Genomic DNA, 115343 nt, shown 5'->3' on the forward strand with positions numbered 1-115343 from the left:
AAGGCATGACAGAATCGGTTGGTACTTATCCCGTCATGTTCCCTCAGTAATGACATTTTGAAGCCTTCTACCCAGTTAGGGCTTTGAAACCTTCTTGGAGAAAATCTCGGTTATGTGGGCCATTTATTAGACTCAAATTTTGGCGCATCTCCAATTTGAGTCTAATATTGATAATGGTATGAATGTGTTGGTGTCACTTACTGAAAAATCAAGCCTCATGCCCTAGTGTTTCGACCTGAGCCTTCTTTGCTAAAAATTCTGGTACTTTAGCTATACCTTTGTTCCAGTGCCGCTGAGAAGCATTGATTTTGTCCATTAGCTCATCGTGTAACCTATTAAAGTCGTTTATCAGCTTCTCACTACCTAGGGGATTCGCCCTCTCAACGTTATGAAGTTTTCCGTACTCATTGATATGCTGACGCATATCAAATCGTGCAGTGGTCTGCTGTGCATCTTTTTCAGCACAATAGTCTAGGAAGTCAGATAATTGAGTCCCTGCTTGATTACAGACGTCAAGCATACTTTCGAAGGACGTTATGCAGCAGAAGTGTGAGTGTTCGATTAAAACCTGGTCATTTAAAGCTTCATGTACCCTGTTTTCAAACTCATTTCCCAAATACTTTACTAACTTCATGGCGCTACCCATATAAAAATCTTGGTGCGTGATTATTAGAGAGTATCTTTTTTTCTTATCTGGTAGGGTGTCATATCCGTTTTCTTCAAGTATTTCCGAGCACTTCCCAGTTTGGTTCATAGCATGAATAATCGTTCCTTTAAGCCTATCTTTCACCATTCTTGGGTTATCAGTAACTAATATACGTTCATTCGGCTCAATCGCTTTTGCATCAACAAGGATGCACCTGTCTCCTTCCCGTATTAAAAAATCAGCCACTTTGGCGTTATTGTTGACACCTTTCAATCGGTAAAACTCTTTTAACATGTTTTCACGTACGACATCTTTGCCGTACGAGGTAAGAAGATTTGCAATGTAGTCCTCAAAAGCAGAACCGAATTTTTTCTTGAACCCTTGAGCGTCAGCTCTCTTGAGTGTTCGAAGAACAAACTCACTGATACCTATAGTTGCTATGTATGAGTGGACAGCAGAGACTCCATTGGGAAGTAATAGTAGTGGTCGAGAGATCATCATTGGCTCAGAAAAGTATTCTACTGCGCGAAGTTTGCCTCTTTTCGTGCGTTGTTCTTGAGCTATCTTCCTCATGCCTAGCGGATTAGCCCCCAGTATTTTTAGCATCTTGCGTATTGAGTTGATATCAAACGCAGGATTAAACCTACAAACAAGATCGGAATATGAAATGAAGCTAGAAGGTTTGTCCAAAAACATGGCAGCGAAGTGCAGTGAGAACACTAAGAAGTCTTGTAACTCGACCCCGACTTCTTGTTTAAAGTTATTTTTGAATGACGTGCTTGCTCCTTCAGAGCACATAATTGTGTAAAGGCGTGTGAAGAAGTAAAGGTGTAGACGTTGGTCTTGCTGGAAGAGCAACTGAGGCAGTAAGAATGCCCTCAGTGAAAGCCAAATATTTTCTGCCTCACCTATGTTAGAGGCAACAGACTGCAACGACCATAGTTTATCGAGAATCTTGCCAACGTCTTCCTTTGACGCTTTCGATGCATACCTTTCTGGCTCTAATTCTAGAGTCCAGTCTAGAGCTAGACATGTAATCCAAGGAGCGGACCGGGACCGATCTACCCCCTTGCCGAAATCGGTATGAAGGCGGGATAAAAGGTGCTGAACTACAGACTCGGTTGTGTACCGTTTAATCGAGCGGCGTATTCGATATGCTTCTTGCTCAAATGACATGATTACTAACTCTCTCCGTAGTGTTTTGGCATAGTGGTTTTCCTATCTGTGAATAGTCACTAAATCAGTAGACACAGAGTAATCTAACAAATGCTCAACTAAGCACATATTGATTCATTACCAAGACTGGGGCAAGTAAGGAGTTAAACAGGTGTGATACAAAGTGACTCTAAATCACTTTGGGGCACTTTCTAGTTAGAAAATGCCACGGGTAAAAATTCAACCTGAGAGGTTTTTGGACAAAAATGAGCTACACGATTTACAAATTAGTTAGTTATGGATTAGATAAAGTATTACGATCATTCTTGCGTAAACACCAAAAACACAGGAACTGATCTACGTCACGGCTTTTTTAGGTGAGAAGCATAAGAATGCAACTGATTGCAACTGATTGCAACTGATTGCAACTATGCGTTAAATTATAAAAGAGCTAAAAAATGATTAACACCATAACATTAAAAGGTGTAGCTAGTTACTCACCAACTTCGCCAGTGGTTATTCAAACTGACAGCAAGAAGATAAACCTGCTCTATGGCTTAAATGGTTCAGGTAAGTCTACAATAGGTAAATTTTTACATTCTCCTGAACTACCTGAATACCGAAACTGTTCCATTCAGCCCAGTGAGTTGGATGAAGATATCTTGGTTTACAATCAAGACTTTATACGTAGCAACTTCTATGAAATTCCCGACTTTCAGGGTGTTTTCACTCTGAGCGAAGAAAACAAAGAAGCCGAACAAGCAATTGAAGAAGCAACAGAGAATACAGCTCACCTAAGTCAAAACATCGAGGTTTCCGAAACAAAGAAAAGTCACAAAAAAAATGACATAGAGAATGAAGAGACCTCACTAAAGGAATCTGTCTGGAAAGCAAAAACCACATATGAAAATAGTGCACTAGATTTTTGCTTAGATGGCTTACGAAGAAACAAAGTTGGCTTTCTGAACAAGGTCAGATCAAGTAGTGGAAGTGTCACATCTACAATTGAATCATTGCAAAAAGAGGCTAGTGAGTTATCTGGACAAGACGGTAGTCTACTTCCAAGCGTACCCAAGATTAACCTTGATGTCAGTAGCTTTGAAAATGATCCGATTTTGACTCAAGTTATCGTGGGATCTACGGACTCATATCTATCCGACTTAGTCGAACAACTGGGCAATTCTGACTGGGTAAAATCAGGTCTAGAATACATGAAGCCCGATAATCCGTGTCCTTTCTGCCAGCAAGAGTTAAGCTCATCGATTACCGAAGCGATCAATCAACTGTTTGATGAGACATACTCCAAAAAAGTCAGCCAGATAGAAGGGTTATCTAACAGATACAGAGCTTTAGTTGAGGATATTGAGAGCAAATTATCGGCTCCAGTATACACTTTTGAAGACGATGTAATTACATATGGCTTCGTAGATAAGCGAAAGCTACTACTTGAAAAGTTATCAGCCAACTTGTCTCAAATTGACCTTAAAATCAGAAACCCGAGTACGGTAGTTTCGCTTACCGATACGAGTGATCTAGTGGCAGATGTTAATACTGCGATAGCCGAAATACAGAGAGACATAGATCTAATCAACGATAAGATTACAAACAAGAAAAGCCATTTGGATCGAATAGCTTCGGAGTTTTGGATGATCCTGAATGGGCAGTTTAGTGCGCTTATTGCAGCTTCAGATCAAAAGGTTAACGACCTTCAAGGTGAAGTAAAACAAATATCCGATGAACTCAAGCTGTTTCATAGCCAAAAGATTACTCAAAGAAATATCATCACTGAAAATCAGAAAAAAATAACAAACATTGATTCATCGATAAACAATATCAATCAACAACTTGCTGAGCTAGGTATACACAGTTTTAAAATTGTTAAAGCAGCAGACGATCAGCAACGTTACAAAATTGCCCGTCCTACAGGTAAAAGTGTTGACGTATATAACACTCTTAGTGAAGGAGAAAAAACACTCATTAGCTTTCTTTACTTCTTAGAGTGTGCTTCAGGTTCAACAAATGAATCCTCTCCTGTTTTGCTGAACAACCGAATCGTTGTAATTGATGATCCTATTTCAAGCTTGTCACACAACTACGTCTATGACATTGCAGCCCTGATACATCACAAAGTCTTTAGCGAAGACTTTAAACAAGTTTTCCTATTGACACATAACCTATTCTTTTTCCACGAATTACTGATGCTCAAGAACGCATCTAACAAATGTCCTGCTGGATATAAACTGTTTAGAGTTGCCAAATCTAAGTTTAGCCTCGTACATGATTTAAAGAGGGATGAACTTCAAAATGATTACCAGATGTATTGGCAAGTCGTCAAAGACAGCACTTCTAATCCAAGCTACGCACACATGCTGCCCAACGCGATGAGAAATATACTGGAGCACTACTTCAATTTTGTTCATAAGAAAGAATCGCTAAAGCAAACCTTAGAGCAATTAGGGCAAACGGAGTCAGATTTTAAGCCTCTATTTAGGTACATAAATAGGGAGTCCCATTCTGATTCGATTAACCTAGTTGATTTCGAAAGGATCAATGCAGAAAAATACATTGAGAAATTCAAACAGATATTTGTAGAAACTGGTTTCGAAGAACACTACAACAGCATGATGGGGATTGAAAGCACGGCTGAGGTTGTCGCAGAAGCAGAACCTGCTTAATTGAAGTCGGATGGGGCTACCGATGACACTTATCGTCTAGGGAGTGAGCGAAGATGTTGACAAACATCTTCCCATTTTCCTAGGCGATAGCGTTGATATTTTCTAACGTTAACCACTTTAGATTTCATGTTAGCCACCTCGCATATCTGCGACAGTGATAGTCACTGACAACTCTTGCAAACCATTTACAAGCTGTAACTGTTGCATTTGTTGTTGGTAGTAGGCGGTAGCCCCAGCACATTTATAGCAAATTCAGATATTTATATCCACATTAAAATGAATGCACGGTATAAGTTTTTTTCTGTTATGAAACCATTAATTATCGTAAGGCAAAAACGCTAAGCCGAAGGTCACACCCTTTTGCCGTAACGCGTTTTGGGGCATTTTCGAGCTAGAAAAAGCCACGAGTAAAACTTCAGGCCAATGAAGCCTCTGGACAAAACTTTGCCAGTGACCTTACTAGAATAGAATGCTGCTGCGCGGTTCACTTGGCTTTGCGAAAATCGCTACTTTATGACATTAGCTGATTAGTCATGTACAATTAATGCAACCAACAAGAGGAACATTGATATGGCCAATGTCTCAAATTCGAAGCGCCAAAAAGCTACATTTACCCCTAGCTTAAAGAACTTCAAAACCAGTTTGGGTTATGAAGGCATGACGATAAATAAGAAATCGAACGTTCAAACCATTGAAGATTTAAAACGCAAGTGTGCGAGATAAATATGGTGCTGAGTAGGACAAATACTGTTACTCAAATTCTGATGTTTTAATTAACAGATTGAATATAATTGACTCGGATGAACTTGAAAAGCCGAAGTTGAGTTTACGAGTTATAGGTACCTTTCATACAAAAATAATGTTTCTGAAATCAAGCATTTAGACTTCAATCACCTCAAATGTCTACATCACCATCTATTCCAAGATATTTTTGAATGGGCAGGTCAAGTTCGAGAAGTGGATATATCTAAAGGCTACACTCGATTCTGTAGCGTTTCTAGGATTGAAGCTGAAGCTTCAAAATTATTTGATATTATCCCTTCGTTAGATAATTTGGCTTTGCCTGATCTTATCCAAGAATTAGCCAATCTATTTTGTGAATTAAATTTGTTACATCCTTTTAGGGAAGGTAATGGCCGAACTTTACGTTTTTTCTTTGAAGAACTCGTATTTATCCTTGGCTACACCATCGAGTGGCCTAAAATTACTCAACAAGAATGGATTGATGCAAATATTGCAGGGGTATCACTCGATTTAGACCCGTTAATTACAATATTTCGTTTAGCTCTATCTAGTGAAAAACAAGACTGAATTTTTGTGCGATTGCATTAGTTTTAATCGCCTAAACTCAGCTGAGGAATGTTGAACCGCTTTTTTCTGTGAAAAATAACGGGGTGAAAGTGGTTTAACTTATCTTCGCCGTCTAACTTGATGTAGCCAAAAACAGATCAAACTAAATTGGAACTGACAAACTTTAATGTCCTCGGACAATTACAGTGGGAATAGCTGATTTATAGAAGCCGGGTATCGAAAGAAATTTCGTGTTTTTTGGCCGTTTTGATGAGTTTTGGATAACCTGGATGTTTTGTGTTGAGCACATAGTTTTGTTCGCGAGGCACAATCACCGATGGGATCGCCAGCGCCAAGCTTGAATAGGTCGATAACCATTGATCACCGATTTCGGCTGTCTGAAGCGGGGCTGGCTCTTCATTCCAGTTGTCCGGTAAGTCGTCATTTTCAAGGACCAAAGCATCGGCTTCATCCAGTTCCAACGTAAACAAGACATAATTTTCAAGTACTTTGGTATTTTTTAGATGAACCAAGATTTCTAAAATGGCAAGTGACTCTGACGCCGCAACATAAACCGCAGACCGTCCAATAGAATTCCAACGCCCTCCGTACAATCTGGAGCCTTCGCCATCGAAAGCTGACTCTTTCCACTTTTCCTTTACGATTCGGTACAAAGTGATCAAGAAAATACCCCATGCTCTAATCGTCCAATTAGGTTTAGCACACCCTCTGATTCAGCAGTTGTGGCAACCATATCGATAGGGCGGCGATTACCCAAACCAACCACAGGGGATTTGATCCATTCACACGCGGCCAAAATATCACCTTCAAACAAGTTGATGGTTTGGTTGAATATCTCAGCAAAACGGTACAAACGATCACTTTCGTCTTTGTTAAAACGTCCCGCTTTCGATCTGCGATTTAGTGTGGCTGGTGGAATTGTAACAGCGGTAGCCAACTCTTTCTTTTCCAATTTAGAGTGCTTGGCTAGTTTGTCAAAAACATCAAAATCCAGACCTTTATGAACAGACTCATAAAGGGTTACCCCTCGCGATGGAATACCTACTTGCTGCCAAAAGCTAGCTGGCTGTTTAACAGGCTTGAATGCTTGCATTTGTGACATAACAATAACTCCTTATCAGATGATAGTGTCATTATGTATCAGATGATTGCGGCAGGCAAGTTTACAAGTACATAGCTCGGAAAATTGGAGAGCGATAAGTAAGTTAGAGCCTTGTCTTCTAGCTTTTAAGTCCCTTCGCTTGTATCGACAACAACATATTGAAATTCAAGAGGCTGCTAGGATGTTGGGGAACAACAGGGGTAGCTTCAGCAAAAAATTAAACCAGAGCACAAGTAATAAACTTGGATTGGTTGAAAGCCTATAGGTATATCAGCCTATTAGGACACAGCAGAGGCCGCAGTCATCATTGCCTTGAAAAACACGGCAAGTCAGTAGCTTGGTCTAAGTTTACCCCCGTGAGATATCACGGGGGTAGTAGCGAACGACATGATAATAATGGATAACTTTTGGAGGGTAAACCAACAGCCTACAACTGCTTTTGTACAGGGCAAGGGTATTGCTCTTTGAGAGCGGCAACAAGGTAGCTTCCGATAGAGCCCGCAAGCCTATTATATTTTTTTACACGAGGATCATGCTCAATTTGGTTATTGATAAGATCCATTAACTCTTTTGTTTTCCAGTTATATAAAGTGTCGCGATTGGCTGCATCTTTCATGGGCAAGCAATAATCAATGCGCTGATCGCGAGCATCTAATCGAGTGGTATAAAAATCTACCGTATCTGCAGCAGCACGAACGGTGGCTAATAAGTATTGATACTCTTGATTATTCGGCTTTTTATAATACTCCAAGTAATACGTCATAGAGGCTGGATTGTTTTTACTGCCTGAAAGTTCATCAAAACCTTGTGCCGTAGCTCCTGAAAAAGAGCACCATGTGAATAAGCCTAATATGATCCATTTCATCATCATTATTCTCTCCATTTAATACTGTATATAATACTAGGTTGTTTTGATACCTTACTTGGGTTTCTCGATAATTAACCATTATTTATAGTTAAGGTCGGGTTTTATCCTCCTCATTCTCTGTTGGCTGCAAGTTGGAAGGTGGCTCAACACGGTTACTGGTGCCCTCAAATTGTTCACGTGTCTCCTCCACGATTTGTGAGTGGTTGTCGGGGGTGTAATAACGCTCAGTGCCGCCGCGCTGTTTATGCTGCTCAATCGCAGTTTGGCTAGTGTTGCCTAGAGCTTTACCTTTGTATTGTTCGCCCACCATCGTTTGCCACTCGGCTTGAGTCGGCTCAGGATTAAAGGTACGTTCGTGATCTTCTTGAGTGGGTACGCTGGCGAGCACAAAATCTTTAAACGTGTCGGTTGTTTTAAATGCTTCCCATTCATTTGCTCGGTCTTGGCGTGATTTATCATTACTACCGGTAAGAATCTGCTTTGCTCGTCCTTCTTCAGATTTATATTGCTCCTCCACAAAATCTTGGAATGGTATTTCCAGTTTCTCAATCAGGCTCGCCACTTGACGATGCTCTTGGCTGTTGACTTGACTGAGCGTATCGATCTCTTGTTGAGCTTGTGTCGTGGACGTTATCAAACCTTGTGTCTCACTAAAGCTTGCCGCAAAGCCAGTGGCGTAAGTGCCCATTTCCGTATTACGTTCATCGGCCGTGAGGCGGTTGCTCGCCTCAATGGTTTGGTTGGCACCAGATCGGTAGGATTCGATGGCGGCTTGCATTTGGCTTTGTTGTTCGCTGCTCATGTTGCTGAGCGTTTCGCGGTCTTCCTGGGTCCATTTTTGTCCAGTGGACGCGTTCACACTCCCATTCAACCCTACGGCGTCACCGAGTGCGCCGCTTGACAGTCCAGCGTTCACGTCATAGCCACCGTAAGCAGAGTGTAAGAAGGCATTGGCTTTCTCATGGCTCCATCCGGTTGCTGCGATGACTTGTTCTGTCGCTTGACTCACTTGCTCTAAGCCTTTTGAAGCTGCGGCAGTTGCACCGTGCCCATGAGTTAAACCGTAACCTTGGATTGACGAATAACTCTCTTTCCAATCGGCCATCAGTTGAGTGCCACTTTGTGTGCTTTGCGACAAGGCCGCTTGTTGTGTCGAGAGGTTGGATTGAGCTTTGGTGTGCAAGTCTTGCACCGCTTCACTGTATTGACTGGTTGATGCGACGTTCCATTGGAAATTCGACGCGGTAGGGCTAGTGTCATACACGGTGGTATCACCGTATTGCGTTGAAAGCATACCTTTAGTGTCTTGGGTGGTGGTACCGTGCTGTTTCAACAGGGTCGACGTATCAAACTTATTGCCATTGACGTTGTTAAACGTGTGGGTCTGCATTTGCATTTGCGTATTACCGTGGCTGATGTCACCGCTTGAGGCCGCGGCTGAAGTACGGGCATTGGTTTGGTTTATCATCCCCGCCAGTTGGTAGTTTAAACTGCTCATCATGGCCGCCGCCCCCTTGGTTAACGCCAAGGCAATCGCGGGGGTGGACATCATCAAGTAACCGGTGATGGCGGCGTAACGCGTGTTGACGTAATCAATGCCGCTCATGTTCGAGAGGGTAATGCCGCGTAACCCTTGTGTCGCGCCCTGGGTCGCCCCTTCTAAGAACCACATCATGATCGCGTTGAGGATGGTGAAGATCATTGGCCAAGTCGCCAGATAGAAAAAACTGCCCACATAGTTTTTAAGGACAGGCAGCGTCATATGTGGCAGCAAGGCAATGATGGCAATAATCGCCCCAAAGCAGACAAACAAAATCACCCCTATCGAGTGCATCATTGGAATGAACTCTTTGGCTTGCAGTCCAATGTTGGCCCACATGGTCGTCGTTTGCATTTGGTTGGCGGTGTAGGCGTAGTTGGCCGCGATACCTCGGTGCGTGTTTTCGATGTTCCAGCGCGTCATGTTGATGACCATGTTCTGTTTTAAAATATCGACCGCGCTGTTACTGACCCCAATTAAATCTAGGTGGCTATTCTCGATGGCGTTTCTTAAAAACGTTGAGTTGATATTACTTTCTCTTCCTAAAATATACGCGCCCAGTTTATTGAAGGTTCGATTGGCTTCTTGATCAAATTGTTGAGTGATTTCAGGAAACGCGTCGCGGCAGGTTCTGTATTCACCCTGATGGTTATAGAGCCCACGAATGGGGGACATCGATTTTGTGGCGAGAAAACCCAGTAAATCCGGTGCTTGCAGGATGTCTTGCATGGAGTACTTTTTGTTAATTCGAATGTCTCCGACGATGCAGTTGTGATAAAAGTCTTTCCAATAGCGTTGCAGATCAACGGTTTCGGCGTTGGCGCTACGAAGCAACGTGTATAAATTCGAACCAAACACCATGCCCGAGGAGCTGTAGCTTTCATCCTCTGTACTGCTAAAGACGATTTCAATGCCTTCGGTTAAGCCTTGCATGAACGTGGTGGCCGCCCAACCGGGTATCGCGACGATGTAAGGCACGTTATTCACGTAATAAATGCGCATGGGATCTTGTGCGTCATTGATATGGACGGTGGCTTTCATGCTGATAAGAAAAGTAGGGATAGCCAAGTAAATAAACATAAAACGCATCACATGTTTCGCGTCTCGATAGACAAAAAACAGAGTGGCACTGATGATAAAAGCCAGTTGTAAGGCGATTTCGATTAACGAGCCAAAGGTGTTGGTGGTAAAAAAAGTGGCGACAGCGTTCAAGGCTCGTTGCAATTGAGGGCCTGCGCCATAGAGATAAAAGTCTAAGGTCATGGGGGATCTCCTTTAATGGCCAAAGGTGAGGTTCGATAGGGTAGCGTCACTGGCCGATTGGCCAAGGAGCTTTCGTTTGCGTTTTAGGCGCTCAGTGAGGGCTAAGTACGCGTTCAATTTTGTTTTGTGACGGTCTCGAAGGGTTTGTAAGTAATCCCTTGCCCTGTTGATGCCTTCGAGAGTGCGATTGACATCGTTAGGGTTCACTGAAGCGAGGTTGGTCATGGATTGATTGACGATCATCAGCATGTTATTGAGATAGGCATGCAAGAGATCGGCGGCAATATTTTGAGCGTATAGATGGCTTTCTGGTTGCAGGTTGAGGTGCGCATCATCAATGAGCATCGCCAAGATAGGAATGTCACTGAGTTCAACAAAACTCTTCTCGGATTCGGTGATAGGTTGGTCAGATTGTAAGTGGGCGTAGAGCGTATCAACGGTGTGGCGAACCTTGGCGTTAAAGGCTTGGCTTTCACTTAGGTTGATGGCGCTGAGGCTCATCGAGAGGCAGGTCTCGGTGTTTTCGCATCGATACACCTCCAAATCCCCTCCGGTCAAAAGGGCGTTAATGGCAGTGTCGTTACCCACTAGCATGGCCGGAATGTAGCTTGGCGTCCCCTGCGCGTCGTAAATGACGGTACCAGTGAGGCTTAAGATAAACTCGGCGACCTCTTGGTTGTCTTGAAGGTAAGCGCTTTTCATGAGCGCATCCCACACCACATTTAGGCTCACTTTCACGGCGTGCGCGGTGGCATCGTCGGTGTTGCCAGCCAGTGTGCTCTGGTTGGTACGGATGTTGCGACATTCGTGTTGCGCTTCTAACCAATCAGCGAAAGCGTTGCTTTGCGTGCCTAGGGTCGCGCAGGCATGACGCTTGGCTTCCCCATCGGTAAAGGCCGCTAAACCAGAGACCGCCGATTGCGCTACTTGGCAAGAGTTCATCGAGGTGGTGAGGAATTGGTCAGCAATAGCCTGCAGTTTGTCCCGATTCTCTTTGATGCTCGGCGCCCAAGTTTGCAGCGCTAAATCCACCGCGAAGGGCACGGCGTTAGCAATGACGGCTTTACCAAAAGACACCAGTTGATCCGAATTAATGTGAGAAAAACCGCCCATAAAAGCATCAATGCCTCCGCATCCTGCGCTGACAGAAGGCAAGGTGATGGCGGCCAATTGAATGTTTTTGATGTTGGTGCGAGCAAACAAGCTGCCCGCATTATAGTAAGTGGCTGATTGGCCTTGATAGGCACTTGGGTTCGTGATGTTGCGGCTAAAACTGCTGTCATCCCAAAAGCTGTCCATGGCGTCGCCCAGGCCGCCCGCATGAAGTGAACCGGCAATACTCATCAAGAGAGCCAGGAGGGTAGGTCGCGTCATTGTAAACTCTCCATTATGGTGACATCGGCGCGCACGGCTTGGTAGCTCTTAAGCAGCTCAGTGTACGGAACATTACCTTCACTCAAACGCACGTACTTACCATTGCTGACGTTAATTAAGAACGTAGCGGGCGTAATGGCGTGTTTGAGATCCCCAAAAAACGCGGCGGTGATGTCAGAGGTCGTCGGGATAGGCGTGATGTAACCGGGTATGGGCTGTCCGTCAAAGGAGAAATCGTACACAGGTAATTGAGTTGTTTGCTCGAGTCGCTTCATGGTCGGGGCAAAATGGTGGCACTCAGGGCATTGACTAAAATGGAAGAAGACCAAAGCGTACTGACCTGTCATCACAGGGTGAGTTTGCGTTTGAGCGAATGAGGGTGAGGCGAGCAGCATCAGCACACCCAGCAATAACGTGCGAAGGAAAACGTTCATAGGGGGCTCCTTAATTTAAAAGTCGCTGTCTTGATAATCGGTCGCGACGTTGTGAAAGCGAGAGAGCAAGTCTTTTTGTGAAATGAAGCCGTAGGCGAGGGGCTTGAGTGCTTTGGTGTGAACATTGGCCAGCATTAAAGCCGGTGTGTAGCGCACCTGTACACGCCCTGTCTTATCAATACGGTTTTCATCAATCGCCTCAAAGGTCTGACCGTCTTTGCTGATCCCCACCAGTTCGATGTGGTACCGGTGGGCAAAGTCTTGGATGGAGGGCGCCAGAGTTTGAGATAAGGTGTCTTGCCCTTCGTAGATGAAGTAGAGGCCCCAACCTTCTTGCACCAATTGACGCACAGTGGCTTCGTTTTTGAGCTGGAGACCTTGATAGTACGTCGCTCTTGCGGCTTGCTCTGTGGGGCGGTCTTTGGTGTACGAGTATTCGGGGTGTTCGTTGATGAGCTTTTTGAAGGTCATGCCCGTTTGAGTGGTTTTGCCATCGATGAATTTTTTCAGCTTCATCAATTTTAGATTTTTCTCTTCATCGGCTGGGTTAATCGTGGCATCGTTTAACGCTTCCTCAAATGTCCGGTGGAACCATTGCATCTGCTCGGTGGCGCTCATCACAGTAGACACGCTATTGGGGGGGAGGCGCTCCTCCTCTTTGGGTGGGGCTTTCGGCGCTTTGGCCTCGTTATACCAGCGCCAGCCTTTGGGGGGCTCATTAGCGAAACTGTGAAAGGCAAACACAGACAACAACATCAACGGTAGGAGGTTGATTATTAATCGGTTAACGGAGTTGTTCACCGTTTTTGTGGATATCTCCTTCATGGTGTGACCTCATTATTGCCAGAAACTCAGCATCTTGTGGGTGCGCGTGTGAAATAACATCCAAAGTGCTTCATCGTTACCGTGTTTTTGTTGGTGCCTCATCATTTCTTGCTTGAGCTGATGGAGTTTTCGTTTGAACAGAAGATGGCGGATCAGGGTGGTAGCAAACCCGGTTGTCGACAGGGTGGCCACAAGTAGAGGGAGTAGGGGGTCCATATCATGTCCTCATCATTGATTAAGTTAAGGTCTATAAGCGCTTTGCAATCGCTCTTGGATTTCTTTTGCTGAAGGCAGGTTGGTGTTGCGGTGCATGTCGTCATAAAAGTCCGAAAAGTCGAGGCGTTCAAAATCTATGTTTTGAAGCTGCTCGGGGGTAAGGGCGCCGCAAATGGGGGTTTTGGCGGTTCCCAGACTGATACCTAACTGGCCTTTCGAGCCTTGCTCTTGGATGATGCGTGCCAACTTGCTGTCAAAGACGCAGTAGGTCTTCTTTTTCCGGATACACGCGCCTAAGACTTTTTCTGCGCAATAACTGCCAAGGGCAATCGTAAGCCCTTGCTCTTTGGCTTGGCCGAGCGCCTTCTCTTCATCGTTGCATTGCGTCACGCCAATACTCGTGCCCCAACCGCCGTCTTTGCAACAGTCGGCAAAACCAAAAGCCGCGTCTGTGCACTTCATGCCTTTGCCTGTAAATATCATTGGTGGATCGCCAAGACCGTCAGCGGCTTCTGCGAGGGCTGCTAAGGCTGAGGTGCTTTCATTAAAGCGGTTTGAAGTGGTCGCCATCACTTCAAAGCAATCGCCATCCAGACAAAAGCTCTCTTCTCCACAGATTAATTGAGTGGCACTGCAGCGCCGTTGTGGGCAGGATTTATTGACTTTCTCCTCAATGCACACACCGTTTTGCTGGAGGCTGCAATGGGTTGACGTCGTGGTGCAATCGGCGGGCAGGACGTTGCACGTATTGGGTCGAGTGCATTGGTGGTCAACCCGATACTTCCAGCAATCGAGCGTGGTCGGAATGCCATTAATGGTCCGGGTGGCTCGACCTTCAATACACTGCTGGCGAGTGACATTGCACGAGTTCATCAGGCTGCATTGTGTTCGCCAGGTTATGGTGTTTTTAATGCAGTTCCCACCAGATAAGGTGAACCCGTTTGAGCAGCTTAGCGTGGCTTTTTTCGTTTGTGTGGTGGGTCGACAAATCTCGTAGCGTTTATCCCAGTGTTCGCTCGCTTGCCAATTAACGTGATAGGTCTGTTTTAACTCGCCAAGCGTGTAGCCTTGATTGGGAGAGACTTGCTTCCCGCCCCATAAATACGTGGTTCGTGACGATGAGAAAATGCCATCACCTCCCGTTTGACTCACATAATGTTTATTATTGTATCGGCATTGTGGGAGGGGACGTTGGCAATCCTCCCCTTGCTGTGTCCAGCCGGATGGACAGCGGTAGAGTACTTCACTGAGGCTCACGGAGGCGACGGGGACTTTTTCACACGGTACTGGGTTGTGAGTCGGCCGGTGACATTGCTTTGCGATGTTATCGATGACGCACTGCGTGGCGTTGTCACAATCCACGTACTGATTAGACTGACCATGACTGATCTCATAGGCGTTCTCAATGCCAAGGGTGGCGAATCGATACGTATCATCATTGGGGTCAATGATGGCACTATTATTGTTAAACCCCTCTTGTATTGCTTGAGCGTGTTCGTTGCTGCCAAACTCCAACGTGGATTGGTTTGTGATTTGTGCGTCAGTCATCCCAGCTTCATCAGGCTGTCGGATTTGGCTTTCACACCCTGGATTATTGTCGCTGCAGAAGTCGGACAGGTTAAGCGTCATCTCTGAGGGGGTGTAAGCCTCATTTTGGGCGTTTTTCGCCCATTCCACGTTGTCGTAAAACGTGTTTTCTTGTGGGTCGGCAAGGGTAGGAAGGGAGAAGAAGAGAGCGGCGCTGAAAGAGAGCCAAAAGGGCGTATTCAAGGGGAACTCCTATTGAGCACTTGTTTGGCGATGTGTCCTACATCGCCTTGGCTTAAAATCGTCAATGCGTTGGGAAGGGCAAGGTTGCCGTGAACCATGTCGTAAGCATTTTTCGGGCAAGACGCTTCATTGCACGCGTCTCCAATCGCCACAAACACGGGGACATGGGTGATGTTAAATTGACGAAACCATTGTGGGCTGATGGCAAAACCGCCCTCAATCGCCTCTCCCTCGTCGGACGCTTCTAACAAATCCATGATTCGAGAGGTGGTTGGGACCATGCCTTCTGGCAGTACCCCACGTATCACGAGCGGAACCTGATATTGCTGACTTTGTTTGAGGAGCTGTTTGAGCGCGTTATCAGGCATGGAAAGTGACACAAACACCATCACACCTTGTGCCTTTTTGTTTGGATTTTCCTGAGGCACCCCAAGCACACTCGCAAGCGGCGAGTCTTGCAACGCCCTATCTAGGTGTTGATTCATCGACAACGCTTCTTGCTTATGTTTTTGACTCCGCTCTAGGAGGGGAGCCAGTTCACTGTGATTGACTGGCGCTGCAATGGTCTGCTCTTGCTTGGCTAGGGCTTTGAGCTCTTCTTGTGAGTAACCCACTCTGGCCAATGCAAGGGGGCTAACCAGCAGAATAAGTAACAGCCAATAGGCTCTTGGGCTAAATGACATCGTCTCGTTTCCTTATAAAAATACGCAGTTACGTTTACGCCAGTTCACAAAGCCAAAGTTTCCTCCAGTTATTGGGTTGTCTTTGCCTTGCTCCCAAAGTGACGACGTTGTGCCGTAGGGATAACAGTGAGCGGCATCACCAATCGGTGCCGACAATTGATAGCGATAACGACTTTTCGGCAAGATAGGCTCTGGCCACTGATAACAGACCGCGCCATCCTCGCCTCGTGTTTCCCATACAATGCCTTGCCTGTGCATTTTAAAATTAAAACGCTCTAACATCAGTGTTCCAACTTGAGGGCCGGTATGAGAGTAAGCGCTGTTACCGGTTAATGGGTAGACGCTGCCTTGTGAGCCTAAACACCAAAAAAGTGCATCAAAAGGCAAAACGCGCCCCGTGGTGGTCGCCATGGCTTCGGTGATACAGGAGAGCTGCGTGGTGGGGTGGCCAAATAAAATGGCTTCAGGGTTAAGAATGAACGACATCTCATCATCATCCCAAAAGGGATCAAGCTCGGTGAGGTAGGCCAAATCGAAATTATCCGTGGCCATACAGGCCGCCGACTGCATCAGTTGTAGCCAATAAATCACCGGATATTTGTACCAATGCACATGATAAAAAGCATTGCCACTGGTTTTGGCGCTTGAGTCGTGCTGCGAGCCTCCTATTTGTTGGCTCTTGTCATGACTCAACTGCATCCCCATGTTGACCATACAGTAGGGGACTCGCGTCACGTCCACCAAGGAATACGGCTCCCAATACCCGATGTTTAAGCCAATTTGCATAAAAATGGGCGGGGGTTTAGGACAGTAGGAGATAGGCATGCTTGGGTTGGCGGTGTCAGGGTATGAAGAGCTAATGAGAGGCACACTGCCCAGTGTCATAGGAAATAGGCAGTCCCAGCAAATATCAGACAATGGATTTAAAAAATGCCCCGTGCAAGCGGCGGATTGAGCTTGGGTTTGCCAAGGAAATAGGAACAAACCAAACAGTAATAACCTAGGGGATCTCACGTTTTTCTCCTTATTTTGTTGTCGTCTCACTCTTGTTCATGGCCGAGGTGAATAGCGTCACGTCGATCTCAGTGATCTTCCACCGCGCTCCGTCTTGTTCAATCAATGAAGGAATGTGTGAGAGTTGAAACTGACGGCTGTAGTGACCTTGTTGGTCAAAATAAATTCGGGCGTCAAACTCTTTGGCGACGTTTTCTGGACTGCCGTTGGTGAGGGTCCATTTTATCGGCTTATCTGCGCGGTATTGTTTAGCCCAAGCGCGCTGTCTTGGGTCGTCACCATCAAGAAAGACAATCACATACGAGTAATCGAATGAGTGTTTGGGAATATCGATTGGCCAAGTGTCGGTATCAAAGGGGTTGATGACGAGGCCTTTGGCATAAAGGAGGTTGCCTTGTGCATCCTTGATATTAGTGGCCAGCTTTAATGATGGGTCGATGTAAAAGGTGTTGGGCGCGGTGGTGGTGGTCAACCCTTCAACGGGAGGGGGTCTTCGCACGCTCTTTTCTACGCTCTCCACAAACTGCTGCTGCATCTTTGCCGTTTCTCCCGTGGCTTCTAAGTGTGTCAATCGGCTGTTGATCCATTGCAACATGTCGACTTCTGCGATGGGAAACAGTTCGCCTTGACGGCCGAACTGTTTCCCAAGCGCGGTGGGGGCGAGGGTGAGTAAGGTGATACTGATCACTTTTAAGAGTGCGGTGGGTGTGATGGATGAATGACCGTGAACAATCATAAGCTCATGACTCCTTTTTAAGCGCCTCAATAACGTAATGTTGGATCTCGGTGGTTCTATCTGGCGCGCCGCTGATGAGCGCGCCTGGCACGAGGATCACGAGGTGGTGCGCTTGTGCGTATTCTTTCAAGAGGCGCCTGAGTTCCGTATCAAAGGTCGCCAGTTGCGCGCTGTGCGCCTGATCGCCGAGATTGGCTTCAATGAGTTGGTCTTGATATTGCGATAACGTTTGTTCGATATCGAAGACCACGATTTGAGGCGCCGTATTGAGCTTGATGGCTATCGTGGTGAACATCATTAACGCTATAGCCAACAAGGCATAGACAAGATGGGTGTGACGGATGGATTTCATTTATCCTCCTTACCGTAGATGAGGGTATTAAAGGTCTCAATTTCCTTTCCGTAAAAATGCTCGGCGGTTTGATTGACGGCTTCCATAAGTGATAGGCCTTGGTTCATCAAGTTTTCACAATATTCAAATTCATGCGGCTCTGTCGAAAGGCACGCACGAGTAAAAGGATCGGCAAACAAGCGATGAAAGGTCGTGACATTCCCGGTTTTTAGCATGACAGAGCTGTAACCGGCGATGGATGACTTTTCAAAACTCTTGATGACAAATTGCTCATAGGGTGAAAAGTGTGAAGGATTGTCTTTGATGAATTTCGCCAATCCACTGCCTTGACGCAGAGTGATGTGAATGTCAGAGTTATTGAACGCGGCAAGCGCTTCGGGTGTGCTGTAAAAATCTTCAATCCCTTGCGTTACGGTGCAAAACGATCCCCCAAATTTTCGGGCGGTGCGATAACCGGTATTGATGAACTCTTGTGCCTGCGCATTAGAGCCGGCCATCAGAGACCACGCTTCTTCAATGATGCACATCTTCGGCGTGGAACGGGAGCCGGACAGGTACATCTGCTGAGTGATGCTCGACATCAGCGCAAAAATCACCGGTCGCATGATGTCCGAGGGAAATCCGTCCAATTCAATGGTGGTAAAGTGGACATTGGGATCGAGCATGGACGGTTTATTGAAAGTGTCTCCGTAGATCCCCTCTGAGCGGTATTTATTCAGTTGCATGGCGATATCGGAAAGGCGGCGATCACCGCCTTGTTTTTCGGCCGCCGCAAACAGCGCTTCTTGCACATGGTCAACCAAGGTCTCGCTTTTGTGTGCCTGCCAAGCCGCAATGATGCAATCTCCGAGGACCGATTTCTCAAAATCCCCCATTTCGTGTGTAGGGCAGGCCATGGTCGCAAAGAGTCCGGTGATGGTGTGGAGCGTTTCCTTGAGAGGGTTGACCTGCTCGCCTTTCTCATCGGTATAGTCATCGCCCATAGCAATGCGCTCTAGATGAGTAAATGGATTGAGGTAAATCTTGTCAGCCGTCATATAGCGGCCGCCAAGCATCAAGGTAAGCTTTTTAAAGCTCTTTCCTTTGTCTAACGCCCAGATTTTACCGTTCATGGCAAAAAGGGTTTCGGCGAGCTTTTGCACAAAGAAGGATTTTCCTGCCCCGGAGCCTCCGGTCAGGGCGATGTTGTAGTTATCTGAGCCACAATTAAACGGATTAAACCAAAAGGCTTGTTGGCGCATGGTGGGCAGCATCATACCGCCACTGAAATTCTTTACGTCCATCACAAGAGGCAAGAGGTTGGCCACATTGCCGGTTTTCACGGTTTGGATGCGTCCAGCACGGTCGCAATCGGCCCAAAAACCATCGGTCATCATGAATGGTAAGGTTGTCATGAGTGCTTGGCTTTGCAGCATCGAGACGGTTTGTAAATCAATCCCGCCAGAGCGAAAGGCGTTAATGGCCGTAGTGCGATGCAGTCGCTCGGATTTTTTGTTGGTAAATAACGTCAGCGTCAGGTGCATGTATGCCATGCTGTTGATGCCATCCGACATTTCATCTCGAATTTGCTCGCGTTCGGCTTGCTCTTTCTTCGCTTGAGGGAAGAAAAATGCCATCGGGGACTTGAGCGTTTTTTCTAGCTCTCCAATGCGTCCGCCATTTTTGGTCGCAAAACTGCCCGATTCTTGATGGCGAAAATTGAGGGTCATGAGGTGTGGACATTGCACATTTTTGGCCACGCTCTTTAAGGACGCAAAACAATCGGGCAATGCGTACAGGCGGAAAGTGCGAGGCGTACTGCGTAAACCCAATGAAATGATCCGCGAGGTCACCCTTTGATGTTGGCGGTTACTAAAGCGAACATCGGTGTAATGTCGGCGCGTTAAAAACTCGGTATCAGGAGAGAGGGCTTGTTTGTAGATCAACGCTTCGGGGGCGTATTTCGATTCGCTCGGTGAGGTTTGTGTAGGGTCAAAATTGAGAATGCCTTCGACGTAGTTGATTAAGCCTTCGGGGGTGAGCGGTGTGAGCTCCAGTCCAATTTGGGATAAAGAAGTGGTGAGTGCCTCTTTGCAATCCAACACCTGGTCAACATCGTCCGTACTGGAGACAAACAACCACGCGGTGTAATCTTTGATGTCAAAGTAATGCTTCTGACGATGAAAAAAGCCGTGGTGAGCCGCAAAGTTGGCGTAATCGGCTTCTTGTTTTGCTAATTCACTGCAAATACCCGTACGAGCGGATTTCAATGCGGCATTTTGCTCAATCAAATGACTCACGCGGTTGTGGCCCATCATGGAAACATGGTAATCCCATTTATGGCCAGTCGGTAAATCCATGATGAGACGGTTAAACGCCTCCACCATATCGTCATTCGCCCCCGCTAAGACGCTCAATTTGAAGCCAAATCCGACGCCTTTTCTGTTATGAAAGAGGCCGTGCTCCGCATCAAAAGTCCGGTAAGGCAGTTCAGAATGCAGGTGGTTATATTCACGTTTGGCTTCTTGATAAAACCCTTTTAAATCTTTTGATACGCCCATGGCGTTAATCCTTCTTGATAGCCTGAACAGGGCGACCTGTCCAAGTAGACTCGTCTAACACAATATAAATATCCATCGTGTCGAGGTAAGTGGTGGTGTCATCCGAAGTAAAAGGAAAAATCACCACCTTCCTAACCGTGTCTTGGGTTCGCACAGGATGGCCTTCACGTGTGCGTCTTGGCAGTAAAACAAAAGGATGAGAAGCCAGGACGTTCGCCTCGATGGCGCGTTTTGAGGTTGGATGGGTTGAGATACTTCGAATGTCATCCATGCTCGCGCAGCCGGGAGTCCCGCCGATTTTTTTGCAGCTGAATTCGTCTTGAAAGCCCGCCGAGCAGCCGGCGAGGGCGCTGATAAGCAGCGCGGTGAAAAGCTTGATAGTCATAAAGCGGACCTTAATTTAATTGTTGGTTAACTTCTGCCGCAAGAGGGTTGAGAGTGATGGTTTCTAAAAGGGTGTCCGGTTTTGCTTGCTCTTTTTCCTGACGAGCAACATAGCGTTTGATCGCCTCCTCATCATCGAGAGGGAACCCTTTCGTAAAGACGATATTCACGATGCCCCCTGGATTGATTTCGATGAAGGGGTGGTATAACTCGGCTAAGGCAATGTAGTAATCCGAAAGCTTGCTCCCTACTTCTGAGGTGGCGTTGCCCAATAAACTTAATCCCACATCTTCGCTGTTGATGCTGGACGTTGAGCCCAGCGCTGAGGTCGAGGTGGTGTTGGCCAATCCCGCTCCCGCCTCTCCCAGTCCGGTTAAGATGCCGGAGATCCCCGCCATTTGGACGATTTTGCCGTTACGTAAAATCGAAGTACCACGGATGCCATTGCGACCAAAGTTAAAGACAGTGCCTTGTACAGGAATGTCTAAAATGCGACCGTCCCGAATGCAGCTGAGGGTGTGAGTGCGGGCCACGCCACGACTCGAAGAGAGGTCTCCGTACACGCTTCCAATGATGGTGCAGTCTTTGAGGTGGCTCTTTTCTCCATTGGGCAACACGCCTTCATGCACGGTTTGAAACACGATGGGGGCGGTATCACTTTGGCCGAACGCTCCGGCATTGGCATCCGCGCCACCGGTGATTTTGGCGGTCACAAAGGTGCCCGACGGGACGTAATTGTCAACGGTGCGTTGGTAGGCTGACTCTGAAGAGGCTGTCCAAAAAAAATCAAACGAGTCAAACGCTTGTCCTTGGTCATCAAACGAGGCCTTATCGGCGTTGCTGTATTGAAAGCTCTCTTTTTGCAGATCATGGGTGGCGTAAGAGGGCAAAGGTTTGGGAGGAAGAGGGCGCGAACCAAATGGCGCCGGCTCTCCCATGACGGTCAGGTGACTGGCTTCCTTCGAGGCTGACGCTGGGGTTGATGGCAAGGCGACAGTGCGCTGCGCTTCTTGATTATTGCGTATTTCAGCGCGTAAGCCTTCGTTCTCTTTTTTTATTTGTGCGAGCGTATTTTCATTGCTCGTTATCAAACGTTCGACGTCTCGATTGAGGCTTTCCATCTTCTCTTTGACGTCTTCAATGTCTTGACCTTGTATGGTTAATGCTGAGCGGTTGTCTTTGTCGGTAAAATCATCAGTAATGATTTCCCCAAAATTGGGCGCAGACTCAACGACTTCTTGCGCAATATCAAGCGAGGAACGAGGTTGTTTAAAGGCTTTAAATGCAAAAAAAATCGCGACCAAGAGCGCAATGGCCAACAAGCTGAGGATTTGGTTGCGTTGCTTACTTTGCTTATTGGCATTGACTCCATCCTCTAAGTCCGACTCTCTTAAAAGCCACTGTTTAAATCGTCTCATTAGAGTCCTCCTGTGATGATGTACAGATGGGTAGATTCACCTGGGGCCAAGGTATAACGATCAAGTGAGGCACTCCGGCTGGCGTAACTGTAAAATTGCGCCTCAGTAAGGGTGACGGTGTCACTGGATTGATTTTTAACTTGATAAATAAGCCCGGAGAAAGGGCGACCAACAAACAGGGTTTGCGGAATAATGGCCAGTGGTGACGTGTCTTTAGGGAGTGTCTCTGGGTCTATAGGATGAACGCGAAAACCTGGGATAGGCGTTTTTGAGCGTTGCCAATGTATCATTTGTTTGGTGAGTTGCCCCAAGGCCAAAGGGTATTCGAGATCTTTTTCAAAGACACTTTTCTCTGCGGTAGAGCGAAGTGAAATAAACTCATTGACCACCGCAGGGACCGCTTTAGGGTTGATAAAAAGCGAGAAATTTTGGCCTTTTTCTGTGGTGACGTGCGCAGTAAAAGGCAAGGCGATGTTGAGTTTTACGCTAATCGAGCCCGATTGGTCTCGTTGATTGGCTTTAGCGAGACAAAATCCTCTAGGGCAATGAAGGTTGACTATCTTGTCGTCTTTCACCACTAAACGGTTGGTGTTGACCGAGGATAAGGGCAACACAATGGTGTCATTTTGCTCAAAATAGTAGGTTTTTGCGGCAATCGTATTGGCGTAGCTGAGGATGGGGGAGAACAACAAAGTAGCAACAATAGAAATGATGCGTGTTTTCATAAGGGTACCTCTTGAACGATGCTGTGAAGTTCAATCAAGCCACTAGAGTAATCGGCCTGGAGTAAATAGGTGACGGGCTCAGGGTCGAGTGCGCGCCCCGCGATGGTTTTGTTGAGCGTGCCTTTGACCCGTATTTTCATTTCATTGAGACTGATAGACAGCGTGTCAACTTCAAAAAAACTGGTGACGTCGTTCTCGATGATAAATTCGGCTTCTCGTATTAACTTGTCTTGTAGGCCGCTCCAGTATTTAGGCGGCACGTACGTAATGAGTAAGTTGAATTGACGTTTAACGTTAGAGGGCGTGACATTAAATTTTAGGTGTATCCACCAATCGGCCATCATAGAAAGGTACGCTTCATCAACCGCATCGCTTGAGATCGTAAACGCTCGGTCGATATGAGGTGGCACGACGGTGCGCTTTTCCGCTTGGCTTTGATTTAATAAAGCAAAACTCAACCCAGCGACTCCTAAGGCGGTGATCAACACCACCGCGGTGAGGACGTAATTGATAAAGCGAGCCGCTTTAAGCGCCTCGCCGTTATGTTCATTGAGCATCAGTAAATCCAATATTTTTTTGTGGCGGGGGGCGTGCGTTTAAAAATGGTTTTATTCGCCGTGTCATCCCCATACCAGTGGATGAAGTGAATGATGAATTTGGGGCCGTGTCGGACTTTTAAGCTGCGAATGGTGAGGAAAAAGCCGATACACACGGCGACTGCGACCAACCGATTGATGTTGAACAACATCAAAAACAACAAGATAGAAGGGAGCATTTCATCGATTGGGAATCCGACTATTTTGACGTCGGTTTGTAAGTAGTTTGGAAAAGCGAAGAGGGTTTGTTTGTCTTGATGATCCATGGTGAAATAAGGCGAATAATGTCGCGCTCTCCTTATGTGGTTTATAAGCCTACAAACCCTTTACCGACTTCCCAGAACACCACGCCAACGAAAAAGCCGATGATGCCACCCACCCAGTTCTTTTGCATGATGCCCACGATGATGCCGCCAATTAGGCCTGCCACTAAAATGTAGAACTCGCCAGAAGACCCCGTTCCGACCGTGTTGGTTACGGTATCTTTACCACTGGCAAAGAGGTCATTGGCGTAAGCGGGTGACGCACAAGCAAAGTAGACGGCCATAAGCGTGCAGACGTAACGCCAATACGTAAGAGGGCAGTGAAAGCGTGATGTTTTATTTTTCATTTGGTTACCTTTAAATGTAGATAAGAGGTGCACGACATCGCACCGCCATTATCAAAAGGGGTGTCGTGCATCTGGTGGGTTGAAAAATGGACGTTGTTCGTTCGTCAGACTTTTGGGCAGGCTTTAAACCGCATGAGTTAAGATGTTGCCGTTGAGTCCCATGCGCTTCTTGATTACATTAAAGGCAACAAGGAAGCGTTTACATACTTCAAACCGCGATTGCGACTGACGTGTTGTTTCCAATTTTGAGGGGTCATTATCGTGTTCTTGAGTTTACGATAATGTTTTTTGCGAGCATTTTTTGATGGTGGTGGTGTGAGTTGACGGACCGATTGGGTGTGTTTTTGAACCGAAACGAAATGAACACCCTTCCAATAGAAAGGAAAGGGGAGGCGGTCAGTAAAAGGCAACAAAGCAGCAAATGCCATGTATTCACGCCCGACCGAGCCCAGTACTTTGAAGCTGACAAAATCCCCTTGTTCAACAAATCGGTCCAATAAACTCCCCGCCTCATCTTCACGACAATATCCGTATACAATTTGCATTATTTAAACTCCTTTTAAGGACATTGTTTTGCTCTTTTAAAAGAACAAAACAATGGGCTCTCTCTCAAGAGCCGTGCTACAAACTGGCTTGTGTATTCTTGTAGTAGAATACGCACACCCAAAGGGTGTGGTCTGGTATTCCCAAGTAACTCTGTTGAACCACTCAACCAGCATGCTTAATTGAGTAGAAAAACAGCCTTGGACGTCGCCCCAGATAAGGCTCCTGAACTTTTTAGGCATATTACGCAGGCCTGCGCCCATCTGCGGCGCTTTTTGCAATAGTGAAGGCAGCCACTCTTACGGTGATGCGGGTGTTGGTATGCAGATGGAATAAAAAGCCGACGAATGTGTTTTTCGACTTTGAGTTTAAAGACTGCGATATCAACGTAGTCAGTATGAATCAACATTAATGGGGAAGACAATGTTTGAATACATCGGAAACGCACAATGGACTTGGTGTTCGATAGCTCGTGAAAGAACGGGGCCAAAAGGGTTTTCTGAAGAACATGCTCTGATGTTTAAGGCGGGAACGGTCCGCTATCCTGGTTGGGCTGCAATAGGTTAAACCAGGACTATTAGCAACAACATCTTTTCGTTGTGGACAAAGGTAAGCTTTATGACGTTTTTGTGAGCGTCTCATTAACCCGCTCGTGAGTATAACCATGAGCTAAAGCCCAGCGATGGAGATCTTCAATCGGCATAGGTTTGGCGTAATAGTAACCTTGATGTTGAAAGACGCCTCTTAATAAAAGCCCTTTAGCTTCGAGTTTATTTTCAACCCCTTCCGCTACTAGATTGAGCTCTAATTGTTTAGCCATCTCAATATACCCATCGAGAACAGCGGACTTTCCTTCATCAATGGACCGTGTAAACATTTTGTCTATTTTGATAGTGTCAATATCGAAATAATGCAAATACGAGTTTCCGCCATAACCGGTACCTGCATCATCAAGGCTTATTTTAAGTCCTAATGTTTTGAGTAAGGCGATACGCTGACTGGCAAACGCTAAATTTTCAATCGGTTGACGTTCTGTTAATTCAAGCGTCAGTTTTGAGTAGTCGTGCTGAAACCGCTTTAAATAGTGGTAAAAATCGTCATTTTGGAGGTGCAGAGGAGTGATGTTGACACTGCAATAAAACTCGGAGTTTTGACTCATCAAAGACGATAAGTCTTGGTAAATCGTTGTAATGAGATTCTCTGTTGTTGGAATGATCTCCCCACTTTGCTCTAGATAATGGATGAACTTGCTTGGTTCTATGACACGGCCATCAGAGGGAAGCCATCGGAGTAAAGCTTCGACACCGAGCATTTTACCTGTTTGTGCGTCGACGATGGGTTGATAATAGGGGAAAAACTGGGCGTCTCGAACCGCTTTTTGAAGAGCAATTTCTTTTTTTGCGTGCCAATAGGAAACACATAACCAAAGAATGGTGAGTGAAATCATAAAGAGTAAAGTGGTAACTGGCCACAAGTTTTGCTTAAACTTCGAGAGCACTCGTGAGGTAGATACGGAGGATTCAAAGGTAAGAGGCAGATAGTTTGAAGCAACCGAGTTCGAGTACAGGCGATCGGCATTGGGCAAACTGCCTATTTCAAGGATAGTGTAATTTTCTTTTGGTAAAGATAAACGAATAGAGCGTTGATGGTTTAAATCATTTTCAAGAAAAAGGTATTCCGTACGTAATGGAAAGAGGAAACCATATTGTCCATTCGAACCGTATAGATAGGGGGGATGTTTTGGGGTTGTAGAGAGAGAAACAATCGCTAAACGCCACATTTCCCCTTTTAGTTGTGTCTTGAGTAAGTTCTTAAAATTACGTTGTTCAAATTGCTCAACGCCAAAAGGGGAGCAATAGGTATAGGGTTTCTGTTTATCAAGATTAACGATGGGTATCGACATAAGTAGATGCGACACATAAAGCTTCTCTAACTGCTCTATAGTGTCAGTGGAGCATTCACCGCTAGCGACGCTTGCTTCAGAAAGAGTGGGTTTTTCAAGGCCATATTTAATCGCAACAGAAACGATTTGATCGAGGTAGTCGACATCATGCTTAATTTCCTTATGAACTTGATAAAGACTGGTTGCTAATGAAGCCAATAAGCTAAACAACAGGGCCAATAACACAACACCAGTCTTATAGACCCATTGAGGGTGGGGACTGAATAAGCGGTTTAACCAAGGGGGTCTGGATCGCATGCTTAACTCTTTATAATTATAATTCCAATGAATGGTGTTGAGCTGTCAAATGTTATTATGCGGTTTAATTAACGTTAATTGCTATAAAACCTTTTAATTTGAAAGGGTAAAATTATAAAAGTGGAAAGCCGATCACTTTTTGTTAGGAAGTTTCAATTTTTAGGTTTAAATCAATCCTTAAAGAAACACGGACCATAATCTTGGGCCGCATTGAACATATGGCTTAAATGTAAGGCTTTCTTTGTTAAAGGATTATATTTATGACAAGCAAAACAGCCCCTATCTTCTTTAGGATGCACTAAAGCAAACCATTGGGGGTTTTGGACATAGGTCTCCATTGTGCTGTTTGATAATAACTTCGAACCGCCTATTTCATTTTTCCAAGTGGGAGGTATCTCTCCTTTATTTAAATCACTCTCGTTTGAGACTGTCCAAGATGTACCCACAAGGAAGTAGTTAGACCAAACAAATTTACGTGATTGGTAATAGTCTGACATTGCCTCGTTAAGCGCTTTTATATCTTTAGCTACTTCAATTTTCGTTAAAAAACCAACCCCATAGGGTGTTTCTCTACAGACTTGAGTAGGTTTACCAGGGAAGTAAGTATTTACTTTTTGAAAGGACATTGGGTTGAAAAATGTCCATTTACCTGATTTTTCAAAATTTGATAGGTTAGGAACATCAGCACAATCAGGAGCGTTTTCTTTGTGTTCAAATGTGGTCCAAATGAATTCAGGATGATTCCTTGTTTTTCTCACTATATGAATCCCAACCAAGCCCATTAGAACATTACTCCTTACAGCCCCGTCGATCTCAACATCTCTATGAATAGTGAAAAAATTTTCAGGGTTGTCGTTATTAGATATTAATTTCCATGAGGTTTTTACTTCAGTGGAGCCTGGGGATATTTCAAACGGTGTTTTCCCACTGTCAATATTGGCGACACATTGGCTATTGTTTAATCCGTGTTTGACGATGTCATCGTAGAATTTTTTATTGACACTTTGTTGATAGAAGACCGGATTGCCTTCTTGGTCGTTCAATGGGAAATTAGAGCCGGCTTGAAGGATCTCACTTTGTACTAATCCTTGATCACCTTTATTGTCCCAACTATCGGGTATCTCTTGAAATATTCTGTCTTTCGGCATCATATTCAAGAATAAATCCGGTGTCTTGTCACTGGTATAATAAGCAAAAGATTGCCAGGCAAACTGCATAAAACTGCAATTAGTATCGGATTTACTCGTTTCTGTAGGCTCTTGAGGTAAGGAAGGGTAATCAATCCAAGAGGGGTCTCCAGTACAGCCGGAGGCTTCTAACTCTAACGATTTTTTATGACTAATCTTATTTTCGTAAGAGTCATTCGATTGTAAAGCTTCCCCTCTAATTTCTGTGGAATAACAATGTATTGGGGAGAGGAAAAACGAAGAAACTATGATTTTCTTCAAATTATTCATAATAGTCATTCTCATTCGCATTTATTTGAGTGGCCAAGCTACAATAGTTACAAATAAAACGAATCTAAATTAGTTAATAATTTAGTGTTACTCTGGAACGGCGTGTCTTCTCTGGAATTTTTTTGTCTCAATCCTGTCTACGTTCATGGGTGAGGCAGCTGATTGTAAGAACCGTACTCTACACAATATGCAACGTTATTAAACGTTTGACACCGATCTCCCACATCGTTAATCTGTTACGGCACTGGCAAAATCCAGTGTCGGGATTAGTCCCCCGCAATATACACCCAAGGCGCATAGACGCCAGCTTTTGCTGGTTTTTTTATGTGTGGCTTCGGCACACCTGAACATGGTCGTTTTACCTATAAAACGTACTATCAGCATTATGGTGGGCTGGGCGAGGCAGCTTCGGCTGGCCGTAACCTTGGGAGCGGTAGGACTAACCTTGTTCAGCTCACCACCCGAAGATTAGTCCCTTTGTGTGGTGATTTAAAGAGCATCCCCAAGGAGGCCATCATGCCAAATCTAACAATCCTTTCTAAAGACATTCGCACACTCGATAATTTGTATTCGCTAAACGATCTACACAAAGCGAGTGGTGGGCACAATCGACATCGTCCAAGTATTTTTATCAAGAATCAGCAAACTCAAGAACTGGTTAATGAAATTGAGCAAAGCAGGAATTCCTGCTTTGCTGTAAACACCAAACGTGGTGGTAGCAATACGGGGACTTGGGTATGCAAAGAACTTGTTTACTCTTATGCGATGTGGATTAGCCCAAAGTTCCACCTAAGTGTCATTCGTGCGTTCGACAGTATGCCCACAGTTCCAGCGCTTCCAACTCCAATCGTTCCGCAAGACCTATCCTTAAACGACTTAATTTTTGAGTTGGCGAAGGCGAAAAACGTAACAAGCCAAAATGTTCACGTGTACTACAATGCCGTATTCAACACCAATACTTGGTTCCAAGAGCATGGATTCGAACATGCGGTGGCAAAAAGAATACTAAAACAAGACTTGGCAAATGAGCTGCGCAGTCAAACCCCTGAACTACAATTTCTTAAGCAACAAGCTAGAGAGAGTGGTTTAGCATTAGTGGATGAAAGGGAATATCAAAGCTTCCAAGGCCGAATGCAAATGCAGCAAAAGCAAATCGAGAAGTTGGTAGATGATGTAATGGCGTTAAGTCGAGATCATAGTGCGCTAACAAGACATGTTTTGTGATAAGTATTACTAATATTTAGTAACTCAATGGGAGAGTGATAAGCTACTTGAAATCTACTATAACTAGACTTGATGAAATTTGTCATGCTTCCTTTCAATCTCCTGAGAAGCTACAAGAACATTTAGAACTGATAGCTAAAAGTAAAGGCGGATGAAAATTAGGCTTGTTGGCATTGTTTTTGTCTTAGAGAGAAATATATGTCGCCAGTTTGTCGCCATTATTAAATTTGATTGTTTGCAAGTTTATGTTTCTAAATAACTTAATTTTCCATTGTATATAATGGCTTCACTAATCCAATCTGGCCTAGATCTAACACCAATCATTACTCACCACTACAAAGTGGACGACTTCCAGAAAGGCTTCGACATGATGCGCTCTGGTATGTCTGGTAAAGTAATTCTTGATTGGGAATAAGCAAAAGGAGTAAACACTCCCGAGCTTCCTGATTAATTGAAAATGCCTCAAAGCGATTTGGGGCATTTTTGTATCTAAATTCTACCTAGGGTTAACTTATCCCTCTGTCACTTAATGGCCATTTTACTGCCCAGTAATCTCTAAAATACTCAATAAGCAGTTACATCTTATTGTTTTACTATTGAAGAGAGGGCTCATGGCTTGTAAACCAATTGCACTGATAATAACTGGACTATTATTAACGCCGAATTTTGCTAGCGCTAAGGTCGACATTTCGAAATCTGAAAGCGATCAAGCGGCAGAACAGGCAGCAAAGGAACTTGCAAACCCAAATACAGCTTACGCTAGCCTCAATCTAAAACTCCAGTATTCAGGTGGTTACGATGGTGGAGGAGATGCTTTCGCGACCGTATTACAGCCGACATTGCCGTTCCCCATGGATAATGGTGACAAAGTGATCTTCCGCCCGGCTATCTCTTATGTACAGAACGATTTCCATGTGGACACACCAGCAAGCTCGCAGCGTATGGATCAGTCAGGCGTTACAGACATCTCATTTGATTTAGCTTATGCGCCTAAAATGGAGGGCGGTACTATTGTCGCGTTCGGTCTCTTTGCTTCGTTGCCAACGGGCAGTAGTGACTTAACGGCGGATCAATTTGCTGTCGGGCCAGAGTTTATGGTCGGGAAGGTGAGTAGTGAACGAGTTGTCGGTATGTTCCCAAATCACTTGTACGGTGTTTCTGGAGACGGAGCCGACCATTCTGATACTCGAATCAACAAGACATCGACACAAGTGTTTTGGGTAGAGATATTAGGAGGTGGTTGGACGGTGGGCTCTGCGCCGACATTCACATATGACTGGAATAAGGAGCAGGCGGAAATTCCGTTAAACATCAGTGTTAGTAAAACAACGGTTCTGAATGGACGCCCTTGGAAGTTTGGCATTGAAGCGAACTATTACCTTGAGAAAGACGAAAAAACGCGTCCAGATTTTATGTTGAGTTTTAATATCAGCCCTGTGGTGGAAAATAAATTGGCGTCTTTATTCGACTAGCTGTATTTCCCTTATGACATTAAATAGGCTAAAGCTTGATATTAATCGGATGGCTTTAGCCAATTAATTGAATATTTCACTCCAACATATATTGAATGAAGCGTAGATAAAATAACCAAAGATGAGTGTTAAAAATAACCAAACACCAATGTCTTTTTTAAATTTATCAAGGATATTTCTCATTCTGTATATTCCTCGTAACTTAAACCCACTAAAATTTTGGTTTTCTACCAACTGGATTTAGTCTACATTTTCGGTTTTTAATAAACAGCGCTAATGGCGAGTTAGTGACAATCTCTTGCTTTGCTTCTTCTATCTCTTTGAGTTGTTTACAGTGAGCAAATTGAAACGGGTTACAGTGGCTTTTCTTGGTGTAGCCAAATACATTGGTGTGGTAGCAGATAAACCATTCGTCACTGCTAAAGCTAGATACAACGATACCCATGTCGTAAAACTCTAACAGCCCATTCGCGTCAATGTTTATGCTTTGCGCTCTGATTCGATAATCTAGGTACTGACCTTTAACTAGCTTTGTCGATTTTACTTTCCAATTCTTCATCTCTACTCCTAGAGGAAAATGTTCTTTGTGGGAGTGTTCGGCTCTTTGAGATAAGTCATTTGGGATAACTTTATTCTATAACCATTCATATATTTATTGTTATACGGCTTCGGAGTATGGCGACTTTCAATCTTGCAGGACTTGGCTTGTCGCCATATTTTCCTTTTAGTGGGGGTTCTATCTCTAAATTTCGTTTTCTCTATGGGGATAGATGCTAAACACATACGGCTTGCTACGCAATATGACAGATGTATGTATAAATTTAACCGATGTTAAATTTCTTTGAATGTTAACAGTGCAAAGACAGCTGAAAAAAGTAATTAATCGAGTGTGGTTTAGGAAGGAAGTAAAATAGTCGTTTAATAAGCTCTAATAATTAAATGCCGGTATGATCTTAAGTTTTAATTCCTGTTTCATTACCTCTTTATACCGCGCATAAAAAATCCGACATTGGCGAACCAATATCGGATTTCAAATTCAGCAGATTGTTGGCGCTAGTCGTATTAACCAGCAGCAACTTGCATGATGAGACCGCAGATGTAAGCGCCGTATGTACCGAGAGCGTAACCCAATACTGCCATTAGGATACCTACTGGTGCTAATGCTGGGTGGAATGCAGCCGCGACGATAGGTGCCGATGCAGCACCGCCTACGTTAGCTTGGCTACCTACAGCCATAAAGAACAATGGTGCACGGATTAGCTTCGCCATCACAATCATCAGAAGGGCATGGATAGTTAACCATGTAATACCAATGAAGAAGTAACCTGGGTTGTCTAAGATAGCTGTCACATCCATCTGCATACCGATAGTTGCAACTAGGATGTAGATGAACGCTGAACCAACTTTAGACGCGCCGCTGTGCTCAAGGCTGCGTGTAGATTTGAAGCATGAAGCAATCAGCGCGAACGTTGTTACCATTACGATCAGCCAGAAGAAGCCAGATGTTAGGCTGTATTTCGCAAGTTCCGGCGCATTGGTTGAGATCCACGGTGCTATCATGTCACTGAATAAGTGAGCCAAACCTGTTAAACCGAAGGCAATTGCCGTGATCTTCATGAGATCGGTTGTAGTTGTTGGGCGAGCGTTCTCTTCTTGGTATTTAGAAACCGTCTCTTTTAGCTCTTCGATAGATGATGTGTCTGCTTTTAACCATGCATCAATCTTCTTCTGGCGACCTGCCATGATAAGTAACACGGCCATCCAAATGTTCGCACAGATAACATCAACCGTAATCATTGCAGAGAAGAGTTGATCATCAACCTCGAACACTTCTTTCATTGCTGCTTGGTTCGCACCGCCGCCTATCCAAGAACCAGCCACAGTTGTAAGGCCACGCCATACATCGCCAGATACGAGGTCAGGGTTAACTTGGTCGATAATCAGAATCGCCAAAGGGCCACCAATGATGATGCCGACAGTACCCGTTAGGAACATGATGACGGCTTTTGAGCCAAGGCCGAAGATTTTGCGTAAGTCAGCTGAGATGATCAGTAGAACGAGTGCGCTTGGTAATAGGTAACGACTTGCAACAAAGTACAGCTTTGAATTTGATGCGTCGATGATGCCTAGGCTGTTCAATAGAGAAGGAACAAAGTAACAGAGCAATAGACCCGGAACGAACGAGTAGAATTTTTTCAGTGCGCTATTTTGGCTACTTTCCGTGATAAAAACACCGCCAAGAATAACAGCTAACATGCCCATTATTACAGCATCATTAGTAATCATTATTATATCTCCTTTAAGGTGAGCGCAAAGGTCTCACTTTTTGAATTGCAGGACTATACCGACAACCGCCATTCGTTACAAATTGTAACGATAGACATACTTTGAAATGTTTATGTTAATTTTGATGGTTTGAATTTGTGAATGTCGTGCGTTATTTATTTGATTGATGAATGGGTTTGTTGGGGCTTTTGCGAAGTATTTCGATATATGCAATGTAACTCAAGCCTTAGCGAGTGGTCGCTATGAATTGGGTGGGTGCTTGAATGGCAGGAATGAGTGCATATATAGCCATGTTTATGGTGTGGTTTATGCAGGGTTGGAATGTTTCAATAATGTAAAAATTGAATCCACTTTTGCTATGTGGTCAGAAATTAAAAATTTTAGCTAGATCACACAAATCTCTCGGATTATGAGTTTCAGCTCTTGAGACTTGTGCTGAGTTGACGTTTTGTAGGAGGTAAATGAAAGAAAAAGCGGCTTAAATAGCCGCTTTTGATGGTTGAATAGCATGGTTATCTAGATCTGTAGTCTAGATTCTGCTTAAGACTCTTCTTCCTCAAAGCCATCTGCATAGCCTTTTGGTGGCGGTGTCCAACCACGCTCAGAGCGAGAGTGTTTGTCTGAACGGTCTTTTTTCATGTCTTCTTTCATTGCTTCTTCAAGGTGAATGAAGATTTGTCGGTAGTTGTTGTCGTAGCGTGGATTCTCTTCCGCTTCAGACCAAGCTTGGTAAAGTTTCTCAGACTTACGACTCTCAACGCGTTGATACGTCGATTTTTGCTGCTCGACGAAGAATGGGTGATGACCTAAAGAGCGCAAGGCTTGTGCGCCCATTTCAAGAGCAGAATGGTAGGTCTCTGATTCCACGAAGTCTGCACCTGCTTCTCGTAAGCGATAACTATGACCACGGTCGAATGCGCGGGCTAAGATTTTCACTTTAGGGTAGGTGTGTTTAACGTACTTCACTAACTCAACGCTTGAGTCTTGGTTATCGATTGCTACCACTAGCATCGCGGCTTCTTCGATTCCGGCGGTATGCAATAAGTCGTGACGAGTCGCATCACCAAAGTAAGATTTGATATTGATAGAGCGCAGTAAGTCTACTTGGTTCGCTTGGTGATCAAGAACCACAGTATTGACATCGTTCGACACCAACAAGCGGTTAACGATTTGACCAAATCGACCAATGCCCGCAATGATAACGGTGCCTTTCTCTTCAATAGTATCTTCTTCGCGGTCGTTAGATTTTTGTTCGTAACGCGGCAGAATCACTTTATCAAATAGAATGAACAGCCCTGGCGTTAGGAACATTGAAAGTGCCACAACCAGCGACAATGTTTGGACGATGTCTGCAGGTAATACGTGGTTTTGAGCTGAGAAGCTCAGTAGTACAAAACCAAACTCACCGGCTTGCGCCAAGCTCAATGTAAACAGCCAACGGTCGCTGTTTTTGATTTTGAAGATCAATGCCAACGTAAATAGCACCAAGGCTTTAAGAAGCATAACGCCAAGGGTTAGGCCAATGATCAAACCAAAGTCGTTGAATAGAACATCAAAGTTGATGCCTGCACCTACGGTGATGAAGAACAAGCCAAGTAGCAGCCCTTTAAACGGGTCGATATTAGACTCAAGTTCGTGGCGGAATTCACTGTTCGCTAAAACCACACCCGCAAGGAAGGTACCCAAAGCCGGTGACAGGCCGACTAGGCTCATCAGTGCAGCAATACCAATCACCAACATCAGTGCGGTTGCAGTAAATATTTCACGCAGGCCTGAGCTTGCCACGAAGCGGAACAGTGGACGACTCAAGAAGTGTCCGCCGACCACAACGATCGCAATAGATGCCGTGATCACAAGGCCATAAGCCCAACCGGGTAGGCCAGCAACAAGGCTTAACTCTTCATGGTGATCAGAAGCCGAAGCAACCGCGCTTTGTGCAGCTTCGATTAATTCTGGCAAGGCTAATAGAGGGATAAATGCCAACATAGGGATGACGGCAATATCTTGGAACAGTAGGACTGAGAAAGCGTTCTTGCCACCTTCAGTTTTGGATAGCCCTTTTTCGTTAAAGGTTTGGAGAACAATCGCGGTAGATGACAGTGCGAAGATCAAACCGATAGTCAGCGCAATGGTCCAAGGTTGTCCGAAGAAAAGGGCAATACCCATTACAATCGCAGTCGTGCCACCAACTTGCAGGCCACCCAGTCCCATAAGTCGGTTTCTCATTGCCCAAAGCATCTTAGGTTCAAGTTCAAGACCGACCAAGAACAGCATCATAACCACACCGAACTCGGCAAAGTGTTGAATGGTTGTGGTCTCTTCACCCACTAGACCAATGATTGGGCCAATCACAACACCAGCAATGAGGTAACCCAACACAGAACCAAGGCCAAGTCTTTTGGCAATAGGCACGGCAATAACTGCTGCGACTAAGTAGATAAACGCTTGTAGAAAATATCCCGTCATTATTTAACCTCTGCCATTAGTTCTTCTACGTAGTGGTTGAGTTTTTCTGCTTTGCTGGCTTTCTTGATATTGATCTTGCCAGCAACTAACGCCTCTAACAGCACTTTATAGCTATCGACATGCTCTTGAATGCGGTTTTCTTCCAACGCGGTACGCGAGCCAAATAACGCAAAGGGTGCGAGATAGTTCATCCCACACAGAGAAGCGGTTTGTTCGATTGGATGAAGCAGTTCTCGAATAGTGAAATGATTGTAACCATCACTTTGGTAGGCATCTTTTTTACCACCTGCAGTAATGCTACATAACAAGTTTTTGCCCTGTAGTTCATTGCCATCGGCGCCATAGGCGAAGCCGTATTCAAGAACAAGGTCTTGCCACTCTTTAAGAATTGCCGGTGTTGAGTACCAATACAAAGGGAACTGAAAAATGATGATGTCATGGTCTAACAGGCGTTTCTGTTCACGGTCGATGTTGATTTTAAATGTCGGATACTCGGCATAGAGATCGACACAGGTAACACCGTCAACGCGTTTGGCTTGTTCAAATAAGGGTTTGTTTGCTTCAGAACGATGTTGAGAAGGGTGGGCGAATAGCACCAAGACTCGATTTTTCGACATATAGCCCTCTTTGTCCATTAACGAATAATATTTATTGGAATTATAGTTATACAATAATAGAAGAATGGTTGAACAACAACGGATTAGCCCATACTTCTTTGTTTAGATACGTGTGCTTTTCTGCGTTTAATTCTATAAGACACCAGTCATTTTGTGTCTTACAGGCGCAACTAGCCGATGACTGAGTAAACTAATTATTCACGAATAGTAAAAGCGAATATGGGTATTTTATGTCACCGTTGGTGGGTAACGTAAATAATCCAATAACCCTACATAGAACGATAATGAATAAAGGAAAAAACTATGAGCATGGACTTGCGTCAACAATGTGATTTGTTGCTTTCCGGTCATCTAGAACCGACACCAGCACAAACATTCGCTCAGATGGCTGAATGGTGTGAAACACACAATGTGAGCCATGATAGCTATGGTGATGGCGAGTTTATCGAGAGCTTTGAAAACAAGGTCGCAGAGCTGCTTGGTTATGAAGCCGCCGTGTTTGTTATTACAGGTACTATGAACCAACCCACAGCATTAGAAATTGCCTGCCAAGAGAAAAGAAACCCACTAGTAGCGATGCATGAGTCGAGTCATATCATGCGCCATGAACGCCAAGGGTATCAGCTCCAAAATCGTTTCAACGTGCTTCCAGTCGGCAACGTATTTCGCACTTGGAATGTCGATGACTTAAAGGCGTGGCCTGATGAGATCGCTGCCGCTCTGTATGAGTTGCCGATGCGCGAAATTGGCGGTCAATTGCCAGAGTGGGAAGAGCTTGAAGCTATAAAGCAATACTGCAAAGAACAATCGATTCACCTTCATATGGATGGTGCACGCTTGTGGGAGTGTGGCGCCTACTACCAAAAGTCATACAGCGAGATTGCTCAGGGCTTCGATAGTGCTTATGTTTCGCTGTATAAAGGCCTTAATGGCCTTGGTGGTTCGTTATTGTTGGGCGATAAAGCCTTTGTCGCGAAAGCATCGGCGTGGATGAAGCGGCAAGGTGGTAATGTTTATCACCGAACGCCTTATGTGGTTTCAGCAGCGATGCAGTTTGATGAACGACTAGAACAGATGCCTGCTTTATACGAACGCACCAAACAGGTTTATCAAATACTACAAGATTACCCTCAGTTCACGGTTAACCCGCAGCAACCGCAGGTCAACATGCTTCACCTCTATCTACCTGTGAGTTACGAAGACGGCATTATCGTGAGAGATAACATCGCGAAGAAACACAAGGTTTGGATAGGAAACCCAGCGATCAGCGAACTGCCAAATCAATGTAAGATTGAATGGTATGTAGGTAATAACTTACTTAATTTGCCTGATCATGAGCTGATCGACATTCTTGATTTTATTAACGAAGAGCTGATTTGATTAACGAAGAGTTAATTTGATTGCGGAAGAGTTGAGTTGATTACAGAAGAACGGACAGCAGAAGAACGGAGCTAATGGAAATGGATACAGGAAATCGGTCCGGTATCCATTTATGCAGCTAGGATGACAGGCTCTGTTACATATACTGGTTGATGTACACATCAACTAAGAACATGAATACTGGAACCGTGCTGAGAAGTCCGAAGAAGACGATTGGCACCCAGTTTTTGATTTTCTTTTTAGGTTGCTCAGTGTTATTCATAAATTCGGCCTTAAATTCGTTGTTGAGTCTGTTTAGCTTTTTGGTACTAAAAATCTAAGTGCATGGTATCAAATAAATGGGTTTAGCCCTATGTAGATTTAGAGAACCGTGGTGTATATCAATCACATAAAATGTAAGTGATTCATAAACGGTTCATAAAGGTTCAACAATAATGAACCTATTAGAACAAGCATTGCCTTACTCGGCATATCAAATAAACAGCATTCAAAGATTTGGAGAATACAGAATGAAAACAATAGGAAACATCATTTGGTTTCTGTTCGGTGGCGTATTTATGGGACTGGCTTGGTGGTTCTTCGGACTGCTCGCATTCCTAACCATCGTTGGTATTCCATGGGGTAGAGCGTGTTTCGTTATGGGTAACTTCTCATTTTTCCCATTTGGTCAGGAAGCGATTTCGCGTGACGAGCTAACCAATGAAATGGACATCGGCACGAGCCCGCTAGGTGTGATTGGTAACGTTATTTGGTTCTTATTTGCGGGGATCTGGCTTGCAATTGGTCACATCATGTCAGCTGTGGCGTGTTTCATTACCATCATTGGTATCCCGTTCGCGATTCAACACCTTAAGCTAGCGGTTATCTCGCTGGCGCCAATCGGTAAGACGGTTGTCGATAAACGTGAAGCAGAAGCGGCGCGAGTAAGAAATTACAAAGGTTAAGATTACACTTTCAGCCTGATTGAATTGAAAAGCACATCGCATGATGTGCTTTTTTTGTACCTCTGTTCTTATCTCTCGATGCTTATCTCACAAACACTAATTAGATATTATTGAGCTACACATTGTTGAACAGGACTTCAAGCCGCAGAGTGATGTTGGCTTCTTCGGTGTGTTTCTCATAGGGTTCTCGTTCCCATTGATAACGAGGGATGAGTTCGTAGAACAGCCACTCTTTCCATACGTTTTGTCGGTAGGTAACCGAAACCTGAGCGTATTCGTAATGATTATGAGGCTCATCCGTAGCATTAATCGTGGCGCTATATTGGAGTGCTTGGTCTTGAGCAAGATAATGATACAAGGTTAGCCCTGTACCATAGTTCCAACCTTTAAGGTCGTCGTTATACCCCGCAAAGCTTGACCATCGAGCCAAGAAATCATCACTCAGAGAAAGATCAAAATCGATGTCAGTGATTTCGCCAGTCTCTTGTTTTTCTTGATATACCCGTTGGGTCAGCCTGAATACCGCATCGGTTGTGAGAGGGTAGGTAAAACGGTAGCGAGCTTCAATGCGCGGTCGCAATGTTGCCTTAATATTGAAGCTGCTATAACCCTTGGCATAGGCGTCGTAACGCAGGCCTAATGCACTTTCCAACTCATCGGAATCATTTGGAAAAAAATCCAAGAACTCTTCATCGCTAACAGATTCGTAGATCAATTTTAGGCGTTTGCTGACAAAAGGAAGATGCAGACGCGCATTGAGCTTGGTCGAGTAGTCTAGCTCCCCACCTTGAGAATAAATAAAATCGTTATACCAACGTACAGATGTGCCAGCTCTGGCATCTTCAGTTATTCGGTCATCTACAAAGAAGCTATCGAACCAGAGTGCAGGTTGGCAAAACTTACTGTTCAGGAAATGGTAAGCCTTTTCGACAGGGGCGTCTTCTAACGGCTGACTGTGACACTCATTTTGTTCCTCTGCCTGAACGGAGTATGAAATGAGTGACGCCAATAATGAGGTGCTAGCTATCCTACGACTCAATGGAACCTGTTTGTTATTCTATATATCAATAGTTTGACTATAACCAAGCGATTGCAACAATGCGACTTTTTAGTGATTAGATAGGAGGCAAAGATTTGAAGGGGACAGGACAGATAAAAGAAAACGGACTCAGAAGGTGAGCCCGTTTGTTTTAGCTATAAGAAGTGATTTGTATTTAGGTTACATTGCCGCTTCGAAGATTGCTGAGATCTCTTCGTGAGTTGCTTGTTTAGGGTTAGTGAAACCACAAGCATCTTTCAGTGCATTGTCAGACAGCGTTGGGATGTCTTCCAGTTTCGCACCAAGTTGCGCGATACCTGTTGGGATGTTCACGTCGTTTGCAAGTTGAACAATCGCGTTGATCGCAGCTTCTGCGCCTTGTTCAGCTGTCATGCCTTCAATATTCACACCCATTGCTTTTGCCACATCACGTAGACGCTCTGGGCAAACTTGCGCGTTGTAGCGTTGAACGTGTGGAAGCAAGATAGCGTTACATACACCGTGTGGAAGGTCGTAGAAACCACCCAGTTGGTGCGCCATTGCGTGAACATAACCAAGAGAAGCGTTGTTGAATGCCATACCTGCCATGAACTGTGCATAAGCCATCTGCTCACGAGCTTCAATGTCTTCGCCGTGCGTTACTGCTGTTCTTAGGTGCGCTTGCACAAGTTCGATCGCTTTAATTGCTACAGCGTCTGTAATTGGCGTTGCTGCGATTGAAACGTAAGCTTCGATTGCATGCGTTAACGCATCCATACCCGTTGCAGCAGTTAATGATGCAGGTTTAGCAAGCATCAACTCAGGATCGTTTACTGAGATAAGCGGTGTTGTGTGCTTATCAACGATAGCCATCTTAATGTGACGAGCTTCGTCAGTAATGATGCAGAAACGTGTCATCTCAGATGCCGTACCAGCTGTGGTGTTGATAGCGATCAATGGCATCATTGGCTTTTCAGATTGGTCTACGCCTTCGTAATCTGCAATCTTGCCGCCGTTAGAAGCAACCAGAGCGATACCTTTTGCACAGTCGTGTGGAGAACCGCCACCTAGAGAAACAACAAAGTCACAATCGTTGTCAGTCAGCAATTCTAGACCATCGTTCACGTTAGTGATGGTTGGGTTTGGTTGAGTGCCGTCGAATACCACTGCGTCTACGCCACGCTGGCTAAGAAGGTCTTGTACCTGCTTAACTACGCCAATTTGGTTCAGGATCTTATCAGTAACGATCAGACCTTTTTTAAAGCCTTGAGACTGAATGCTATCAGTAGCATCCTTCAGACAGCCAGTACCCATGAAGTTGATTGTAGGGATGTAAAATGCAGTAGACATTGGAAAACTCCGTTAATTATGATTTTTAATTTCCTACATGTTGTCGGCATTCAAGTGGTCGACCATTGATCTGGAACAACTTTGATTCCGAACTACCACTTTGTGGCTAGTCGTTGTGATAGGGCTCATATAGCAATCGTTTTCATGGTTTTTGGCTGTGTTCTTTGTCAGTAGTGATTAGCGATAAATTGGCTCCACCAAGAGCAGAATGGTGCTCTATAACAATGAAAAATAAGGTTTTTCACTGAAAGTTGCTTTGGTTAGGCTGGTGTCGACGTTTTATCGGAGTTTTCACTGCATTCAATTTGAGGATCTTGCGACTCTTCAGAATCAAGGGTGTCTTCTAGCTCCTCATCATAGTATTTGACAAGAAAAGGGGTGAGCATGACAGATGACGGAAAAAAGTGCTTCATAATACCTCCCGGTACTTAAGTGTGTTTCTTGTATGGTATTGGTTTAATATGTGGCAAAATTTGCGATACATCATGACTTGCGACTTGTTTTATATAAATTATTAGATTTATATACAGGCTCACAAATTTGAGGGTAAAGTGATGCTTCGCCGTTTTAGGGCGCGATAAGAACAACGAAAAAAACAGTGTAGGCAGTGCTCAACAGCGCGAATAATAGGAAATAAAATGAAGTACGATTGGATATTCTTTGATGCAGACGAAACCTTGTTCCATTTTGATGCTTATCAGGGAATGAAGCTGATGTTTTCTCGTTTTGGTGTGGACTTCAGCGAACAGGATTATTCGGCTTATCAAAAGGTTAACTTACCACTTTGGGTCGATTACCAAGATGGTCGCATTACCGCAGACCAACTGAAACACACACGCTTCGAAAGCTGGGCTGAGAAACTAGAGACAACAACGGCTGCTTTAAACAGTGCATTTTTAACGGCGATGGCGGACATCTGTTCTTTGTTACCGGGTGCACAAGAGTTGGTGGAGTCTTTAAAAGGCAAAGTGAACATGGGCATCATCACTAACGGTTTTACAGAGCTGCAGTCAATCCGTTTAGAGCGCACAGGAATGACGGATTACTTTGATCACGTGATCATTTCTGAAGAGGTTGGGGTAGCCAAACCGGATGCCGAGATTTTTGAATATGCGCATAAGCTGGTTGGATTGCCATCGAAGCAAAGAATATTGATGGTTGGGGATAACCCACATTCCGATATTCTAGGCGGACTCGACTTTGGCATCGAAACTTGTTGGTTAAACAGTCAAGAAAAGGCAACGCCAGCGGGTATCAATCCTCACTATCAAGTGAAGTCTTTGGCTGACTTGCAAGCTCTACTGCTGGCTTAGTCAATAGTTAACAACTGACCGCCACTAGCGAATACGCAATTACAACTGGTTGATTTCGTCAATCAACCAATGCTTTGTCAATTGATTGGCGTTTCGTTAGTGGATAGATGCTTCGTTAATTGATTAATGTTTCGTAAATTGATAGATGCTTTGTAAATAAATTATTGATGGCCGAGTACGAAAATGTACTCGGCCAATTATTTTGAACTTGGTTTAACCATAGAGTGACCATCAAAACAGATAAAGGAAAAGGCGTGCTGAAATCTCATCGTTATAGCTGCTACGGTATTATCGCCATTTTACTATGGAGCTGCTTGATTGCTCTGTCTCGTAGCGTCTCAGAACAGCTAGGTCCAATTGGTGGTGCGGCCAGTCTTTATACGGTGAGTTCGCTGTTGTTGGTCTGTGTTATGGGGCTACCTAAGCTTTCACGTTTTTCTAAGTCTTACTTGCTGATTGGCGGCGCCTTGTTCGTTTGTTATGAGATCTTCTTGGCTCTGGCATTGGGAATGGCGAACAGCCGACATCAAGCGATAGAGATGGCGGTAATCAACTATCTATGGCCAGCACTGACGGTGTTGTTTGCGGTGCTGCTGAGCGACAAGAAGATTAACTGGCTGGTTTACCCAAGCATCTTCTTGGCATTCTTTGGTGTGGCTTGGAGCATCAGCGGTGACCAAGGTCTCTCTGTCGACCAGATTGCTGCCAACATTGCGACCAATCCTAAAACCTATTCTATGGCGTTTTTCGGTGCGATTATTTGGGCTGTTTACTGCAACTACACCCAGCGTGTCGCGAAAGGTCAGAATGCGATTGTGCTTTTCTTTATCGCTACGGCGATCACTCTGTGGATCAAATACGCATTGAGTGATGAAACCGGCATGGTGATGACAACCAGTGCGGCGGTTGATTTAGCGTTAGCGGGCGCTTGTATGGGGGCAGGCTATGCACTTTGGAATACGGCGATTCTTGGTGGCAACATGGTGTTTTTGGCAACCATGTCGTACTTTACGCCAATCTTCGCGACGCTACTTTCCTCGGTGATTTTGGGCTTATCATTGACCATGACGTTTTGGCAGGGCGTATGTATGGTAACTGTTGGTTCATTGGCTTGCTGGTGGGTAACAAGAGAAAAGCCGACGGCAAAGGCGTCGGCTTCTAAAAAGGTTCAATCTCAGTCGTAATTTGCGCTGATGTTCCACGTCATTTGCTAGGTGAAAGCTTAGCTCGCGACATTGAGGTTCAATTGCAGTTCATATGGCATCTTCGATAGGCGTCGCTTAAGTTGGCGGCGCGTACGTTCAATATCATCGACCGCAATCGCTTGTTGGTCGTTTGTATGAATATCTACATTGATACGTAATTCTGGACCAACCTTAGTCACACCCATCAGCTCCAAATCTTGCTCCGCTTCTTTGTCTACCGCGACCACGTTCTTATCGACCGCATCACAAATATCTTTGTTTGCCGACATCATAAGCAGTTCGCGCATGGCTTCACGTAACATGTCGAAAGGCACTTTGATGAAGTAGAAAGACATTAGCAACATCATCATTGGATCGGCATACACCGCGTATTCTGCAAGCGGAGAAAAAGTAATTAACCAAGCCGCTACGAAACCCGCTGTTACCGCTACACTCAGCAGCGTATCCATCTGCCACTGTTTAGACTCAGCCTGAATCAGGCCTGAAGAAATACGTTTACTCTTGTTCGCGATGTACCACCAAGCGTAACCACAACCCAACACGTTGAAAATACCAAACAGAGTTGCAACAGAAGCATCAACTTCACGACCACCCGTCATTAGGGCACCAATCGCAGAGTAAAGTGAATAACCAACCACAAGCAGAATTACAACAGCTTTGATGGCAATAACAATTGGTTCGATAATTGCTCGACCAAACGGGAACTCTGTATCTGAAGGGCGGCTAATGTATTTCGAGGCAGCTAGTGACAATAAAGTTAACAGTAAGCTGATAAGAGAATAGACACCGTCAAATACTATGACCAGAGAGCCAACGAGAAGACCCAACACCAATCCGCCAATTGCGAAGCCTGATGCTAAAAGGGCTGAGAACAATAGTACTCGATTTTCGTTTTGGCTTTTCCTGTCACACATAATATTTTCCAGATGTTTTTGATAACTTCATTGTTCTAATATTGAGCTAACTTTACAAACTTTATCTGATGACGTTTATGTGTCTTATTTAAGTCACACATATAAATCAATAAAATTCAGTGGTTTAAGGTGATAGTTTGGTGTCAATAAAGTTGACGTTGAGTGTTTTTTTGGGATGATGTGCAACTGAAATAGGATCGTTTATGATTAATAAAACACATTAGTCGCTGAGGTCTTATTGGTCTTCTAGATTTGACTGAGACTGCAATGGACAAGGAGAGAATCAACATGAAGTTTGACGATATCAGTGATAACGAGTTGTGGGTGATTGCTAACCCGATCATGGATAACCTGATGGACGGTTCAACCAAGGTCGATCATGAACAGCACTGTCGAGACTTTACTCAAAGAATGAAAGACATTGTTACGCCAGAATATTTAGAAAAGGTGTGTCACCATTATCAGCACAGTAATGGCTTTTTTGCTGAGCGTGAGCCAGTTGCGCTGTTTAGACGTTCAGATTCCATCGCCTTTGTGTGGAAACAAGCTTACACCATCGCCAAAGGTGAGTTTGTCGCTGAAATGGTATTGGTTGAAGAAGACGGACTCTACTTAGTGGATCACGTGATGGTTTTTTAGAGCAAGACTTAAGTATGGAGTAAAAGTCGTCCGTCTAGAAATCAAACAAGTAATCACTAAGCTGGTCGGCTAACCAATTCATTCCTGGGTGCTCCGCCATGCCAGCCGCGGTAAACATACAGTAGTCTTCTTGTGTTAAACCGTAGGTGTGTTTGATCACTGCAAGCTCTTGTTCACGCAATAAATGGCGAATCAATGGCTCTGGCATTACGCCCCATGCCTCTTCACGTAAAATCGTATCCAACATAAAGTCGAAGCTAGAGAAGCCAATGTAACGACGCGAGAAGGGCTCAAGCTCAGGATTATCCTTTTCATTAAGATAAACCATGGTCGCTTGCATCGAATTTCTCAGTACCTCATCAGACACTCGTCGCATCGCACTCAAATCATGGCCTTTCTTACATACAGACATCATTCGAATCTTACCAAGTGGGTTGTAGATAATTCTTGGGTCATCGACACGTTCGTAATCGACCCCAAATGCGAAGTCGACTTGCTGAGTTTCAACTAGGTTAGCTAAGTCACCGCTCGACGCGAGAACGAAGTTGAATGAGGTAGAAGGGTACTTGTTGTTTAAGGCGTGAGATAAGTCCTGCCACATTTCATCGGGTAGGGAGTCATCTCGTGCTATCCAAATCTCCGCGTTGAATTCGCCCGAAACATGCAAGCAGGTTTGTTTAATACGCGCGGCTGTCACCAACATGCCTTCGCAATCTTTGTAAATCGCTTTACCCGCTTCTGAAAGCTCAACGTGGTTTCCGCTGCGGACGAACAGCTCGACATCTAACTCTTTTTCCAAGGCTTTAATTGACATGCTGAGTTTGGTTCGGTTGCATTCTAACTGGCGTGCAGCTTCAGAAACTGATCCTAAATCAGCAACGGAACAAAAGGCTTGGACTTGAGAAAGGTTCATTTCATTTCCATATTGAGCGGGGGTCGGTGCATATTATCTGAATATTGTGCTGACTATCTTAGAAATAGTCCATCTTTGCATGATAACTCTATGACGAATTGACTAATTTGGTTTACTCTGGGGAAGTTCCGAACCTACAAGAAGTAAAGATGGAGGCCATGATGGCGAAACAATGGGACGAGTACGCCGTTGATTGGGATAAAGATCCCGCGACCGCAGTATTCGCACAGTCCGTATTTGACCAGTTAACACAGCTCGTTGATTTAAACGGAACCCGTGTCCTTGATTTTGGTTGTGGTACAGGACTACTCAGCCAGAAAATATCTCCTTTAGCAAAAGAGATCATCGCACTTGATATCTCTGAAGGGATGATTGAAGAGTTAGATAAGAAAGAGTTACCTAACGTTGAACCGGTAGTTGATATTTTATCGCGCGGACTTGCAGCGCAGCATCCAGCATTCAGAAATCAGTTTGACCTAGTGGTAGCCTCTTCGGTGTGTGGTTTTATCCCGAACCTACAAGACACAGTCAGTCTGATTTACACGCTGCTTGAAAACGACGGCACGTTTGTACACTGGGATTGGTACTTGGAAGGCGACAGTGAAGACTACGGTGTAAGCCAACAACGCTCAGAGAATGTATTGAGTGCAGCGGGCTTTGCAGTCGTTGAAGTCTCCACACCGTTCTCGATTGACACTCCACAAGGAGAGTTAAAGGTATTAATGGGTGTTGGACGTAAACAAGCGCTTCCAGATCTGTAATCGTGTGTATGCCTTGAGCTAGCATTCAGAATGCTCATTTAAACTACTAAACCCACATTAACGACTTTAAGGTCAGTTATGTGGGTTTTCTCTTTTTGGCGTTATCGTTTTAAACACAACGACTTAGCGCTTTCTCATTTCTTCACTATTAACTCAGGTTTCTCTATTTCCCATCTCGCTCATAGAAAACTCAACCCCCCTAATTTACAAATTACCTATTTCCATTTTGGAAATATAGTCTTTCATACATTTCATTAGTGGAAATATGACGGTGAGATATAAAATAAGCCCATAATAACATTAAGGGTTTAATCATGAGCCACCAATCAGCGTCATCTACTTCTTCACCACTTTCAGAGCAACAACAACGCTTTAGCAATATCATTTCAGATGCCAACCTGTCACCAAAACAGAAGTCGAGCTATCTTGCCTTAGAAGCTGAAGCCAGCTTACCGTATATGCCGGTAAGCAAAGAAGTAGAGCAAGCCTTACAACAAGGTGTGCTGTGTGACATGTTTGAAGGACACGCCCCATTTAAGCCGCGCTATGTACTTCCAGATTATTCTAAATACTTACATCAAGGCTCAGAGTATTTGGAGCTTAGCGCGGCAACCAACTGCGATGAAGCATTGAACATGCTTACCATCCTTTACCACCATGTTCCTTCTGTCACTTCAATCCCGGTTTACCTAGGTCAGTTGGATGATGTGTTGATGCCTTTCGTGGGCGATTTAACGGAAGAGCAGGTATACCAAAAGATTAAGCTGTTCTGGATCATGTTGGATCGCACACTGCCAGACGCCTTTATGCATGTGAATATCGGCCCGACAGACAACATTATCTGCCGTACGATTTTACGTGTAGACGCTGAATTGAAGCAGATCGCGCCAAACTTAACCTTTATGTACGACCCAGCCGTGACCCCTGATGATCTACTTCGTCATGCGGCGAGCAACATCTGCGAATGCAGTAAACCACATATTGCAAACTATCCAGTGCATGCCGAGGCTTACGGCGACAAGCGTTTTGGTATTGTGAGCTGCTATAACTCTCTGCCATTAGCGGGTGGTTCAAACACCTTAGTGCGCATGAACTTAAAGCAAGTGGCGTTGAAATCTGAGGACAGTGCTGATTTCTTACAACAAGCATTGCCGAACTACAGTAGCATCATGGTTGAGTTGATGAACGCTCGAAGCCGCTTCTTGCATGAAGAGTCTAACTTCTTCGAAGGTTTCCTGACTAAAGAAGGCCTTATCGAAGAAGATCGCTTTGCGCCAATGTTCGGTATTTATGGCATGGCGGAAGCCGTTAACATCTTGATGGAAAAAGAAGGCCAAGCAGGGCGTTATGGTCACGATGAACAGGCTAATCAACTTGGTCATCGTATCTCTGAAAAGCTGGCTGAGATCGTTGAACGCTCTGAAGTGAAGTATGGGTTAGAAGGTAAAGCTCTGCTGCATGCTCAAGGTGGTATTAGCCTAGATGAAGATGTGACCCCGGGTGTCCGTATTCCTTATGGTACCGAGCCAGATCCAGTCTCTTACGTTCGTGCAACTGCGGGTCACCATAAGTTCTACACCTCGGGCATCAGTGACATTCTGACCATCGACGAAACAGTGAAATCTAACCCTGAAGCGATGTTTAACTTGTGTAAAGGCGCGATTCAGGCGGGTTACCGTGAGTTTACGGCTAACGTGGCATCAAACGATTTGGTTCGCGTGACGGGTTACATGGTTAAGCTGTCAGACATTGCTAAATACGACGAGCAAGGCTCACGTACTAATACCACCTTCTTAGGGGCTGAAGCCGCGAAGAATACAGGCATATTAGAGCGTAAACCACGCGTAGCGAGCTTAGAGATGTCGCCGACATACGAATAGCTTTAACGTGTGTTATGCGTTTCGAATACGAACAATGTGAATTATGAAAATTTCTGATCTAACAACTCAAATGGCTAGGGTTAAAAATAATAAGACAGAAAAACAAGCGAAGGTCAGCCGTGTGCTGACCTTTTCTTGTGTTGACGGCCCGGGAAACCGCTTAGTGCTATTCCTTCAGGGCTGCAACTTTGACTGTATTACTTGCCATAACCCACACACAATCAATCACTGTAACCATTGTGGCGACTGCGTTAGCGGCTGTCCAAGCCACGCTTTAAGCATGGTTAATGGCAAAGTGAAGTGGGACCCGGCAGCCTGTACTAATTGCGATCAGTGCATTGATGTCTGCGACCATAAGTCGAGCCCGAAAATTACCACAATGACGGTCTCAGAGGTTCTGGAGCTTGTCAGGAATAATCAGTTTTTCTTGAGTGGCATTACCGTTTCTGGCGGTGAAGCGACCATGCAGTTGCCATTTATCATTGAACTGTTTCAAGCGATTAAAAGTGATCCACAGTTAGCGCATCTCACGTGCTTTATTGATAGTAATGGCTCGCTGTCACTGCAAGGGTGGGACAAGGCGTTGCCTTATCTCGATGGTGCGATGATTGACCTAAAATCATGGCAATCGGAAACACATCAATGGCTAGTGGGTAGAGGCAATCATAGGGTGTTTGAAACCATTAACTACTTAGCAGATAAAGGAAAACTGCACGAAGTTAGGTTGCTGCATATTCCAAATAAAAGCGATCTTGAAGATGAAGTTGAACAGGTGGGGCGTTACTTGAAGACTCTGCCAAGTGATGTTCGAATTCGACTGAATGCGTTTCAACACCATGGTGTGATTGGTGAAGCGTTAGATTGGCCGAAATGCACCGAACAACAGATGCAGAGCTTTCACGATAAGCTCTACACCATAGTTCAAAGACCGATGCAAACCCCTGAAGTTTATACTTAGTCTTTAAGTTTCTTAGGCGGTTAATCAGGCTTCTAAGAACGTTAAGTTTCTAAAGATATTAAGTCTCTAAAGATATTAAGTCTCTAAAAATATCAAGCTTCTAAAAACAGGTCACACAACCACTTGATCGCTTGATCATTCATGTTGGGCTTGTTCCACACCAAGCTATACGCCACCTTACCGTAATCAAAAGGCAAGGGCTTGCTCACTAAGCCCTGAGCTTGCTTAGCACGCTCAGCCCACTGTTTAGAGCAAGTGAACAGGAAAGGCGTGTGATGACACAACACAGCCGCAGCGCCGAAGTCCGCGACCGATATCGCCATCTCTCTTGGCTGGTGGCATTGAACCAAGTTTTGTTCAAAGTAAGGCTGAGACAGTTCGTTATCTAAAATCCCAATGTGCTTGTAATCTAAGTAGCCTTCTACCGTCAGTTCTTGTTGAGCGAGAGGGTGGTGTGCGCCCATCAAACAAACCATTTCATCTGGAAGAATTGTTTCCCAAACCAGCTCTTTGTTATCGGTCGGCGGCTGAGATATATCATGAGGCAACAAGATCAAATTGACCTTGCCACTGAGCAAAGCATCGAAGCCGAGCTGTTGTTTCGAATAGATGTTGAGCTTCGCGTTTGGCGCGAGTTCAGTAGTGATTTTACTTATCTTAGAGGCAAATACTTCGAAGGTACTTTCACGCATCGAAAGTGAAAAACTGCCTTGGAACTCCTGAGGGGTAAAACTCTTCTGATGAAGCAGTCCGTTCATGCTTGAAAGAATTGCGTGAACCGTGGGCGCTATCTTGAGAGCAAAGGGAGTCGGGATAAGCTTGGTACCATCTCGATAGAAAAGCTCATCATTCAGAATATCACGCAGCTGAGATAGGGTTTTGCTTACACTCGAAGGGCTGACACAGAGTTGCTCTGAGGTCTGAGTGACACTGTGGGTGTTCAGCATAATATGCAGCGCAGTGAGGTGCTTAAGGCTCACCCTAGATAAGTGTAAGTAATCCATTTGTGACTCACGCATTCAGATTGGCTTGTGATTTTGCGTGAACGACAAAATCGAACAAGCCAAATTAGATAAAGGTTATTTACGAGCTAGCTTATGGTGCGCTCGTGAAAAGTGGCCTGCACAAAATGCGCCCACAATCGATAGCTCACCCGCCAAACACAGTGCAGCACAAACTTCAGCTAGGGCTTGTGATTTACCGTTGCCATGTAGACTGAGTAAATCTAAACAGGCTTTTTGACTTGGTAAGCCGGTACCACCGCCGACAGTTCCCACCATTAAGTTAGGCAGTGTCACGCTAGCGTATAAACCGCCTTCTTTGTTGAGTTCCATACGCGTCATACCAATCGCTGACTCAGCGACACAGGCCGCGTCTTGGCCACAAGCGATGTAAAGTGCCGCCAGTGCATTCGCATAATGGGCGTTGATACCGATAGTACCACTCAAAGCGCCACCGACTGTGGTCATTTGACCAAACTGGACCATCTTCTCAGGTGTCGTGTGTAGGTACTTAGCGACAAGCTCAGCAGGGATATTCACTTCTGCCGTCACCTTTTTGCCACGAACGCTACGCAAGGTTTGGGTATTGGCTTTCTTATCACCTGATAGGTTGCCATCAAGGAAAGCATGGTCAGGCTTAACTGGCGTATTTTCGATGATGTATTCAAACACGGCATTGGTCGCGATGGTCACCATATTCTGACCAGAAGCGTCTCCGGTTAGAAATTCAAACACCAAGTAAACATGGTTACCTTCGATGTTGATGTTGATGTCGGTCAGCTTGCCGTGTGATGTTGTTGATTCTGCCAAGATCTTGAACTGGTCATATTGAGTTACAGCCCAAGCCACAAACTGTCCGGCTTCAACTAATCCTTGGAATGCAAAGCCAGGAGTACGTGTTACACCTTCATTGAGCAACATAGCACTTGCACCACCACAAGCTGTAATTAGCTTAGAACCACGATTGTAAGACGCGACAAGCGCAGCTTCTGTGGTCGCGAGTGGTACGAGGTAATCGCCCGTAGCAAATAGGCCATTGACTCTCAGTGGGCCAGACACACCGACAGGGACTTTAACTGTGCCAATAAAGTGCTCAATGTTTTTCTCATAAGCTTGGATCTGGTTTTGCGTATGAGAGTCGAGCAGTTCTTGCTGTGAATCTGCATTATCGAGCGCTGTCCAACGACGTGTGAGATTCTTTTCTGTCAGGTAGGGGCTAGGTGTCAGCTTATTTACTGGCTTTTCAAAATGAGGCTGAAGCTTTTTTTCTAATTCGTCTGCGGAGATGTCGCCTCCTAAAATAGAAACATAGTCACGGCGATGCAGATTTAGTTTTGGCATAAATAGTATGAAGTAAAGTTTGTGCAGCAAATTGGTTTGCGCTGATTCTACCGAGTAATAAACCAGAAACAAGCGCCTGATATAATGAGTTACAGTTTGTGTGGTTGTTGAAGCAAAAAGCAGCGAAGTTTCGCGAAATATAGGCTGTATTTGAGCGAAATTTAGATATGAATGTCGAGAAGGCTACCGATGGCTTCGTTTTGACGATCAACCACACTCGCACCAACGCGGTTATAACTTGCGCTTTGTGTCAGTTTAATCAGGGAATCGGTTGAAGATGAAGCAGGTTCAGGTTCTTTGTCTTTAAAAGAAATGGATTGTTCAGGCTCTATTTGATTAAAGCTGAGATCGCTAGTTTGGAAAGTGTCGTCGGAATCTAGAGCGTGTTTGGAGGCTTGGTTGAGCTCGATTGCGGCTTCTTCAGCCATGTTAGTGGATTGCTGAATAATGGCGTAACCAGATTGAATACCAGATATCGACATATCAGAACCTTTTATTGACGTATGAAATGAGTCTAGGCGGACGATATTTTGAGCGCAATGGTGAACAGATGAAATTTACGGTGAAAATGTGAACTTAGGCTAAAATAGTGATGTCTGTCTATTAACTGAACAGGTCATTTAGCGCGTTTAACTCTTCATCAGTAAGCAAAGAAGGCTTCTCTGTTTCAAGGTTGCCGTCGATCTCACCCTGAAGTGCTTTTAATTGTTGTGGGCTAAGAAGCTGTATTTGCTGCTTAAATGCTTCAAATTGCTGTGTATTCATAGTGTGACCTTTGTTCAAATCCATATGCTCTTTAGAGCATAGCCTACTGATTCAGGAAATCAAACAAGATTAAGTGAATATTAAATGATGTTTGAAGTTTCTTGAAACTAAGACAACTATAAATTCCTGTGGTCGTTTTTTGTCCGAGAAATGTTAGGCAAAGTTAAGGCTTGGTCAATCAAAGTCAGAAAATTCCCACAATGTAAAAACGCCTTCAACCCTTGTGGCACAAGGGTAGGTAAGTAATTGCTCTACCCAATTAGGGGTATGGGCAAAGCAATGTATAAATATTTGTGATGATCAAAAGATAAGCAATTGGCGTTATCTTTTTGTTTTTACGGTATTTTGTTTGTTGCTCAAGAAGCTTCTGTTTCAAACGACTTGTCGATCTTAACCTTAACGGCAAACTTGGTCGCTAAGGTATGCAGTTCTGGAAGCATTCGATAGATCAAATGGAGCTGTTGTAGAACCATTTTGACAGAATTCTCATCTTCTTCTCGCCATTCACTCAAACGTTTATCCAACTCCGGGTCATAAGCGTTTTTCACTTCACAATGCTCTTTATGAGAATAGAGCTGATCATTTAGAGCGTCGAGATGCTGGTGGATTACTCTGTGCGCATCTAGCACCAGTTTGTGTGTCGCTTCATCATCAATACGCGTTCTGTGAGCACCCAGAGCCGAGATATAGCTAAGTAGAGCATGATTGAGTGTTAAGAATCGGAAGCTCTCATCTTCAGAGGTACGGTACTTACCCGGTTCAACCAACATGCTACTGATGGCGGCAGTCAGGTTTGCATCATTATTATGCGCACTACGTCGAGCGATACGATAGTTAAGGCTATCTTTCTTACCAACACGGTATTGGCCGATGATCTGAGCGAGATAGTTCTTATTGGAATCGAGCGCATCCGCCATCACTTTGTGCAGTCGCTTCGATTGCCAATCAGGCAACACATAAATGACAGCAAGCACGGCGAGAGCACAACCAATAAAGGTATCCGCTAACCTTGGCAATACTACCGCGTAGCCTTCACCTAATTGGTTAAAGCAGAAGAGCACAAGCAGTGTGATAAAGCCGGTCGCAAACCCGTAATTATTGATTCGAAACGCAAAGAACATCACGCCACTGATCACAATGAACACTAATTGGCTCTCTTGCGACGGGAAGAAAGTCAGTAACGGTACTCCGATCAACAAGCCTGCGACTGTGCCAATGACACGTGCCGTCAGTTTTTGACGGGTTGCACTGTAGTTTGGCTGACACACAAACAGCGTTGTCAGTAGAATCCAGTAACCTCTTTCAATATCAAACCCTTGGATAATCCCGTAGCCTAGCGTCAAAGTGATCGCCATGCGAATCGCGTGGCGGAATAGCATTGAATCGGTGTGCAAGTTAGCTTTGATCTTGTGCCACATTGCCGTCAAAGTATGAGGATTGGTATCGTCCAATACACCTTCTTCAATCTTCTCTGCATCTGGGTTGCTGATATTCGAAAGCTGTTTTTCAACGGTTGCTAGGTTATTGAATAAGTAATCCAACTGGTTCAGCAGTGATTTCCATTCAGGGTTGTTCTGTTGGTGCAGGTGATTGAGCGAAGACATCAGCTCATCAAGTGCCAGTACAGACTTGTCACCATGTTGGTATTCAGCGCCAACTTTCAATGAGCTTGCCACTTCTTTACAAGCTGTTGCCTGCGCTTCCAGTAGATACTTAAATCGAAACAACACGTCAGAGCGTTCGAAGTGTTTTGCTAGCTCTTGATAACGATAGTGGCTAGAGCTTACGCGTTCATGAATATCTTGTGCGATGAAGTAGGTGTTAAGAAATCGGTCACTAGGGCCGTCAATGTGCCCGCGCTTAGAGCGATTAAGCAGCGTCGCTTTGCACATATTGAGTGCGTTAACGGTACTCGCATTGAGTTTGGCTTCAATGATTCGGTGTGGCTGGGGAATCAAGTCTGAAACGGGGTAGAAGAGTTCCGCTTTTGAATCGATGTAATTACCGATTTGATCGAATACCGTGGCTAGGTTTTGCTGCACCGGTTGCATTGGCCACACTATCTGCCAAATCATCGACATGAAGTAGTACCAAGCGGCGCCAGTTAACAGTAGAAGCGGTTGAAACCAAAGGTTGGTGCTCTCGTGTGCACCAAGCATGGTATAGATGGCAACCAAGAGAGAACCAAACGCGATACTCGCGTATTTAGGGCCAATTGCCCCGAGTATAATAAAAGAGAAGGTTGAAACAAAAAGCCCGATCGCGAACAGCCAAGGCGTATCGAAGAGAAGTTCAATAGAGAAAGCCGCAACCGCGAAACAGATAAAGGTCAGCGTGAGTGCTTTCAAGCGCCCGGTAAAGCTGTCATCACTTTCCGCAAGAGCCGCAGCAATAACGCCTAAGATCAAAGGCGTGATCAGTGTGTTTTGTCCATAATACCAAGCAGGCACCACCACACCGAGCAGAGTGATGAGAATTAATACGCTGTAATTTATGGTTTTATTCGCCCAATAGAGGCGTAATTTGGCTGAAAAGTCCACAGTCGCTCACTTGACACACTAAAAACCATAATCCTAACAGAAATCAAGCACAAGAATTTGATACTTATCCATAATTGCCCGTAGGTGGTCATGAAAGCGTCGATAAGATATGAGATATTATTAATTCTCATTGCATCATGATATAAATTCAATATTCCCAATTAAGAGCACACTCCAATGCAGCTAAGCGCTAACAAGACTGCACAGTTTTTTATTCAAAATGAATATCATCAGGTTGAACTTGATGGTCCACGCTTGCTGTTATCTTCAGTAGGCAGTGAAGAGCGTATCCCGTTTACTATTTGGAGTGGCAAGATCGCGATCAAACGCGGATTGTTTTGGGGCTCGCTACAATTTTTTGCTAATCAACAAGATGGAACACAGCGCAGTTGGTTAGTACAAGGCTTACCTTGGGATCAATGTCGTCAATTTGCACGCGCGTCAGTGGCCGCTTATCAGAAGTGGCACGACACTCAATGTGAACAATTGGCGGAACACGTTCCTCAGTGGGAAGCTGAATTAACACGTCTTGAGCAACTCCCTGCTTTTCTACCGCATTCTAAGGTCAATACTTGGGTTGATATGGTCAATTCTGGCTTAGAAAGCATGACGATGACTCTGGATGAAGCCGCGCAGCGCATGCCAAACCGCATCGCAAGAATGCAGCCATGGTTGTCTGAAACGGAAATCAAGCAAGCTGAAAGAAATCAGCAATGGCTAGAGACCGAGCGAAAAAACTGGGAAGTGTTGTTTGCGCAATGTGAGTCGTCACCACTGAACTTATCGCAGCAATATGCGGTATTGATGAATGATGATCACAACCTTATTTTAGCGGGTGCAGGCTCGGGTAAAACCAGTGTTCTAACGGCTCGCGTCGCGTATTTACTGCAAAGTCATCAAGCTCAAGCTGAAGAGTTGTTATTGCTCGCCTTTGGTCGTGAAGCGGCAGAAGAGATGAAACAGCGCCTCGACAGCAAAATTGGTTTATCTGCCGAGAAGGTACAAGTCAGCACTTTCCACCAGTTGGGTTTAAAGATACTCAATCAAGTTGAACCCGAACGTGTGGTTATTTCTCCTTTAGCGCTCGATGACAACCAACGCCAAGCATGGTGCATTGATTGGTTGAAGAAGCACTGGATGACACCGACCAACTTTAAACGTTGGCAAAAGCACTTGTCTAAATGGCCAATCGCTTATTTAACCGGAGATGATGAGCTTGGTAGCCATGTTTCAAACCTCAAATTGATCGGTTGGCTTGAAAAGCAGCTTGAACAGTTGAATGCGTCGGGCTTAACGAAAAAAGAAGTACAGCAACAGCTGATTGATCATCGAGACTATACGCGCCTCAACAGCGAACTGTCACTGTGTTGGCCATGTGTAACCGCGTGGCAAAAGGAGTTGAAAGAACACAACCATATCGACTTCTCAATCATGATCAGCCGAGCGACTCAGTATGTCGAGAAGGGCAAGTTTATCTCACCTTGGAAGTTCATCATGATCGATGAGTATCAAGACATCTCACCTGATCGTCTTGCCTTGGTTGAAGCTCTTTGTAATCAGTCTAAAGCCGAGCTCCAAGCCTCTATTTTTGCAGTAGGCGATGACTGGCAGTCGATTTACCAGTTTGCGGGTGCGGATGTGGATTTAACCACGGGCTTTAAGGATCGTTTTGAAAGCTCGACCATTCATCACCTAGATACGACTTACCGCTTTAACAATCAGTTAGGTGCGGTGGCTAATCGCTTTGTACAAGAAAACCCAATTCAGATTCCGAAAGAACTGAACAGTTTCAAGCAACAGAAGCAGAAGGCGGTGTACAGTGCGCCAAGTAAAGAAGTTGAGAAGATCCTCGACCAATTGAACCGCCAATCTAAAGGCAAAACCAATAAATCGGTGCTGCTACTTGGACGTAATCATTACCACAAGCCAGAGTTGTTGGAAGACTGGAAGAAGATCTTCACTTCCATTGATATCAAGTTCATGACTTGCCACGGCAGTAAAGGTAAAGAGGCGGACTTTGTCATTATTCTTTGTGTTGACGAAGGACAGTTCCCGACCAAGAAGAAACAGCTGCATATTGATGGCGCATTGACTGAATCATCAGACGCGTTCCCTTATGCGGAAGAGCGTCGTTTGTTCTATGTAGCAATGACGCGAGCAAAAGAGAAAGTATGGATCACGCACAGCGGTGACGGGTCTGGCTTTGTGCAGGAGCTGCATGGTTCTGATTACCCAGTTGTTCGTAAAAAGTGATGTTACTTGACTTGATTGTCTAAGATTAGATCTTCAAGCCCTGACTTAATATTACAAGGCAGACGCATAAAGCATAAGGAGTTTGCTATGGAACACGGCTCTATTAACTACATTGAATTTGCTGCGAAAGACATCGCCGCAACTAAGGCGTTTTTCAGCCAAGTGTTTGCTTGGAACTTTGAAGACTATGGCCCTGAGTATTCTGCTTTTGAAGGCAAAGGCTTAATGGGCGGCTTCTATTTGGCGGATCTGGCGTCGAATACGGATAACGGCGCGGCGCTGATGGTTTTTTATAGCCAAGATCTTGAGCAAACCGAGCGCGATGTAATTGATGCTGGTGGTCAGATAAACCGTGAGATCTTTAGCTTTCCCGGTGGCAGACGTTTCCATTTCAGAGAGCCAAGTGGTAACGAGATGGCAGTGTGGAGCGATAAATAGAGAGACTCTCGCACTGTTTTATGATTGAACTGTTTAATGCCTGAAAACGAGACATAAAAAAGCCTGCGATAAAATGCAGGCTTTTTAGTCTGTTCAGTAGAGATCACATTTAACGTGCGATTACGTGCGTTCAGCTAGGTACGCTTCGTAGTCTGGGATCTCGATGATTACTTCTTCTTCAAGCAGTGAAGAGTTAAACAAGAAGTTAGCGGTAGCGCGGTTAGTGGCCACAGGAATGTTCCAAACACTTGCGATACGAAGCAGTGCTTTTACGTCTGGGTCGTGTGGTACAGCATTAAGTGGATCCCAGAAGAAAATCAGCATATCGATTTTGCCTTCAGAGATAAGCGCGCCAAGTTGTTGGTCACCGCCCATAGGGCCGCTGATCATGCTCTTGATTGCTAGGCCTGTCTCTTTACTCAGCAGAGAACCAGTCGTGCCCGTTGCGTAAAGGAAGTGCTTTTGAAGTTTTTCTTTGTTCTCTTTGACCCATCTTAGTAGCTCAGGTTTGAAGTGGTCATGAGCGACCAAAGCGATATGCTTGTGTGTTGGCATAGTACGCGTCGTTTTTTGCATGAATGTTCCCTAAATTGTTGTTTCGTTTTTATTGTTTTGAGTTCTTCAGCCAATATAGCACTAAGGATTCACACTGAATACCGGACGAAACTCAGAAGGTGACAATGAGTCGGCGATAATTTGATCTTTGAGTGTTGCTGGTGTCAGCGCTTCGATAATCGGTGCGCTGTGTTGCTCGTAAGGTTGACCGCGTAAGTAACTCGTGGCTTGTTTTACCGACAAGCGACCTTGCTCAACCATCTTATCTGTTGGTGCAAAAAGTACCTTGTTACGAAGTAAACCACGGTAGGTTCCGTGACTTAGGTAACTTGAAATTAACCCAATCTCTTCGGTTTTATCGGCCGCGCGTAGCTCACTGATCGCTGCTTCAATCGCGACGGCACTTCCGACTATATATTGGATATCAGGTTCTTCGATCACCTGTTGTACTAGGTTTCTTTGCAATTCTTTATCGTTATCTGCCCAATAGCTGATCGCAATTTTGATATCACTCGACTTGATCGCATCATAAAACCCCAGTGCTACAGGCTTAGTGCCGCCACTCGCTTGCGGGCCAAGTAACAGGGCGATAGGTGTTTCGCCTGATCCTTTCGGGTGTCGTTTCGACAAAAACTCTCCGACTTGGTAGCCCATTTGATACCAGTCGACACCGACTGTGCCTTTCAGTACCTTCTGTTGTTCTTCATTGACGGTTAACTCATTCACCGTAGCAAACACAGGCGTCGAGCCAACCCAATCGCTGAGATTGTCATGGTATGCATCGGGTGAAACGGTGCCTAAAATAATGGCATCGGCTCCCCATTGCGTGCAAAGCACCAGTTGTGAGGCTTGTTTGGCTACGTTGGGGTAACCGCCAGCTTCCAATACTCTTAGCTCAACTTGCTGCTTTTCTGCTTCAGAGATCATTCCGTAGTTCACAGACAACCAGTATGAGTCTTTTAGGTGCGGATAAATGGCACAGATTTTCTCTTTTTGCGATGTGGCATCGGCGGGTTTTATTGGGCTCAAAGGCTCGCTAGCACCTGCGACAGTAGTCACTGAGGTCAGTAGTGAGAGAAGAATTATTGAAGCGAAAGGTCTAGATAGCATGAATTGCCGTTTTATTGGTTTTAGATAAGAAACACTGCAAAATATAGCGTATTCTGCATGGGTAAAGAAGAACGTTTTAAGGTTTAGAGTTTATGTTGTTAGCTTCAGCGAGTATTGGACGCAAGCTGCTGGCCTCATTCTTAGTGATGGCACTGTTGGTTCTATTGTCTGCATTGATTGGTGTTTCTGGTTTTAGCTTTGTAGCAAAAACGGAAAGAAACGTCGTTGATTCGGCGCTTCCTGCCATGATCGAAGCTCGTCAGGTTTCTGAGTTGAGTAACCGTATTATTTCGTCAGTACAAACACTTTCTAACGCGAGAAACGAGGCCGAAAGAAAAGAGGCTGGCACCGTACTGTTTGACCAACTTGAGTCGCTTCTTAAACATATCAAAGAGCTTGGTGTCGACAGTTTCGATTCTCAGCTCCTCAATAAACTCGAAAACAATGTTCAAAGCGTTATTAACACACTGGCTGAGCTGGGTGTGTCGGTTGAGCGTAAGCTTTGGTTAAGCAAAGAGTTGTCGTCTCGTGTCGAAGAGATGCGCCTATTGGCCGAAGAGCTAGAACAGCTGACGCGAACCCAAGTTTTGAACACGGCTACCATTGCGGTTGCGAACGTCACGCATATCTATGACCTGCTAGAAACCAAAGAAACGGATAAAGCCTACCAAGCCCTAGATGCGCTTGTTGAGGTTGACCTTGATTTGTCTGAACGCCTACACGAATTACATTTGCTGGCGTTCAAAATGCTTAACCAAATTGAAGAAACGCAAACCGTTACCAACGTAGAGCGTATTCATCAAATCCAATCAGAATTTGAATCCAACCTAAGAATCATGGCGCGCCGCGTTAAAGCGGTCGAAGATCCTACTCGTTCAGCGCAGATGTCTCAGCTTCTAGAAGAGCTCAGAAAACGCCAAGTCGTGTTCGATATTTCATTAGAACAATATGAGAACACCAAAAAGTCAGAGTTTCTGATGCAAAATACACTGGAGTTGTTCTCTCAGTTGAATACAACGGTTAACCAACTGGTTGATGATTCAAACCGCAGCACCAAAAAAGCGGTTGATGAGCTGACCAGCACGTTGAATCTGGCTCAATGGTCGCTGTCTGTGATTTCGGTTATTGGCTTGGTTATCGTCGCATTTATCGTGTGGCGAGTGGTGTATATCTCGGTTGTTAAACGTCTTACGGAATACTCATCGGCCTTGATGTCTATCGCACAAGGTCGCCTGAATATTGATATCTCGGTAAAGGGTAATGATGAGCTGGCACATATGGGCGAGGCGATCATTACAGCCAGGAACACCGCGCAGGCACTGCAAGTGGTCGCGGTGGGTGAAGCAAAGGCGAAACGCGAACTTGAAGAGCACAAAGAACACTTAGAAGAATTGGTTACTGACCGAACCTATCAACTGCAAAAGACCAATGAGAAGCTGAATATCGAGGTGGGGAATCACGCTAAAGCTCGTAACGCCGCTGAGCAAGCAAGTCGAGCTAAATCCGCTTTCCTTGCGACGATGAGTCATGAAATACGAACGCCGATGAACGGTGTGCTAGGTACAGCAAGATTGCTCAAAGATACCGGGCTAGACCCGCTGCAATCCGGCTATGCTGACATCATTAACCGCAGCGGTAAGAACCTACTCGCGATTTTGAATGACGTGTTGGATTACTCAAAGATAGAAGCGGGGCATCTGGAAATCCGCACGGCGTCGTTTGACCTTCATCAGATGGTTCAAGATACCTACCAATTGATGGAGGGGCGCGCCGCTGAGAAGAAGCTGAATTTTGATTTCCATATTGAAAGTGACGTGCAACGCTATTGGCGTGGTGACGTAACGCGAATAAGCCAAATCTTGAATAACTTGGTCGGCAACGCGATTAAGTTTACGGAAAGTGGCTCGGTCGATATCTTTATCAGCTTAGATATCGAAGATGAAAATCGAGTGATGTTTGAAGTGTCAGATACCGGTGTCGGAATTGACGCTAGCGAACAAGCTTGTCTGTTTGATGCCTTTACCCAAACCGATAGTGGTCGTAACAAAACCGGCGGCACAGGGCTTGGATTAGCGATCAGTAAAAGTATCATGTTGGCAATGAACGGGGATATTGGCGTTCATTCTGAAGAAGGCGAGGGCAGCCAGTTCTGGTTCTCATTGCCACTTGAAGCCGGTGAGAAGATAGAAACGAAAGTGCCGGTCATTGAAGCTTGTATTCGAGCTAAGGTTCTTTTGATAGAAGACAACCCAGTAAACTGCATCGTAGCTGAAGGCTTTTTGCACAACTTGGGACATGAGGTGGTGCTCGCAACAACCGGGCAAGAAGCTCGAGCTATCTTTAAAGAGCAAGATTTTGATATCGCCTTAGTTGATATCAACTTACCCGATTGCGATGGCATCGAACTGATTCAGTACCTGAAAGATGATTTACGAGTGCTTAATAGTAATGCTGAGATCCAACGTTCAGAACCTCCAATGATCGCAGTATCGGCGCATGTATTTAACGAAGAAGTTGAAGAGTATCTAGTATCGGGATTCGATGGATTCTTACCTAAGCCATTGGAAAAAGAAGCATTGGCTAAATTGGTGAACAGCCAGTTAGCTGAGCATGAGCTACTACTGCCACAGCCCGATCCCAATGATCGTATTTGCAGTGTTCAAAATGGCGAAATTGATTCGGTGCATCAACCTATTGATAAACCCCAAATAGCCCAAGGAAAAGAGGAAGCCGATGTGTTGATCATTGACGTTAAGGTGATAGAAGGCGATCTTGCTATTCTAGGAAAAGAGAAAATGCAGACGATTGTCGGGCTTTTTGAACAAAGTAGCCGAGAGACTTTAAACGAACTCGTGGATGCAAGCGACTCGAATGATAGCCGTGCCGTTAAATCACTTGCTCATAAACTTAAAGGGTCAGCGGGGAGCTTAGGACTGTTAGCCTTATTTGATGTGTGTAAGAACATTGAGATGAGTAGTAATCCATTATCGCAATACAGTGACAGCGCTGAACATTTGACCGAGCTGGTTAAAGACTCTCTTACAGCACTTCAGCAACATGTTTGATTTTCACTACTATTAGATTAAAAAATCCTCTGCCAAGACAGAGGATTTTTGTTTTTATGGTTTATGGATGATAACTAGCGGTTCTCAAAGCGGTTGTAATCCAACAAACCAAACTCAATTGGTTGGTCTTGTTGATACCAACGATGAACGCGATCACTGAATGGCCAGAACTCGCTAGAACTGCGTCGTACCGCAAACTTGTCTAGCAGCGCCACGTAGTCCTCTTCCGTGTTTAAGTTTTGCAGCGTTTTGACCAGAGTCGGAATCTCGCTCTCGGTTAATGACAGGTAAGCCGCAGGGTAGCTACCGACAACGCCTCTTACGAGGGTTAGGTCATCATTGGCGTAATCACGGTTACCTTCTTCATTAAACAAGCTAGAAATGTTGCTGTGCGCGTTATTATGAATCATGGTGAACAGCTGTTCTTCGCCGTTTTCACCTTCAATCATGATCATCACTAATTGAGGCACATGGCGTAGGCCTTCTCCCTTAATCAAATTCACTTGATTAAGCAGTGCTTCATTCTTTCTACCAAAACCCGTTTCAACAATCTCAAAGCGATTATCGAGAACAGGTGCGAGCTTATCTTTGATCATATTAAGCAGTTCACGCTTCGGATCAGCCGTTTTGTAAACTACGCTGGTCGGCTGATCAAAAGGAGCAATGTTTCGTTGCAAGTAGTCACTCAGTTGTGCGCTCTGGTTCTGGTACCAACTAGAGTGTTCAATGTGGCGAACGTCTTTAGGAAGAAGGGTTAAGAAGTTACTCTCACCTTCAAGACGCAAGAAGTCCATGAACATGCGTGTAATCAGTTGGTGGCCAAAGTTGCCGTAAACATCGAAGCCCGCAACGAGAAGATAATGAATACGCTCTAGAAGAGCATAATCAAGAATCCACGCAGTCTTAGGTTGCGTGCCAATTAACCCTTGTACAACAGAGGCGCTATCGAAGTGCCTAAAGACGGTGAGAGCAGCATTCGGGTTGATACCATCGCCATCCCAAATGATGCTAGTGTCTAGGTTTACGCCACTCTCGAACCATTGGTTGGTGAAGTCTGATTTCGCGTTTAAGTATCGCGCTTGTTGCTTCGCGTATCTTACCCAGTTGGTCACAGGTACGGTGTTGCTTTTTAGCTCGCTAGGCAGCTTTAAGTTTTTCTTTTGGCTCGCGTAGAAGGCATTTATTTCTGGTAAATCGGCTTTCTCTGGGTCGATGAAGAAAACCCAAAAACGGTCGTTAATCACGTTCAAGGCAAGTTGACCACGACACACAGGTCCTTTGATGTAGGCCATGATGGTGTTTTGCGCGTTATCTAACATGAAGTTGAAGCGCGAGTTTACTGGCAGCGCTTCAAACGAAGTCATTGGGTTAGCTGAAACATCAATATCGTAACTAGGAAGTTGTTTTACGGTGTAATTAACGTCGACAAACCAGCTATTCCACTTTTGTAGACGTTCTTTATTAAGTGCGAAAGGCATGTGCGTTTTGTCGACGATGGTGCCTTGCTCTGGAATCAGACGATAGTAAACACGGTCTACTTTTGGATCGTCATAAGGGCGACGAGTCGTGATGCGCTGCACCGCTTCACCTGGTGGTGTTGCAGAGCGAACAACAGTAAAGAAACGCGTTGGTTGAGCTAAATCAGAAAAATAGACATGAGATAAAAACAGGTGCTCGTAGATATAACGTGCTGAAAGTTGACTCTTATTGTCGCTCTTGTTTAAAAAGCTTTCGTAGACATTAACGAGCTCTTGTTCTGCATCATTCAGCGGAATGTGGTCGTTCATTAACGCGCCATTTTCTAACCAACTCATTAAAGTCGCGTATTCGGTTTTATCTAAGTTCGGCATCCCATAAGGCATCCCCCAAGTTGGGTAATCTCTCTCGTATTGAGCGTACTCTTCAATCGTTGGGCACTGTTGGTCGCGATCGATTGAAAAGTCGAAACCTTCAAGCTGGGTTTGATCGGGCAGAGGGTGATTCTCTTTCTGGATCAACATACGAGAAACAAGACCAGCATCGAGGTTAGCCGTTGAGTTCTGCATTCGCTCATTGAGGACTGGATGAAAATCCGCATCGCGCCATTCTTGCGTGGTTAACGCATCTTCAAACAAGCGAGTAGGGGCTGATGCCGTCAAGCGGGTGCCTTGATAAACGAGTGCTTTGCTCGCGCCTCGGTCTATGCCTTCCACTGAAGACATTTTGAGTTGGCAAGGGGCATCATAACAAGCGTGACAAACCACGCATCGGTTATCAATGATGGGCTTTACTTCGTCAATGAAGTGCTGTGCTTGAGCCGAAAGAATAGGCGCTTGGCGGTCGCGAACTTGTTGTTTACCAAACAGCTCGTCGAAGTTTAAACCCGCGTAGACGGCACAACCTGAGAAGACGCTAACAAAAGCTAAAATGAAGAGTTTTTTCAAATTCATACGTATTTAAATATTAGGCATTTTCTATAATTATATCGAAAATGATTGAAAATGCTCATGTTCTAACAATCTTATAGATAAGATCTTGATGGGACGAGTGACTTGTCGATGCGCGTTACTCGCTTGTGATCAGAAATTGGAGTTTAGACCTAGCTAGATTTAAGCCCTAAGAGTTAAAAGCTAAAAGCCAACAGTTAAGAGCTAAGACTCACTGATTAACGTAACAAACAGAGAAGGGGACAGACAATCGCTCAAACTCTTTAATCCAGCGCCACTGGTTGTCTTGCAGTTTATCGCCAGGGCCTTTGACTTCAATCCAATAAAACTCATCGCCCTTGAATACAATCAAATCCGGCATCCCAGTTCTAAATAGCTTTAAATCACTCAATATCACTTTGAAGAGATCGACAACCAAGGCATTTGGAATTGAAGCCATGCTGTGCCCGATGAGTGCCTTAGTAAAATAATTCCAATGAACAAAGGGGTTCGCGATACCTCGCTTTTCATCGTAAGTATTGAGCAAATGGTTCAGCCCATGTTTGGATATCGTCTGAAACACGGCTTCAACCTGTTCGGCTCGCTTGTCTACGAAATCTGAATGGTACAGATCCAATGGTCGATGTTGGTATCGATTGATAAAGGCGCCTTCAACGTCTGCGAAAATGACATCCCAGAAAGCCAAACCAAACAAGCCACACAGAAAACTGTTTTCAGAAAAGTAGACATCCCAACCTTGGTTCTCATAATGCTGCTTCACCGCAAGCTCGACTCGCGTTTGGCTGAGGTCCAATTCCAGTCTTATCTCTTTGCAGCTCGGCTTTATGGTTCGTGAAACTTTGTGCCCCTGTTTCCGGAGTAGCCTGTCTTCAAGCTTAATCGCGACTTCCAACTCTGACACATCCGTTGGAGTAGCTTTCATTTGCGTGACAATGTCACACATTAAGTCTAGCGTACCTTGCTTATCACAGATGCGCGCAAGTCGCTCTCTGCTCGGAGGAAGTGTAGATTGCTTGAACCAAAAGATAGCTTGGTCGTTTAGGTTAAGCCTTTCTAGATCGCGAGCAATATCATTGATCAAACGCGAGCGTTTTCTGGCAATGCTTCTGTGCTCTGATTCTTCAGGAATCGAATTTAAAAGCAGTTCCAGAAACTCGCCATCTTTGCGGTCACCTTCTGAATACAAGCGTTGAATATCGCGCATCTGGAGTAATTGATTGAGTTGATCTCTAGAAGTGAAGAAGCGGCGCTGCTTGCTTAATGGGTAGTTCTCAAAGGTATTGAGCCCAAGGTCGCTTAACACGAACTGGCTTAAGTCTTGATAGGTGTTGGCAAAGAACAGCAACAGTAATACATCGATAACTTGAGATTCGACGACATAAATACAGTCGAAAGTTAGGCTCTGAAATTGATCAAAAGCTTGCTGATCAAGCCGTATCAACAGCTCACCTTTTTTGGCAGTTCTGTGGCTCTCAAGGGCAGGGAATACACTCAACAGCTCTGGTTTGGTGAGCAAGTGCAACCCGATCTCGACCTCACTAATGACGAGGTCATGCTGTTCTTCGGGATGACTCAACGCAATGAAGCCTGAGCTGCTTAGCTCTTGTAGTGCGGTATTTAGATCAGGGATCTCAACATAGTTGAGTTTATCGCTGCGAAACCAACGGCCTTTGCGGGAAAGCAAACGTACCATTAAGCATTGGCTTGAAACGGAAAGACGTTTGTATGCGGACAACCAACGGCATTCATCGTCACTCAGAAGATCGGGGTAGAGCGTTTGAGCGTGTTCAACCAACCGATTGAAGTTGTCGAGATAATAAGTAGGGGAGAGCTGAAGAGTGGTTTCGGTCGTCAATGGAGAAGTCGCTTGATACAAAAAGAGCCTAACCCCAAGGTTAAGCTCTTTAGTAACAAATTCAATCTTTTCTGTGGATTAAGCTTGTGATGCTTTTAGTTCAGCAACTTTAGCTTCAGAGATTGGCTTAGTGATGATTGCTAGAACAATACACACTGCCATCATAACTGCAGAGATTGTGTAAGCTAGGCCGTAACCTTCGCCGTTTGACATTGAGAAGCCAACAACTGCTGCACCGATAGCGCCGCCGATACCCCATGCCGTGTAAAGCACGCCGTAGTTAGTACCGTAGTTTTTCAGACCGTAGAACTCAGCAGTTAGTGTTGGGAATACTGCTAGAAGCGTACCGTAACCAACAGCTGCGATAGCCGTACCAATGATTAGCGTGAATTCAGAGTTGAACGTAGCGAATAGAGCCATGTTCGCGCCTTGAAGGATGAACGCTAGAAGTAGAGTACGTACACCACCGATTTTATCTGCAAGCATACCAGCAGCAACACGGCCGCCTGAGTTGAATACTGCAAGGATAGACGCTAGGTAAACTGCGTTTGGCAGGTTAGCTTGAACGCTAGCAATCGTAGTGATGTTACCGATTATCATTAGACCAACAGATGCAGCGAATGCGTACATGATCCATAGAGAGTAGAACTGAGGAGTCTTCAGCATTACTTTCCAAGTTAGGTCTTCAGTCTTCTTAACCGCTTTAGGAGCTTGGCCTGCTTTTACTTTAGGCTCAGCTGGCGTGTAATCCGCTGGTGGGTTGTTGATTGTTGCTGCTAGAGGTACTGCGATTGCAAGTACACCAACACCAAGAATCATAAAGCTAGTTTGGATACCCATGCTGTCGATTAGCGCAGAAGTTACTGGTGCTAGGTAGATAGCTGCAAGACCGAAGCCTGCTGCGATAAGACCGTTAACCATACCTTTCTTAGAAGAATGGAACCACTTCATTGCTGATGGAGAAAGACATGCGTAACCGAAGCCGATACCAGCACCTGTCATCACACCGAACGTGATGTTCAGCATCATAGGTGTTGTAGCGAAACCAGAAGCAATCATGCCTAGGCCTGTTAGAGCCGTACCTAGGATTAGGATCTTACGTGGACCCATACGGTCTTGTAGGATGCCCGCAACAAGAAGACAAACAGAGAATGTGATAGTTGCAATAGCGTAAGGTGAAGATGCTTCAGCAGCACTCCAACCAGCTTCAGTTACTAGCGCTTTGTTAAATACACTCCAAGCATACAGGATGCCAAGACAAAGGTTGATACAGAAGCCTGCTAGCAGGATACGTGTTGCTTTATCAATCTTGCTCATTTTTATTCTCAGTTTTGTCATCGGTTAGTGGAGAGCCACTTAACTAAAGACGGGTTATTGTGATTGTTTCTTCAAAATTAGTTTGCGTTTATCAACAGATGGCGCAAAAGAGCGCGGATTATAACCAATAAAAATGTGATTGGAATCTCTTTTTCCATTTTCGGTAAATTAAATTCAGTTTGTTAATGAGTTGTTTTTTATTGGTTTTTAAAATGTATTCAACACCTTTCTGTTTTGTTCTTTTTCGCTCTGTTTTCTTATTATTTCAGGGATTTTGAGGTGATGGTTTTTGAATAGACACGTATTCCGTGCGGATATCACAGAGTTACAAATAATTTTAATTAATTTCCAAGGTTAAATTTGTGTAACAAAATAAATCGAAATAGCGCTTTGTTCATATGAGACAAGGAGTAACGGAGTTTTATTAAAAACAGAATGTTACGTAATTGTTAAGGGGGCTTTTTGTTAGCACCTTTGCTTACATTTTGTTCGATTGGAGGGGTTGTGTTGTCCGTAAAAAGTGGGAAAATAGTACGCAAACTGAGATTCCAAATTTGAAAGGATGCGTTTCCAACTTATGGTGAGGCGAGTATTATGAAACTGTTTTTAATTTTATTGATGTCAATTTCTGGTGGTGTAGCGGCAGCTGACCATATTCACTCTTTCCTATTCGGCTTCTATGTTGCGGCTCTAGCAGTTGGTAGTTGTTACTGGCTTGCATTCCGCAGTACGCGTTTCCCACAGTTAGCATTAGTGCTATTGATGTGTGGCTTTTTTGCGAAAATTGCAGTGACTGTTATCGGTGTTTCTTGGGGTATCTCGAACGATATCATTCAATCGCCGTTCATTTTCTCATTGTCATACCTGTTCTTCTTAGTGGTTGTGTCTTACGTTTGGTTTGCATACCGCGATAAATTAACGCTAAAACAACGCGCTAAACAGGTAGAAGAGTCTCGCAAACAAGCGGCAGCGTAATTCGATTTGATTCTTAAAAAGCCTTCTTCGGAAGGCTTTTTTGATCCTGCCTACCTGAACTCTATTCTTTGGTTATGACGGCAGATAAAAGAAACCCCAGTATGGTGACATACTGGGGTTTCTTGTTATTTATCTATTATCTACCAGTTACCATCTACCAAAGGCAACTCTGAAGGTGTGTTACTTCTTCATCATCTTCGCTAGGTCAGCAAACGGGTTGTGTGTCGCTGACTGATGATCATCTAAACTCGCTTTTGCATCCACACCATAACGCTCATGGTCAGTGTATTTTGAATGCTCATGATCGTGACAGTACAGGCACAGTAGCTCCCAGTTGCTGCCATCTTCAGGGTTGTTTGTATGGTCGTGATCCACGTGGTGAACGGTAAGCTCTCGGAGGTTTGAGTAAACAAATTCACGCGCACATTTACCACAAACCCAAGGGTACAGTTTTAGTGCTTTTTCGCGGTAGCCTTTCTCTTGGCGAGCATACGCTGCACTCGAACCTGTGAAATCAGAAGACATTGCCAAATCCTTATCAATTGTAATATCCAGATTTTATCACAGCTTTCTTGAAGCTGTCGGTATGTCGTTCGTAAAATCATAGCTAAATGATGCGGGGGATTTTCTGATATTAGACTGAAGTTTGAATACGGACTTATCTTTTACACACACCAACGCTTAAGCGGGTTATGTCTTTCTGGAATAAGCCATGCTTAACAGTTTGAAAATAAATCGTATTCAGGGGTTTTAACCACAGGCATGTGACCTAATATCAGTTTGTGAGACCCTATATTAATAAGGAAATATCATGTCAGAACAATACACTCCGCCAAAAGTTTGGGTTAACGATACTGCTGGTGGTAACAAGTGGGCAAACATCAATAGTCCTGAATCTGGAGCTCGCTTTGATAAAGAGCTTCCTGTTGGTGACCATGCTTTTCAATTGTATTCTCTTGGCACACCTAACGGTCAAAAAGTCACTATCTTGCTGGAAGAGTTGTTAGCGGCGGGTGTTAAAGAAGCTGAATATGATGCGTACTTGATCAACATTGGTGAGGCTGATCAGTTCTCTTCTGGCTTTGTTGGCGTGAATCCAAACTCTAAAATACCAGCACTTGTCGACAAGTCTGGTGATGAAGACGTTAATGTTTTTGAATCGGCATCTATCTTGATGCATCTAGCAGAAAAATTTGGTCACTTCTTACCAAAAGAAGGGGCAGCAAGAACGCAAACCATTAACTGGTTGTTCTGGGCACAAGGTTCTGCGCCATTCCTAGGTGGTGGTTTTGGTCACTTCTACGCTTACGCGGATGAAAAACAAGAGTACCCAATTAACCGCTTTGCGATGGAAGCTAAACGTCAGCTAGATGTGTTAGACAAACAGTTAGCAAATAACGAATTTGTGGCGGGTGACGAGCTAAGCATCGCTGATATCGCGATTTGGCCTTGGTATGGCAACCTTGTGCTAGGCAAAATCTACGATGCAGCCGAATTTCTACAAGTTGAGTCTTACACCAACGTTGTGCGCTGGGCGAAGCAGCTAGAAGCGCGTGAAGGTTTCCAACGCGGCCGAGTGGTTAACCGTTCATTTGGCGAAGAGTGGGAGCAAGTACCAGAGCGCCATTCTGCAGAAGACATTGACCGAGTTTTAAAGCTGCGCCCGTAGTTCTTTAAAACAATAGTCGACACTACATTCATAGAGTTTGTTTTAACGGTCAACGTTAACTCAAACTCTATTTTCAGTTTCATCTAATCAATCTATTCTTTCCTTTCTATATCAGCCCTTCGATAAATACCGTTACGACTCTCCTTCACACTATCATTCGCATTGCTAATTATTATATTTTTTATACCTCTGATTATTAAAGATTTTTATTCTTCTTTCTGCCTTGCTACTAAAGTGATTTCATATTTTGTTACATCTCAAATATTAACTATTTATTGAAATGTTATAACATAACAATAAGTTAATTGGTGATGTATCTTAGAAAGGAAAAAGTTGTGAATAAAAAATTGGTTTCTCTAGCGGTTGGTAGCATTCTCGTTTCCCCTGTTTTTGCCGACACGTTGTCAAACCCTCAAATTGGCGTTGTTCTTGATGGTTATTATCAAGACGGTCAACGTAATAACTCGGAGCGCGATGAAGGCTTTGGTCTTGGTCATACAGAGCTGAACATGTCTGCGAATATTGATGACAAGTTTTATGGCTCTTTGACTACGGTTATTGAAACTCACGATGATGAGACTGAATTACTGCTCGAAGAAGCTTTCATTGAAACACTGACGATGCCTTACGGTTTAAGCATTCGAGGTGGTCGTTTCTTATCAGACTTTGGTTACTTGAATAACCAACACATGCATACTGATAGCTTTGTTGAGCGTCCTGCCGCTTACCGCACATTCTTAGGCTCTCATTATTACGATGATGGTGTTCGTGCAAACATCGTTCTTCCTACAGATCTGTATGTGAAGTTCGGCGTTGAAGCGTTAAGTGGTAGCAAGATGTCGTCTGTTGATGATGGCTCTGACGTTGGTGTTTACACTACAACTCTTAAGCTGGGTGATGACTTTTCAGAGTCATCAAGCTGGCAGTTTGGTTTGAGCTACTTACGAAATGAAAACGGTAAAGTTCGTGAGTTTGGAGACCATGATCACGGGCATGACGATGACCACGATCATAGCCACGGTGCGGCGGTTACGGGCTCAAACTTATACGGTGCTGATTTTGTATGGAAGTGGGCTCCGAACGGTAACTACAAATACCAAAACTTCACACTTGCAGCTGAGTACATGCTGTTAGATGGCATCGTTGATGACAAGTACAAAAATGACGCAGAGTCACCAGATACGCTAGCAGGTTATTATGTATCGGGTGTATACCGATTTAGCCCAAGCTGGTCTGCTGGCCTGCGCTACGGTGAAGCGGAAAGCTATGATGGACACGCACATGGTGACCACATGCACTTTACTGCAATGAACGACAAAGAAGCAGATGCAATGATCGCTTGGGATTCATCTCATTTTGGTACAGTTAGAGCACAATACTCTCGCGTTGAAAACCAAAGTAAAGAGACAGATAACGTATTTACCCTTCAGTATGTGATGACCTTTGGGGCGCACGGTGCTCATGCATTCTAGGAAACTCCAACTTACAATGGCAACAGGTGTTGCCATTGTATCTTCATCTATAATGGCATCTTCGCCTGTAATGGCGTTGAATATTTTCGTTTGTGAGCCTGAATGGCAAGCTCTTGTTCATAGTCACGCTCCTGATGCCAACATCTATTCGGCGACTACGGCTAAGCAAGACCCGCACTATGTTCAAGCAAGACCATCACTTATTGCCAAAATGCGTCAAGCTGATATGGCAATGTGTTCAGGGTCTGAATTAGAAGTAGGCTGGTTACCAATGCTGCAAGTACGCAGTGGTAATCCTGCGGTTCAAGATAGCGCGCCCACCATGTTATACGCGAGCGATATGGTAGGTATGCTTGATACCCATGACCATGTCGATCGAAGTATGGGAGACATCCATGCTCACGGAAACCCACATGTTCAGTTTGCTGCTGAGTATATGATCCCGATCTCAAGGGAAGTCACCAAACGTTTGCAATTGCTTGATCCTGATAATGCACATACTTATATGCGTAATGGCATGAAGTTTCGTGCTAACTGGCGTAATAAATTGGCAGAGTGGGAAACGAAAGCAGAGCCGTTACAAGGTAAAAAGGTGGTCGGGTATCATGCTACATATCGTTACCTCTTTGACTGGTTAGATATGGCGCAGATTGCTGATTTAGAACCTAAGCCTGGGATATCACCGACTACGTCACATTTACAGTCATTGACCAAATTGGATCCCGCGTCGTTTGATGCGATTGTGTATTCATCACACCAAGACCAGCGTCCTGCTAATTGGCTTAACCAACAGATCAACAAGCCTACGATACAGCTACCATTGACGGTTGCAGAAGGTCAGAGCCTTGATCAAATGTACGATCAAGTCATTGATGAGTTGCTGAGAACGCTCGTTAACCCAGACACCTCAACGAGATCGTAATGTTGAATGAGTATGACTGGCTGGCACCTGCAGTATTGTGTGGATTAATAGCATTAGTTGGCAACATCGTGCTTGGGGAGCAAGTCCTCAAGCGCCAGATCATCTTTATTGATCTCGCTGTCGCGCAAGTGGCTGCCCTTGGCGCTGCCTTGAGCCAGTATTGGCTGAGCCGATATGCACTGTTTAGTGGCTCTTGGTTTTCAGAGATGATTGGCCCGTGGGTCATGTCATTGTTGCTATGCGGATTAATTGCGTTAATGGAAAAGCGTTACAAACAACACTTAGAACCAATGATAGGAAGTTTGTTTGTGGTATCGGCTTCATTAGCGATTCTATTGGTCAGCAAAGATCCTCATGGCGCCGATTTTATTCAAGGCATTCTCAACGGGCAGCTGTTGTGGTCTACCTGGGATGACGTTTGGCCATTGGCAATAATCACAACCGCGATGTTGGTGTTGATTAGCGTAAAGCCTGAATTTATGCAGGGTAGTGGTTTTTATCTTATCTTCGCTATATTGATGCCGATCACCGTAAAGCTGACTGGGATATATTTGGAGTTTGCGTTACTGGTGATACCTGCGTTATGTGCAGCTGCGTATAAAGGCGTTCGCTTCTTTATCGCGAGTATTGGGATTGGCACTGTCGGTATTTTATCGGGCTTAGCGGTGTCGGCTTATTACGATTTGCCAAGTGGCGCCAGCATTGTCATCACGCTGTTTTTGGTGGGGGTGATGTTTAGTATTGTGATGCAGTTGCGCCGCTACTTACGTGATACCAAATTGGCTAAGAGCTATTGAGTAGAAACACCATATCTCAATCGAGATATGGTGTTTTTTCGTTTTAAGGTAGGGAGATGTTTTGCAATTGGAATGAAAGTCTCAATTATATTTTTATTTATTTTATTCAATCGCTTATGAGTAATGGTCTTTGTGGTTAAGACAAAAAACAATAGTCATCGAGATGGAGTAAATCTATAAGATAACGGTCCATTTAAAATTACGACTAACTTCGCTCAATGAAAAAAAACTTAATTGCGTTGGCTATCATATCCGCGGCTCTTTCCGGGTGTAATCACGACTCACTAAGCTATAGTGATGGCCCTGATACGGTTCCTCCAACAGACATTATTCCACCAACGGATATTCTTCCGCCGACAGATATTGTTCCACCAACGGATATCCTTCCGCCGACTGACATTATTCCACCAACAGATATTATTCCCCCAACAACTTACATCGGTTCACTATTGTCGAGCGGGGCGTTTGTTTCTGGAGATGTTTACTGTGACGGCATTCATCTTGAAAACGGAACGTTCAGTGTAAAACAAGGCGTGAGTTTTAGTTGTACCTTGGGTCACCTTACTTTAGGTGATTTCACGGCTCCTCTCCCTGAAGTCACAGAAAGCACGATTTCAAATGATGCGCTTCATGCGGCATTTGAGTTGACAGAATTACATGGAGACAACGTTACCAAGGTACTCGAATCAATTGATGTTTGTGAGACTGAAAGCGCTATCTGTTTAAAAGAACTGGATGCTTTTGATATTGAGGATGTGTTCTCGCAACTTGATGATCAAGATGCTGTCGATGCGTACTTTTCATCGAAAGAAGAAGAGTCTACCGATGAAGTAGGTAAGGCTCCTAGTTCACACGTAGACACAACTGTTGTTCCTGCGGTTGACCCTAATGCGGACAATAACCTTAACGCTGGTTTTGTTTCTGCAGACGCGGAGTCTACCTATGCTTATAAGCCAAGTGTTGAAGGCAAGGTGTTAACTCGCAGTAAGCTTACAGATGCTAATGGTACGCCGATTTCTGGGATCAGTTTCTTTTCGGCTAACGCGACGGGCGTGACGGATGAAGAGGGAATCTTCGAGTACCTGTGGGGCGACAGAATCGTTTTTGGTATTGATACGTTTGAGTTTGGCTCCATTACGGGTAATCAGATTGCTTATAAATTGTCTGATGTGACCAATAATGTGGTTGAGAAAGCGAATATCCAGTCATTACTAGAGCGCTACGCGGTTGATCATGTAAGTTATTATGAGATATCTGAAGAAGTCCAAGATACCTTTTCAAAGTACCCTAACGTTATAAATGAACTGATCAACCTAAACCTACCAAATGGGGGGCTGATAGAGGGTACAGACTTCGAACTTCCTAATGAGTTTGTGGGTCAGTTTAGCCAAGGGTTAACGGCAGTCATTGATGAGCAGCTGCGCCAAACGCCTCAGTTTATGGATTATGTTCGTCAACCTGCCGTTTTATCTATGGATTCTGGTCAGTATGTTACAGAGTCTCTGCAGCAAATCTTCCACAACGTCACCACATTCCATGTCTTCAATGACAATGGTAGCTTTTACGGTGCGACTGGGTATACCCGTGGTATGCGAGCTCTAAACATATCGAATAGAGCATTCCCTGTGATGATGCCAAGAACTGATAAAAACCGTGAGCTTTATTTTGGTGAGCAACAGGCTTGGACTCGTGAAGGCAAGCCTTACATCGCACAACACCCAAGCATTTCGATGCCTCCGATTCCTTTAGTCTCTGAAGACAACGCGACTTATGGTTTTCCATTCATTACTGCAGGCGAGATAGGCAAAGGTAAGGTCGTGTTCATGGGCAATGGCTTATATCCAAGTATTCTGTCATGCCCAGAGAATTATTGGGCTAATCGCACATTACATATCGACAACAACAAACAACAGTGCACTGTTTCGACGTTTGAAAACCTACTGCATGATGACCAAGGCAGCATGAGGTTGTTTTTCTCGAACTTGTTTGAGTGGTTCAATAATGGTTTGCCTATTGCTGGGATGAATGCCGTCACCAATATTGACCAAGCCTATTCGGCTTATCACCACTCCACAATGGGTAAGCAGTACACGTTTTTTGTTAGTCCTCAGTATGGTTTTGCATCAGTAGAAAAGCGTGGTTCAGGTGACTTTGATGATTTGGAGGCGAGCAATACGCCGATTTTGATCCTTCAGGCATACCCACCTAAGTTGGTTCAAGATGGCATGACTAACCAGTTTGTTGCTGACTTGGATAACCCGAACTTAAACCAAGATGATATTACGTCTCTTATTAACTATGTTAATGGCGGTGGCAATATCTTGTTTATGGATGCGATTCAAACGACTAACCCTGAACCTATTGGACGCTTGGCAGATGCCGTAGGTGTATCTCTTGGTGGTGAAAACGTTACGCCGACAAACCAAGCTTTCTGCGGTAGCTCTTATTACTGCCAAGCACCTTATCCTAATCTTCACGTGAAGAGCCAAAAGGAAATGGTGGTTCTTGAGCGTTTTCAAGATAACCAAGGAGAGCCTCCATTCACGGTAAATCAAGATGGTACGGTTGAGTGGATCAAAGATGAGTCCAAGATTAAGTTTGAGATCCCGACTTATGAGGTTACTAAGTTAGACGCTGAAGGGAAGCCAGTGCTTGATGCGTCTGGTGTAACAGTAATGGAGACAAAATCCGCACGTATCTTTGTTGAATCCGCAGAAGAGCGTGAAGCCGCGATCAAAGAACTGCAATCGGCATTTGCTGCAACTGATCTTTGTACAAACGATTATGAATACGAATTTAACTGTATAGAGACTCGTTCTGGAGACGGAATTACTGTTCGTGGTGCTTATCATAGAGCCGATTTCGACCGCTATGAAGTAAGCAAAACCGTTGTCGACAGTATGGTGAAAGCAGCAAACTTGGGCACTAACTTTACGGCGCTTTATGAGCATGAAATTTACTATCGCACGAAAGGCAATCAAGGCAAGCGTCTGTCTAACAGCGAATTGAATCAAGCGTTTGATAACCTGTCTGTTTGGATGTGGAACGACAACGCATATCGTTTTGAAACAGACATGCAAGATGAGTTGGGGTTCAAGCAAGCTGTTCAGTTCCTTAACTGTTATACCGAAGACTTACATCAAACAGACACAATGGATGCACAGTGTCCTGTTGACCTAAAAGCGTCGTTAGTCGCTAATGGAATGATTCATGGTGAAGGTGAGTTATCGGGACAGTTGAATCCTAGTTACCCGTTGAACTATATGGAAAAGCCACTGACTCGTATCATGTTGGGGCGCTCATTCTGGGATCATGAAATCGTTGTTGATACCACAATGTATCCGGGTCGAACCTCGGGCGCATCCTCGTCAAGTACGGTAATGATTCAAACCAACGGTAAAGCAGTGACATATTCCGCAGGGAATAATCAATCTACAGGTGTGTGGGCACCTCAATTACAAGAAGTATCCATTGAAGACGGTGTGGCAGCTACGATTACCGTGATGATGGCGGATGATCTTACAGGTAAGCCGAATCACGAAACGAGTTTGAAACGTCCTCCACGTATGCAAACCAGCTTTGACTACAATGGATCGAGCTTAACTTTCAAGGTTCCATATGGTGGCCTTATTTACATTCAACCAAAAGTAAAAGAGCTTGGTGAAGTTTCGTTTAGCATTAATGGCGCGTTAAAAGCGGCTTGGTGGAAAGAGGGGGAGTGGATTAACTCTATTCAATCGGCAGAGGCTCCAATTGCAGAAATCGATACGGGTTCATTTATTTATACGACACCAATCAGGAATCTAGAATCCGCTGATTTGAACCAATTCGCAACTGATATGAATCGATTCGCCGAAGCGGCAAGTGACTTCTACGGGCGTGATCAGAAACAAAACGATGGTTTACACCGTAGGTTCACTTATCCAGAACTGAAGGCGTTCCGCCATCGTTTTGTGAATGACGTGCAGATTTCGATTGGTGCGGCTCACTCTGGCTACCCAGTGATGAACTCAAGCTTTAACGCAAATCGGACATACATTCCAACCAACCCAGTGAACGACTGGCTGTTGTGGCATGAGGTGGGTCATAACTTAGCATCAGCTCCTTTCCTAGCGGCTGGTAGTACAGAAGTGACCAATAACCTTCTTGCGTTGTATATGCAGGAGTTAGAGGGGCGCAATGCAAACCCTGAAATGGATCGTATTAAATCGGATATTAAGAAAGCACCTAAATGGCTAGAGCTTAATAATGAACATGCGTGGTCACATGGTGATGCAGGTTTACGATTAGTTATGTTTGGTCAGCTAAAAATCTGGGCAAAATCGAACTTTGCAATTGATGATTGGTATACACGCGGCGCAAGCCAATCTGATGTGTATGGTGAAGATGAAGGCTGGAATATGTTCAAACTTATGCACCGTAAAGCTCGAGGTGATACAGAGGGTGATGCGGTTGAAAACTATTGTAGTGCCAAAGATACTGGGCTAACCGGTGGCGACTTAATGATGGTTTGTAGCTCCTACGTTTCAAACTATGACTTAAGTGATTTCTTTGTTGCTTGGAACGTGGGCGAAACTTCAATGACTAATGCTGATGGCACGAAGTCTTATAGTGGCGGAATTAGCTCTAAAGGTCTTAGTGCGGTTGAGCAATTAAAACTAGAGAAACCAAAGAACAGTCCTTTGAATGTTGATTCAATTTACTAACACTAATTATTGCTAAAGCATTTTATAGCTTAAAAACAAACGTCACACTTAAACTACGTGTGGCGTTTTTGTTGCAATGCTCTAGAAATTTCAGCTAGATCAGTCTTCTACATGATGTTTAATACTTCGGCTGCCATTGGTTGGCTGTCCTTGCTAGAGAAAGCAGGTTAAACTGTTCGCATCATAATTCTAAAGGATGGTGCCATGTACCACGGTCATATCTATTTCCCTCTGCGTTTTGCAGAGCAGGCAGAAACACTGCGTCAGAAAATTCTATCGGAACGTAAAGATGTATTAGAGGTTTTCCCATTAATACAGCGTTTGGTTGGTCCACATAAGATGCCGATGTTTGAGATTCACTTTGCAAACAAAGAGTCGGGTATTGTTGAATGGCTAGAGCAAGAGCGCGGTGATATGTCGGTGCTTATTCACCCTGTGACTGGCGGTGAAGAAACTTTGGATCACACAGTAAGAGCTACATGGCTTGGTCGTGAACTGGGTGTCTTTGAAGAAACACTAAGTAGCTAATCAAATATACCAATATTGTACTTAACTCATTCCGACCGGAAAATGCACGAATAATAAAAAGGCTCCTCAATTGAGGAGCCTTTGTTCTGTTTCAAGGAACAGTTTATCAAGAGTCTCTGTTTGTCATCTAAACAGAGTAGGGGGATTAAGCCTCTGCAGTTGCCTTAGAGTCGCTCATCTTTTTAAGAGCTGCGTAACCAAAGCCAGTTACCGCTGTACCCGCTGCAATTGCCACTAGGTACATAAGAACTGGAGAGATAGCGCCAGGAATCAGTAGTACGAATAGACCACCGTGTGGAGCCATTAGTTGTGCACCAAACATCATTGATAGAGCGCCAGTTAGTGCGCCACCTGCCATACAAGCTGGGATAACACGCATTGGGTCTTTCGCTGCGAATGGAATAGCACCTTCAGAGATGAAACATAGGCCAAGAACGAATGATGCTTTACCTGCTTCACGCTCGCCCGCTTCAAACTTGTCTTTCACTAGGAAAGTCGCAAGGCCCATACCTAGAGCTGGAACCATACCTGCTGCCATGATAGCTGCCATTGGTGCGTAAGTTTGCGAAGCCAGTAGACCAACACCGAATGTGTAAGCTGCTTTGTTTACTGGGCCACCAAGGTCGAAACACATCATTGCGCCTAGAATCACACCCAGAAGAATCGCGTTAGACGTTCCCATGTTGTTTAGGAAAGTGGTCATTGCGCTCATCACGCCAGAAACCGGGCCACCCACGATGTAAACCATCACAAGACCAGTGAACAAACTCGCGATAAACGGAATGATCAGGATTGGCTTGAGGGCTTCCATGGATTGTGGAAGTTGAACCTTGTCGGCAATGAATTTCGCTGCGTAACCGGCAATGAAACCTGCTGCGATACCACCTAGGAAGCCTGCGCCTGTTGAGCTAGCCAGCATACCGCCGATTAGACCTGGAGCCAGACCCGGACGGTCAGCAATTGAGAATGCAATGAAACCAGCCAGAACAGGAATCATTAGAGCGAATGCAGAACCACCACCGATAGTCATCAGTGCTGCAGCCAGTGTGCCTTCTTCTTTAAACGCTTCGATACCGAATACGAAAGAGAGTGCGATGATCAAACCACCCGCAACAACCACAGGAAGCATGTGTGAAACACCCGTCATTAGGTGCTTGTACACACCTTTCTTCTCGTCAGCAGGTGCTGAATTTGAAGAAGCAGTGTGTTGGTATGGTTTAGCTTCTGCGAACGCTTTTTCCATCTCTTGCTTTGTTTTCTTCAAAGCAGGGCTTGTTGTTGTTTTGTATAGCGCTTTGCCGTTAAAACGATCAAGAGGAACGTCGATATCTGCTGCGATGATAACTAGATCAGCGTCTGCGATTTCTTGGTCTGTCAGTTGGTTTTTCGCACCTACAGAGCCGCGAGTTTCTACTTTGATTTGGTGACCTAGGCGTTTGCCTTCGGCTTCAAGCGCTTCAGCGGCCATAAAGGTGTGTGCAACACCAGTTGGACAAGCGGTGATCGCTACGATCTTTTTGCTACCTGTAGCAGGTGACGTACCAGTCACTTCAACAGTGCTTTGAACTTGAGAAGCGTCTAATACCGTTGCTTCTGCTACCGCTTTCTCTAGAAACGCTTTTGCATCAGCTGTGCATTCAGAGATAGCTGCTTGGTATACTTTCTTGCCGACAAAGCGCGCTTTATCAACGTTTGTGTTGGCTGCGATAACTACAACGTCGCTGCTGTCGATAGCGTCTTGCGATACAGTTGAGTCAGGTAATACGCTTGATTGACATTCAATAGCGGCGTTCCAACCCAGTGCTTTTGTCGCTTGCTCTAACAAGCCTGCTGCGATGATGCTGTTTGCTACGCCACTAGGGCAAGCTGTGATAATGGTAATATTCATAATAAACCTTTTGTCCTATTTGCTTGTGTCTAACTGGCTAGTTGGAGCACTAAGCGACTGTAATTGGATATTTTGTAGTACTGAATCCAGCTCTTGTTGGCTGGTGATGCCCACGCCTACCTGTGAAACTGCTAGAGCAGATAGGGCGGTTGCGAATTTAATAAGTTCTGGTTTTGGCATCTGTTGCATGTGACCCCAACATAGACCAGCAACCAATGTGTCACCTGCGCCTACCGTGCTTACTACTTGCATGCGCGGTGGTTGAGCATGTAACCATTCACCTTGGTTAAGCCACATCACGCCTTCAGCGCCAAGTGATACCACGATGTTCTCGATGCCTTTTTCACTTAGGGCTTGGCCCGCGTGTTGGCATTGGTCACGAGTTGTCAGCTCTGCATTGAACAGCTGAGACAGTTCTTCATCGTTTGGTTTGATTAACCAGGGTTGTGCATTGATACCGGCTTTAAGTGCGTCACGGCTGCTATCAAATAGCACCTTTTTACCTAAATCGTGTAAGCGTTGAACCCAAGAAGCGCAAAGCTCTGGAGAGATACCTTGTGGCAAGCTGCCTGCAATCACGAAGTATTCGTGGTCTTCAGCCAGTTCTAGTAAGGTTTCTTCAAACGCTTTAATCGCGTCAGCGTCAACAGGAACACCAGGGAAGTTGATGTCGCTAACTTGGCCTGAGTTCTCTACCAGTTTCACGTTGATGCGAGTCGCGCCATCAACACGGATAAAGCGGTCCGTTGCGCCCATCTGTTCGAACAGTTGGCAGAAGGCCTCTTCATTATTGCGACCAAGGAAACCTGTCACGGTTACTTTTGCGCCAAGCTCTGAAAGGACTTTTGCTACGTTTACGCCTTTGCCTGCTGCATGCAGAGAGCCTTTGTTTACTAGGCTCACTGAACCGACATTCAGTGCGTCGATAGCGCCTGTCAGGTCTAGAGCAGGGTTAAGCGTTACAGTAACGGCTTTGATTTGTTTATCAGACATATCGACTCCTTAACCTTCGCCAAGGCCTGAAGCGATAGCTTTGCCAATCGATTCAAGTGCTTGAGCAGCATCATCACCTTCAGCAACAAACTGCAGCTGGTGGCCGTGTTTAACGCCAAGTGCGATCACTTTCATCAAGCTCTTCGCGTTCACTTCTTTTCCGTCGCCATCTAGGTTTGAAACGCGGATTGTTGATTCAAACTTCTTGGCTTCAGCGACTAGCATTGCGCCCGGACGAGCGTGTAGGCCGTGTGCGTTTTTGATTTTGAATACTGCGCAGTTGTCATCGTCTTGAGACGCTGTAGAAACCGCTTCACCTTTTAGAAGGCCAATTACTTGCGCTGCGTCAGCGGTTAACAGTTGTTGCTGTTTACCTTCGAAAACCATCTTGCTTAGGTTTGCCAGAATAGATTGGTGCGCGCTGTTACAAGCGGCGAATGCGACTAATGCTTTCACTGGTGTGCCTTCGTATTCACAATGGTTCGCTGTTGAAACGAAAGATACGCCAGTGCGTGTTACGCCTTTATCGCTGCCCAACAACCACAGGCCTTGGCCTAGGTGAGTCGGTGTTTTTGTTACTAGGTCAGCAACGAATGCGTTGTCTGTGCAACCTGTGTTTTTAAGTAGGCCGCCCGCAACTGCAGACATTTGAATCATGTCGCTCGCAGGGAACAGTAGCTGAACTAAAGAAGCGTCTAGGTCGGCTTCAAGCTGAACTTCGCCGTTAAGTAGAGCGATGATTTCGTCTTCTGATTTCGCTTGCTTTAATTTATCTTCAACACCGTCAGCCGCCAGAACTTTGGTCAGCTGCTTAAGAATGCCTAAGTGCTCGTCAGATTTAGCTGCAATACCAATTGCCACGTAAACACGGTTGCCGTCTGCCCAATCAATACCTTCAGGGAAGTGGTGTACTGCAACGCCTGTCTCTTTTACTAGGCCACGAGTATCCGTCGTTCCGTGAGGAATCGCTATGCCGTTACCTAGGAACGTAGAGTTCTGGTTTTCACGGTTCAGCATTCCTTCAACGTAACCAGAGTCAACTAAACCTTTAGCTGCCAGGTCGCCAGCAATGTTTTGGATTGCTTTGAATTTGTCTTCGGCAGTTTGGCCTAGAGTGATGTCAGATTTTGATAATTTAAGCATGGTGCCTCTTTAGCGTATCGCTTGAGAATTTGTGTATCGCTACGATTCAGTCTAGAGCAAGATTTATGGAGCTTAACTCGTTGCTTAACTCTTTGTTTTATAATTGCTGAATCGGTTCAGCATTCAGTGTAAAAAAATTCAGCAAAGCCGATTTTGGTTTTCAAAATAGTTTTGCTGCGTGTCGTAATTCCAGTTTCGTTAACAACAAGAAGCTGAATCACGACAAATGACGCTCAATCCATTCAAAAGGATGATTGAAGTCACTTTTCAGATTTTGCTGAATCCTTTCAGCTTTTATACTGAATCGATTCAGCATATAATTCAACTAATCCAAGGATCAGAAGATTGGTTATATGATCCTACGCACAAAATACAGGTCACCCATATGACACTAGATGAGATTGCCAAACTAGCCGGTGTGTCGAAAACGACAGCCAGCTATGTGATTAATGGCAAGGCGCAGAAATACAGAATCAGTGAAAAGACTCAGCAGAAAGTAATGGCAGTGGTGGAAGAGTATAACTACCGACCAGACCATGCTGCTTCGTCGCTGCGCGCTGGTAATAGCCGTTCATTTGGTTTGATTATTCCTGATCTGGAAAACAGCAGTTACGCGCGATTAGCAAAATTGATAGAGCAGAACTCACGTAAAGTGGGTTATCAAATTTTGATTGGTTGCTCAGATGATGACGCTGAAACCGAACGTAAAGTTGCGGAAGCGCTTGTTAGCCGTCGTATCGATGCCTTGCTGGTGGCGAGCTCTATGCCAGACGCCAATGAGTTCTACTTGAAACTGCAAAACTCAGGCACACCCGTTATTGCGATTGACCGTCCTTTAGATGATGAGCACTTTGCCTGTGTGATCAGTGAAGATTTCGAAGCTGCATTTGAACTGACGCACTCGATTCTTGATGACAGCATTCACAGTGTTGGCCTTATTGGCGCACTACCTGATCTGAACATTTCGCGAGAACGTCAGTTGGGTTTTGAAGCGGCGAATAAAGCACATACTCAACAAACAGGGCTAACAGAAAACAAGCCGATGGTTGTCGGTTATGGCGAGCACTTTGACCGAGAATCAGGACGTGAGATTTTTGAGGGCTGGATTGCCAAAGGCACAGTGCCCGATGCCATTGTCACTATGTCTTATACCTTACTAGAAGGTGTATTGGATGTGATGGTTGAAAAGCCAGAGCTGATCAATCAAGTGAAACTGGCAACCTTTGGTGATAACCGTTTATTGGATTTCTTACCTTTTAAAGTTCATTCACTGCCACAGCAATTCGAAGTGATTGCCGATAGTGCTTTTGCACTTGCTTTGAACGCGTCAGCTAAACGCTATCAAGCTGGTATTGAGCTAGTGCCAAGAAGTTTAGTAAAACGTGGCTAGCTCTAATTTTACGCTTAGCTAGAAGCCTCGCGTTTAGCTCGAACTTGGTTTTAACTAGCACTTGGCTTTAACTCGAACCTGTAATTAACTCGAACTCAACAATAAGCCCATTTCTACAATGGCAACAATGCCGAGCAACAAAGCCAACACTTTCCAAAACTGGATCGGGTTTCGGTTTATCAAAGGTTGCTTGGCTTTGCTTTTCACCAAGCTTTGGTTTGGTGTGTAAAGATCTGCTACAAAATCTCCCAACACTTGATGACGTTCGCTTGGTGATTCCGCGCAGGCTTTTTGTAACACCAAATCCACCCAACTCGGTAAGTCCGCTCGTTTCTGAGTGATGGGTTGGTATTCCCATTGATGGTGGCGAGATTGTTTAAGCGATTGTGCGGTCATTTCAGAGTAGGGCAATGCACCTGTTAACATCTCATAGCCGATCACGGCGATAGAGAACAAATCCGAACTGGTGGTGGCCGTGTTGTGCTTGATGGTCTCGGGTGCAATGTAATTGACCGCGCCTAATGGTGTGTCGTCTTTGTCGGTGAGCTCCCCCTCTTCAAGGCCTCTCACTAACACCGCACCAAGGTCGATGATTTTCACCTCACCATCACGTTGAATCATGATGTTCTCGGGCTTTAAGTCTCGGTGCACCATGTCTGCACGTTGCAGTACTCGAATGCCTTGAGTGATCTTTTCTAATATGTCACGCACTTCATTGAGTGACGGTTTTGGATTGTCGTACATCCATTGTCTTAGCGTGATGCCTTCTACCCATTCGCAGATTTGGTATAAGAATTGCGAGTTCTCTGGCGTCGGATAAACCTTCATTACTCTCTTGTTTTTTAACAAGATTCCCGCCCATTGTTCATTAAAGAAAGCTCTGAGTTGCGAAGGGCTATCGTGATATTGAACGGAAGGGACTTTCAGCACGAACTCGGTTTGTGTCTCTTTCTGCATCACACGATACACATGACTTCTTGAGCCTGCATACAACACCTCAAGTACCATAAAGTTATCGATACTTTGACCAAGTTTTAGCGCGGGTGGGATAGCACGTTTAGCCAGCTTTTCATGAAACTCAATCAGCGAAGGTTTAGGCAGATGGCTGACTTGCACAATCAAGCAGCTCACGTTGTCTGAGCTATTGTGGCTTAAAGCGGTATTACAGATGGTTTGCGCTGCGTATTCGAAATCTGCTCCGGGTTTGTCGATGTGTTCCTTGAAGGTGTTGGGAGAGACAAACTCGTGCACGCCATCAGATGTCAGGATAAAGCAGTCGTTTTTCTTGATAGGCAGGGTTTGATAGTCAACGTTGAGTTGGTTGTCCATGCCTAAGGCGCGTGTTAAGTAATGCTTCTGCCCCATATTTTTACGGGTGTGGTCGCGGGTCAGTTGGCGTAATTCTCCATCTCTGAGTAAGTAAATGCGACTGTCGCCAACGTGGAATATATGTGCGGTGTTCGATTTTAATATCACGCTGCTGAACGTCGAAACGAGGGCATTGTGGTTCACTTGTTGTGCGGGATGAATATTAGAAACAGACGTGTTGAAGAGCCAAGAATTGAGGGACGTTAAAACCTTTTGCGCTGAACGCTGAATGCTCCAGCTTTGGGGAGTTGCGTAATAGTCGTCGATAAACTGCATCACGCTGGTGTGACTGGCTTTCTGGCCGTGTTCACTGCAACTTGCGCCGTCTGCTATGCAGGCAACACTGCCTTTCAACTCTTGCTCTGCGCGAGTTTTGGGGTGTTTTACAATGATCGCATCTTGGTTTTCATCTCGTACGCCTTGATTCGAATAACCACCAAACTTAAGCGTTAACTGGTTGTTGGATTCTGGCGTGATGACTTGCCCTTGGCTGAATGAAATTGTCATAACTGGTCTTCTTCTTAACTGCTCTTCTTCCCGCTTCCTTGACAGAACATCCTAGGAAGAACAAAAGCCCTAGTGAACTTAGAGCCTTTGAACGAAGCACCTAGCATTGATGTATCCGCTAAGGTGCTTCTTCCGATTCAATAATATCAATGCTTCCTAGCTTGAAACATTAATCAGCGTGACACTGCCATCGTCGTTTACTTCGGCGATTTGACCGTTAGGCTCTTCCATGAACAGTAGAGTCACAAAGCCAAGTACCGCTGTTGCAGCAATCACTAAGAAGAAGGTTTGGTAGCTCACGAATGACAACACAGTTAGGTAAACTACCGCACCCACGTTACCGTAAGCCCCCGTCATACCTGCAATTTGACCTGTCATGCGACGCTTGATTAGAGGAACCGTTGCGAATACCGCACCTTCACCCGCTTGCACGAAGAAAGAACACGCCATCGCCGCGACAACCGCTAGCCATACAGGCCATGTGCTGTCGACTTGACCCATTGCGAAGTAACCCACAGCAAGACCAATCGTTAGAATAAGCAGTGTTGGTTTACGACCGAATTTATCTGAAATCCAACCACCACCTGGACGAGACATTAGGTTCATAAAGGCATAAGCCGATGCAACCATACCTGCAAGAACCGGTGTTAATTCAAAGGTTTCAGAGAAGAACAGTGGCAACATAGAAACCACAGCCAGTTCAGAACCAAATGTCGCGAAGTACAATACGTTAAGTACCGCAACTTGCTTGAATTTGTACTGGTGAATCTCTGGTACTTCTTCTTTAAATACGTTCTTGTTTACTTTCCAAACTTGCGACACTTCGTACACGTAAAGTGCTGCTAAACCTGCATACACAGAGTAAACCGCCATGTCAGACAACATGTTGATGTTGCTTGGTGAAAGCTTCCAAGTCAGTAGCGCTAAAGCGGCATACATAGGGATCTTCATAATAAGTAGGAAGAAAAAGTCACCCTTTGATGTCACTTCCATTGCTGTTACTTGAGCAGGCTTGAAGTAAGTTGAACCTTTTGGTGTATCTGACACGTTTTTGTAGAAGATAAACGAGAACGCTAAGCTCATTACGCCAGTAATACCGACCGCATAACGCCAGCCGTCTTCACCACCAAACGCTAGAGCGAGAGTTGGAAGTGTGAACGCTGCTGCTGCTGAACCGAAGTTACCCCAACCGCCGTAAATACCTTCAGCCGTACCCAGTTCGTTGTGTGGGAACCATTCAGACACAAGACGAATACCGACAACGAAACCTGCACCAATGAAGCCCAGTAGGAAACGAGCGATGGCCGCTTGAATGAAAGAGTCTGCCAGAGCAAACATAAAACAAGGGATCGAACAGACCGCGAGTAGCGAAGAGTAGACCAACCTTGGGCCGTATCTATCGGTTAGCATGCCTATGGCGACACGCGCCGGAATGGTCAATGCAACGTTGAGGATCAGGAGGGTTTTGATCTCTTCAGTAGAAAGACCAAGTGTGGTTTTTACCATTTGCAGTAGTGGGGCAAAGTTGAACCACACAACAAAGGTAATGAAAAAGGCCATCCAGCTTAGGTGTAAGACCTTCATCTTACCCGTAAATGAAAGCAGCGAAAATTTAGTGTTATCCATAGTTTAAATCCTTTAAATCTGGAAAATTACCTGGTTTGTGCATCTGCGTTACTTCCGAACTTCGAACGCTTTTAATGTGCATAAACCCTGTGCCGAAATTGCGCACGCAAATAAGCGTTTGCATCATGGTGTCGGCGGTTTAGTTAACTGGCGATAGCAAGAGGTGCGAGAACTTGAACTTGTTCTCCTTGCTTGCGAACTTCAAATTTCACGAGCTTGAGTTCAGGCTGTTCAAGACATTCGCCAGTTTCTAAGTGGTAATGCTGCTTGTATAAGGGTGAGGCCACGTAAGGTTCTCCGCTTAATGAACCAATTATACCACGTGACATCACATTCGCCTTGCCGATAGGGTCGTAATTAGAGAGCCCATAAAGCGTGTCGCTGCGCTTGCAGTAAAAAATAGCCACTTGGTTATCGTCTACTTTGGCGCAAATTCCCCCGTTTGGGGTTAGGTCGCTGGTGCTGCATACGGTTGTCCAATTTTCCATGACTTTCTCCTAGTCTAAAATTGAGTTTTTATTTTTTTATTGATGAACCTGATGAACCTGATGAACCTGATGAAATTTATGAAACCTCAGTCACTTCGATTTGGTTTGCTTTAGCGAGCTTTTCATCGCGTTTTGAATTCGAAGCATCACTCAAGCTCGGTTTAGGAAAACGTTGCTCTCGCTCTTTGATGAAAGAGAGGCTAGTGTCCATTTCTTCACTGTTGATGTAGTGCTGGAAGCGCTTCATCTTCTCAGGGTTTTCAATGGTGGTTTTCCATTCACACTGGTACTTCTCGATGTTGAGTGCGATGTCCGCTTCGAGTTCTTCAGCTACGTTGAGCTTGTCTTCAATCACGACTTGTTTGAGGTATTCAATGCCGCCTTCGAGGTTCTCCATCCATACCGATGTACGCTGTAGGCGGTCTGCGGTACGTGTGTAGAACATCAAAACGCGGTCGATGTATTTAAGGAGTGTGGTTTCGTCCAAATCAGTGGCGAATAGGTCTGCATGGCGAGGGCGCATACCGCCGTTACCACAGATGTAAAGGTTCCAACCTTTGTCGGTGGCGATAACACCAATGTCTTTCGATTGGGCTTCTGCACATTCACGAGTACAGCCTGAAACCGCAAACTTGATCTTGTGTGGTGAACGTAGGCCTTTGTAGCGGTTCTCAAGTCGAATCGCTAAGCCAACACTGTCGTCGACACCGTATCGACACCAAGTGCTACCGACACACGATTTCACGGTACGAACCGATTTACCGTAGGCGTGGCCCGTTTCAAAACCTGCATCAATCAGCTTTTTCCAGATGATAGGCAGTTCGTTAAGCTGTGCGCCAAACAAGTCGACACGCTGACCGCCCGTGATTTTGGTGTAGAGGTCGAACTCTTTAGCAACTTCACCAAGCACGATTAATTTATCTGGAGTGATTTCACCGCCAGCAATACGCGGAACCACCGAGTAAGTGCCGTCTTTTTGCATGTTGCCAAGGTAGATGTCGTTGGTGTCTTGCAGCTCGATATGTTGATCTTCAAGGATGTAATCGTTCCAGTACGAAGCCAGAATCGAACCGACAGCCGGTTTACATACAGTACAGCCTAATCCGTTGCCGTGAGAATCTAACAGCTCGTCAAAGGTCTTGATTTTGTTGACACGGATGATGTCGGTAAGCTCTTGGCGAGAATAAGCAAAGTGCTCACAGATATCGTTAGAGACTTCCACACCCAAGTTACTCAGTTCACTATCGAGAACCTGTTTCGCAAGGGCAGAACAACCGCCACACCCTGTCGAAGCGCTGGTGGTTTCTTTCAAAGCCGCCATCGTGGTGCAGCCCGCAGAGACCGCGTCTTTAATATCGCCTTTGGTCACATCAAAACATGAACAGATCACAGCGCTATCAGGCAGAGCTTCTACACCCATTGCTGAACCAGAATTATCGGCCACGTTAGGTAAAATCAGCACTGATGGGTTTTCAGGAAGGGGCATGTCATTTTGTTTGATTTGCAGTAGCGAACCGTAGGCTTCTGCATCACCGACCAATACTGCACCGACAATCTTTGTGCCGTCAGCCGAAATGATCAGGCGCTTATAAACTTGTTCAATTTCATCGTTATAAGTATACGATTGAGCACCTTCTGTCTTGCCGTGTACTTCGCCAATACTGGCCACATCGACGCCAAGCAGTTTGAGCTTGGTGCTCATGTCTGCGCCAGTGAATGCAGCGTCGTCAGTACCGTCAGAGACAATATGCGAAGCCGCGATTTTTGCCATCGAATAACCGGGAGCCACTAAGCCGAAGATCTTGTTATCCCAAAGGGCACATTCACCAATCGCGTAGACGTTGTCGATGTTGGTTTGACAGTGATTGTTGATCACAATACCGCCACGCTCGCCAATCTCGACATCAGAGCTTCTTGCCAGCTCATCTTGAGGGCGAATACCGGCAGAGAATACGATCATATCGGTTTCTAAATGGGTGCCATCGGCGAAGTTCATACGGTAGCGAGCGTTTTCACCGTCGACTATTTCAGAGGTCGCTTTCTCGGTATGAACTTGCACACCAAGGTCTTCAATCTTTCTGCGCAGTAGGGCACCGCCACCGTCATCTAATTGAACGGCCATTAGGCGAGGCGCGAATTCAACCACATGGGTTTCTAAGCCAAGGTTTTTGACTGCGTTTGCGGCCTCTAAGCCAAGCAGACCACCACCAATCACCACGCCAGATTTGCTGCCTTTGCTTGAAAGCTCGATGGCGTCTAAGTCTTCGATGGTGCGATAAACGTGACAGTGTTCTTGGTCGTTACCGGGAATAGGGGGAACAAAAGGGAAAGAGCCCGTCGCCAAGATCAGCTTGTCATAACTTTCAACATGACCACTTTCAGTGATGACTTGTTGATTGGCGGTGTCTAGCTTGGCAACCTTCTGGTTCAACAAGTAGCTCACGCCGTTGCTTTGGTAATACTCTTCACTGGTCAATGACAGGTCATCAGCACTTTTACCATTAAAGTAAGCCGTTAGCTGAACACGGTCGTATGCTAGCCTTGGCTCTTCACTGAAAGTAATTACATCAAACTCATCACTCTCTGATTGCAGGATGTTGTCGATAAATTTGTGTCCAACCATGCCGTTACCAACAACGACGATTTTCTTCTTGCTCATAATCCATTCCTTATTCTCGGCGTCACCATCACTAGCATCTAATTTCTAGTCGTTAGCAGATGAATACCGGGTTGAGATTCCACTCAATTCATAATCATCAAGAAAAACAAAAATGTTTTTTCTAAGTCTTGTTTTTTAGTGGAGCAAGGAGGGTGCCAGATTACGGTTCGTTCATTTAAATAAAAATTAATTTATAATTTTCAGTGGTTTAAAAAGTATAGGTAGCACGCAATTACCCCTAAAGTGGTATGTAAATTTTTTGTTAGATTTATATAAATGAGCATTTGTGGTGCAACTTTCTGCAAGATGGTGCAAAAATTAAGTTTCGATCTTGGTTAAGTTCTGTTTGGTTCGTTGTTGATATTTGTATTTTTATTAACTCATTGTTTTTAAATGAAAATATTTGCAATTCATCGACTGCTATTAAGTGGCGTGTTATTTGCTTGTTTTCACTTATTACAATTATGGATAATTGAGCGAGAAACGGATGACCGATTCAAACAGCGGCTGGATAAAATCGACCTGTGCTTATTGTGGTGTAGGGTGTGGAATAGAAGCGAGACCGACATCGCTAGGAAAACTAGAAGTACGTGGTGATAAAGATCATCCATCAAACTATGGAAAGCTATGTACTAAAGGGATCGCGCTCGGCGACACCGTCACGCCTTTAGGTCGTCTTACACAGCCTGCTTATATTCAGAATGAGCAAAAACAAGAGCTGGATTGGAACAGTGCCACTCAGTTGGTCGCAGACAAATTCAATCAAACCATCGAAGAATATGGGGCCGATTCGGTTGCGTTCTATGTGTCTGGTCAGCTGCTTACCGAAGACTATTACGTTGCCAATAAACTGATGAAAGGCTTCATCGGCAGTGGCAACATCGACAGTAATTCTAGGCTGTGTATGGCTTCAACCGTGGTCGGGCATAAGCGTGCATTTGGTGCAGACACAGTGCCGGTTTGTTATGAAGATCTTGAGCAAGCCGATCTGGTTGTGATTACAGGATCCAACCTAGCATGGTGTCACCCGGTACTTTTCCAAAGGTTAAGAGCCGCGAAACAAGCCAACCCAGCATTGAAAGTCATCGTCATCGACCCGCGTTATACCGACACCTGTGAAATCGCAGACATTCACTTGGCATTGGAATCTGGCTCAGATGTCGCATTGTTCAATGGTTTATTGGGTTACCTCGATGATAACGACAAGCTAGATGCAGACTACATAGAAAACCACACCCAAGGCTTTACTGAATCGATTCGATCTGCGACTCAGTACCGTTATACCGAATCAGGCTGGGGCGACAAAAGTGTTCCTGAACTTACAGGGTTAACAGAGCAGCAGCTAAAACAGTTCTACAGTTTGTTTGCATCGAACGAGAAGGTGCTGACCATTTACTCCCAAGGCGTGAACCAATCGACACAAGGGTGCGATAAGGTAAACGCCATTATTAACTGCCATTTAGCTACTGGGAAAATCGGCAAGCCGGGCATGGGGCCATTCTCTGTAACGGGCCAGCCGAACGCAATGGGTGGCCGAGAAGTGGGCGGTTTAGCCAATACCTTAGCGGCGCACTTTGAATTTGGTGACCCGCAATCACACCAAACCGTCAGCGAGTTTTGGCAAACCGACAGCTTAGCCACACATGCGGGTTTAAAAGCGATTGACCTGTTTGATGCCATGAATGAAGGTAAAATCAAAGCCGTGTGGATCATGGCGACCAACCCAGTCGTGAGCCTGCCTGATAGCGAAAAGATCAAAGCGGCATTAGAGAAGTGCCCATTTGTGGTGGTGTCTGATTGTATTGCCGATACGGAAACCACTCGCTTGGCCGATGTGGTGCTGCCCGCGCAAGGGTGGAGCGAGAAGTCGGGTACTGTGACCAACTCTGAACGCCGAATCTCACGCCAACGCCGTGTGTTACCAAGCCCAGGGGAAGCCAAACCCGATTGGTGGATATTAAAAGAAGTCGCGCAAAAAATGGGATTCAAAGAGCAGTTCGAGTTCCGCCACGAAGGCGAGATCTTCAAAGAGTATTGCGAGATGACAGCGCTCGGCAATGAAACAGGTAAAGCGCGTGACTTGTGCTTAATTGGACTCACGCAACTGGATGAAAAGGGCTATGGCGAACTCACTCCACAGCAATGGCCAGTATTAGAGTATCAACCTGAGATCATTGAGCAGCGCATGTTCACTAATGGCGAGTTCTTTACAGAATCTGGCAAAGCGCAGTTTATTGCAGTCGAACACGACAAACCGATTGCCGACACCAGCCTTGAATTCCCACTTATCATGAACACAGGGCGAATCCGAGACCAATGGCACACCATGAGCCGCACAGGTTTGGCGGCAGGCTTAGGTGAACACACCCCAGAACCGTTTGTCGCCATGCACCCAGATACCGTTTCAGAACTGAACTTGGATGAATTCGGGCTAGATGCTTTCAACCACGCCACTATTAATCCAGTGGTGAAAGTGCGCAGCGCACAAGGGGAGTGCCAAGCGCGATTAGTGGTGACCAAAGAGATGCGCCGTGAACAAGTCTTCATGCCTATCCACTGGAACGCACCGACCGCCAAAGACAGCAAACCGTGTGACTTGATCTTGCCTCATACCGATGCCGCATCAGGCCAACCAGAGTTCAAACATACCCCTGTGGTGGTTGAACCGTGTGGCTATCGCAGCGAAGCCGCCTTGGTCAGCGACAAAGTGATGGATTGCAGCGGTTTTGATTACTGGGTGCGCCAAAGAGTGGAGGGCGGTTTTCTGTATCGCATCTCATCATCCAAGAACCCAATGGAGCTGGTGATTCAGCTTGCTAATACCCTTGATGCCTTGCCAGAACCTAACACGGAGGCGATAAAATCACTCCATTACCACGGCAATAAGTCATTCAAGAACTACGGCTCTGCCAAGCTGGGTCAGTCTGGCGTAAAGCAGGCCTTCGTGGTGAACAGTAAGCTCGACCATCAAAGCATCGAATGGCTGGTGGAATGCCTAACCCGAGAAGCCGATGAAGAGTTCGAAGCCGAGTTTTTGAGTACCATGGCGAAGTAGCTGACTACCTCTCGCTAATCCATACCTTTAGTGTAAACGCCGACATGATTGTCGGCGTTTTTGTTTTTGAGAATACAACTTCCAAGATACAACCTGCATAGCCTGAACTGCGGTTTACTCACATATTGGGGAGTTTTCTGCATTTTGCCGAAACTATATGGAAAATTTCTGCTTTTCGTCATGTTTGATGCAAAGATAAGTAGGTAAGATGATGTTATTAAGAGAGTTATTGGACTAAGTGTAGTGTGTCTTGGAAACTAGACAGAATTGTTTCAGGGACAAAATGCAGAATTATTCTGTCTAATATAGCTGTTAGGCAATACGGGCATGCAAAGTGCGTGCTATTGCATTATCATTAATTTTTTCTTTTTATACTGAGAATATGAATAAGATTGTTAAGTTTGTTTTAGGCACTATTGGGGCCGTAGTAATTGGTGCAATAGGCAGTGGGGTTTGGGAATACATCTTTCAACCAGCACTCCGCTCCGGCTCTAATATATTGTTAGAAGTTGCAACACTAGGTATTGAAAGCTTTAAAAATGATCTGTATCGAGATGTAGCAAAAGGTTACAGAGAGCAAGCTAGCTACTCGTTGTTGCTGTCTTTTACTTCTCTACTAATTAGTGGCTACATTGTTGGTTGTCTAATAATGTTTTCAAAAGTTAAAGATATGATAAAAGCAGAACAAGAAACTCTTGCAGACCTGAATGAAATGGAGTTAGAAATAGAGCATGGTCCAACAGAAGAAATAGATGACAAGCCGGAAAAGGCTGATTTACTAGAAAGAATAGAAGATATCAGAAAATCACTACAAAGCTCTGGAAGCAAGAAAATTAAAAAGTATTGTTATGCAATGACTCTTATAGTGGTTGTTATTAGTGTTAGCAAATTTGTTGGAATAATCAAAGACGGATATATTAATGGTGCAGTGACACATTATACTCAAATGGTAAGAATTGTGAGCCCATATGTTGAAAAGGATAGGTTAATTGAAATTGAATCTGAATTTTCTCAGATTCAATCATCGAGTGACTATGAAAAAATTATCGATAGCTTGAATTTCTATATTCAGGAACATCAATTACATAAACCACAATTCAGTGTTTGGTGATTTTGCCTAACAAATGCTTTAAGGCGGACCGCCAACTTTTGGCATTTTTAGTCTGGATTGGGTGTAGTGATTACGGCGGTCTGTTTGAGTGTCGTTTAAGTTGGCAGCCACTTAAGCAGGCGTTAGCCTTCTAAAGGATAATATACAGTCAGATGTCAATAGAAAAAATGCATGGTGGCGCTACGCATACTGCGGAAGAATTTGTGCTAGCAGGTGTTGCCGTGTCAAAAGGCACAGAGAATAATCGTTTGGTAGCACCAACAATGGTCAATTTCGCTTTTGCGTCAGAACTGTTCTTTAAAGGGATATTGGTAGAGCAGGGTATAAACCCTGGCAGAAATCATGGTTTATGGGGGTTGTACCAACTTCTTCCTGAAGATAGGAAAAATTGGGTGCGGCGTATGTATATTTACCTCGTTGGTGATATTTCTACAGATACCTTTGAAAAAGAAATTCAGCGTTGGTCAAACTCTTTTATTGAAATTCGATATTGGCATGATGAGACATCAAAAAAACAGGCATATTTTGACTTTTCGAATTTCATTCCAAATCTAGCTATTAGTTTGTATAACGCGTATGTACATTATGAAGAACTACCAGTATTTGAGTTTCCTCAGCTTAAAGGTATGCACGCCAAGTAGGCAGTCAAATGCTAACAAAGCGTTTAAGACAGATTCCCAACGCATGGCATTTTTAGTGCTATCGTTGGGTTTTGTGTTTACGGTGGTATGGTTAGGTTTCGTGGTGGCGTTGCTCACTACTTAACGCGGCGTTATACCCTATCGGAGAAAATTACATGGAGTTAGTTGTACCATCGCAAGAGTTTCAGTCTGCTTTCGAATCTTTCTATGAGGACTTTGCTAAAAACGATGTTGAAAATGCTGAGTACTACCTTGAAGGTGAAATTGATTTTTCCAAATATGTTCAGCGCTTGAGTGACGAAGCTGCGGGGGTAAACTTACGTGAAGGTTATGTGCCATGTAGTCATTTTTGGCTGATAGATAGTACAAGGTCTATCCTCGGAGCTATTCGGGTTCGCCATAATATCGACAATGATTTCCTCTCTTTAGAAGCTGGTCATATTGGCTACGATATAGCCCCCTCATCTCGTGGAAAGGGCAACGGTAAGTTAATGCTGAAGTTGGCGCTTTCGAAAGCTGCCTCTCTTGGCATCGAGCGAGCACTACTGACTGCTGATGAAGATAACTTTGCATCGCGTGGTGTCATCGAAGCTAATGGTGGTGAGTTTGAAAAAATCGTTATAGGTAAGGTTTTCCCAAATCCTTTAGCTAGGTATTGGGTCAGCTGTGAGTAACGATATACAAAGCATTTTAGAGTGATTCCCAACGCTTAGCATTTTCAGTTTAAGCTTGGGTTTTGGGTTTTGGGTTTACGGTTCTATGGTTTCGTTTAGGTGGTAGAGTTGTTCGCACCTAAATTGGTATTTGTACGCTTTGAGGAGCTAATGATTCAGAGTATTTATGATGAGATGTGGCAAAGGTTTGAGCTAGCATCTGCTCACAACGATTATGAGCTAGACTCGCATCTATTAGATATTGCTAGTGATACCCGAAGGGGGTTACAGCTTTGGCATATTTAAAGCAGGGTAATCGTTCTGTTCTTGATGAAATCATGATCTTTCAGAAAGCAGTATGTGAAATAGAACCCAAGCAATACTACCATCCGCTTGAAGAACTGCACCTAACCGTTCTGTCGGTAATTTCATGCGTACCAGAGTTTGAACTCAGCGAAATCAATATTCACTCTTATATCGAAATATTTCGTTCAGTCTTGAGTTCAAATCAACAGATAGAAATAAAATATCAAGGTATTAGTGCGTCTCCAAATTGCATTCTACTGCAAGGTTTTCCTGTCAGTGATTCTTTGGAACAGTTTAGAAATGAACTTAGAACTCAATTAAGCGAAGCGGGGTTAAGGGTAACTTTTGACAGCCGTTATAAGTTGGTTACAGCGCACAGTTCATTAATTCGGTTCAGAGTTCCAATTAGCGATAGTCGACAGCTTTTTAGGTTGTGTCAGCAGTATCGAAATTATGACTTCGGTAGCATCGTTCTGAAAGACTTTGAACTGGTGTTTAACAACTGGTATCAAAACTTGGCGGTAACAAAGTCTTTGGCTAGAGGTTCTTCATTAAACTAAACGCGCTTATAACAAGTACCTAAGAGTCAGCCCAACCCCCACATCATCAAATATCCAGTGCACGATTTCAAAAAAAAACAACTAAATCAGAAGCCCAACACTTGGCACTTTATGCCAGTGTTGGGTTTGTTGTTTTGTCGAAAACCAACCAAACAGGGCGCCAATAACGGCGCCCTTTGTGTTAGTTGGAAACGCTATAAGTGTCGTAGTCACGAAGTAAGAAGATTGCGATACAGGCTGCGAGCATTGGCCAAGAAGCGAAGAACAGTAGGTTGTTGAACGGGTCCATGTATTTTCCAAAAGAGGAAAAGGTTGAGCCTGCATGAAGAACTAAAATGGCTCCGTAGGTGTACTTTTTCCACATGCCTACAACGAATGCGCCTAAAAATCCGAGCTGCGCGACACCCAGAGCCATCATCGCATTGTTCGAGATGTCGATGCCGTAAAAGCCAGACAGTACTTTTGTCGCGTGCTCAGGGACAAGAATCTTATCCAAGCCCCAGAACAAGAAGACGATAAAAATGCCGATTCTCAGCAGTAATAGGCTAGTCGCCAGTTTGGTTTGAAGTGTCTTTTCCATGATATCCCTTGTGATGCATTCAATGATGCGATGATTTAAATGTTCATCAAAGGAGACCCATAGCCTTCGCGTTTTCTTTCGCAGTTTTTCAGTGGCTTATGTAACAGGAAATGTCTGGTTGGTTTGTTCCTTAACGTTATCGGACTCAAAATGCTGCTGCCTGAGTAAGCTGATAGTCAGGTTTATCGGCATCGGCTTATAAAAATAGAAGCCTTGGATATAGTCGACACCGAGCTTTGATAAGACTTTCACTTGTGACTCATACTCGACACCTTCGACGATCACTTGCATCCCTAAGGTGCGTGATAGTTGAAGCATGGACTCTAGCAAAGGGAGGCCAAAGCTGGATTCGTCGGATATGTTTTTCACGAACACGCGATCGATCTTGAGAATGCTGAACGGGAACTGTCTTACGAAATCTAACCCTGCGTAGCCTGTACCAAAATCATCAATCGCAACTCTTACGCCCATGTTCGATAGCTTGGTTAGGTTGTCTCTAATTTTGACCATGTCGGCATCAGAACATTCACCATCTTCGGTTACTTCAAATACCACCTGCTTGAGGATCTCAGGGTGTCTTTTAAAGATGCTGATCACTTTGTTAGAGAAGTTACTGTTGGACACTACGTTGCGGCTGATGTTGACGCTGATGTACTTTGATTCGAACACGTCTTGATTGCTTTTCAACGTCATTAATACTTTGCGTAGCACGAAGTAGGTGAGCTCCTCAATCAAGCCTAAGCTTTCGGCAAGCGGAATGAAAATAGCAGGGGAGACGTTACCTTCAATTGGGTCGTTCCATCGTAATAACGACTCACAGCCGACGATCTCACTGGTGTTTTGGTTAACGATAGGCTGCATGTGAACATGAAGGTGCTGGTTTTTTAGCGCACTTGAAAGCGAATATTCTAAGCTGCGTTGGCTCTGCTTTTTATGCTTGATCGAAAGGAGAATTATGGTGGTAATTCCGGCCATCAAAAAGCCAAACCATAAATAGCTCAACATGAAGTGAAGATAAAACTGATACCCAATGTAAGAGGTGATGGTCAACGGGTAGCTGTTTGATTGTATCCGCACCTTGGCGATTGATGAGTCAATATCGGTAGGGTGGATATCTCTTTTGATCACCTCTACTTTGGCCTGTATTCCATGGTTGCTCAGGTTTGTTTCAACAAGGTCATAGATGAAGTGTGGCGGAATCATTAGGCTCACTCCGGCATCTTCTTTGTTCGAGAAAATGAGCATGATGGACTGAACTTGCGTGATGGCTGAGTTGGAATACGACAGGGTCGTTAAATTCGGGTCGTCGTTGAGTCGCTGCCTGATGGTGCTGTATAGGCGAAATGAAACGTCACCATCGGTGGTTGAACAGTAAAATCGGTTCTCTTTATTGAATACCGCTGCTTCTTTTACCCAATCGGCTTCAAAAACGTTTTGTCGAAGCTGTCTAACGATCGCGTCGCAAGACTGTTCAGGTCTAACTTCAGATAAAAAACGGTCGAACCTTGATTGGATCCCTTCTAACCTGGTTTCGACTAACCTTGATGTGTCTTCGGTTAATGTTTGGTAGTGATGCGGTGTAAAAGGAATGAGCATTGCCATGGAAAAAAAGAAAGAGATGGCAAAGTAAAATGAAGTCTTGGCAATGTTTTGGTACTTGATATCCATAGTTGGAGAAGCGTTACCGATTTATGTGAGCATTCGATTTAATTTATAAAGTTAACGATTATGTAGCAATATAAATAATTAATATTGTGAATGTAGGCACGAATTATTGATATAAATAATATGTTTTCCAGTTTTACCAGAAAAATCTTGATGTTATCTCGTTTATTTGAGTTATCGAGGCGTCATTTTTGATGATTCATGCGGATAACAAATGCTTATATCCTGATAAGTTTTGTTGTTATTTGGCCGAGCTGAATGAGTTGAATGAGCTGAATATTGAGCCATGTTTAAATAAATAAAGTCACGACTCGATTCGTTTTGGTGGTGACAGCATAAAGGATGATTATGACAAAACTGATATCAGCACTTATAGCGGTGTGCTTCTCATTCTCTGCGTTGGCCGACGAAGGTGTTGTTGATTGCGAGAATGCGATGAATACCATCGAGATCAATCAGTGTGCGGCAATTGAGTTGGAATCTGCACAATCGGAACTGGATAAATACCTTGCAGCCAGCTTTGAGCACAATGCTTATGATGCTGAGCTGGTGGCATCAATTAAGAAGGCTCAGGAGAGCTGGCAGGCGTACATGACAGCACATTGCGACTCTGTTTACACCCAATGGCGTGATGGTTCTATTCGAGGGGTTATGGCGCTTTCTTGCAAGACGACGTTAACCAAGCAGCGCACGCATGAGGTGTGGGAAAACTTCTTAACTTATATGGACAGCACGCCTCCGGTTTTACCAGAGCCTAAATTAGCGCCGTAGGCAGGTTTAAAATACGTACAGGACTGTGCACCTGCTTCAACCTTTTGCGTGCTAATAACAAAGCGATAGGGGATTGTCTTACTCTTTAGTTCTTAGTTCTTAGTTCTTAGTTCTTAGTTCTTAGTTCTTAGTTCTTAGTCTCTAGTTTGAAGTATTACCTAGCAAGGAATCGATTTTGAATAATGTCAGTATCACCCTTATTCAGCTTGAAGTTGAATACAAGAACAAACAAAAGAACATTGATTCGGTCTCTGATCTTTTGCAAGCGGAGTCGTCAGTCGGGGATATTACTTTACTGCCTGAACTGTTCACTACTGGGTATATTTTTAACGAGGCTGAAGAAATTCACGAATTGGCTGAAGACTTCACCGACAGCAGTACTATTGATTCATTAACTCAGATGGCAGCGAAGCATCACACCTTGATTGTTGCGGGTATTGCCGAGAAAGATAGCGGCCAATATTACAACAGTGTGGTGGTTGTGGATGCTTCCGGTTTACGACACAAATACAGAAAAATCAGTCAAACCAAATTCGATAAGCAGTATTTCTCGAGAGGGGAAGAGCGCCTCACGTTTGAGCACAAAGGCTTGAAGTTTGGTGTTGCGATTTGCTTTGATATTTGGTTCCCGGAGATCATGAGAGGGTATCAGTCGGTCGACGTTATTCTTCACCCTGCCAATTTCGGCGGGCAGCACAGTTTTGCTATTGCTCAAGCAAGGGCTTTAGAAGAGGGGTGTCATGTGGTGACGTGTAATCGGGTTGGACAGGATGTGGTTGATGCGTTTACCGCGACTTATTGTGGTGGAAGCCGAGTCTACTCACCCAAAGGGGAGTTAATGACTCAGCTCAACGAAAGGCAATCGGTAGAAACCGTAAGTATTCAAGATCTCTCGATTGCGCCGCAATACAATGGCGTTGATGTTGAAGATGAGATGCAGCAAATCACCGCTCTCTTAGACCGTTAAATCGCTAGAACAGAGACTAGCGTGGTATAAGATCGAAAAACGCAAGGTGATTAAGCCTTGCGTTTTAGTTTGGGAACCAAGCGTTCTTAAGCTTGATCGTTGATTTGATTCAGATGCTCGACTGAATGGGCGTTTTTCATCCGCTGAGCTTGATGGATATTGACCATAAGGCGATTGAGCAGTTTTTGCAGTCGTTCAATATCCGGCAATTGTTGATTTTTGGCTTCGACTTCTAGCTCCAATGCCTGCTTAGAAAGCATGTTAAGACCTAAGTTTAGTGACATGCCTTTAATGGAGTGCAGAGTACGACAAAGTGGCTCTAATTCTTTCGCTAAATAGTATTCGATGACACGGTCAACCGATTGTTCGAACTCAATAATGGTTGAGTCGATAAGTAAGCTGAACCCTTCCGTGTCGTCTTTCAGTATGTGTATCACTTCTGAATGGCTGATCTCTTCTTCCGTTAACCTTAACGTTTCAATAGGCTTACGATGAAGCTCGACAATATTTTCATTCTCACTCGAACCTTCGGCTGCGGTTTGTTTCGGTAATCGACTTGAGAACTGTTGTAGGGCGTCGAAGAAACTCTCTTGCTGCAGAGGCTTGGTCAGAATATGGTCGACACCCGCCTGAATAAAGTTGTCATGCGCCTCACGGAATACATCGGCCGTGTAAGCGAATATCAAGGTATCGAGTTTCAGTTTTTCGCGGATGTGATGCGTTGTTTCGACCCCGTTCATTTCAGGCATATGATTGTCCATCAAGATAAGGTCATATTGAGTGGTTTTGAGGCGTTCAATCGCCAATTTCCCATTCTCCGCATGCTCAACATGATGGCCGAGTTTTTCACAGAAGCCTTGTGCAACAATGGCATTAATACGGTTATCTTCCACCAACAGGATACTTAACGAGTTATAACTGAGAGTTTCTGCATCGACTGTATGGGTAGCGATGTCTTTAGCTTTGCTTTCTTGCCATGTGATAGGCAGAGAGACTTGGAATTTTGTGCCAAGCCCAACAGCACTGGTTAATGTGATTTCTCCATTCATGAGGTTGACTAGGTTCTTGACGATTGCGAGGCCAAGCCCTGTTCCGCCAAACTTCCTTGTTGTCGAAGTGTCGGCCTGTTCGAATGAATTGAATACCTGCTCGTGCTTATCTTTCGGGATACCAACCCCGGTGTCTGTCACGGTCAGAATCAACTGGTTGTTGGGGCGATTGAGGTCAGCTTGAATGGACACATGACCTTCTTTGGTGAATTTGGTCGCATTGCCGCCCAAGTTGAACATGATTTGACGTAGCCTTGCACAGTCTCCGACGAGTTGGATGTTTTTCGGTATGTTATTTTCGATCAACAGGCGAATGCCTTTTTCATCCGCTAAGGGTTTTAGTGCGCTGCATACAGGCTGCATGACTTGAACAAAATTAAAGGGTGCCACGTCTAGCTCAAGCTTGTTTTCTTCGACTTTTGAGAAGTCCAGAATGTCGTTGAGTATCGTCATCAAGTGGTGACCAGAATCGAGAATGATGTTGATGTTCTCTTTTGTTTCTGGTTCTTGGGTCTGGCTTGCAATGATTTGAGATATTCCAAGAACGCCGTTCATTGGCGTTCTGATCTCGTGGCTCATGGTAGACAGAAAATCGCCCTTAGCTTTTACTGCGGCTTCAGCTTTGGTTCGTTCGGCGATTAGCTCCTGAGTTTTAGCTCTCATTTCACTGTCATTACTGATCAAATTGGCTGTCATTTTTTGAAAGCTTTGTTTGAGATGCGCGATTTCGTCTTGGGTGTTTATATTCGAATTCAATTCCAGAGTTGCAGCACCTTGATCCAAATGGCCAGCGGCAACTTGGTTAGTGGCTTCAAGTAGGGTGTGTAATCTTCGATTAATACGTTTTGACGCCCACGCAGCAACAAGGAGTGATATGAACACGGAAAACAGTGTTCCGAGGATTAATATGTAGCTGGTTTGATTGGCTGAACTCTCCGATTTTTCGACCCTGGTAATAATAAGTTGTTGTTCAATTTCAATGAATTGAGCAATCTCTTGGCGGATCTCATCAATCAATTTTTTTCCGGTTTGCTGCTGAGTGAGGTCGATGACACTTTGTATTTCAGCTTCGCCTTTATTGACAAGGCTGCGTTGATGGATCTCTTTCTCTCCAGACTGTTTCAGCCATGTTTTATGGATATCATCGATTCTATATAGGCGTTCTACTTGAGGTGGGTTATCACTCACTTGATTCGCAAGGGTTTGGAGTTTTTGAGGCCATACATCAAGAGCTAAATGGTAGGGTTCTAAAAAAACAGGATCCCCCGTGATCAAGTAACCACGTTCAGCCGTTTCTATGTCGACTGTTAAGCTGAGAAGTTCTTGAGCCCGAGCGATGGCTTTATGTGTGTGTACAACCCAATTATTGTCTTTTACAACCGTTCGGGTGTTTTCATGGACAGAAAAAGCCACGATAAGCATCAAAGCGATAGGAATCAAAAAGCTGACTAATAGCTTTTTCTGTAGGGATATATTGTCAAACCAACCCGCGATCATAAAACAGCGCTCTCCATGTCGTTGTTATTCACTGTTAGTGTAGATGATAATCAGTCGTTAAGTGCGCAAATAGTTGCTGAGTGCGTAAATACATACTTTAGCGTGTAAGTTTCGCATATTAACGGCATTTTAGGGGCGATTAAGCGGCGTTATTATGTTTCAAAGACAAAAAAGCTAGCTCAATAAGCTAGCTTTCAACGGTGTGATGAGTGTGGCGAGTATTAAAGCGCTTTTACGCTGCTTCGTTCAACAAGAGTAGGTTCAAGTTCAACGACTTGCGGATAAGCATCTGGAGTTTGTAATCTGCTCAAAAGCGTATCCACTGCGGCTTTACCTAAACGATGTTTTGGCTGGTGGACAGTGCTTAACGCGGGTGTCATGTACTTCGACAGGTGGATGTCATCGTAGCCAATGATAGACAGATCATTCGGAATCGATGTGCCATCTTGCGCCGCAGCGTGAATCACGCCCATCGCCATCATATCGTTACTGACGAACAAGGCAGACGGCATTTCGCCACGAGTTTTCAATGTCTGATAAGAGTCAAAACCACCGTCACATTCAAAGTTGGATTCAACAATCCACTTAGGGTTGATCTCTAAATTGGCTTCTTCCATTGCTTGCTTGAAGCCTTGATAACGAGACGAAGCTTGATTGCGGTGCAGTGGGCCAGTGATACAACCAATTTGAGAATGACCGTTATCAATCAGGTGCTTAGTTGCCATGTAGCCACCTTGGTGCGAGTTGTCTTGGATCTTATCGCTCGCAAACAACATAGGGCCCCAATCCATTACCACAACAGGCAGTTCTGGGTAGCGCTCGAATACATCGATATGTTCACCTTCAAGGGTAGAACACATTAGCATCAAGCCATCGACACGCTTTTGCAGCAAGGTATCGATAGAGGATTTCATGCGTTCGCTATCGCCTTCGGTGTTACACAAGATAAGGTTGTAGCCTTTTTCGTAGCAACGACGTTCCACACCCTTTACCACTTCACCAAAGAAGGGGTTGGTGGATGTGGTCACTAGCATTCCCAAGGTTTTGGTTTGCTTCATTTTCAAGCTGCGAGCCAATGCAGAAGGCGCATAGTTGAGTTCTTTAGCCGCACTGTTAACACGCTCAGCAATCTCTTCACTGACAAAGCGTGATTTGTTGATCACGTGGCTCACGGTAGAAGTCGAAACCTTTGCGAGCCGTGCGATGTCTTTCATTGTTGCCATAAAAAATCCTTGTGGGAATAACCTTCCACGTTGGGCGATATTCTGCCTGAAAACAGGGGCTTATGCTTGTTATTTGTTGTTACCGAATTTGAAGGCTAACATCCATTGACCACGGTTTAGCTCAGGAGTTAAGCCTTAAAATAGGTATCAAGCTAAGCAGACAGTTGCTCTGCCAAAAACGCATCGGTTTCAGCACGGCTTGGAATAGAGGTTTGAGCACCAAAGCGAGTCACAGAGATAGCAGCAGCAGCGTGGGCAAATTTAATCGCACGCTCAAGTGGCATATCTTCAAGCAAGCCTGTCACCAACGCGCCGTTAAAGGTGTCACCTGCGGCAGTTGTATCTGTTGCTTCAACACGGAAACCTGCGATTAATTCACCTTCGCTGGCTTCATTGCCTTGACCGCGATGACTCACCCAAACGCCTTTCGCGCCAAGGGTGATCATTACTGTTTCGATGCCTTTAGCATGCAGAGCTAACGCAGCCTGATGAGCAGACGCGTTGTCCGTCACGGTAATGCCCGTTAGCACTTCTGCTTCGGTTTCGTTTGGTGTAATCACGTCAACACAAGCAAGCAGTGAATCCGATAATGGACGAGCAGGAGCCGGGTTTAGAATGACTTGCGTGCCACTCTCTTTTGCTACTTTCGCAGCGTATTCAATGCCTTCAATTGGCGTTTCAAGCTGAGTCAGCAGGTATTTAGCCCCGCGAATCTTTGCTAGGTGCGGTTCGATTTGATCGCAAGTCAGCTTGTCGTTGGCTTCCGCAGAAAGACAAATGCTGTTTTCACCGGTTGCTGATACTTGGATCATCGCGATACCAGTAGGCGTGTTGTCTGCAACGATCACACCGTCGATGTTGATACCATCTTTAGCAAAATCTTGACGAATGTTGACGCCAAATGGGTCGTCACCAACACAGGCGATGAAGCCAATGTCTGCGTTTAATCTTGCTGCCGCTACGGCTTGGTTTGCGCCTTTGCCGCCAGGAATGACCTGATAGTTACCGCCAATCAAGGTTTCACCCGGACGAGGGAACGAAGGAACTTGCAGTACGTGGTCAGCGTTAACGCTACCTAAAACAATCAGTTGAGTCATGATACGAGCCTTATGATATATCGTATTTGAAAATGCATGGGTCTTTCTCATTACGTTAATTCACATTACGTTGATTGTTCGCTTGTTAGCGGCTTATGAGAAACAGCGATGCACTGTCGGGTTTTTGCTTTTATGTTAAGTCAGTGAGTAAATGAGTAAATGAGCTAATGAGCTAAGCAAAGCAGGGGATAGGGGACCCCTGCTTTATATCGCGTTACTTAGTAACGATTACTTAGCGATGATTTTTAGAGGTACTGGTACGTACTCGTCTACTGTTTCGCCTTTCAGTACTTTGTCTGCCATTTCGATACCTAGAGAACCGATTAGGTCAGGCTGTTGTGCAACCGTTGCGCCAAGTAGGCCGCGGTTAACTGCTGCGATGCCGTCTTCTGTGCCATCAAAGCCAACGATCATTACTTCTTTACCTGAAGCTTGAACTGCGCGAAGTGCACCTAGAGCCATTTCATCATTCTGAGCGAATACTGCTTGTACGTCTGGGTTAGCAGCAAGCAAGTTTTCCATTACGTTCAGACCTTTAGTACGGTCGAAATCAGCAGGTTGGCTTGCAAGAAGCTCAAGGTCGCTGCCGTTTACTGCGTTCATGAAGCCTTCACCACGTTCACGAGCAGCAGAAGTACCAGCGATACCTTCAAGTTGGATTACTTTCGCTTTTTCGCCCACTTTTTCCATGATGAAGTGGCCTGCCATTTCGCCACCGATTACGTTATCAGAAGCGATGTGGCTCACTACGTCGCCACGGCTTGCGCCACGGTCTAGCGTTAGTACAGGGATGTCTGAGCGGTTAGCAATACGAATCGCGTTAGACACAGCGTCTGAATCCGTTGGGTTAATCAGGATTGCTTTAACACCACGAATGGTTAGATCTTCAATGTTCGAAAGCTCTTTGCTTGGGTCGTTTTGAGAATCAAGAACGATAAGCTTGTAGCCTAGCTCTTCCGCTTTCGCTTCTGCGCCATCTTTCATGGTTACGAAGAATGGGTTGTTCAATGTAGACAGAACGATTGCCATTGTATCTTGCGCCTGTGCAGACACAGATACCGTTGTAGAAAGAAGAGCAGCAGAAATAAGAGTCGCTAATTTTTTCATGGTGTAAGTCCTTTGTGTAGGGTGAGCTAGGAGGTGAGTCCTAGCTCGTAGTTACATTATTTATAGATTCTAATATTTTAAGGTAAAACAGGGTGTTACTTGTATTAACCTAGAGTGTGAATAGGTTTATTTGTTTTTGTTGTCGACCAATACCGCCAGAAGAATAACCACTGCTTTTGCAATCATCTGGTAGTAAGAAGATACGTCTAATAGGTTTAGGGCGTTGTTTAGGAAGCCGATAATCAGAGCACCAATCAATGTGCCCATGATGCGACCACGACCGCCGGCTAAGCTTGTTCCGCCTAGAACTACGGCTGCAATGGCGTCTAATTCATAACCCATACCTGCGGTAGGTTGAGCTGAGGACAAACGCGATGCCACGATGATGCCTGCAACCGCTGCTAACAGACCACAGATTGCGTAAACGCCGATTTTTACTTTGTCTACGTCGATGCCTGATAGACGAGTCGCTGATTCGTTGCCACCCAGAGCGTAAACGTAACGACCAAAGCGTGTGTGGTTCAGTAGGTACCATACCGCTGCGAATACCACGACCATGATCCATACTGGAACTGGGATGCCCATTGCGTAGCCTGTACCGAACCAAGCGAATGCGTCTGCTGTGTCTGTAAAGCCAGTCGAGATAGGACGACCGTCGGTGTAAACCATGGTCACGCCGCGAAGTAGTGTCATAGTCACAAGCGTTGCGATGAAGGCTTGAACCTTACCCTTGGCGATAATCACGCCACTGATAGCACCTAATGCTGCACCTGCTACAAGAGCGGTTGGCACTGCGATCATCACTGGGATTTCCATGCCAATCATGCTGGCTGCGAATGCACCACAAAGTGCCAGTACAGAGCCAACACTCAAGTCGATACCCGCGGTTAAGATAACTAGAGTCATACCTACAGCGATAATTGCGTTAACCGAGGTTTGGCGCAGAATGTTCAGGATGTTGTCGACAGTAAAGAAGTTCGGGTTTAAGAAAGAAACGACAACAATCAGGAAGATCAAAGCAATCAATGACTTTTGATCAATCAGCCACTCTTTGCTGATTAACGGTTTTTTCTTTGGAGCTTCAGTTGTTTTGCTCATGGTTTTAGTACTCATGCTGCGTCCTCGTTGATCTTTTTACCGACCGCACACGCCAGTAATAATTCTTGGTTTGCTTCTTTAGCATCAAATTCACCGCTTACACGGCCTTCATGCATCACCATGATGCGGTCACTCATTCCTAATACTTCTGGCATTTCAGATGAGACTAAGATGATGCTCATGCCGTCGGCTTTAAATTTATTAATGAGTTGGTAAATCTCTTTCTTAGCACCGACATCGACACCACGCGTTGGCTCGTCGAGAATCAGTACTTTTGGTTTGGTCATCAAGCCCTTAGCGATAGCCACTTTCTGTTGGTTACCACCAGAAAGGTTGCCAATAATCTGTTCGCGAGTCGGGGTTTTGATGTTGAATAGCTTGATGAAGTCATCAACCGCAATCACTTCGTCTTTGTGTTGGATTTGACCGCTCTTTGTCAGTAGGTCAAGTGAACATAGCGACATGTTCTCTTTAACAGAAAGCCCAAGCACTAAGCCATCGCCTTTACGGTCTTCAGAGATGTAAGCAATGCCATTGGCCAATCCGTCTTTCGGGCTTACAGGGTTGATGGTTTTGTTTTCTAGGTTGATGACGCCGCGTTCACTTGGAAGGGCACCGTAAATCACTTTCATCAGTTCAGTTCGGCCAGCACCCATTAGGCCAGATACACCCAGGATTTCACCGCGTTTTAGCGTAAAGCTCACATCGTGAACACCAGAACCCGTCAGGCCAATCACTTCAAGACAGGTTTCACCATGGCTTTGGCCGATACGTGGATATTGCTCGTCCAACTTACGGCCAACCATCATTTCGATTAGGCCATCTTCGTCGGTGTCTTTTACTTCACACTGACCAATGAACTTACCGTCACGAAGCACGGTGATGTCATCGCAAATCTCAAAGATCTCTTTCAAACGGTGAGAGATGTAAACAATGCCACAGCCTTCATCGCGCAGTTCGTTAATCACCTTAAACAGAGATTCAGTTTCGGTATCGGTTAGCGCATCGGTTGGTTCATCCATGATGATGACTTTAGATTCAAACGATAGTGCTTTCGCGATCTCTACCATTTGCTGCTCACCAAGGCTCAACTGGCCTAAAGGTGTTTTTGAGCTGTGTTTCACGTTAAGGCGTTTAAGTAACTTGTCTGCTTCTTGGTACATCTCGTTCCACAAGATGCGACCCATGGTGCCTGTGATTTCACGACCTAAGAAGATGTTCTCGGCAATGGTCAATTCAGGGATTAGATTCAGTTCTTGGTGAATGATGCTAATGCCTGCTTGTTGAGAATCACGTGGTCCTTTAAATGCAGCAGGTTTTCCCTGGTAGGCGATAGTGCCGCCGTCCAAGTGGTAGATACCCGTAAGCACTTTCATAAGCGTTGATTTACCCGCACCGTTTTCACCCATTAACGCCATTACGCGTCCTGGATAAACGTTGAGGCTTGCCTTATCCAGTGCTTTAACACCAGGGAAGGCTTTCTCAATTGAGCTAAGTTCTAAAATGGCTTGAGTCATGTCGGTTCCTTTACTCGGGGCCAGTTGTATTTGATTGTTCTGTCTATGTATTGTTTTGGTTCAGTGATGACACTGAGCTGTCGTTGCGTTTTGCTTGAGCTAAAAGGTTACGCCAGCTTGGAAAATAACATTTGCGTATGGTGTGCATTCACCTGTGCGAATCACTGCACGGCTTTCATGCGTTCGCTGCTTGAATTCTTCATGAGTGATGTAAGTAATAGAAAGCGATTTGCCACAACGTGCTTCTTCTGTCTTGATTAAATCAATCAGTGCTGCGTGGTGTTCTGGGCTTACTTTCGCAAATTCTTCTGCAATCACAACGCCTTCGATTTGAGATTCATCCAGCATGGTTTTTACCGTTTGCTGAAAGCTTGGGACACCGTGAGTCAAAGCAAGATCAATACGAGTTACGTGGTCTGGAATTGGTAAGCCTGCGTCACAAATCGTGATTTCATCTGTGTGGCCAAGAGTCGCCACTAGGTAAGAGAGTTCAGAGTTTATTAGAGTACTTTTTTTCATATCACGACCTATCGAAAAATAACGCTTGATGGGTTGAGAACAACTCAAGAAAAGCCATCGAAACGTTTCGATAGTGATAATAGTGTCTGATTTATCATTTGCACGTTTGATTGTTTTAGAGTGTGATAATGATCATCGAAACGTTTCGATGGGGCGTTTTTTGGTGATCTTAGTCACCGCCATTGATTGCATAAATCCTTTATGTAGGTTCAATCGATAGCGCATATCCAAACTTACTGATGGTAATGATCTGGACGTTGGGTGCTCTTAATCGCGCGAAGACATTGCGTAGGTTATAGACGACGTTAGCAAGAACATGCGGTGACGAGAGTTGTCCGCCCCAACACACATCAACAATATGCTCTCTTGAAATCGGTCTTCCCACATTTTCCAATAACAAGCAGAGCACTGCTAATAGGTGAGGGCGCAAAGTGATTTTATTTCCTTGCTGATTGGTAATCGTTCGAGCGTCGATATCAATGATTAAGCCGTTGAAGTCTATTGTGTGGTTCATCGTGTTTTCTGTTCGTCTTATTCTGAATTGTGGAGATTGAGCAAAACTGGCCTGCTGTTGGAGCGGGTAACTATTTAAGTGTGCTAATGGTCGAAGTGGGCGGATTATGCAAAATCACACCACGCTTGAAAGTAAGCCTGCGTAAGCTCATGAGAATAAAATCTAAAAATGGGATGGTTTGAAAAATAGAGGGAAGATTATTTAAATAAATGACAGGATTATATTTCTATTTTATTCAGTGGGTTATTGGATTTTTACTGGTTATGTTGGCTGAAGTTACAAAGTGATTATATTTTTATTTATTTTTTTGTTTTCTGTGAGATTAACCTGCTTGCCAATTCGACGGGATGTCGGATAACTCTAACAAGATTGTGCAGCACAGGAAGGCGTAACAATCTTGATTTGCACTAAGTAAGGTCAAGCAGTAATGAACAACAAATTTATTCTAAGCATCGCGATGATGTCAGCATTTGCAGCAAACAATGTAATGGCAGCAGACAGTGGTTTCTACCTAGGCGGCGCAATCGGTACATCTGGTATTGATGATGGCGGGCTTTATAAGGACTCTTTAATTCCAATTACTGTTGATGCAGAAGACGAGACATATAAGATAATTGCTGGATACCAATTTAATCGCATCGTCGCGCTAGAGGCGCAATATACGAATTATGGCGACGTTGTTGCAAAAAATGCATTAAACCGATCTACTTACACTTGGTCTCCAACTGCATTTTCGATCAGTGCTAATCTAGGTTACACGTTTGACAATGGAATTCGCCCTTTTGGCATCATCGGTTTGTCGACGATTGATTTAGACCAGTCGCTGCCGGTGCTTGATGACGATAGTGGTGAGGGTATTCGCTATGGTTTCGGAGTGGAGTACACACCTAAACAGGCTAAAAACGTCAGCTTTAGGTTAGGTTATGAAGCGGATGCATTTGTGATTGAGAGCGATTCAGCTTTTGAAAATGATAAAGATCTCGTGATCGATTCATTCTACCTAGGCGCAATGTATAACTTCTAAGTTTCACACTTTGCTAAACGGTAAATCGGTTTCTAAATGGGGCGTCGGTTGGCTCAACCCGTTTAGCTAAAGTGGAAGGCCGCAGTTTTTGACTGCGGCTTTTTTATGTTTAACTCTAGGCTTCACGAATATGAGCGGTGACGGCAACGATGGCATGGTCCGTGCTGAATTGGTCGTGTTCAAAGCTTGGATTTATGAGGTGATGGTCTAACACTGTGTAGCTAGAGATCTCCATCAAACTTGAAGAGTTCTGACAATCGAACTCGTTCGACATCAAAATGTAGTCTAAGACAGACCCAGAAGCGCCGTAGTAATGGGTTGGCTTACGCTGTTCAAGCAAGTCTTCTTCATGCAGTTGATGATAAAGATCCCAGCTGTCTTTCAATCGAAAGTGGGATAGCCAATGCTTGCTGTTTTCGTCTCGGTTGATTGAGTAACTCAACAGCCCTTTAAACTCGTCGTTGAATAGAGGCTTATTAAAGTCACCCATTAACACGACAGGTTGGTCGGTCTGGTAGCGTTGATGGGTGATGTATTGGTGAAGCATCTGAACTTCTAGACCGCGTTGGACACTCGATAACCAAGAGCCAAGCTGTTCTTGATGGAAGCGGGTGAGTGTGTCGCTTTGTGGTTTTTCGCTTTGCAGAGCGTTGTTCGCATCACCAGATTCTACCTTTGGTTCTGTCGGACGTTGTGATTTGAAGTGCACCACATAACAGTCGGTTGAACCTAAATGGGGTAACGTAATCGTCGCGTGAACAGGCGTTCTGTTGAATGAGAATTTGTCGTCAAGGTTGAATGCTGTCAGTAACTTCGAATCTGGCGTAACAGGCTGTACGTTTTCAATCGGGTAACGGGAAGCGATCCCAACGACAGGTGAGGTGTATAGGTAATCATCTTCAACGTGTGCGCTATCGACCACTGCAAAGTATGGATAACCTAGCTCGCGCATCAATTGCTCTAAAGATTGCGGGCTAAATATCTCTTGGAAGCCAATCACATCACAATCTAATGAGCGAATCGCTTCAGCCATCCAATGTTGCTTCTTCTGCCATTCTTTGAAGCTGTAGATGTTCTCAAAATCATAATAAGCATTCGGTGGCTCGAGATAGTTCAGAAGGTTGAACGTTGCGAATGTTATTTGGTTTGGTTTGTTCAAAGTGTCATTCCATTTAGACCTAGGCTGCAAGGATACTCCACTAAAAGTATAGTTTGTTGATTATTTAGAGCCTAAATTTCACTTTAGAAGCCAACCAAAGGAATCTAAGCCGTGGAGGCTTGTGCCATTCAGGCTAGAGCAATCAAAGCTCACTGCATCCAATAACTTCGAGCGGTGACGAGTTAATTGTAAATAAACCGTCAGAGATAGAGTGCTGATGGTTTTATTAGTTATTACATGATGTTAGATTTGAACCTATACTTGATTTAACGGCATGCATTCAAAGCCGATAAATCAACTTGAATATAGAATTCATGACATTTGAAGGGAGAGTCAAATGGGAACAGTTTTTCGACGCAAAGCCTCGCAACGCACTCAGTTTTTCAGGTTTAAATTGAAGTCATGTGCAATCATGTTGCCGCTTATTGCTTTACAACCCTCCGTTACTTACGCTTCTGAAACCCAATCAACTCCTGCTGTCACCATTATTGAAACCACACAACTGGTTGGTTTTGGTGAAGCAAAATATCCAGCCGATTTTACTCACTTCGATTACGTTAACCCTGATGCGCCAAAGCAGGGCAAAGTGACCTATGGGAGCATAGGTACGTACGATAGCTTTAATCGATTCGGTTCTCGCGGCGTTGCTGCAAGTTATACTGGAGAGATTTACGATACCTTGATGTTCTCTCCGAGCGACGAGATTGATGCATATTATCCATTGATTGCTTCAAAGGTTCGCTATGCCAGTGATTTCACTTGGATGGAAATCGACATCAACCCAAATGCTAAATTCCAAGATGGCGAGCCTATCACTGCGCATGATGTTGCCTTTACTTTTGACAAGTTCTCAACCGAGGGCGTGCCTCAGTATCGTGTGTATTACAAAGAGATTAAGTCAGTAAAAGCGGTCTCTGATTTGGTTGTTCGTATTGAAATGAACAGTCCAAACCGCGAAAAACTGTTCAGTTTTGCGCAAAGCACTCGTGTATTGCCGAAACATTTTTGGAAAGACAGAAAGCTGTCTGAGCCTCTAAGTGAGCCACCGGTCGGTAGTGGTCCTTATAAGATCATCAGCTACAAATCAGGCCAAAGTGTTACCTACGGCCTAGATGAAAACTATTGGGCAGCAGACTTACCAGTTAACGTTGGCCGTAATAACTTCAAGCAGGTGCAATACGATTACTACCGTGACGACACGGTAATGCTGGAAGCCTTTAAAGCAGGGGAGTTCGATCTTCGAACCGAGAACTCGGCGAAGTTCTGGGCCAACTCCTACACAGGCGCGAACTTCGATAAAGGCTACATCATTAAAGAAGAGATAAACCATGAGAAGCCTGAAACGACTCAAGGTTTTGTCTTCAACATTCAATCTCCAGTGTTCTCTGATCCTAAAGTTCGTGAAGCGTTAACCTACGCGATGGACTTTGAGTGGATGAACAAGAACATGTTCTATGGTCAGTACAAACGTACTCGCAGCTACTTCCAAAATACTGACTATGAAGCGAAAGGCTTACCAAGCGAAGCTGAAGTCGAGTTGTTGTCTCAATACAAAGATCAAATTCCACCGCGAGTTTTCACCGAAGAATTCCAACCACCCGTCACCGATGGCAGCGGCCGTATTCGTAGCCAAATGCGCACGGCTTTCAAATTATT

General features: G+C 44.7%; 94 protein-coding genes and 2 pseudogenes (1 of these 96 running past the window's edge). 34 read left to right on the forward strand and 62 right to left on the reverse strand.

Annotated elements, in window-relative coordinates; translation table 11 throughout:
• Nucleotides 1–208: 208 nt before the first annotated feature.
• Nucleotides 209–1822, reverse strand: coding sequence for a hypothetical protein (locus AB6E85_RS04025; protein WP_372141549.1), 1614 nt, complete (start codon nt 1820–1822; stop codon nt 209–211).
• Between the two features lie 437 nt (nt 1823–2259).
• On the opposite strand from AB6E85_RS04025, the gene AB6E85_RS04030 reads away from it, so the two are divergent.
• Nucleotides 2260–4476 (forward strand): AAA family ATPase, encoded by a 2217-nt coding sequence (locus AB6E85_RS04030; protein ID WP_372141550.1) that lies wholly within the window; start codon nt 2260–2262, stop codon nt 4474–4476.
• Between the two features lie 927 nt (nt 4477–5403).
• On the forward strand, nt 5404–5787 hold the full coding sequence (locus AB6E85_RS04035; protein ID WP_372141703.1) for a Fic/DOC family protein: 384 nt from the start codon (nt 5404–5406) through the stop codon (nt 5785–5787).
• A gap of 200 nt (nt 5788–5987) precedes the next feature.
• On the opposite strand, the gene AB6E85_RS04040 is transcribed toward AB6E85_RS04035, so the two are convergent.
• From AB6E85_RS04040 to AB6E85_RS04140, 21 genes are all read right to left on the reverse strand, one after another.
• Nucleotides 5988–6449 carry an RES family NAD+ phosphorylase gene (locus AB6E85_RS04040; RefSeq protein WP_372141552.1) on the reverse strand — a complete coding sequence of 154 codons (462 nt, stop codon included), beginning with the start codon at nt 6447–6449 and terminating at the stop codon, nt 5988–5990.
• A complete protein-coding gene (locus AB6E85_RS04045; protein ID WP_016800265.1) occupies nt 6446–6889 on the reverse strand; it encodes an antitoxin Xre-like helix-turn-helix domain-containing protein in 444 nt (147 codons plus the stop codon). Before AB6E85_RS04045 ends, AB6E85_RS04040 begins: the two co-directional genes overlap by 4 nt.
• Nucleotides 6890–7316: 427 nt before the next feature.
• A complete protein-coding gene (locus tag AB6E85_RS04050; RefSeq protein WP_372141553.1) occupies nt 7317–7760 on the reverse strand; it encodes a hypothetical protein in 444 nt (147 codons plus the stop codon).
• An 85-nt stretch (nt 7761–7845) separates the two neighbouring features.
• On the reverse strand, nt 7846–10560 hold the full coding sequence (locus tag AB6E85_RS04055) for a conjugal transfer protein TraG N-terminal domain-containing protein (RefSeq protein WP_372141554.1): 2715 nt from the start codon (nt 10558–10560) through the stop codon (nt 7846–7848).
• A gap of 12 nt (nt 10561–10572) precedes the next feature.
• Nucleotides 10573–11934, reverse strand: coding sequence for a conjugal transfer protein TraH (locus tag AB6E85_RS04060; protein WP_372141555.1), 1362 nt, complete (start codon nt 11932–11934; stop codon nt 10573–10575).
• Complete coding sequence (gene traF, locus AB6E85_RS04065; protein WP_372141557.1) at nt 11931–12368, reverse strand: conjugal transfer protein TraF; 438 nt, start codon at nt 12366–12368, stop codon at nt 11931–11933. Before traF (AB6E85_RS04065) ends, AB6E85_RS04060 begins: the two co-directional genes overlap by 4 nt.
• Before the next feature lie 15 nt (nt 12369–12383).
• The gene (gene traF / locus AB6E85_RS04070) at nt 12384–13193 is read right to left on the reverse strand and encodes a type-F conjugative transfer system pilin assembly protein TraF (protein WP_372141558.1); all 810 of its coding nucleotides are present in this window, start codon (nt 13191–13193) and stop codon (nt 12384–12386) included.
• 12 nt (nt 13194–13205) lie between these two features.
• Nucleotides 13206–13409, reverse strand: a complete 204-nt coding sequence (locus AB6E85_RS04075) for a hypothetical protein (RefSeq protein ID WP_137001387.1) — start codon at nt 13407–13409, stop codon at nt 13206–13208.
• A gap of 24 nt (nt 13410–13433) precedes the next feature.
• Nucleotides 13434–15179: a type-F conjugative transfer system mating-pair stabilization protein TraN gene (gene traN / locus AB6E85_RS04080; RefSeq protein ID WP_372141560.1), complete on the reverse strand. Its 1746-nt coding sequence runs from the start codon at nt 15177–15179 to the stop codon at nt 13434–13436.
• Complete coding sequence (gene trbC / locus AB6E85_RS04085) at nt 15176–15862, reverse strand: type-F conjugative transfer system pilin assembly protein TrbC (protein ID WP_372141562.1); 687 nt, start codon at nt 15860–15862, stop codon at nt 15176–15178. The genes traN and trbC overlap by 4 nt, the downstream gene beginning before the upstream one ends.
• Nucleotides 15863–15874: 12 nt before the next feature.
• Nucleotides 15875–16876 (reverse strand): conjugal transfer pilus assembly protein TraU, encoded by a 1002-nt coding sequence (gene traU / locus AB6E85_RS04090; RefSeq protein WP_372141563.1) that lies wholly within the window; start codon nt 16874–16876, stop codon nt 15875–15877.
• 10 nt (nt 16877–16886) lie between these two features.
• Nucleotides 16887–17612 (reverse strand): type-F conjugative transfer system protein TraW, encoded by a 726-nt coding sequence (traW, locus tag AB6E85_RS04095; RefSeq protein ID WP_372141565.1) that lies wholly within the window; start codon nt 17610–17612, stop codon nt 16887–16889.
• Nucleotides 17613–17616: 4 nt separating this feature from the next.
• Nucleotides 17617–17964 (reverse strand): TrbI F-type domain-containing protein, encoded by a 348-nt coding sequence (locus tag AB6E85_RS04100; protein ID WP_372141566.1) that lies wholly within the window; start codon nt 17962–17964, stop codon nt 17617–17619.
• On the reverse strand, nt 17961–20504 hold the full coding sequence (traC, locus tag AB6E85_RS04105; RefSeq protein ID WP_372141568.1) for a type IV secretion system protein TraC: 2544 nt from the start codon (nt 20502–20504) through the stop codon (nt 17961–17963). The genes AB6E85_RS04100 and traC overlap by 4 nt, the downstream gene beginning before the upstream one ends.
• 4 nt (nt 20505–20508) lie before the next feature.
• The gene (gene traV / locus AB6E85_RS04110) at nt 20509–20889 is read right to left on the reverse strand and encodes a type IV conjugative transfer system lipoprotein TraV (protein ID WP_137001380.1); all 381 of its coding nucleotides are present in this window, start codon (nt 20887–20889) and stop codon (nt 20509–20511) included.
• A 10-nt stretch (nt 20890–20899) separates the two neighbouring features.
• Complete coding sequence (locus tag AB6E85_RS04115) at nt 20900–22306, reverse strand: TraB/VirB10 family protein (protein ID WP_372141570.1); 1407 nt, start codon at nt 22304–22306, stop codon at nt 20900–20902.
• Nucleotides 22306–23031 (reverse strand): type-F conjugative transfer system secretin TraK, encoded by a 726-nt coding sequence (traK, locus tag AB6E85_RS04120; RefSeq protein WP_372141572.1) that lies wholly within the window; start codon nt 23029–23031, stop codon nt 22306–22308. Before traK ends, AB6E85_RS04115 begins: the two co-directional genes overlap by 1 nt.
• A complete protein-coding gene (traE, locus tag AB6E85_RS04125; protein ID WP_133991911.1) occupies nt 23028–23588 on the reverse strand; it encodes a type IV conjugative transfer system protein TraE in 561 nt (186 codons plus the stop codon). The genes traK and traE overlap by 4 nt, the downstream gene beginning before the upstream one ends.
• A complete protein-coding gene (gene traL / locus AB6E85_RS04130; RefSeq protein ID WP_372141575.1) occupies nt 23588–23893 on the reverse strand; it encodes a type IV conjugative transfer system protein TraL in 306 nt (101 codons plus the stop codon). The genes traE and traL overlap by 1 nt, the downstream gene beginning before the upstream one ends.
• Nucleotides 23894–23934: 41 nt before the next feature.
• The gene (locus tag AB6E85_RS04135) at nt 23935–24237 is read right to left on the reverse strand and encodes a type IV conjugative transfer system pilin TraA (RefSeq protein ID WP_102258054.1); all 303 of its coding nucleotides are present in this window, start codon (nt 24235–24237) and stop codon (nt 23935–23937) included.
• Between the two features lie 173 nt (nt 24238–24410).
• A complete protein-coding gene (locus AB6E85_RS04140; RefSeq protein ID WP_008218918.1) occupies nt 24411–24782 on the reverse strand; it encodes a hypothetical protein in 372 nt (123 codons plus the stop codon).
• Nucleotides 24783–25203: 421 nt separating this feature from the next.
• On the opposite strand from AB6E85_RS04140, the gene AB6E85_RS04145 reads away from it, so the two are divergent.
• Nucleotides 25204–25347, forward strand: a complete 144-nt coding sequence (locus AB6E85_RS04145) for a hypothetical protein (protein WP_372141576.1) — start codon at nt 25204–25206, stop codon at nt 25345–25347.
• 49 nt (nt 25348–25396) lie between these two features.
• Here the strand turns inward: AB6E85_RS04145 and AB6E85_RS04150 are convergent, their stop codons facing one another.
• Both AB6E85_RS04150 and AB6E85_RS04155 read right to left on the reverse strand, forming a co-directional pair.
• Complete coding sequence (locus AB6E85_RS04150; RefSeq protein WP_372141578.1) at nt 25397–26980, reverse strand: EAL domain-containing protein; 1584 nt, start codon at nt 26978–26980, stop codon at nt 25397–25399.
• Between the two features lie 170 nt (nt 26981–27150).
• Nucleotides 27151–28437: a hypothetical protein gene (locus AB6E85_RS04155; RefSeq protein ID WP_372141579.1), complete on the reverse strand. Its 1287-nt coding sequence runs from the start codon at nt 28435–28437 to the stop codon at nt 27151–27153.
• A gap of 516 nt (nt 28438–28953) precedes the next feature.
• On the opposite strand from AB6E85_RS04155, the gene AB6E85_RS04160 reads away from it, so the two are divergent.
• The 3 genes and pseudogenes from AB6E85_RS04160 (at nt 28954) to AB6E85_RS04170 (ending at nt 31133) form a co-directional block, all read left to right on the forward strand.
• The gene (locus tag AB6E85_RS04160; RefSeq protein ID WP_372141581.1) at nt 28954–29661 is read left to right on the forward strand and encodes a KilA-N domain-containing protein; all 708 of its coding nucleotides are present in this window, start codon (nt 28954–28956) and stop codon (nt 29659–29661) included.
• Nucleotides 29662–29935: 274 nt separating this feature from the next.
• Nucleotides 29936–30076, forward strand: a pseudogene (locus AB6E85_RS04165) (L-threonine 3-dehydrogenase); the annotation flags it as partial.
• Between the two features lie 196 nt (nt 30077–30272).
• Nucleotides 30273–31133, forward strand: coding sequence for a hypothetical protein (locus tag AB6E85_RS04170; RefSeq protein WP_372141582.1), 861 nt, complete (start codon nt 30273–30275; stop codon nt 31131–31133).
• A 211-nt stretch (nt 31134–31344) separates the two neighbouring features.
• Here AB6E85_RS04170 and AB6E85_RS04175 read toward each other — a convergent pair whose 3' ends face one another.
• The 4 genes from AB6E85_RS04175 to AB6E85_RS04190 form a co-directional block, all read right to left on the reverse strand.
• Nucleotides 31345–31692, reverse strand: coding sequence for a hypothetical protein (locus tag AB6E85_RS04175; protein ID WP_372141583.1), 348 nt, complete (start codon nt 31690–31692; stop codon nt 31345–31347).
• Nucleotides 31693–32195: 503 nt separating this feature from the next.
• Complete coding sequence (locus tag AB6E85_RS04180; RefSeq protein ID WP_046223963.1) at nt 32196–33419, reverse strand: DUF819 domain-containing protein; 1224 nt, start codon at nt 33417–33419, stop codon at nt 32196–32198.
• 540 nt (nt 33420–33959) lie between these two features.
• Nucleotides 33960–35885 carry a monovalent cation:proton antiporter-2 (CPA2) family protein gene (locus AB6E85_RS04185; protein ID WP_048663377.1) on the reverse strand — a complete coding sequence of 642 codons (1926 nt, stop codon included), beginning with the start codon at nt 35883–35885 and terminating at the stop codon, nt 33960–33962.
• The gene (locus AB6E85_RS04190) at nt 35885–36502 is read right to left on the reverse strand and encodes an NAD(P)H-dependent oxidoreductase (RefSeq protein WP_046223961.1); all 618 of its coding nucleotides are present in this window, start codon (nt 36500–36502) and stop codon (nt 35885–35887) included. The genes AB6E85_RS04185 and AB6E85_RS04190 overlap by 1 nt, the downstream gene beginning before the upstream one ends.
• Nucleotides 36503–36805: 303 nt before the next feature.
• On the opposite strand from AB6E85_RS04190, the gene AB6E85_RS04195 reads away from it, so the two are divergent.
• Complete coding sequence (locus AB6E85_RS04195) at nt 36806–37882, forward strand: low specificity L-threonine aldolase (protein ID WP_372141585.1); 1077 nt, start codon at nt 36806–36808, stop codon at nt 37880–37882.
• A gap of 136 nt (nt 37883–38018) precedes the next feature.
• Here AB6E85_RS04195 and AB6E85_RS04200 read toward each other — a convergent pair whose 3' ends face one another.
• Entirely contained in the window at nt 38019–38144 is a 126-nt protein-coding gene (locus AB6E85_RS04200; RefSeq protein WP_017075772.1) for a hypothetical protein, read from the reverse strand.
• 247 nt (nt 38145–38391) lie between these two features.
• Between AB6E85_RS04200 and AB6E85_RS04205 the strand changes: the two genes are divergently transcribed.
• Nucleotides 38392–38826 (forward strand): YccF domain-containing protein, encoded by a 435-nt coding sequence (locus tag AB6E85_RS04205; RefSeq protein WP_004730224.1) that lies wholly within the window; start codon nt 38392–38394, stop codon nt 38824–38826.
• Nucleotides 38827–38941: 115 nt separating this feature from the next.
• Here the strand turns inward: AB6E85_RS04205 and AB6E85_RS04210 are convergent, their stop codons facing one another.
• A complete protein-coding gene (locus AB6E85_RS04210) occupies nt 38942–39865 on the reverse strand; it encodes a hypothetical protein (protein WP_372141586.1) in 924 nt (307 codons plus the stop codon).
• 180 nt (nt 39866–40045) lie between these two features.
• Nucleotides 40046–41194 carry an L-threonine dehydrogenase gene (gene yiaY / locus AB6E85_RS04215; RefSeq protein ID WP_372141588.1) on the reverse strand — a complete coding sequence of 383 codons (1149 nt, stop codon included), beginning with the start codon at nt 41192–41194 and terminating at the stop codon, nt 40046–40048.
• Between the two features lie 638 nt (nt 41195–41832).
• Between yiaY and yjjG the strand changes: the two genes are divergently transcribed.
• Entirely contained in the window at nt 41833–42507 is a 675-nt protein-coding gene (gene yjjG / locus AB6E85_RS04220; RefSeq protein ID WP_004730231.1) for a pyrimidine 5'-nucleotidase, read from the forward strand.
• Nucleotides 42508–42761: 254 nt separating this feature from the next.
• Entirely contained in the window at nt 42762–43691 is a 930-nt protein-coding gene (gene yddG, locus AB6E85_RS04225; RefSeq protein ID WP_172379206.1) for an aromatic amino acid DMT transporter YddG, read from the forward strand.
• A 38-nt stretch (nt 43692–43729) separates the two neighbouring features.
• Here yddG and AB6E85_RS04230 read toward each other — a convergent pair whose 3' ends face one another.
• Nucleotides 43730–44626 carry a cation diffusion facilitator family transporter gene (locus AB6E85_RS04230; protein WP_372141589.1) on the reverse strand — a complete coding sequence of 299 codons (897 nt, stop codon included), beginning with the start codon at nt 44624–44626 and terminating at the stop codon, nt 43730–43732.
• Nucleotides 44627–44914: 288 nt separating this feature from the next.
• Between AB6E85_RS04230 and AB6E85_RS04235 the strand changes: the two genes are divergently transcribed.
• The gene (locus AB6E85_RS04235) at nt 44915–45265 is read left to right on the forward strand and encodes a hypothetical protein (protein ID WP_372141590.1); all 351 of its coding nucleotides are present in this window, start codon (nt 44915–44917) and stop codon (nt 45263–45265) included.
• Between the two features lie 34 nt (nt 45266–45299).
• Here the strand turns inward: AB6E85_RS04235 and AB6E85_RS04240 are convergent, their stop codons facing one another.
• On the reverse strand, nt 45300–46178 hold the full coding sequence (locus tag AB6E85_RS04240; protein ID WP_016797108.1) for a LysR family transcriptional regulator: 879 nt from the start codon (nt 46176–46178) through the stop codon (nt 45300–45302).
• Between the two features lie 161 nt (nt 46179–46339).
• On the opposite strand from AB6E85_RS04240, the gene AB6E85_RS04245 reads away from it, so the two are divergent.
• The 3 genes from AB6E85_RS04245 (at nt 46340) to AB6E85_RS04255 (ending at nt 49777) form a co-directional block, all read left to right on the forward strand.
• Nucleotides 46340–46939: a class I SAM-dependent methyltransferase gene (locus AB6E85_RS04245; RefSeq protein WP_050643982.1), complete on the forward strand. Its 600-nt coding sequence runs from the start codon at nt 46340–46342 to the stop codon at nt 46937–46939.
• Between the two features lie 314 nt (nt 46940–47253).
• On the forward strand, nt 47254–48819 hold the full coding sequence (locus tag AB6E85_RS04250) for a YjjI family glycine radical enzyme (protein WP_372141591.1): 1566 nt from the start codon (nt 47254–47256) through the stop codon (nt 48817–48819).
• A gap of 43 nt (nt 48820–48862) precedes the next feature.
• Nucleotides 48863–49777, forward strand: coding sequence for a YjjW family glycine radical enzyme activase (locus tag AB6E85_RS04255; RefSeq protein WP_372141592.1), 915 nt, complete (start codon nt 48863–48865; stop codon nt 49775–49777).
• Between the two features lie 92 nt (nt 49778–49869).
• Here the strand turns inward: AB6E85_RS04255 and AB6E85_RS04260 are convergent, their stop codons facing one another.
• The 5 genes from AB6E85_RS04260 to yccS form a co-directional block, all read right to left on the reverse strand.
• Nucleotides 49870–50781, reverse strand: coding sequence for a LysR family transcriptional regulator (locus AB6E85_RS04260; RefSeq protein WP_372141593.1), 912 nt, complete (start codon nt 50779–50781; stop codon nt 49870–49872).
• A gap of 75 nt (nt 50782–50856) precedes the next feature.
• On the reverse strand, nt 50857–52119 hold the full coding sequence (locus tag AB6E85_RS04265) for a hydroxymethylglutaryl-CoA reductase (RefSeq protein ID WP_372141594.1): 1263 nt from the start codon (nt 52117–52119) through the stop codon (nt 50857–50859).
• Nucleotides 52120–52280: 161 nt separating this feature from the next.
• Nucleotides 52281–52601 (reverse strand): hypothetical protein, encoded by a 321-nt coding sequence (locus tag AB6E85_RS04270; protein ID WP_248384031.1) that lies wholly within the window; start codon nt 52599–52601, stop codon nt 52281–52283.
• A 121-nt stretch (nt 52602–52722) separates the two neighbouring features.
• On the reverse strand, nt 52723–52908 hold the full coding sequence (locus tag AB6E85_RS04275) for a hypothetical protein (protein WP_029235859.1): 186 nt from the start codon (nt 52906–52908) through the stop codon (nt 52723–52725).
• A 332-nt stretch (nt 52909–53240) separates the two neighbouring features.
• Nucleotides 53241–55424: a YccS family putative transporter gene (gene yccS / locus AB6E85_RS04280; protein WP_102332913.1), complete on the reverse strand. Its 2184-nt coding sequence runs from the start codon at nt 55422–55424 to the stop codon at nt 53241–53243.
• Nucleotides 55425–55601: 177 nt separating this feature from the next.
• Between yccS and helD the strand changes: the two genes are divergently transcribed.
• Nucleotides 55602–57677 carry a DNA helicase IV gene (gene helD, locus AB6E85_RS04285; RefSeq protein WP_372141596.1) on the forward strand — a complete coding sequence of 692 codons (2076 nt, stop codon included), beginning with the start codon at nt 55602–55604 and terminating at the stop codon, nt 57675–57677.
• Nucleotides 57678–57764: 87 nt separating this feature from the next.
• Nucleotides 57765–58115, forward strand: coding sequence for a VOC family protein (locus AB6E85_RS04290; protein WP_086967759.1), 351 nt, complete (start codon nt 57765–57767; stop codon nt 58113–58115).
• 120 nt (nt 58116–58235) lie between these two features.
• Here the strand turns inward: AB6E85_RS04290 and AB6E85_RS04295 are convergent, their stop codons facing one another.
• Nucleotides 58236–58691 carry a methylglyoxal synthase gene (locus AB6E85_RS04295; protein WP_017064778.1) on the reverse strand — a complete coding sequence of 152 codons (456 nt, stop codon included), beginning with the start codon at nt 58689–58691 and terminating at the stop codon, nt 58236–58238.
• A gap of 60 nt (nt 58692–58751) precedes the next feature.
• On the reverse strand, nt 58752–59780 hold the full coding sequence (gene torT, locus AB6E85_RS04300; protein ID WP_372141597.1) for a TMAO reductase system periplasmic protein TorT: 1029 nt from the start codon (nt 59778–59780) through the stop codon (nt 58752–58754).
• A 146-nt stretch (nt 59781–59926) separates the two neighbouring features.
• On the opposite strand from torT, the gene torS reads away from it, so the two are divergent.
• On the forward strand, nt 59927–62845 hold the full coding sequence (gene torS / locus AB6E85_RS04305) for a TMAO reductase system sensor histidine kinase/response regulator TorS (protein ID WP_372141704.1): 2919 nt from the start codon (nt 59927–59929) through the stop codon (nt 62843–62845).
• 74 nt (nt 62846–62919) lie between these two features.
• On the opposite strand, the gene AB6E85_RS04310 is transcribed toward torS, so the two are convergent.
• The 3 genes from AB6E85_RS04310 to AB6E85_RS04320 form a co-directional block, all read right to left on the reverse strand.
• A complete protein-coding gene (locus AB6E85_RS04310; RefSeq protein WP_372141598.1) occupies nt 62920–65274 on the reverse strand; it encodes a fatty acid cis/trans isomerase in 2355 nt (784 codons plus the stop codon).
• Between the two features lie 208 nt (nt 65275–65482).
• The gene (locus tag AB6E85_RS04315; RefSeq protein WP_372141599.1) at nt 65483–67147 is read right to left on the reverse strand and encodes a VRR-NUC domain-containing protein; all 1665 of its coding nucleotides are present in this window, start codon (nt 67145–67147) and stop codon (nt 65483–65485) included.
• A gap of 57 nt (nt 67148–67204) precedes the next feature.
• Nucleotides 67205–68443 carry an OFA family MFS transporter gene (locus AB6E85_RS04320; protein WP_048608721.1) on the reverse strand — a complete coding sequence of 413 codons (1239 nt, stop codon included), beginning with the start codon at nt 68441–68443 and terminating at the stop codon, nt 67205–67207.
• 594 nt (nt 68444–69037) lie between these two features.
• Here AB6E85_RS04320 and AB6E85_RS04325 point away from each other — a divergent pair.
• Entirely contained in the window at nt 69038–69418 is a 381-nt protein-coding gene (locus tag AB6E85_RS04325) for a hypothetical protein (RefSeq protein ID WP_050652201.1), read from the forward strand.
• A gap of 180 nt (nt 69419–69598) precedes the next feature.
• On the opposite strand, the gene AB6E85_RS04330 is transcribed toward AB6E85_RS04325, so the two are convergent.
• On the reverse strand, nt 69599–69943 hold the full coding sequence (locus tag AB6E85_RS04330; RefSeq protein WP_017060876.1) for a YajD family HNH nuclease: 345 nt from the start codon (nt 69941–69943) through the stop codon (nt 69599–69601).
• 286 nt (nt 69944–70229) lie between these two features.
• Here AB6E85_RS04330 and yghU point away from each other — a divergent pair, with 286 nt between their 5' ends.
• The 6 genes from yghU to AB6E85_RS04360 all read left to right on the forward strand — a co-directional run bounded on the left by yghU (nt 70230) and on the right by AB6E85_RS04360 (nt 79512).
• Entirely contained in the window at nt 70230–71087 is an 858-nt protein-coding gene (yghU, locus tag AB6E85_RS04335; protein ID WP_048608718.1) for a glutathione-dependent disulfide-bond oxidoreductase, read from the forward strand.
• Between the two features lie 335 nt (nt 71088–71422).
• Nucleotides 71423–72559: a hypothetical protein gene (locus AB6E85_RS04340; RefSeq protein WP_372141601.1), complete on the forward strand. Its 1137-nt coding sequence runs from the start codon at nt 71423–71425 to the stop codon at nt 72557–72559.
• Between the two features lie 16 nt (nt 72560–72575).
• The gene (locus tag AB6E85_RS04345; RefSeq protein WP_372141603.1) at nt 72576–73481 is read left to right on the forward strand and encodes a metal ABC transporter solute-binding protein, Zn/Mn family; all 906 of its coding nucleotides are present in this window, start codon (nt 72576–72578) and stop codon (nt 73479–73481) included.
• Nucleotides 73482–73483: 2 nt separating this feature from the next.
• Entirely contained in the window at nt 73484–74278 is a 795-nt protein-coding gene (locus AB6E85_RS04350; protein ID WP_372141706.1) for a metal ABC transporter permease, read from the forward strand.
• A gap of 218 nt (nt 74279–74496) precedes the next feature.
• On the forward strand, nt 74497–78984 hold the full coding sequence (locus tag AB6E85_RS04355; RefSeq protein ID WP_372141605.1) for an SslE/AcfD family lipoprotein zinc metalloprotease: 4488 nt from the start codon (nt 74497–74499) through the stop codon (nt 78982–78984).
• 204 nt (nt 78985–79188) lie between these two features.
• Nucleotides 79189–79512 (forward strand): DOPA 4,5-dioxygenase family protein, encoded by a 324-nt coding sequence (locus tag AB6E85_RS04360; RefSeq protein ID WP_017082518.1) that lies wholly within the window; start codon nt 79189–79191, stop codon nt 79510–79512.
• A 145-nt stretch (nt 79513–79657) separates the two neighbouring features.
• On the opposite strand, the gene fruA is transcribed toward AB6E85_RS04360, so the two are convergent.
• From fruA to fruB, 3 genes are read right to left on the reverse strand one after another with little or no spacing between them, the layout of a single operon-like run.
• Nucleotides 79658–81400, reverse strand: coding sequence for a PTS fructose transporter subunit IIBC (gene fruA / locus AB6E85_RS04365; RefSeq protein WP_248400949.1), 1743 nt, complete (start codon nt 81398–81400; stop codon nt 79658–79660).
• A 15-nt stretch (nt 81401–81415) separates the two neighbouring features.
• Complete coding sequence (gene pfkB, locus AB6E85_RS04370) at nt 81416–82393, reverse strand: 1-phosphofructokinase (RefSeq protein WP_372141608.1); 978 nt, start codon at nt 82391–82393, stop codon at nt 81416–81418.
• Nucleotides 82394–82402: 9 nt separating this feature from the next.
• Nucleotides 82403–83536 (reverse strand): fused PTS fructose transporter subunit IIA/HPr protein, encoded by a 1134-nt coding sequence (fruB, locus tag AB6E85_RS04375; RefSeq protein ID WP_372141609.1) that lies wholly within the window; start codon nt 83534–83536, stop codon nt 82403–82405.
• Between the two features lie 385 nt (nt 83537–83921).
• Here fruB and cra point away from each other — a divergent pair, with 385 nt between their 5' ends.
• The gene (gene cra, locus AB6E85_RS04380) at nt 83922–84926 is read left to right on the forward strand and encodes a catabolite repressor/activator (protein WP_004730297.1); all 1005 of its coding nucleotides are present in this window, start codon (nt 83922–83924) and stop codon (nt 84924–84926) included.
• 84 nt (nt 84927–85010) lie between these two features.
• Here cra and AB6E85_RS04385 read toward each other — a convergent pair whose 3' ends face one another.
• The 4 genes from AB6E85_RS04385 to nirB form a co-directional block, all read right to left on the reverse strand.
• Nucleotides 85011–86801: a protein kinase domain-containing protein gene (locus AB6E85_RS04385; RefSeq protein WP_372141610.1), complete on the reverse strand. Its 1791-nt coding sequence runs from the start codon at nt 86799–86801 to the stop codon at nt 85011–85013.
• Between the two features lie 156 nt (nt 86802–86957).
• Entirely contained in the window at nt 86958–88427 is a 1470-nt protein-coding gene (locus tag AB6E85_RS04390; RefSeq protein ID WP_017060867.1) for a NarK family nitrate/nitrite MFS transporter, read from the reverse strand.
• A gap of 143 nt (nt 88428–88570) precedes the next feature.
• Nucleotides 88571–88915: a nitrite reductase small subunit NirD gene (nirD, locus tag AB6E85_RS04395; protein ID WP_012600889.1), complete on the reverse strand. Its 345-nt coding sequence runs from the start codon at nt 88913–88915 to the stop codon at nt 88571–88573.
• A 76-nt stretch (nt 88916–88991) separates the two neighbouring features.
• Complete coding sequence (gene nirB / locus AB6E85_RS04400; protein ID WP_372141611.1) at nt 88992–91574, reverse strand: nitrite reductase large subunit NirB; 2583 nt, start codon at nt 91572–91574, stop codon at nt 88992–88994.
• 472 nt (nt 91575–92046) lie between these two features.
• Between nirB and AB6E85_RS04405 the strand changes: the two genes are divergently transcribed.
• The 5 genes and pseudogenes from AB6E85_RS04405 (at nt 92047) to AB6E85_RS04425 (ending at nt 97900) form a co-directional block, all read left to right on the forward strand.
• A complete protein-coding gene (locus AB6E85_RS04405; RefSeq protein ID WP_372141612.1) occupies nt 92047–94629 on the forward strand; it encodes a molybdopterin oxidoreductase family protein in 2583 nt (860 codons plus the stop codon).
• A 334-nt stretch (nt 94630–94963) separates the two neighbouring features.
• On the forward strand, nt 94964–95740 hold the full coding sequence (locus tag AB6E85_RS04410; protein ID WP_371695689.1) for a hypothetical protein: 777 nt from the start codon (nt 94964–94966) through the stop codon (nt 95738–95740).
• Nucleotides 95741–95892: 152 nt separating this feature from the next.
• Nucleotides 95893–96381: a hypothetical protein gene (locus tag AB6E85_RS04415; protein ID WP_048612027.1), complete on the forward strand. Its 489-nt coding sequence runs from the start codon at nt 95893–95895 to the stop codon at nt 96379–96381.
• Between the two features lie 155 nt (nt 96382–96536).
• Complete coding sequence (locus AB6E85_RS04420; RefSeq protein WP_372141613.1) at nt 96537–97055, forward strand: GNAT family N-acetyltransferase; 519 nt, start codon at nt 96537–96539, stop codon at nt 97053–97055.
• Between the two features lie 150 nt (nt 97056–97205).
• Nucleotides 97206–97900, forward strand: a pseudogene (locus AB6E85_RS04425) (2'-5' RNA ligase family protein).
• A 181-nt stretch (nt 97901–98081) separates the two neighbouring features.
• Here the strand turns inward: AB6E85_RS04425 and AB6E85_RS04430 are convergent.
• Nucleotides 98082–98480 (reverse strand): hypothetical protein, encoded by a 399-nt coding sequence (locus AB6E85_RS04430; protein WP_017067715.1) that lies wholly within the window; start codon nt 98478–98480, stop codon nt 98082–98084.
• Between the two features lie 96 nt (nt 98481–98576).
• A complete protein-coding gene (locus AB6E85_RS04435; protein ID WP_372141615.1) occupies nt 98577–100148 on the reverse strand; it encodes an EAL domain-containing protein in 1572 nt (523 codons plus the stop codon).
• Between the two features lie 345 nt (nt 100149–100493).
• On the opposite strand from AB6E85_RS04435, the gene AB6E85_RS04440 reads away from it, so the two are divergent.
• A complete protein-coding gene (locus tag AB6E85_RS04440; protein WP_372141616.1) occupies nt 100494–100916 on the forward strand; it encodes a lysozyme inhibitor LprI family protein in 423 nt (140 codons plus the stop codon).
• 175 nt (nt 100917–101091) lie between these two features.
• A complete protein-coding gene (locus tag AB6E85_RS04445) occupies nt 101092–101883 on the forward strand; it encodes a carbon-nitrogen hydrolase family protein (RefSeq protein ID WP_372141617.1) in 792 nt (263 codons plus the stop codon).
• Nucleotides 101884–101969: 86 nt separating this feature from the next.
• Here the strand turns inward: AB6E85_RS04445 and AB6E85_RS04450 are convergent, their stop codons facing one another.
• The 8 genes from AB6E85_RS04450 to AB6E85_RS04485 form a co-directional block, all read right to left on the reverse strand.
• A complete protein-coding gene (locus AB6E85_RS04450; RefSeq protein WP_372141619.1) occupies nt 101970–104429 on the reverse strand; it encodes a CHASE3 domain-containing protein in 2460 nt (819 codons plus the stop codon).
• A 221-nt stretch (nt 104430–104650) separates the two neighbouring features.
• Complete coding sequence (locus tag AB6E85_RS04455; RefSeq protein ID WP_048613455.1) at nt 104651–105652, reverse strand: substrate-binding domain-containing protein; 1002 nt, start codon at nt 105650–105652, stop codon at nt 104651–104653.
• 152 nt (nt 105653–105804) lie between these two features.
• Nucleotides 105805–106749 (reverse strand): ribokinase, encoded by a 945-nt coding sequence (rbsK, locus tag AB6E85_RS04460; RefSeq protein WP_372141620.1) that lies wholly within the window; start codon nt 106747–106749, stop codon nt 105805–105807.
• A 228-nt stretch (nt 106750–106977) separates the two neighbouring features.
• The gene (rbsB, locus tag AB6E85_RS04465; RefSeq protein ID WP_017058470.1) at nt 106978–107856 is read right to left on the reverse strand and encodes a ribose ABC transporter substrate-binding protein RbsB; all 879 of its coding nucleotides are present in this window, start codon (nt 107854–107856) and stop codon (nt 106978–106980) included.
• 126 nt (nt 107857–107982) lie between these two features.
• Nucleotides 107983–108969: a ribose ABC transporter permease gene (gene rbsC, locus AB6E85_RS04470; protein ID WP_017082395.1), complete on the reverse strand. Its 987-nt coding sequence runs from the start codon at nt 108967–108969 to the stop codon at nt 107983–107985.
• Entirely contained in the window at nt 108966–110471 is a 1506-nt protein-coding gene (gene rbsA / locus AB6E85_RS04475; RefSeq protein ID WP_009844906.1) for a ribose ABC transporter ATP-binding protein RbsA, read from the reverse strand. Before rbsA ends, rbsC begins: the two co-directional genes overlap by 4 nt.
• A gap of 99 nt (nt 110472–110570) precedes the next feature.
• On the reverse strand, nt 110571–110990 hold the full coding sequence (gene rbsD / locus AB6E85_RS04480) for a D-ribose pyranase (protein WP_017060853.1): 420 nt from the start codon (nt 110988–110990) through the stop codon (nt 110571–110573).
• Between the two features lie 199 nt (nt 110991–111189).
• Nucleotides 111190–111504 carry a winged helix-turn-helix domain-containing protein gene (locus tag AB6E85_RS04485; protein ID WP_137000965.1) on the reverse strand — a complete coding sequence of 105 codons (315 nt, stop codon included), beginning with the start codon at nt 111502–111504 and terminating at the stop codon, nt 111190–111192.
• Nucleotides 111505–111931: 427 nt separating this feature from the next.
• Here AB6E85_RS04485 and AB6E85_RS04490 point away from each other — a divergent pair, with 427 nt between their 5' ends.
• Nucleotides 111932–112528 (forward strand): porin family protein, encoded by a 597-nt coding sequence (locus AB6E85_RS04490; RefSeq protein ID WP_372141622.1) that lies wholly within the window; start codon nt 111932–111934, stop codon nt 112526–112528.
• A 115-nt stretch (nt 112529–112643) separates the two neighbouring features.
• Here AB6E85_RS04490 and AB6E85_RS04495 read toward each other — a convergent pair whose 3' ends face one another.
• Nucleotides 112644–113687 carry an endonuclease/exonuclease/phosphatase family protein gene (locus tag AB6E85_RS04495; protein ID WP_372141624.1) on the reverse strand — a complete coding sequence of 348 codons (1044 nt, stop codon included), beginning with the start codon at nt 113685–113687 and terminating at the stop codon, nt 112644–112646.
• A 337-nt stretch (nt 113688–114024) separates the two neighbouring features.
• Between AB6E85_RS04495 and AB6E85_RS04500 the strand changes: the two genes are divergently transcribed.
• Nucleotides 114025–115343: the 5' portion of an extracellular solute-binding protein gene (locus AB6E85_RS04500; RefSeq protein WP_372141626.1), read on the forward strand. Its footprint extends 577 nt past the window's final position; only the first 1319 of its 1896 coding nucleotides appear in the window; it begins with the start codon at nt 114025–114027; the stop codon falls past the right edge of the window.

The organism is Vibrio sp. 10N.247.311.51 (assembly GCF_041467855.1).
GTDB classification, from domain to species: Bacteria; Pseudomonadota; Gammaproteobacteria; order Enterobacterales; family Vibrionaceae; genus Vibrio; species Vibrio coralliirubri.

Coding starts and splice junctions, on each gene's coding strand:
- AB6E85_RS04025 (WP_372141549.1), bottom strand. CDS start 1,822: ATGTCATTTGAGCAAGAAGCATATCGAATACGCCGCTCGATTAAACGG.
- AB6E85_RS04030 (WP_372141550.1), top strand. CDS start 2,260: ATGATTAACACCATAACATTAAAAGGTGTAGCTAGTTACTCACCAACT.
- AB6E85_RS04045 (WP_016800265.1), bottom strand. CDS start 6,889: ATGTCACAAATGCAAGCATTCAAGCCTGTTAAACAGCCAGCTAGCTTT.
- AB6E85_RS04050 (WP_372141553.1), bottom strand. CDS start 7,760: ATGATGATGAAATGGATCATATTAGGCTTATTCACATGGTGCTCTTTT.
- AB6E85_RS04055 (WP_372141554.1), bottom strand. CDS start 10,560: ATGACCTTAGACTTTTATCTCTATGGCGCAGGCCCTCAATTGCAACGA.
- AB6E85_RS04060 (WP_372141555.1), bottom strand. CDS start 11,934: ATGACGCGACCTACCCTCCTGGCTCTCTTGATGAGTATTGCCGGTTCA.
- traF (WP_372141557.1), bottom strand. CDS start 12,368: ATGAACGTTTTCCTTCGCACGTTATTGCTGGGTGTGCTGATGCTGCTC.
- traF (WP_372141558.1), bottom strand. CDS start 13,193: ATGAAGGAGATATCCACAAAAACGGTGAACAACTCCGTTAACCGATTA.
- AB6E85_RS04075 (WP_137001387.1), bottom strand. CDS start 13,409: ATGGACCCCCTACTCCCTCTACTTGTGGCCACCCTGTCGACAACCGGG.
- trbC (WP_372141562.1), bottom strand. CDS start 15,862: ATGTCATTTAGCCCAAGAGCCTATTGGCTGTTACTTATTCTGCTGGTT.
- traW (WP_372141565.1), bottom strand. CDS start 17,612: ATGATTGTTCACGGTCATTCATCCATCACACCCACCGCACTCTTAAAA.
- AB6E85_RS04100 (WP_372141566.1), bottom strand. CDS start 17,964: ATGAAATCCATCCGTCACACCCATCTTGTCTATGCCTTGTTGGCTATA.
- traC (WP_372141568.1), bottom strand. CDS start 20,504: ATGGGCGTATCAAAAGATTTAAAAGGGTTTTATCAAGAAGCCAAACGT.
- traV (WP_137001380.1), bottom strand. CDS start 20,889: ATGACTATCAAGCTTTTCACCGCGCTGCTTATCAGCGCCCTCGCCGGC.
- AB6E85_RS04115 (WP_372141570.1), bottom strand. CDS start 22,306: ATGAGACGATTTAAACAGTGGCTTTTAAGAGAGTCGGACTTAGAGGAT.
- traK (WP_372141572.1), bottom strand. CDS start 23,031: ATGAAAACACGCATCATTTCTATTGTTGCTACTTTGTTGTTCTCCCCC.
- traE (WP_133991911.1), bottom strand. CDS start 23,588: ATGCTCAATGAACATAACGGCGAGGCGCTTAAAGCGGCTCGCTTTATC.
- traL (WP_372141575.1), bottom strand. CDS start 23,893: ATGGATCATCAAGACAAACAAACCCTCTTCGCTTTTCCAAACTACTTA.
- AB6E85_RS04135 (WP_102258054.1), bottom strand. CDS start 24,237: ATGAAAAATAAAACATCACGCTTTCACTGCCCTCTTACGTATTGGCGT.
- AB6E85_RS04140 (WP_008218918.1), bottom strand. CDS start 24,782: ATGCAAATTGTATACGGATATTGTCGTGAAGATGAGGCGGGGAGTTTA.
- AB6E85_RS04145 (WP_372141576.1), top strand. CDS start 25,204: ATGTTTGAATACATCGGAAACGCACAATGGACTTGGTGTTCGATAGCT.
- AB6E85_RS04150 (WP_372141578.1), bottom strand. CDS start 26,980: ATGCGATCCAGACCCCCTTGGTTAAACCGCTTATTCAGTCCCCACCCT.
- AB6E85_RS04155 (WP_372141579.1), bottom strand. CDS start 28,437: ATGAATAATTTGAAGAAAATCATAGTTTCTTCGTTTTTCCTCTCCCCA.
- AB6E85_RS04160 (WP_372141581.1), top strand. CDS start 28,954: ATGCCAAATCTAACAATCCTTTCTAAAGACATTCGCACACTCGATAAT.
- AB6E85_RS04170 (WP_372141582.1), top strand. CDS start 30,273: ATGGCTTGTAAACCAATTGCACTGATAATAACTGGACTATTATTAACG.
- AB6E85_RS04175 (WP_372141583.1), bottom strand. CDS start 31,692: ATGAAGAATTGGAAAGTAAAATCGACAAAGCTAGTTAAAGGTCAGTAC.
- AB6E85_RS04180 (WP_046223963.1), bottom strand. CDS start 33,419: ATGATTACTAATGATGCTGTAATAATGGGCATGTTAGCTGTTATTCTT.
- AB6E85_RS04185 (WP_048663377.1), bottom strand. CDS start 35,885: ATGACGGGATATTTTCTACAAGCGTTTATCTACTTAGTCGCAGCAGTT.
- AB6E85_RS04190 (WP_046223961.1), bottom strand. CDS start 36,502: ATGTCGAAAAATCGAGTCTTGGTGCTATTCGCCCACCCTTCTCAACAT.
- AB6E85_RS04195 (WP_372141585.1), top strand. CDS start 36,806: ATGAGCATGGACTTGCGTCAACAATGTGATTTGTTGCTTTCCGGTCAT.
- AB6E85_RS04200 (WP_017075772.1), bottom strand. CDS start 38,144: ATGAATAACACTGAGCAACCTAAAAAGAAAATCAAAAACTGGGTGCCA.
- AB6E85_RS04205 (WP_004730224.1), top strand. CDS start 38,392: ATGAAAACAATAGGAAACATCATTTGGTTTCTGTTCGGTGGCGTATTT.
- yiaY (WP_372141588.1), bottom strand. CDS start 41,194: ATGTCTACTGCATTTTACATCCCTACAATCAACTTCATGGGTACTGGC.
- yjjG (WP_004730231.1), top strand. CDS start 41,833: ATGAAGTACGATTGGATATTCTTTGATGCAGACGAAACCTTGTTCCAT.
- AB6E85_RS04230 (WP_372141589.1), bottom strand. CDS start 44,626: ATGTGTGACAGGAAAAGCCAAAACGAAAATCGAGTACTATTGTTCTCA.
- AB6E85_RS04235 (WP_372141590.1), top strand. CDS start 44,915: ATGAAGTTTGACGATATCAGTGATAACGAGTTGTGGGTGATTGCTAAC.
- AB6E85_RS04240 (WP_016797108.1), bottom strand. CDS start 46,178: ATGAACCTTTCTCAAGTCCAAGCCTTTTGTTCCGTTGCTGATTTAGGA.
- AB6E85_RS04245 (WP_050643982.1), top strand. CDS start 46,340: ATGGCGAAACAATGGGACGAGTACGCCGTTGATTGGGATAAAGATCCC.
- AB6E85_RS04250 (WP_372141591.1), top strand. CDS start 47,254: ATGAGCCACCAATCAGCGTCATCTACTTCTTCACCACTTTCAGAGCAA.
- AB6E85_RS04255 (WP_372141592.1), top strand. CDS start 48,863: ATGAAAATTTCTGATCTAACAACTCAAATGGCTAGGGTTAAAAATAAT.
- AB6E85_RS04260 (WP_372141593.1), bottom strand. CDS start 50,781: ATGGATTACTTACACTTATCTAGGGTGAGCCTTAAGCACCTCACTGCG.
- AB6E85_RS04265 (WP_372141594.1), bottom strand. CDS start 52,119: ATGCCAAAACTAAATCTGCATCGCCGTGACTATGTTTCTATTTTAGGA.
- AB6E85_RS04270 (WP_248384031.1), bottom strand. CDS start 52,601: ATGTCGATATCTGGTATTCAATCTGGTTACGCCATTATTCAGCAATCC.
- AB6E85_RS04275 (WP_029235859.1), bottom strand. CDS start 52,908: ATGGATTTGAACAAAGGTCACACTATGAATACACAGCAATTTGAAGCA.
- helD (WP_372141596.1), top strand. CDS start 55,602: ATGCAGCTAAGCGCTAACAAGACTGCACAGTTTTTTATTCAAAATGAA.
- AB6E85_RS04290 (WP_086967759.1), top strand. CDS start 57,765: ATGGAACACGGCTCTATTAACTACATTGAATTTGCTGCGAAAGACATC.
- AB6E85_RS04295 (WP_017064778.1), bottom strand. CDS start 58,691: ATGCAAAAAACGACGCGTACTATGCCAACACACAAGCATATCGCTTTG.
- torT (WP_372141597.1), bottom strand. CDS start 59,780: ATGCTATCTAGACCTTTCGCTTCAATAATTCTTCTCTCACTACTGACC.
- torS (WP_372141704.1), top strand. CDS start 59,927: ATGGCACTGTTGGTTCTATTGTCTGCATTGATTGGTGTTTCTGGTTTT.
- AB6E85_RS04310 (WP_372141598.1), bottom strand. CDS start 65,274: ATGAATTTGAAAAAACTCTTCATTTTAGCTTTTGTTAGCGTCTTCTCA.
- AB6E85_RS04320 (WP_048608721.1), bottom strand. CDS start 68,443: ATGAGCAAGATTGATAAAGCAACACGTATCCTGCTAGCAGGCTTCTGT.
- AB6E85_RS04325 (WP_050652201.1), top strand. CDS start 69,038: ATGAAACTGTTTTTAATTTTATTGATGTCAATTTCTGGTGGTGTAGCG.
- AB6E85_RS04330 (WP_017060876.1), bottom strand. CDS start 69,943: ATGTCTTCTGATTTCACAGGTTCGAGTGCAGCGTATGCTCGCCAAGAG.
- yghU (WP_048608718.1), top strand. CDS start 70,230: ATGTCAGAACAATACACTCCGCCAAAAGTTTGGGTTAACGATACTGCT.
- AB6E85_RS04345 (WP_372141603.1), top strand. CDS start 72,576: ATGGCAACAGGTGTTGCCATTGTATCTTCATCTATAATGGCATCTTCG.
- AB6E85_RS04355 (WP_372141605.1), top strand. CDS start 74,497: ATGAAAAAAAACTTAATTGCGTTGGCTATCATATCCGCGGCTCTTTCC.
- AB6E85_RS04360 (WP_017082518.1), top strand. CDS start 79,189: ATGTACCACGGTCATATCTATTTCCCTCTGCGTTTTGCAGAGCAGGCA.
- fruA (WP_248400949.1), bottom strand. CDS start 81,400: ATGAATATTACCATTATCACAGCTTGCCCTAGTGGCGTAGCAAACAGC.
- pfkB (WP_372141608.1), bottom strand. CDS start 82,393: ATGTCTGATAAACAAATCAAAGCCGTTACTGTAACGCTTAACCCTGCT.
- fruB (WP_372141609.1), bottom strand. CDS start 83,536: ATGCTTAAATTATCAAAATCTGACATCACTCTAGGCCAAACTGCCGAA.
- cra (WP_004730297.1), top strand. CDS start 83,922: ATGACACTAGATGAGATTGCCAAACTAGCCGGTGTGTCGAAAACGACA.
- AB6E85_RS04385 (WP_372141610.1), bottom strand. CDS start 86,801: ATGACAATTTCATTCAGCCAAGGGCAAGTCATCACGCCAGAATCCAAC.
- AB6E85_RS04390 (WP_017060867.1), bottom strand. CDS start 88,427: ATGGATAACACTAAATTTTCGCTGCTTTCATTTACGGGTAAGATGAAG.
- nirD (WP_012600889.1), bottom strand. CDS start 88,915: ATGGAAAATTGGACAACCGTATGCAGCACCAGCGACCTAACCCCAAAC.
- nirB (WP_372141611.1), bottom strand. CDS start 91,574: ATGAGCAAGAAGAAAATCGTCGTTGTTGGTAACGGCATGGTTGGACAC.
- AB6E85_RS04415 (WP_048612027.1), top strand. CDS start 95,893: ATGTCAATAGAAAAAATGCATGGTGGCGCTACGCATACTGCGGAAGAA.
- AB6E85_RS04420 (WP_372141613.1), top strand. CDS start 96,537: ATGGAGTTAGTTGTACCATCGCAAGAGTTTCAGTCTGCTTTCGAATCT.
- AB6E85_RS04430 (WP_017067715.1), bottom strand. CDS start 98,480: ATGGAAAAGACACTTCAAACCAAACTGGCGACTAGCCTATTACTGCTG.
- AB6E85_RS04435 (WP_372141615.1), bottom strand. CDS start 100,148: ATGGATATCAAGTACCAAAACATTGCCAAGACTTCATTTTACTTTGCC.
- AB6E85_RS04440 (WP_372141616.1), top strand. CDS start 100,494: ATGACAAAACTGATATCAGCACTTATAGCGGTGTGCTTCTCATTCTCT.
- AB6E85_RS04450 (WP_372141619.1), bottom strand. CDS start 104,429: ATGATCGCGGGTTGGTTTGACAATATATCCCTACAGAAAAAGCTATTA.
- AB6E85_RS04455 (WP_048613455.1), bottom strand. CDS start 105,652: ATGGCAACAATGAAAGACATCGCACGGCTCGCAAAGGTTTCGACTTCT.
- rbsK (WP_372141620.1), bottom strand. CDS start 106,749: ATGACTCAACTGATTGTTTTAGGTAGCGTTAACGCTGACCACGTACTG.
- rbsB (WP_017058470.1), bottom strand. CDS start 107,856: ATGAAAAAATTAGCGACTCTTATTTCTGCTGCTCTTCTTTCTACAACG.
- rbsC (WP_017082395.1), bottom strand. CDS start 108,969: ATGAGTACTAAAACCATGAGCAAAACAACTGAAGCTCCAAAGAAAAAA.
- rbsA (WP_009844906.1), bottom strand. CDS start 110,471: ATGACTCAAGCCATTTTAGAACTTAGCTCAATTGAGAAAGCCTTCCCT.
- rbsD (WP_017060853.1), bottom strand. CDS start 110,990: ATGAAAAAAAGTACTCTAATAAACTCTGAACTCTCTTACCTAGTGGCG.
- AB6E85_RS04485 (WP_137000965.1), bottom strand. CDS start 111,504: ATGAACCACACAATAGACTTCAACGGCTTAATCATTGATATCGACGCT.
- AB6E85_RS04490 (WP_372141622.1), top strand. CDS start 111,932: ATGAACAACAAATTTATTCTAAGCATCGCGATGATGTCAGCATTTGCA.